The organism is Synechococcus sp. A15-127, assembly GCF_014280215.1.
Lineage (GTDB): Bacteria > Cyanobacteriota > Cyanobacteriia > PCC-6307 > Cyanobiaceae > Parasynechococcus.
Genome location: NZ_CP047948.1, coordinates 2,383,920 through 2,499,262 on the forward strand (window position 1 = coordinate 2,383,920; position 115,343 = coordinate 2,499,262).

At 57.8% G+C, this 115,343-nt stretch carries 106 protein-coding genes, 1 tRNA gene and 1 pseudogene (1 of these 108 only partly in view); 65 read left to right on the top strand and 43 right to left on the bottom strand.

The annotated features are described in order from the left end of the window. The first annotated feature begins 51 nt into the window (after positions 1 to 51). The 3 genes from SynA15127_RS12690 to SynA15127_RS12700 all read left to right on the top strand — a co-directional run bounded on the left by SynA15127_RS12690 (position 52) and on the right by SynA15127_RS12700 (position 1,799). Positions 52 to 579 (top strand): NADPH-dependent FMN reductase, encoded by a 528-nt coding sequence (locus SynA15127_RS12690; protein WP_186484398.1) that lies wholly within the window; start codon positions 52 to 54, stop codon positions 577 to 579. Positions 580 to 618: 39 nt separating this feature from the next. Next, positions 619 to 1,359, top strand: a complete 741-nt coding sequence (locus SynA15127_RS12695) for a pirin-like bicupin family protein (protein WP_186484399.1) — start codon at positions 619 to 621, stop codon at positions 1,357 to 1,359. A 233-nt stretch (positions 1,360 to 1,592) separates the two neighbouring features. Further along, a complete protein-coding gene (locus SynA15127_RS12700; RefSeq protein ID WP_186484400.1) occupies positions 1,593 to 1,799 on the top strand; it encodes a hypothetical protein in 207 nt (68 codons plus the stop codon). Between the two features lie 28 nt (positions 1,800 to 1,827). Here SynA15127_RS12700 and SynA15127_RS12705 read toward each other — a convergent pair whose 3' ends face one another. The 4 genes from SynA15127_RS12705 to SynA15127_RS12720 form a co-directional block, all read right to left on the bottom strand. Next, positions 1,828 to 2,085: a hypothetical protein gene (locus SynA15127_RS12705; RefSeq protein WP_043693568.1), complete on the bottom strand. Its 258-nt coding sequence runs from the start codon at positions 2,083 to 2,085 to the stop codon at positions 1,828 to 1,830. 138 nt (positions 2,086 to 2,223) lie between these two features. Then, complete coding sequence (gcvP, locus tag SynA15127_RS12710) at positions 2,224 to 5,106, bottom strand: aminomethyl-transferring glycine dehydrogenase (RefSeq protein WP_186484401.1); 2,883 nt, start codon at positions 5,104 to 5,106, stop codon at positions 2,224 to 2,226. 56 nt (positions 5,107 to 5,162) lie between these two features. Then, positions 5,163 to 5,552 carry a glycine cleavage system protein GcvH gene (gcvH, locus tag SynA15127_RS12715; RefSeq protein ID WP_186484402.1) on the bottom strand — a complete coding sequence of 130 codons (390 nt, stop codon included), beginning with the start codon at positions 5,550 to 5,552 and terminating at the stop codon, positions 5,163 to 5,165. An 11-nt stretch (positions 5,553 to 5,563) separates the two neighbouring features. Next, on the bottom strand, positions 5,564 to 6,835 hold the full coding sequence (locus tag SynA15127_RS12720) for a methionine gamma-lyase family protein (protein ID WP_186485740.1): 1,272 nt from the start codon (positions 6,833 to 6,835) through the stop codon (positions 5,564 to 5,566). A gap of 249 nt (positions 6,836 to 7,084) precedes the next feature. Between SynA15127_RS12720 and SynA15127_RS12725 the strand changes: the two genes are divergently transcribed. The 8 genes from SynA15127_RS12725 (at position 7,085) to SynA15127_RS12760 (ending at position 14,811) form a co-directional block, all read left to right on the top strand. After that, the gene (locus SynA15127_RS12725; protein WP_370594051.1) at positions 7,085 to 7,942 is read left to right on the top strand and encodes an acyl-CoA desaturase; all 858 of its coding nucleotides are present in this window, start codon (positions 7,085 to 7,087) and stop codon (positions 7,940 to 7,942) included. 67 nt (positions 7,943 to 8,009) lie between these two features. Beyond that, positions 8,010 to 8,468, top strand: coding sequence for a 50S ribosomal protein L9 (gene rplI, locus SynA15127_RS12730; RefSeq protein WP_186485741.1), 459 nt, complete (start codon positions 8,010 to 8,012; stop codon positions 8,466 to 8,468). A 61-nt stretch (positions 8,469 to 8,529) separates the two neighbouring features. Continuing rightward, positions 8,530 to 9,945 (top strand): replicative DNA helicase, encoded by a 1,416-nt coding sequence (gene dnaB / locus SynA15127_RS12735; protein WP_043693578.1) that lies wholly within the window; start codon positions 8,530 to 8,532, stop codon positions 9,943 to 9,945. A gap of 86 nt (positions 9,946 to 10,031) precedes the next feature. Then, positions 10,032 to 11,015: a helix-turn-helix transcriptional regulator gene (locus tag SynA15127_RS12740; RefSeq protein WP_186484404.1), complete on the top strand. Its 984-nt coding sequence runs from the start codon at positions 10,032 to 10,034 to the stop codon at positions 11,013 to 11,015. Between the two features lie 17 nt (positions 11,016 to 11,032). Beyond that, positions 11,033 to 12,964, top strand: a complete 1,932-nt coding sequence (gene mnmG, locus SynA15127_RS12745; protein ID WP_186484405.1) for a tRNA uridine-5-carboxymethylaminomethyl(34) synthesis enzyme MnmG — start codon at positions 11,033 to 11,035, stop codon at positions 12,962 to 12,964. 24 nt (positions 12,965 to 12,988) lie between these two features. After that, a complete protein-coding gene (locus tag SynA15127_RS12750) occupies positions 12,989 to 13,672 on the top strand; it encodes a hypothetical protein (RefSeq protein ID WP_255475508.1) in 684 nt (227 codons plus the stop codon). Positions 13,673 to 13,689: 17 nt separating this feature from the next. Further along, positions 13,690 to 14,268: a chorismate lyase gene (locus tag SynA15127_RS12755; protein ID WP_255475670.1), complete on the top strand. Its 579-nt coding sequence runs from the start codon at positions 13,690 to 13,692 to the stop codon at positions 14,266 to 14,268. Positions 14,269 to 14,358: 90 nt separating this feature from the next. Beyond that, a complete protein-coding gene (locus SynA15127_RS12760; RefSeq protein WP_186484406.1) occupies positions 14,359 to 14,811 on the top strand; it encodes a hypothetical protein in 453 nt (150 codons plus the stop codon). Here SynA15127_RS12760 and SynA15127_RS12765 read toward each other — a convergent pair. The 3 genes from SynA15127_RS12765 to SynA15127_RS12775 form a co-directional block, all read right to left on the bottom strand. Further along, positions 14,781 to 15,302 carry a DUF1269 domain-containing protein gene (locus SynA15127_RS12765; protein ID WP_043693597.1) on the bottom strand — a complete coding sequence of 174 codons (522 nt, stop codon included), beginning with the start codon at positions 15,300 to 15,302 and terminating at the stop codon, positions 14,781 to 14,783. The genes SynA15127_RS12760 and SynA15127_RS12765 overlap by 31 nt on opposite strands. 48 nt (positions 15,303 to 15,350) lie before the next feature. Beyond that, positions 15,351 to 15,770, bottom strand: coding sequence for a hypothetical protein (locus SynA15127_RS12770; RefSeq protein WP_186484407.1), 420 nt, complete (start codon positions 15,768 to 15,770; stop codon positions 15,351 to 15,353). A 106-nt stretch (positions 15,771 to 15,876) separates the two neighbouring features. Beyond that, a complete protein-coding gene (locus tag SynA15127_RS12775) occupies positions 15,877 to 16,422 on the bottom strand; it encodes a SprT family zinc-dependent metalloprotease (RefSeq protein WP_186484408.1) in 546 nt (181 codons plus the stop codon). Positions 16,423 to 16,494: 72 nt separating this feature from the next. On the opposite strand from SynA15127_RS12775, the gene SynA15127_RS12780 reads away from it, so the two are divergent. Genes SynA15127_RS12780 through SynA15127_RS12790 form a run of 3 tightly spaced genes read left to right on the top strand, consistent with a single transcriptional unit; the run spans position 16,495 to position 19,116 of the window. Then, positions 16,495 to 16,914, top strand: coding sequence for a hypothetical protein (locus SynA15127_RS12780; RefSeq protein ID WP_043693608.1), 420 nt, complete (start codon positions 16,495 to 16,497; stop codon positions 16,912 to 16,914). Further along, positions 16,907 to 18,940: an NAD-dependent DNA ligase LigA gene (ligA, locus tag SynA15127_RS12785; protein WP_186484409.1), complete on the top strand. Its 2,034-nt coding sequence runs from the start codon at positions 16,907 to 16,909 to the stop codon at positions 18,938 to 18,940. The genes SynA15127_RS12780 and ligA overlap by 8 nt, the downstream gene beginning before the upstream one ends. Beyond that, positions 18,937 to 19,116 carry a hypothetical protein gene (locus tag SynA15127_RS12790; RefSeq protein WP_186484410.1) on the top strand — a complete coding sequence of 60 codons (180 nt, stop codon included), beginning with the start codon at positions 18,937 to 18,939 and terminating at the stop codon, positions 19,114 to 19,116. The genes ligA and SynA15127_RS12790 overlap by 4 nt, the downstream gene beginning before the upstream one ends. On the opposite strand, the gene SynA15127_RS12795 is transcribed toward SynA15127_RS12790, so the two are convergent. Genes SynA15127_RS12795 through SynA15127_RS12815 form a run of 5 tightly spaced genes read right to left on the bottom strand, consistent with a single transcriptional unit; the run spans position 19,092 to position 25,063 of the window. Then, positions 19,092 to 19,712: a TVP38/TMEM64 family protein gene (locus SynA15127_RS12795; RefSeq protein WP_255475671.1), complete on the bottom strand. Its 621-nt coding sequence runs from the start codon at positions 19,710 to 19,712 to the stop codon at positions 19,092 to 19,094. The genes SynA15127_RS12790 and SynA15127_RS12795 overlap by 25 nt on opposite strands. Before the next feature lie 38 nt (positions 19,713 to 19,750). Next, positions 19,751 to 20,539: an ABC transporter permease gene (locus SynA15127_RS12800; RefSeq protein ID WP_186484412.1), complete on the bottom strand. Its 789-nt coding sequence runs from the start codon at positions 20,537 to 20,539 to the stop codon at positions 19,751 to 19,753. After that, entirely contained in the window at positions 20,539 to 21,336 is a 798-nt protein-coding gene (locus tag SynA15127_RS12805; protein ID WP_186484413.1) for an ABC-2 family transporter protein, read from the bottom strand. Before SynA15127_RS12805 ends, SynA15127_RS12800 begins: the two co-directional genes overlap by 1 nt. Then, positions 21,336 to 22,310 carry an ATP-binding cassette domain-containing protein gene (locus SynA15127_RS12810; protein ID WP_186484414.1) on the bottom strand — a complete coding sequence of 325 codons (975 nt, stop codon included), beginning with the start codon at positions 22,308 to 22,310 and terminating at the stop codon, positions 21,336 to 21,338. Before SynA15127_RS12810 ends, SynA15127_RS12805 begins: the two co-directional genes overlap by 1 nt. An 8-nt stretch (positions 22,311 to 22,318) precedes the next feature. Continuing rightward, the gene (locus SynA15127_RS12815) at positions 22,319 to 25,063 is read right to left on the bottom strand and encodes a valine--tRNA ligase (RefSeq protein WP_186484415.1); all 2,745 of its coding nucleotides are present in this window, start codon (positions 25,061 to 25,063) and stop codon (positions 22,319 to 22,321) included. Positions 25,064 to 25,151: 88 nt separating this feature from the next. Between SynA15127_RS12815 and SynA15127_RS12820 the strand changes: the two genes are divergently transcribed. After that, positions 25,152 to 26,417, top strand: coding sequence for an extracellular solute-binding protein (locus tag SynA15127_RS12820; RefSeq protein WP_186484416.1), 1,266 nt, complete (start codon positions 25,152 to 25,154; stop codon positions 26,415 to 26,417). A gap of 41 nt (positions 26,418 to 26,458) precedes the next feature. Here SynA15127_RS12820 and SynA15127_RS13700 read toward each other — a convergent pair whose 3' ends face one another. Next, positions 26,459 to 27,244: a hypothetical protein gene (locus SynA15127_RS13700; RefSeq protein WP_370594055.1), complete on the bottom strand. Its 786-nt coding sequence runs from the start codon at positions 27,242 to 27,244 to the stop codon at positions 26,459 to 26,461. Here SynA15127_RS13700 and SynA15127_RS13620 point away from each other — a divergent pair. Then, on the top strand, positions 27,152 to 27,739 hold the full coding sequence (locus SynA15127_RS13620; protein ID WP_370594052.1) for a mechanosensitive ion channel family protein: 588 nt from the start codon (positions 27,152 to 27,154) through the stop codon (positions 27,737 to 27,739). The genes SynA15127_RS13700 and SynA15127_RS13620 overlap by 93 nt on opposite strands. A gap of 16 nt (positions 27,740 to 27,755) precedes the next feature. On the opposite strand, the gene SynA15127_RS12830 is transcribed toward SynA15127_RS13620, so the two are convergent. Both SynA15127_RS12830 and SynA15127_RS12835 read right to left on the bottom strand, forming a co-directional pair. Next, positions 27,756 to 28,382, bottom strand: coding sequence for a 2OG-Fe(II) oxygenase (locus SynA15127_RS12830; protein WP_186484418.1), 627 nt, complete (start codon positions 28,380 to 28,382; stop codon positions 27,756 to 27,758). Further along, positions 28,379 to 28,831: a protein phosphatase gene (locus SynA15127_RS12835; RefSeq protein ID WP_186484419.1), complete on the bottom strand. Its 453-nt coding sequence runs from the start codon at positions 28,829 to 28,831 to the stop codon at positions 28,379 to 28,381. Before SynA15127_RS12835 ends, SynA15127_RS12830 begins: the two co-directional genes overlap by 4 nt. Positions 28,832 to 28,885: 54 nt before the next feature. Here SynA15127_RS12835 and SynA15127_RS12840 point away from each other — a divergent pair, with 54 nt between their 5' ends. The 7 genes from SynA15127_RS12840 (at position 28,886) to SynA15127_RS12870 (ending at position 34,041) form a co-directional block, all read left to right on the top strand. Next, entirely contained in the window at positions 28,886 to 29,143 is a 258-nt protein-coding gene (locus SynA15127_RS12840; protein ID WP_186484420.1) for a hypothetical protein, read from the top strand. Between the two features lie 6 nt (positions 29,144 to 29,149). Continuing rightward, positions 29,150 to 30,055 (top strand): oxidoreductase, encoded by a 906-nt coding sequence (locus SynA15127_RS12845; protein ID WP_186484421.1) that lies wholly within the window; start codon positions 29,150 to 29,152, stop codon positions 30,053 to 30,055. Further along, on the top strand, positions 30,045 to 32,039 hold the full coding sequence (locus SynA15127_RS12850; protein ID WP_186484422.1) for a 4Fe-4S binding protein: 1,995 nt from the start codon (positions 30,045 to 30,047) through the stop codon (positions 32,037 to 32,039). Before SynA15127_RS12845 ends, SynA15127_RS12850 begins: the two co-directional genes overlap by 11 nt. 4 nt (positions 32,040 to 32,043) lie before the next feature. Continuing rightward, positions 32,044 to 32,451, top strand: a complete 408-nt coding sequence (locus tag SynA15127_RS12855; RefSeq protein ID WP_186484423.1) for a transcriptional repressor — start codon at positions 32,044 to 32,046, stop codon at positions 32,449 to 32,451. Continuing rightward, positions 32,448 to 33,182 (top strand): MBL fold metallo-hydrolase, encoded by a 735-nt coding sequence (locus tag SynA15127_RS12860; protein ID WP_186484424.1) that lies wholly within the window; start codon positions 32,448 to 32,450, stop codon positions 33,180 to 33,182. The genes SynA15127_RS12855 and SynA15127_RS12860 overlap by 4 nt, the downstream gene beginning before the upstream one ends. A gap of 67 nt (positions 33,183 to 33,249) precedes the next feature. Continuing rightward, positions 33,250 to 33,486 carry a chlorophyll a/b-binding protein gene (locus SynA15127_RS12865; protein ID WP_186484425.1) on the top strand — a complete coding sequence of 79 codons (237 nt, stop codon included), beginning with the start codon at positions 33,250 to 33,252 and terminating at the stop codon, positions 33,484 to 33,486. Between the two features lie 408 nt (positions 33,487 to 33,894). Next, positions 33,895 to 34,041 carry a hypothetical protein gene (locus SynA15127_RS12870; RefSeq protein WP_186484426.1) on the top strand — a complete coding sequence of 49 codons (147 nt, stop codon included), beginning with the start codon at positions 33,895 to 33,897 and terminating at the stop codon, positions 34,039 to 34,041. Positions 34,042 to 34,453: 412 nt separating this feature from the next. Here SynA15127_RS12870 and SynA15127_RS12875 read toward each other — a convergent pair whose 3' ends face one another. Beyond that, on the bottom strand, positions 34,454 to 34,756 hold the full coding sequence (locus SynA15127_RS12875; RefSeq protein ID WP_186484427.1) for a hypothetical protein: 303 nt from the start codon (positions 34,754 to 34,756) through the stop codon (positions 34,454 to 34,456). 525 nt (positions 34,757 to 35,281) lie between these two features. Continuing rightward, a tRNA-Val gene (locus tag SynA15127_RS12880) sits at positions 35,282 to 35,353 on the bottom strand. A 59-nt stretch (positions 35,354 to 35,412) separates the two neighbouring features. Between SynA15127_RS12880 and SynA15127_RS12885 the strand changes: the two genes are divergently transcribed. Both SynA15127_RS12885 and mazG read left to right on the top strand, forming a co-directional pair. After that, positions 35,413 to 35,895 (top strand): metal-binding protein, encoded by a 483-nt coding sequence (locus tag SynA15127_RS12885; RefSeq protein WP_186484428.1) that lies wholly within the window; start codon positions 35,413 to 35,415, stop codon positions 35,893 to 35,895. A 30-nt stretch (positions 35,896 to 35,925) separates the two neighbouring features. Beyond that, complete coding sequence (mazG, locus tag SynA15127_RS12890; RefSeq protein ID WP_186484429.1) at positions 35,926 to 36,738, top strand: nucleoside triphosphate pyrophosphohydrolase; 813 nt, start codon at positions 35,926 to 35,928, stop codon at positions 36,736 to 36,738. Here mazG and SynA15127_RS12895 read toward each other — a convergent pair. Then, positions 36,698 to 37,438, bottom strand: a complete 741-nt coding sequence (locus tag SynA15127_RS12895; RefSeq protein ID WP_186484430.1) for a dienelactone hydrolase family protein — start codon at positions 37,436 to 37,438, stop codon at positions 36,698 to 36,700. The genes mazG and SynA15127_RS12895 overlap by 41 nt on opposite strands. Before the next feature lie 13 nt (positions 37,439 to 37,451). Beyond that, positions 37,452 to 37,886, bottom strand: a complete 435-nt coding sequence (gene arfB / locus SynA15127_RS12900) for an alternative ribosome rescue aminoacyl-tRNA hydrolase ArfB (RefSeq protein ID WP_186484431.1) — start codon at positions 37,884 to 37,886, stop codon at positions 37,452 to 37,454. 65 nt (positions 37,887 to 37,951) lie between these two features. Here arfB and speE point away from each other — a divergent pair, with 65 nt between their 5' ends. Beyond that, positions 37,952 to 38,797: a polyamine aminopropyltransferase gene (gene speE, locus SynA15127_RS12905; protein ID WP_186484432.1), complete on the top strand. Its 846-nt coding sequence runs from the start codon at positions 37,952 to 37,954 to the stop codon at positions 38,795 to 38,797. Next, on the top strand, positions 38,790 to 39,668 hold the full coding sequence (gene speB / locus SynA15127_RS12910; protein ID WP_186484433.1) for an agmatinase: 879 nt from the start codon (positions 38,790 to 38,792) through the stop codon (positions 39,666 to 39,668). Before speE ends, speB begins: the two co-directional genes overlap by 8 nt. Here the strand turns inward: speB and SynA15127_RS12915 are convergent. Both SynA15127_RS12915 and SynA15127_RS12920 read right to left on the bottom strand, forming a co-directional pair. Beyond that, the gene (locus SynA15127_RS12915) at positions 39,662 to 40,060 is read right to left on the bottom strand and encodes a cyclic nucleotide-binding domain-containing protein (RefSeq protein ID WP_043693681.1); all 399 of its coding nucleotides are present in this window, start codon (positions 40,058 to 40,060) and stop codon (positions 39,662 to 39,664) included. The genes speB and SynA15127_RS12915 overlap by 7 nt on opposite strands. A 99-nt stretch (positions 40,061 to 40,159) precedes the next feature. After that, positions 40,160 to 40,375 carry a hypothetical protein gene (locus tag SynA15127_RS12920; RefSeq protein WP_253912865.1) on the bottom strand — a complete coding sequence of 72 codons (216 nt, stop codon included), beginning with the start codon at positions 40,373 to 40,375 and terminating at the stop codon, positions 40,160 to 40,162. 137 nt (positions 40,376 to 40,512) lie between these two features. Here SynA15127_RS12920 and gcvT point away from each other — a divergent pair, with 137 nt between their 5' ends. From gcvT to SynA15127_RS12980, 12 genes and pseudogenes are all read left to right on the top strand, one after another. After that, positions 40,513 to 41,616, top strand: coding sequence for a glycine cleavage system aminomethyltransferase GcvT (gene gcvT, locus SynA15127_RS12925; RefSeq protein ID WP_186484434.1), 1,104 nt, complete (start codon positions 40,513 to 40,515; stop codon positions 41,614 to 41,616). Between the two features lie 49 nt (positions 41,617 to 41,665). Then, positions 41,666 to 43,495: an aspartate--tRNA ligase gene (gene aspS, locus SynA15127_RS12930; RefSeq protein ID WP_186484435.1), complete on the top strand. Its 1,830-nt coding sequence runs from the start codon at positions 41,666 to 41,668 to the stop codon at positions 43,493 to 43,495. A gap of 85 nt (positions 43,496 to 43,580) precedes the next feature. Then, on the top strand, positions 43,581 to 44,714 hold the full coding sequence (locus SynA15127_RS12935) for an RpoD/SigA family RNA polymerase sigma factor (RefSeq protein ID WP_186484436.1): 1,134 nt from the start codon (positions 43,581 to 43,583) through the stop codon (positions 44,712 to 44,714). Continuing rightward, positions 44,711 to 45,155 (top strand): annotated as a pseudogene (locus SynA15127_RS12940) (Dps family protein). The gene SynA15127_RS12935 and the pseudogene SynA15127_RS12940 overlap by 4 nt, the downstream one beginning before the upstream one ends. Positions 45,156 to 45,225: 70 nt before the next feature. After that, complete coding sequence (locus SynA15127_RS12945; protein WP_043693701.1) at positions 45,226 to 46,860, top strand: CTP synthase; 1,635 nt, start codon at positions 45,226 to 45,228, stop codon at positions 46,858 to 46,860. Further along, entirely contained in the window at positions 46,857 to 47,471 is a 615-nt protein-coding gene (locus SynA15127_RS12950; RefSeq protein ID WP_186484437.1) for a 7-carboxy-7-deazaguanine synthase QueE, read from the top strand. The genes SynA15127_RS12945 and SynA15127_RS12950 overlap by 4 nt, the downstream gene beginning before the upstream one ends. 126 nt (positions 47,472 to 47,597) lie before the next feature. Continuing rightward, a complete protein-coding gene (locus tag SynA15127_RS12955) occupies positions 47,598 to 47,801 on the top strand; it encodes a hypothetical protein (protein WP_186484438.1) in 204 nt (67 codons plus the stop codon). 78 nt (positions 47,802 to 47,879) lie between these two features. After that, positions 47,880 to 49,244: a hypothetical protein gene (locus SynA15127_RS12960; RefSeq protein WP_186484439.1), complete on the top strand. Its 1,365-nt coding sequence runs from the start codon at positions 47,880 to 47,882 to the stop codon at positions 49,242 to 49,244. A 218-nt stretch (positions 49,245 to 49,462) separates the two neighbouring features. Continuing rightward, positions 49,463 to 51,469, top strand: coding sequence for a S8 family serine peptidase (locus tag SynA15127_RS12965; protein WP_186484440.1), 2,007 nt, complete (start codon positions 49,463 to 49,465; stop codon positions 51,467 to 51,469). A 48-nt stretch (positions 51,470 to 51,517) separates the two neighbouring features. Then, entirely contained in the window at positions 51,518 to 63,094 is an 11,577-nt protein-coding gene (locus SynA15127_RS12970; protein ID WP_186484441.1) for an Ig-like domain-containing protein, read from the top strand. 398 nt (positions 63,095 to 63,492) lie between these two features. Next, complete coding sequence (locus SynA15127_RS12975) at positions 63,493 to 71,610, top strand: pentapeptide repeat-containing protein (RefSeq protein ID WP_186485766.1); 8,118 nt, start codon at positions 63,493 to 63,495, stop codon at positions 71,608 to 71,610. 21 nt (positions 71,611 to 71,631) lie between these two features. Then, entirely contained in the window at positions 71,632 to 72,879 is a 1,248-nt protein-coding gene (locus SynA15127_RS12980) for a peptidylprolyl isomerase (protein ID WP_222930459.1), read from the top strand. An 8-nt stretch (positions 72,880 to 72,887) separates the two neighbouring features. Here SynA15127_RS12980 and SynA15127_RS12985 read toward each other — a convergent pair whose 3' ends face one another. After that, complete coding sequence (locus tag SynA15127_RS12985; protein WP_186484442.1) at positions 72,888 to 73,712, bottom strand: hypothetical protein; 825 nt, start codon at positions 73,710 to 73,712, stop codon at positions 72,888 to 72,890. 26 nt (positions 73,713 to 73,738) lie between these two features. Next, positions 73,739 to 74,014, bottom strand: a complete 276-nt coding sequence (locus SynA15127_RS12990; protein ID WP_043693720.1) for a DUF6447 family protein — start codon at positions 74,012 to 74,014, stop codon at positions 73,739 to 73,741. Positions 74,015 to 74,213: 199 nt separating this feature from the next. On the opposite strand from SynA15127_RS12990, the gene queC reads away from it, so the two are divergent. The 3 genes from queC to SynA15127_RS13005 are packed head-to-tail and all read left to right on the top strand — an operon-like array spanning position 74,214 to position 76,995. Then, positions 74,214 to 74,894 carry a 7-cyano-7-deazaguanine synthase QueC gene (gene queC / locus SynA15127_RS12995; RefSeq protein ID WP_186484443.1) on the top strand — a complete coding sequence of 227 codons (681 nt, stop codon included), beginning with the start codon at positions 74,214 to 74,216 and terminating at the stop codon, positions 74,892 to 74,894. Next, a complete protein-coding gene (locus SynA15127_RS13000; RefSeq protein WP_186484444.1) occupies positions 74,891 to 76,189 on the top strand; it encodes an anthranilate synthase component I family protein in 1,299 nt (432 codons plus the stop codon). The genes queC and SynA15127_RS13000 overlap by 4 nt, the downstream gene beginning before the upstream one ends. Next, a complete protein-coding gene (locus SynA15127_RS13005; protein WP_186484445.1) occupies positions 76,186 to 76,995 on the top strand; it encodes an aminotransferase class IV in 810 nt (269 codons plus the stop codon). The genes SynA15127_RS13000 and SynA15127_RS13005 overlap by 4 nt, the downstream gene beginning before the upstream one ends. Positions 76,996 to 77,040: 45 nt before the next feature. Here the strand turns inward: SynA15127_RS13005 and yedP are convergent, their stop codons facing one another. Beyond that, positions 77,041 to 77,835 (bottom strand): mannosyl-3-phosphoglycerate phosphatase-related protein YedP, encoded by a 795-nt coding sequence (yedP, locus tag SynA15127_RS13010; protein ID WP_186484446.1) that lies wholly within the window; start codon positions 77,833 to 77,835, stop codon positions 77,041 to 77,043. Beyond that, on the bottom strand, positions 77,832 to 79,559 hold the full coding sequence (locus SynA15127_RS13015; protein WP_186484447.1) for a sugar phosphorylase: 1,728 nt from the start codon (positions 79,557 to 79,559) through the stop codon (positions 77,832 to 77,834). The genes yedP and SynA15127_RS13015 overlap by 4 nt, the downstream gene beginning before the upstream one ends. A 69-nt stretch (positions 79,560 to 79,628) precedes the next feature. Here SynA15127_RS13015 and SynA15127_RS13020 point away from each other — a divergent pair, with 69 nt between their 5' ends. After that, on the top strand, positions 79,629 to 80,906 hold the full coding sequence (locus SynA15127_RS13020) for a glycosyl transferase (RefSeq protein ID WP_186485744.1): 1,278 nt from the start codon (positions 79,629 to 79,631) through the stop codon (positions 80,904 to 80,906). Between the two features lie 62 nt (positions 80,907 to 80,968). Here the strand turns inward: SynA15127_RS13020 and SynA15127_RS13025 are convergent, their stop codons facing one another. Beyond that, positions 80,969 to 81,151 carry a hypothetical protein gene (locus tag SynA15127_RS13025; RefSeq protein ID WP_043693740.1) on the bottom strand — a complete coding sequence of 61 codons (183 nt, stop codon included), beginning with the start codon at positions 81,149 to 81,151 and terminating at the stop codon, positions 80,969 to 80,971. Positions 81,152 to 81,487: 336 nt separating this feature from the next. Between SynA15127_RS13025 and SynA15127_RS13030 the strand changes: the two genes are divergently transcribed. The 5 genes from SynA15127_RS13030 (at position 81,488) to SynA15127_RS13050 (ending at position 85,622) form a co-directional block, all read left to right on the top strand. Continuing rightward, positions 81,488 to 81,730: a DUF1830 domain-containing protein gene (locus SynA15127_RS13030; RefSeq protein ID WP_186485745.1), complete on the top strand. Its 243-nt coding sequence runs from the start codon at positions 81,488 to 81,490 to the stop codon at positions 81,728 to 81,730. Between the two features lie 577 nt (positions 81,731 to 82,307). Continuing rightward, positions 82,308 to 82,736 (top strand): hypothetical protein, encoded by a 429-nt coding sequence (locus SynA15127_RS13035; protein WP_186484448.1) that lies wholly within the window; start codon positions 82,308 to 82,310, stop codon positions 82,734 to 82,736. A gap of 95 nt (positions 82,737 to 82,831) precedes the next feature. Next, on the top strand, positions 82,832 to 83,881 hold the full coding sequence (locus SynA15127_RS13040; RefSeq protein ID WP_186484449.1) for a formamidase: 1,050 nt from the start codon (positions 82,832 to 82,834) through the stop codon (positions 83,879 to 83,881). Positions 83,882 to 84,092: 211 nt separating this feature from the next. Further along, on the top strand, positions 84,093 to 85,298 hold the full coding sequence (fmdA, locus tag SynA15127_RS13045) for a formamidase (protein WP_186485746.1): 1,206 nt from the start codon (positions 84,093 to 84,095) through the stop codon (positions 85,296 to 85,298). Between the two features lie 39 nt (positions 85,299 to 85,337). Then, positions 85,338 to 85,622, top strand: coding sequence for an FmdB family zinc ribbon protein (locus tag SynA15127_RS13050; protein WP_186484450.1), 285 nt, complete (start codon positions 85,338 to 85,340; stop codon positions 85,620 to 85,622). Between the two features lie 68 nt (positions 85,623 to 85,690). Here the strand turns inward: SynA15127_RS13050 and urtE are convergent, their stop codons facing one another. The 8 genes from urtE to ureE all read right to left on the bottom strand — a co-directional run bounded on the left by urtE (position 85,691) and on the right by ureE (position 92,780). Then, positions 85,691 to 86,437, bottom strand: a complete 747-nt coding sequence (urtE, locus tag SynA15127_RS13055) for an urea ABC transporter ATP-binding subunit UrtE (RefSeq protein WP_186484451.1) — start codon at positions 86,435 to 86,437, stop codon at positions 85,691 to 85,693. Positions 86,438 to 86,471: 34 nt separating this feature from the next. Beyond that, positions 86,472 to 87,215, bottom strand: a complete 744-nt coding sequence (gene urtD / locus SynA15127_RS13060) for an urea ABC transporter ATP-binding protein UrtD (RefSeq protein WP_186484452.1) — start codon at positions 87,213 to 87,215, stop codon at positions 86,472 to 86,474. 50 nt (positions 87,216 to 87,265) lie between these two features. Then, positions 87,266 to 88,387, bottom strand: a complete 1,122-nt coding sequence (gene urtC, locus SynA15127_RS13065) for an urea ABC transporter permease subunit UrtC (protein WP_186484453.1) — start codon at positions 88,385 to 88,387, stop codon at positions 87,266 to 87,268. Between the two features lie 20 nt (positions 88,388 to 88,407). Then, complete coding sequence (urtB, locus tag SynA15127_RS13070) at positions 88,408 to 89,565, bottom strand: urea ABC transporter permease subunit UrtB (RefSeq protein ID WP_186484454.1); 1,158 nt, start codon at positions 89,563 to 89,565, stop codon at positions 88,408 to 88,410. 73 nt (positions 89,566 to 89,638) lie between these two features. Then, positions 89,639 to 90,940 carry an urea ABC transporter substrate-binding protein gene (urtA, locus tag SynA15127_RS13075; protein WP_186484455.1) on the bottom strand — a complete coding sequence of 434 codons (1,302 nt, stop codon included), beginning with the start codon at positions 90,938 to 90,940 and terminating at the stop codon, positions 89,639 to 89,641. Positions 90,941 to 91,057: 117 nt separating this feature from the next. Then, positions 91,058 to 91,660, bottom strand: coding sequence for an urease accessory protein UreG (gene ureG / locus SynA15127_RS13080; RefSeq protein WP_186484456.1), 603 nt, complete (start codon positions 91,658 to 91,660; stop codon positions 91,058 to 91,060). Then, positions 91,660 to 92,331, bottom strand: a complete 672-nt coding sequence (locus tag SynA15127_RS13085; protein WP_186484457.1) for an urease accessory protein UreF — start codon at positions 92,329 to 92,331, stop codon at positions 91,660 to 91,662. The genes ureG and SynA15127_RS13085 overlap by 1 nt, the downstream gene beginning before the upstream one ends. Continuing rightward, positions 92,328 to 92,780, bottom strand: coding sequence for an urease accessory protein UreE (gene ureE, locus SynA15127_RS13090; RefSeq protein WP_255475511.1), 453 nt, complete (start codon positions 92,778 to 92,780; stop codon positions 92,328 to 92,330). Before ureE ends, SynA15127_RS13085 begins: the two co-directional genes overlap by 4 nt. 100 nt (positions 92,781 to 92,880) lie before the next feature. Between ureE and SynA15127_RS13095 the strand changes: the two genes are divergently transcribed. From SynA15127_RS13095 to SynA15127_RS13130, 8 genes are all read left to right on the top strand, one after another. After that, complete coding sequence (locus tag SynA15127_RS13095; RefSeq protein ID WP_186484459.1) at positions 92,881 to 93,834, top strand: urease accessory protein UreD; 954 nt, start codon at positions 92,881 to 92,883, stop codon at positions 93,832 to 93,834. An 18-nt stretch (positions 93,835 to 93,852) separates the two neighbouring features. After that, a complete protein-coding gene (locus SynA15127_RS13100) occupies positions 93,853 to 94,155 on the top strand; it encodes an urease subunit gamma (RefSeq protein ID WP_186484460.1) in 303 nt (100 codons plus the stop codon). A 10-nt stretch (positions 94,156 to 94,165) separates the two neighbouring features. Next, entirely contained in the window at positions 94,166 to 94,486 is a 321-nt protein-coding gene (locus tag SynA15127_RS13105; protein ID WP_115094764.1) for an urease subunit beta, read from the top strand. A 3-nt stretch (positions 94,487 to 94,489) separates the two neighbouring features. Continuing rightward, positions 94,490 to 96,199: an urease subunit alpha gene (ureC, locus tag SynA15127_RS13110; RefSeq protein WP_186484461.1), complete on the top strand. Its 1,710-nt coding sequence runs from the start codon at positions 94,490 to 94,492 to the stop codon at positions 96,197 to 96,199. Further along, complete coding sequence (locus SynA15127_RS13115) at positions 96,196 to 96,945, top strand: type 1 glutamine amidotransferase (RefSeq protein WP_186484462.1); 750 nt, start codon at positions 96,196 to 96,198, stop codon at positions 96,943 to 96,945. The genes ureC and SynA15127_RS13115 overlap by 4 nt, the downstream gene beginning before the upstream one ends. A gap of 349 nt (positions 96,946 to 97,294) precedes the next feature. Then, positions 97,295 to 98,767, top strand: coding sequence for a circularly permuted type 2 ATP-grasp protein (locus SynA15127_RS13120; RefSeq protein ID WP_186485747.1), 1,473 nt, complete (start codon positions 97,295 to 97,297; stop codon positions 98,765 to 98,767). Beyond that, positions 98,761 to 99,744, top strand: coding sequence for an alpha-E domain-containing protein (locus tag SynA15127_RS13125; protein ID WP_186484463.1), 984 nt, complete (start codon positions 98,761 to 98,763; stop codon positions 99,742 to 99,744). Before SynA15127_RS13120 ends, SynA15127_RS13125 begins: the two co-directional genes overlap by 7 nt. Further along, complete coding sequence (locus SynA15127_RS13130) at positions 99,729 to 100,628, top strand: transglutaminase family protein (RefSeq protein WP_186484464.1); 900 nt, start codon at positions 99,729 to 99,731, stop codon at positions 100,626 to 100,628. The genes SynA15127_RS13125 and SynA15127_RS13130 overlap by 16 nt, the downstream gene beginning before the upstream one ends. Here the strand turns inward: SynA15127_RS13130 and SynA15127_RS13135 are convergent. From SynA15127_RS13135 to SynA15127_RS13145, 3 genes are all read right to left on the bottom strand, one after another. Further along, positions 100,616 to 101,107 carry a redox protein gene (locus tag SynA15127_RS13135; RefSeq protein WP_186484465.1) on the bottom strand — a complete coding sequence of 164 codons (492 nt, stop codon included), beginning with the start codon at positions 101,105 to 101,107 and terminating at the stop codon, positions 100,616 to 100,618. The two genes, SynA15127_RS13130 and SynA15127_RS13135, sit on opposite strands and share 13 nt — an antisense overlap. An 80-nt stretch (positions 101,108 to 101,187) precedes the next feature. After that, positions 101,188 to 102,231, bottom strand: coding sequence for a GTP 3',8-cyclase MoaA (locus tag SynA15127_RS13140; protein ID WP_186484466.1), 1,044 nt, complete (start codon positions 102,229 to 102,231; stop codon positions 101,188 to 101,190). Next, entirely contained in the window at positions 102,228 to 102,812 is a 585-nt protein-coding gene (locus tag SynA15127_RS13145) for a molybdenum cofactor guanylyltransferase (RefSeq protein WP_255475512.1), read from the bottom strand. The genes SynA15127_RS13140 and SynA15127_RS13145 overlap by 4 nt, the downstream gene beginning before the upstream one ends. Positions 102,813 to 103,083: 271 nt before the next feature. On the opposite strand from SynA15127_RS13145, the gene SynA15127_RS13150 reads away from it, so the two are divergent. Next, positions 103,084 to 104,625: a NarK family nitrate/nitrite MFS transporter gene (locus tag SynA15127_RS13150; RefSeq protein ID WP_186484467.1), complete on the top strand. Its 1,542-nt coding sequence runs from the start codon at positions 103,084 to 103,086 to the stop codon at positions 104,623 to 104,625. Between the two features lie 82 nt (positions 104,626 to 104,707). After that, complete coding sequence (locus tag SynA15127_RS13155; RefSeq protein WP_186484468.1) at positions 104,708 to 106,939, top strand: nitrate reductase; 2,232 nt, start codon at positions 104,708 to 104,710, stop codon at positions 106,937 to 106,939. Here SynA15127_RS13155 and SynA15127_RS13160 read toward each other — a convergent pair. Further along, positions 106,920 to 107,387: a nitrate reductase associated protein gene (locus SynA15127_RS13160; protein WP_186484469.1), complete on the bottom strand. Its 468-nt coding sequence runs from the start codon at positions 107,385 to 107,387 to the stop codon at positions 106,920 to 106,922. The two genes, SynA15127_RS13155 and SynA15127_RS13160, sit on opposite strands and share 20 nt — an antisense overlap. On the opposite strand from SynA15127_RS13160, the gene SynA15127_RS13165 reads away from it, so the two are divergent. Genes SynA15127_RS13165 through glp form a run of 5 tightly spaced genes read left to right on the top strand, consistent with a single transcriptional unit; the run spans position 107,293 to position 110,410 of the window. After that, positions 107,293 to 107,640, top strand: coding sequence for a hypothetical protein (locus SynA15127_RS13165; protein ID WP_186485767.1), 348 nt, complete (start codon positions 107,293 to 107,295; stop codon positions 107,638 to 107,640). The two genes, SynA15127_RS13160 and SynA15127_RS13165, sit on opposite strands and share 95 nt — an antisense overlap. A 25-nt stretch (positions 107,641 to 107,665) precedes the next feature. Next, the gene (locus SynA15127_RS13170; protein WP_186484470.1) at positions 107,666 to 107,965 is read left to right on the top strand and encodes a hypothetical protein; all 300 of its coding nucleotides are present in this window, start codon (positions 107,666 to 107,668) and stop codon (positions 107,963 to 107,965) included. A gap of 39 nt (positions 107,966 to 108,004) precedes the next feature. After that, positions 108,005 to 108,700: a carbonic anhydrase gene (locus tag SynA15127_RS13175; RefSeq protein WP_186484471.1), complete on the top strand. Its 696-nt coding sequence runs from the start codon at positions 108,005 to 108,007 to the stop codon at positions 108,698 to 108,700. Beyond that, positions 108,700 to 109,176, top strand: coding sequence for a cyclic pyranopterin monophosphate synthase MoaC (gene moaC, locus SynA15127_RS13180; protein ID WP_186484472.1), 477 nt, complete (start codon positions 108,700 to 108,702; stop codon positions 109,174 to 109,176). The genes SynA15127_RS13175 and moaC overlap by 1 nt, the downstream gene beginning before the upstream one ends. Beyond that, the gene (gene glp / locus SynA15127_RS13185) at positions 109,160 to 110,410 is read left to right on the top strand and encodes a gephyrin-like molybdotransferase Glp (protein WP_186485749.1); all 1,251 of its coding nucleotides are present in this window, start codon (positions 109,160 to 109,162) and stop codon (positions 110,408 to 110,410) included. The genes moaC and glp overlap by 17 nt, the downstream gene beginning before the upstream one ends. Here the strand turns inward: glp and SynA15127_RS13190 are convergent. Genes SynA15127_RS13190 through SynA15127_RS13200 form a run of 3 tightly spaced genes read right to left on the bottom strand, consistent with a single transcriptional unit; the run spans position 110,383 to position 111,932 of the window. After that, positions 110,383 to 111,189, bottom strand: coding sequence for a hypothetical protein (locus SynA15127_RS13190; protein ID WP_186484473.1), 807 nt, complete (start codon positions 111,187 to 111,189; stop codon positions 110,383 to 110,385). The two genes, glp and SynA15127_RS13190, sit on opposite strands and share 28 nt — an antisense overlap. After that, positions 111,186 to 111,656, bottom strand: coding sequence for a molybdenum cofactor biosynthesis protein MoaE (locus SynA15127_RS13195; RefSeq protein ID WP_186484474.1), 471 nt, complete (start codon positions 111,654 to 111,656; stop codon positions 111,186 to 111,188). The genes SynA15127_RS13190 and SynA15127_RS13195 overlap by 4 nt, the downstream gene beginning before the upstream one ends. A 3-nt stretch (positions 111,657 to 111,659) precedes the next feature. Then, positions 111,660 to 111,932, bottom strand: a complete 273-nt coding sequence (locus tag SynA15127_RS13200) for a MoaD/ThiS family protein (protein ID WP_255475513.1) — start codon at positions 111,930 to 111,932, stop codon at positions 111,660 to 111,662. Positions 111,933 to 111,941: 9 nt separating this feature from the next. Here SynA15127_RS13200 and moaB point away from each other — a divergent pair, with 9 nt between their 5' ends. Next, a complete protein-coding gene (gene moaB / locus SynA15127_RS13205) occupies positions 111,942 to 112,439 on the top strand; it encodes a molybdenum cofactor biosynthesis protein B (protein ID WP_186484476.1) in 498 nt (165 codons plus the stop codon). Positions 112,440 to 112,451: 12 nt separating this feature from the next. Here moaB and cobA read toward each other — a convergent pair whose 3' ends face one another. Continuing rightward, complete coding sequence (cobA, locus tag SynA15127_RS13210) at positions 112,452 to 113,240, bottom strand: uroporphyrinogen-III C-methyltransferase (protein WP_186484477.1); 789 nt, start codon at positions 113,238 to 113,240, stop codon at positions 112,452 to 112,454. Further along, positions 113,237 to 113,884, bottom strand: coding sequence for a DNA mismatch repair protein MutS (locus SynA15127_RS13215; protein ID WP_255475514.1), 648 nt, complete (start codon positions 113,882 to 113,884; stop codon positions 113,237 to 113,239). The genes cobA and SynA15127_RS13215 overlap by 4 nt, the downstream gene beginning before the upstream one ends. Before the next feature lie 510 nt (positions 113,885 to 114,394). Between SynA15127_RS13215 and SynA15127_RS13220 the strand changes: the two genes are divergently transcribed. Then, positions 114,395 to 115,343: the 5' portion of a ferredoxin--nitrite reductase gene (locus SynA15127_RS13220; RefSeq protein ID WP_186484479.1), read on the top strand. It continues 593 nt past the right edge of the window; 949 of the gene's 1,542 nt are visible here — the first part of the coding sequence; it begins with the start codon at positions 114,395 to 114,397; its stop codon lies off the right edge, out of view.

Below are 115,343 nucleotides of genomic sequence, written 5' to 3' on the forward strand. Positions count from 1 at the left end.
TAGTGGCCATCTCCAGCAGGTTCCTAAAACACCTTGGTCAATGCTCTGGGTATGAAAAACACAGCACGCACGGATCTGCTGGTGATCTCCGCCAGCAATGGGGAAAACCTGAAACTGGCTGAGCGATTTGCCCAGCAGGCCCGAGCCCTTGGTCAGACCGCTGAGGTGCTCGACTTAACGGAGATCGATCTGCCGCTGTTCACCCCCCGCTCCCAGGCCCAGGGAATGCCGCGAGCGGTGGAACCGGTTCAGCAGCAGCTGATGACAGCCACACGCTGGGTGATCTGCGCTCCGGAATACAACGGCTCGATCCCACCATCACTCTCCAATGCCATCGCCTGGCTGTCGGTGACCGGGGAGGACTTCCGAGCGCTTTTCAATGGCCGGCCCATCGCCATGGCCACCTTCTCCGGAGGTGGCGGCATGGAACTGCTCCTGTCCTTACGCATCCAGCTCACCCACCTCGGCGCTCAGGTGGTTGGACGTCAACTGCTGAGCAACAACGCCAGACCCGCCAAGGACGACACCATCAACGACCTGCTGCAGCGGCTGCTGCAGATGAGCCCACTGCTGCTCTGAATCAGAACAGCCTTTTGTTGATCCCACCTCGGAACCACCATGCAACCGGTTGAGACCACACAAGCTCCAACCGTCATCTTCCGACCGGCAGCTGAGCGCTTCCACAGCCGATTGGACTGGCTCGACTCCTGGCACAGTTTTTCGTTCGCCGACCATGTCGACCCCGACTGGATGGGTTTCGGCCCCCTCCGGGTGATCAATGACGACACCATCGCGGCAGGCAGAGGCTTCGGCATGCACCCGCATCGGGACATGGAGATCATCACGGTGATGGTGGACGGTGAACTCAGCCACAAGGACTCCATGGGGCATAGCGCCGTGATCCATGCCGGAGAGGTGCAGAGGATGTCGGCCGGCACCGGCATCACCCACAGCGAGATGAACAGCAGCACGGAATCCTGCCGGCTTCTTCAGATCTGGATCGAACCGGAGGAGCGTGGCATTCCCACCGCCTACGAGCAGAAATCCTTCCCGATCGGTGCCCAATGGACACCGCTGATCTCTCCTCAGAGCAACAACGGTGCCATGCGGATTGCCCGAAGCGTGCATCTCTGGCGTGCCAGACCGGCACAGACGAGCCAACTGACGCTCCCCTCGACCGGCGGGCCGCTGCTCTGGCTTCAGGTCATCAGTGGCACGGTGAATCTCAACGGCAGCGACGCTGTTCCGGAGCGTTTGCAGCAAGGCGATGGGCTGGGCTTCCACCGAATGGATGTTGTCATCGATGATCTGAGCGCCGCCGATGCGGAGGCTGACATCCTGCTGTTCGCTCTGCCATGACACACCAGATCTGGATGGCGTTGGCTTGATCACGTTGTATCCAAAATATCTGAAAACTGCCACTTGAATCACATCAATTGCGCCGCAAGGCCTTCGAGTGACAGGTTTTATCCGAGATGCCTGAAGATTCTTCAGACCAGGCACCGTGATCCCAAAAAGATTCCGTTAGTGACGAGCACACCAGATGTTGTGGCCTCAAATGACGGAGACACATACCGATGATCCCCTGAGCGATGGGATTCCTGATGAGCCAACAGGCCGTGGTTCGCTATCGCGGCTTTCTCTTGCTGCCTCAGACCAACCAGAGCTGGCTGGTGAGACCGGAACGCAGTCCAATGCTTCTGCTCCCGTTTCGGACAGCGTCCTGCTCTCTGGCCGATGTGAAAGCACTGCTGGACTGGCGACTGTCAGAACAGACGTCGAAGATTAACGCTGCCTAAACCCTGTTCAGGCAGCGGCTGGCGGTGTTCAGGCAGCGGCTGGCGGTGGCGTTGGATCACCGATGGGCTGCAACGGGATCACCAGAGTGGCCCAGTGATCAGGCCGCTCCGCCCGCACACGGCGAGAGCGACGCACGCCGAAGGGAACCCTCACGACATTCGTTCCTTCGATCGGAAGGGTGTGGCCCCGCTGCAGAGCGGATTCCAGACCCTCGGGCAATGCGGGCAGGACCGGTTCAACTCGGTCCGATGATTGATCGCTTTTGAAGATGGTCTTCCGATCCATGGTGTCCCCCGACAGACGAATCAGTTGTCGAATAGTTTGCAGCTGGTTGATGGTGGTCCTAATCGAACCAAATCAAGTTTTCGGTTTTCAGTGAAAATTTACACGCCTGAGCGAGGCAACACCAGATAATCCGGCGTTTCAGGCTGCAGCGGGTTGCACAGCCAGGTCCTCCACCGACGGGCAGGTGCAGATGAGATTCCGATCACCGAAGGCGTTGTCGATGCGTCCGACCGCAGGCCACAGCTTGTTCATCGGCTGATCAGCCAAAGGGAAAGCGGCGGTGGAGCGGCTGTAGGGACGATCCCAGACATCAGCTGTGACCACGGCCATGGTGTGGGGAGCCCGCTTCAGGGGATTGTTCACCGGATCCATCCGACCGGATTCGATGTCACGCACCTCCTCACGGATCGCGATCAACGCGTCAGCGAAGCGGTCCAGTTCGGCAAGACTCTCGCTCTCGGTGGGTTCCACCATCACGGTGCCCGCCACCGGCCAGCTCACCGTCGGCGCATGAAAGCCGTAGTCCATCAAGCGCTTGGCGATGTCATCGACATCAACACCCGCATCCCGCTTGAGCGGTCGCAGGTCGAGAATGCATTCGTGAGCGACGCAGCCGGTGGTCCCCCGGAACAACACCGGGTAGTGGGGGTCCAGCCGATGAGCGAGATAGTTCGCTGACAGCAGAGCGACCGCACTGGCCTGGCGCAGAGCCTCCGCCCCCATCATGCGCAGGTACATCCAACTGATCGGCAGGATGCTGGCGCTTCCGAGAGGGGCGGCTGACACCGGCCCGATCGCGGTGGGCTGGTCTGACTGGAGAGGGTGACCGGGCAGGAACGGGGCCAGATGCTCCGCAACTCCGATGGGGCCGACACCCGGACCACCACCGCCATGGGGAATGCAGAAGGTCTTGTGCAGATTGAGGTGGCAGACGTCAGCCCCGAAAGCTCCCGGCCGACAGAGACCGACCTGGGCATTGAGATTGGCTCCATCGAGGTAGACCTGCCCGCCGTGGCGATGCACCACCGAACAGATCTGACGGATCCCTGGCTCGAAGACACCGTGCGTGGAGGGGTAGGTCACCATCAGAGCGGCGAGACGGTCGCTGAACTCCTCAGCCCGGGCCGCCAGATCATCCAGATCGACGTTCCCCTCGTCATCGCAGGCCACAGGCACCACCTTCAGGCCCGCCATCACGGCGCTGGCGGGGTTGGTGCCATGGGCACTGGTGGGGATCAGACAGATGTCCCGATGGCTGTCCCCCCGCGAGTGATGCCAGGCCCGGATCACCAGCAAGCCGGCGTACTCCCCCTGCGAGCCGGCGTTGGGCTGAAGGGAGACCGCTGAGAAGCCTGTGAGAGCAGCAAGCCAGCGCTCCAGATCATCCGCCATGTGGCGGTAGCCACGGGCCTGATCCTCAGGGGCGAAGGGATGCAGCGACGCGAAGGCAGGCCAGCTCACCGGCAGCAGCTCGGCGGCGGCATTGAGCTTCATCGTGCAGCTGCCCAACGGGATCATGCCGTGCACGAGGGAAAGATCGCGGCTCACCAGGCGCTGGATGTACCGCAGCAACTCGGTTTCACTGCGATGGCAATGGAACACCGCTTGCGTCAGCCAGGGCTCCTCGCGACCGGGCACGCCGTCGAGGGAACCGGAGACAACTTCAGTGATCGGAGGCGTCTGTCGCTGAGCAGCAGCAGCCAAGAGCAGCACCAGCCGCTTCAGTTCCGACTCGTTGCTGAGTTCATCCAAGGTGATGCCAAAGCCTTCCGCCTGATCAGGCGCAGCCCCCTCAGGCACCACCCGCAGGTTGATCTCCGCCTCGGCTGCGGCCCGGTGCACGGCAGGGGCATCGCTGCAACGGATCACCACGGTGTCGAACCGCTCTCCAGGAGCAACCGGGTAACCCAGTGCCACCAGAGCAGCCTCCAGTCGACGTCGCAGGCGCACGATCCGCTGTGCGATGGCGGTCAATCCGTCCGGCCCATGGTGAACCGCATAGAAGGAGGCCATCACCGCCAGCAGCACCTGCGCCGTGCAGATGTTGCTGGTGGCCTTGTCGCGTCGGATGTGCTGCTCACGGGTCTGAAGAGCCAGGCGCAGAGCGGGCTGGCCTTGGGCATCCCTCGACTGGCCCACCAGTCGGCCGGGAATCTGGCGCTTGTAGGCATCCCTGGTGGCGAAGAAAGCGGCGTGAGGTCCGCCGAAACCCATCGGCACGCCGAAGCGCTGGGCGCTGCCGACGGCAATGTCAGCACCGAAGGAGGCCACCGGCGCGATCAGGGTCTGAGCCAGGGGATCGATGGCCACGGTCACCAGAGCCCCGGCCTCATGAGCCCGCTCGATCAGAGCAGTGGGGTCCCAAACCTGGCCCTCCTTGCCGGGCAGCTGCAGCAGAACGCCGAATACCGTGGCATCGAGCACGAAATCGCCGGGATCCAACCGCTCCAGCTCGATGTTCAAAGGCTCGGCGCGGGTCTGCAGCACGGCCCAGGTCTGTGGCAGGACGGCGGCATCCACCAGGAAGCGACGGGCCTCAGCACGGCGACAGACGGCATAACTCAGTCCCATCGCCTCAGCAGCTGCCGTGGCCTCGTCCAGAAGAGACGCATTGGCGATCGACAGACCGGTCAGCTCGCTGATCAGGGTCTGGAAGTTGAGAAGCGCTTCCAGGCGACCCTGAGCAATCTCAGCCTGATAGGGCGTGTAAGCGGTGTACCAGGCGGGATTTTCAAAGACGTGACGCTGGATCAGTGCCGGCGTTGCTGTGCCGTGGTAACCCAGGCCGATCAGGGAGCGGCGAACCGTGTTGTCGGCAACGATGCGGCGCAGATCTTCAAGGGCCTCCGATTCGCTGCAGCCCTCCGGCATGGCCTCCGAAGGAGGGTGCTCATCGAGGATGTCCGGTGGCACGACATCGGCGATGAAGGCCGCCATGTCGCTGTAGCCGAGGGTCTTCAGCATGGACCGCTGCTCGGCGTTGCCCGGGCCGAGATGCCGCTCGAGGAAGGGGGAGACCAAGGTGAGCGGCAGCGAAAATCCCGCCGATCGTAAAGAAGGGAGACCGGCGGCCGATGTCAGCTGGCGTTCACCTTGGCGCTGTAGGCCGCCGCATCAAGCAGGGACTCCATTTGGGATGCGTTGCCGGGCCGTATCACCAGCAGCCAGCCTTCCCCGTGTGGATCGTTCTGAAGTTCCTCGGGACTCGCGAGCACAGCCTCGTTGCGTTGCACCACCTCGCCGTCGATCGGGGCGTACATGTCCTCCACGGCCTTGACGGATTCCACCGAACCGAAGCTGTCGCCTTTGCTGAGACTGGCGCCGACATCAGGAAGATCAACGAAGACGATGTCCCCCAGCTGATCCACTGCGAAAGCGCTGATGCCGACTCGCACCAGCTCGCCGTCGGCATTCGCGTATTCGTGGCTTTCGGCGAAGCGGAAGGATTCGGGAAACGCAAACGCCATCGTCTGGCGGATCAGCAGCTCGCACCAGTCTGCGGGAGATCGCGCAGCTCCGCAGCATCAAGAGCCGCCAGTGCCTCCTGTAGCGCGAGGCTGAGATGGGCCCGGTGGGTTCCGCCCTGCACGAAGAGATTGAACGGTTCCCGCAACGGAGCATCCGCGGAGAACTCGCTGGTCGAACCATCGATGAAGGTTCCGCCCGCCATCACCAGATCGCTGGCGTAACCAGGCATCGAAGCGGGCACAGGATCCAGGTAGGAACCGACCGGAGACATGCTCTGAAATGCACGGCACACCACCTTGAGTGCCTCCGGTGAACCGAGGCGAACCGCCTGGATCAGATCACTGCGGAACGCTCCCGGCGCAGGCTGAACGGCACACCCGAGCCGTTGAAACACCCCCGCCACCAGATCCGCTCCGATCAGGGCCTCCGCGACCATCTGCGGCGCCAGGAACAATCCCTGAAGCACAAGACGCTGGAGATCAAATCCGGTTCCACCCTCCCGGCCGATTCCCGGAGCCGTGAGACGGCAGCAGGCCTGCTCCACCAGATCAGACCGACCGGCCACGTAGCCCCCGGCCGGAGCGATGGTGCCACCGAGATTCTTGATCAGGGAACCGGCGATCAGATCCGCTCCGACATGCGGTGGTTCCTGTTCTTCCACCAATTCGCCATAGCAGTTGTCAACGAAGCAGATGCAATCGGGCTGAGACGCGTGGATGCGTTCGCAGCAGCGTCCGATCTCCGCAACGGAAATCGACGGGCGCCAGCTGTAGCCGCAGCTGCGCTGAATCAGCACCATCCGGGTCGGGACCTCCAGCGCCTGATCCAGTGCAGCTGTGTTGATCCCACCGTCCTGTGTCAGCTCCAGTTCGTCGTAGCGGACACCGAATTCAGCCAGGGATCCCTGCCCCTGCTCCCGCAGACCGATCACCTCCTCCAGGGTGTCGTAGGGCCGGCCTGTGATCGACAGCAGACGATCCCCGGGGCGAAGCACACCGAACAGTGCCGCAGCGATCGCATGGGTACCGCTGACGAACTGAAGCCGCACGGCCGCAGCCTCAGCGCCGAGCACGCGCGCAAAGACCCGATCCACCACATCGCGTCCCTGGTCCCCGTGTCCATATCCGGTCAGAGAGGCGAAATGCTGCGTGCCGACACGCTCCTCGGCCATCGCGGCCAACACCCGCTGAAGTCGCGATTCAACCGCTGCCGTGCGTAGTGCCGCTGACGATGCTTGCGACAGGGCCACATCCGCGACAAGAGAACGGGCCCGCGCCCGCATCGAGGCTGTCACTTCACCAGTCTTCACCGTGTCACTCCCGGCTCCAGGCCTGCTGCGTGCCTCCATGCTGCGTCTCTCCCGTAGGGGTTTCACCACTGGTTGCAGCGTCAATTCCTTTAGATTTCCGTCAATACAGGCAAAAACCACTCACCGTGTTTGCGCACGAGCGGTTCTGCCAAACCCTGGAGTTTCCTGTTGGTATCCACCCAAACAGCTGACACCCGCGAGCTTCGGCAGCGGGCGGCGGTGATGGCCCCCCGCGGTCCATTGCCGGCGAGGCAGCGACGCATCAAGTGGGGAACCACCAGCTTCATGCTGGTGATGCATGTCCTTGCAACGGTCGCCCTGCTGCCACGGTTCTGGAGCTGGCAGGGCTTTGTGGCCTTTGGGGTTCTGTATTGGATGACCGTGCTGGGGGTCACGCTCGGACTGCATCGCCTAGTCGCCCACCGCAGCCTCGTCGTCCCGGTGTGGGTTGAACGCATGCTGGTGCTCATGGGAACCCTGGCCTGCCAGAGCGGTCCCATCGAATGGGTGGGACTGCATCGCCACCACCACCGTTTCTCCGATCAGGTCTCCGATCATCACGATGCCGGTCGCGGACTCTGGTGGAGCCACAGCGAGTGGATGCTGCACGAGATTCCCGCTCTGAAAGAGCTGGACCGATACGCAGGTGATCTCCAGTGCGATCCCTTCTATCGCTGGTTGGACCGCTGGTTCCTGCTGCTTCAGATTCCTCTCGGACTCAGCCTTTACTGGATCGGCGAAGCGGCTCAGATCCACGGTGGTGGACTTGGACTGGTTCTCTGGGCGATTCCACTGCGCCTCGTGGTGGTGTATCACGTCACCTGGCTGGTGAATTCCGCCACCCATGCCTTCGGGTACAGGAATTTCGACTGTCCGGATCTTTCCAGGAACTGCTGGTGGGTGGCATTGCTCTCGTTCGGCGAGGGCTGGCACAACAACCACCATGCCCATCCCGCCAGCGCCCGGCATGGTCTGCGCTGGTTTGAATTCGACCTCACCTGGCAGCACATCCGGTTGCTGAAACGCTTCGGCCTCGCCAGCCGGGTTCGCACCGCCCGATATGTGGGTAGCGCCTCCTGAATCCAATCCCGATCGGCCACGTCGTAACGTGATCGATCGCACCGAAACCGTCGTCAGTCCCGGTCCCATGCCCAAGCGTGTTCAAGTCGTCCTGAACGAGGACGTCCTCAGTCTCGGAAAGGACGGGGATCTGGTGGAAGTCGCTCCCGGTTACGCACGGAACTTCCTCTTGCCTTTCGGCAAGGCCGTTCCTCTCACTCCCGCGGTGATGAAGCAGGTAGAGCATCGCCGTGCCAAGGAAGCCGAGCGCCAGGCCGCTCTCAAGCAGCAGGCCCTTGACTTCCAAACCGCCTTAAACACCATCGGCCGCTTTACGGTCAAGAAGCAGACCGGTGAAGACAACGTCCTGTTCGGAACCGTGACCAACGGTGACGTGGCCGAAGCCATCGAAGACGCCACCAAGAAGGAGATCGATCGCCGCGACATCGTGGTTCCGGAGATTCATCGCACGGGCAAATACACCGTGACCGTGAAGCTGCACACCGAGGTCACAGCTGAGATCAATCTCGAGGTGGTCAGCTATTGACCCCTGGCCAAACGGCGCAGCCGGGCCAGAGTGTGAGACCTGATTGCGTCGACCGGCCGCCATGGTGAGTGTTCCCCTTGGTGATCAAGGCGAGTCAGCCGAAGGGGGACGCCGCGGTTTCGCCCGTGGGCGTCGGGATCAAGAGCCCAGCTTCGAGGCCCTGCCCGATTCCGTTCCGCCCCAGAACCTCGAGGCGGAGGAAGCGGTTCTGGGAGGCATCCTGCTGGACCCTGACGCCATCGGTCGTGTCGCCGATGTTCTGCAACCGGAGGCGTTCTATTTGAATGCCCACCGCGAAATCTTTCGAACCGCCCTGATGCTGCACGGTCAGGGCAAACCCACAGACCTGACGGCGATGACCGCCTGGCTGGCGGACACCGGTTCCCTGGAGAAGGTGGGTGGCAACGGCCGTCTGATCGAACTGGTGGAGCGGGTGAGCTCCACGGCCTCGATCGAGCAGGTGGCGCGACTGGTGATGGACAAATTTCTCCGCCGTCAGCTGATCCGCTCCGGCAACGAGGTCATCAAGCTGGGCTTCGATCAGAGCCTGCCCATGGATCAGGTGCTGGATCAGGCGGAGCAGACGATCTTTGCCATCAGCCAGGAAAAGCCCTCGAAGGGACTCACTCCCACCGCCGAAATCCTCACCCAGACGTTTGAAGAGATTGAAAGTCGCTCTCTGGGCACCTCGGTAGCCGGGATCCCGGTGAACTTCTACGACCTGGATGCCATGACCCAGGGTCTCCAGAGGAGTGATCTGATCATCGTGGCCGGTCGTCCAGCCATGGGTAAAACCTCGATCGTGCTCAACCTGGCCAAGAACGTGGCCCAGCTGCACGACCTACCGGTCTGCGTGTTCTCTCTGGAGATGAGCAAGGAGCAGCTCACCTACAGGCTGCTGTCGATGGAGGTGGGCATTGAAGCTGGCCGGTTGCGTACAGGCCGGCTGCAGCAGGAGGAATGGCCACTGTTGGGGCAGGGCATCAACAGCCTCGGCCAGCTGCCGATCTACATCGATGACAAACCCAACTCCGGCGTGCTGGAAATGCGTTCCCTCTGCCGGAGGCTGATGGCGGAACAAGGCAAAGAGCTGGGGTTGGTGGTGATCGACTACCTGCAGCTGATGGAAGGCTCCAGCCCAGACAACAGGGTGCAGGAAATCTCACGGATCACCCGCGCCCTGAAAGGTATGGCCCGGGAACTGAACGTGCCGGTGATCGCCCTCTCCCAGCTGAGCCGTGGCGTGGAATCGCGCACCAACAAACGGCCGATGCTGAGCGACCTGCGGGAATCGGGCTCAATCGAACAGGATGCCGATCTGGTGCTGATGATCTACCGCGACGAGTACTACAACCCGGAAACCCCGGATCGAGGCATCACCGAAGTGATCGTGACCAAGCACCGGAACGGACCGGTGGGCACGGTGAAGCTGCTGTTCGAGCCCCAGTTCACCCGCTTCCGCAACCTGGCGGCGTGAGAATCCGGTGACCTTCCGGTTGTTGAGTCCTCCGGAAGGGAAGCCACCAGCTGAGAATTGCGGAGCGTTCTGGTGGGCCCCTAGCGGTGAAGGTTTTGGACGCCCGTTTTCAGAGCTGCGCCGATCTCCAAAGCCTGTCTCAGCCTGTCTCTCCAAACCTGAGCGCACTCCAACTCAGCGAAGGCCCTCTGGAGGGACGTCTGCGGATCATCAGTTGCGGTTTCTTCCGTCTCAACCAGTTGGAGATCAACCAGACGCTGTTCCTCAGCGGCACCCGACGCCCAAGGCCCTGCACGATCGCCATTCCGCTGAGTGACCCACCAGCGACTGATCCCATCCGGGCCCAGGGGGTCTGCATGCCCTGGCCCGGAATGATGGGTTACAACGACCAGCTGCACGATTTCGATCTGCGTTTGCCGGCAGGCACCAGCCTGGCCACGGTGACCATCTCCCGAGATCACCTGCTGGAGCGACACAGCCAGCACGGGGCAGGACAGCTGACCTTGGATCGCTGGAGAGACACCAATCAGCTGGAACTGCATGAACCTCTGCGCTCGGAACTGCGAGCCCGGTTGAGACACCTGATTGAGCAACACGATCAGGCCACCGATCCGAGAGAGGTGGACGAGCTGATCGGATGCCTGCTAGGCGCTTTCGAGGATGTCGAGGTGGATTCCATGACGTTCGGTCAAAGAGAAGCTCGCCATGAAGCGGCCATCGAGCTGCTGCACTGGTTTTCGTGTCATTCCGACCAGAACCTCACCATGGATGAGCTCAGTGCGGTCCTGTATCAGTCGCGCACCTCCCTGTTCAAGGGCTGTCAGGAGCATTTCGGTCAAACCCCCCAGAATCTTCAGCGATCGATCCGCCTCGATCTGGTGCGGCAGCTGCTGCTGGACCCCAACCGCTGTGATGGCATCCACCTGCAAGGAGTTGGAGCGATCGCGGCTCATCTGGGATTCACCAGTCGCAGCCACTTCGCTCGCCGCTACAGAAAGCAGTACGGGGAGCTGCCTCAGGAGACGCTGCAGCGAAGCAAGGCCCCCGGCGGATCAGATCCGCTTCCGTAGCTGCGGATAATGAATCCATGAGCTTCACCACGACCCCGAGCGAAGTCTTCGACGTGATCGTCGTGGGAGGTGGTCACGCCGGCTGCGAGGCCGCGATCACCGCTGCACGGCTGGGACTGAACACGGCCCTGTTCACCCTCAATCTCGACCGAATCGCCTGGCAACCGTGCAACCCCGCCGTGGGCGGACCGGCCAAGAGCCAACTGGTCCACGAAGTCGATGCCCTCGGTGGCGTGATCGGTCGCCTGGCCGATGCCACAGCGATCCAGAAACGCATCCTCAACGCCAGCCGCGGACCCGCCGTATGGGCCCTGCGCGCCCAGACCGACAAACGCCTCTACTCCCGCCAGATGCTGCAGCTGCTGCAGCACACCCCCAACCTGGCCCTGCGCGAAGCGATGGTCACTGGCCTTGAGATGAGTGGCGACAGCGATCAGCAACGCATCACCGGTATCCGCACCTATTTCGGCAGCACCTACAGCGCCACAGCCGTGATCCTCACCGCCGGCACCTTTCTGGGCGGCCGCATCTGGGTGGGGCATCAATCGATGGCAGCAGGCCGCGCCGGCGAGCAGGCCGCCGAAGGCCTCACGGAAGCCCTCCAGCAACTCGGCTTCCACACAGACCGACTCAAGACGGGCACCCCCGCGCGGGTGGACCGGCGCAGCATCGCCCTCGATCAGCTGGAGGAACAGCCCAGCGATGCGGCCGATCGCTTCTTCTCCTTTGATCCGGCAGCCTGGACGAGCGGTGAGCAGATGAGCTGCCACATCACCCGCACCACCGCCGCCACCCATCAACTCATCCGCGAGAACCTCGAGCAGACCGCCATCTACGGGGGTGTGATCGACAGCAAAGGGCCCCGCTACTGCCCTTCGATCGAAGACAAGATCGTTCGTTTCGCCGATAAGGACAGCCACCAGATCTTCCTGGAGCCGGAAGGACGTGACACCCCGGAGATCTACGTGCAGGGCTTCTCCACAGGTCTGCCGGAATCGATCCAACTGCAGCTGCTGCGCACCCTGCCCGGCCTGGAGCAATGCCTGATGCTGCGACCCGCCTATGCGGTGGATTACGACTACCTGCCCGCCACGCAGCTCAAACCCTCCCTGGAAACCAAACGGGTCCAGGGCCTGTTCAGCGCCGGACAGCTCAACGGCACCACCGGCTACGAGGAGGCCGCTGCTCAGGGCCTGGTGGCCGGCATCAATGCCGCTCGGCTCATCGGAGGCCAGGAGCCGGTGCACTTCCCCCGTGAGGGCAGCTACATCGGCACGATGATCGACGACCTGGTGAGCAAGGACCTTCGCGAGCCCTACAGAGTGCTCACCAGCCGCAGCGAATACCGGCTGATCCTGCGAGGCGACAACGCCGACCGTCGCCTCACTCCTCTCGGCCGCGAACTCGGCCTGATCGACGACCGCCGCTGGCGGATCTTCGAAGACAAACTTCAGGCGATGGAGGCCGAGAAGCGTCGGCTGGAAACGATGCGGCTGAAAGCGAGCGATCCCTCAGCAACGGCGGTTGAGCAGCAGACCGGTGCGGCAATCAAGGGCTCGATCACCCTGGCCGACCTGCTGCGCCGACCTGGCATGCACGCCGCCGATCTAGTGCGCCATGGCCTGGCCGATGCAGACCTGCCTCTCCCCGTGCGCGAGGGCGCTGAGATTGACATCAAATACAGCGGATATTTACAGCGGCAACAGCAGCAGATCGATCAGGTCAAACGCCAGAGCCAACGCAAGCTGCCCTCCGATTTGGAGTACGACAGCATCGGCACCCTGTCGCGCGAGGCACGCGAAAAACTCACAGCCATTCAGCCCGCCACCCTGGGGCAGGCCAGCCGCATTCCCGGTGTCAGCCAGGCGGACATCACAGCCCTGCTGATGTGGCTGGAGCTGCGTCAACGGCAGCAGAAGGACCTCGCCGCTGCCGGTCAGGCTCGATAGCGTTGGGACCATCGGCCATCAGCCTTGGCATCACGCCTTCCCACGTCGCGTGCTTACTGGAACCTGCGCGCCGAGCAGGTGATGGACAAGGTGTTCGCCGACCCGGCACTTCGCAGGGATGCAAATCATCTGGTGCCGGTTGATGTTGCTGTACACCAACCACAGCCTCTGCCCCCTGCGGACAACCCGCCACGCGGGGCTGACAGCTGGCAGATTCCACTGCTGACCACCGTCACGGCAGCATCAATTGTCTGCATGGCCTGGCTGACCGGCAACTGGCAGACCACCAGTGCACGCCTCGAGCAGGAACGCCAGCTGCTGCTCATCGAGCGATTGCGTCCGCAACCACCGATCAGCACTGCAGAGCCGAAACCGGAACCTCCAGCCGTGACAACGCCGGCACCCAGGCTCTCGCCAGCACCCACCGTCGCGCTGGAACCGCTGACTCTGCCTCTCCGGACACTCCAACCCCAACCCCCAGTCGGCGCGCCAGTGGTTCAGGACGAGCTGCCTCAGCTCACCGGTGTGGTGCAGGGACCCGGCAACAACAGCTCGGCGATTTTTCTGCTGGGCAGCAACTCCCTCTCCAGCGGGATTGGAACCGCCATCGGGTCGAGCGGCTGGGTGCTGGAGTCCGTCAGCGAAAGCGGGGCCGTGATCAGCCGCGACGGCCATCGCCGCAGCCTGGCGGTAGGAGGGATCCACTGACATCTGCTGGCTCACTTCTGCCCTCTCCGCAGCATCTCTGGCAGGCCCCCACCGCGGCCGTGCTGACCGGGGAGGGCCCGCGTCAGCTGCCAGGACCGTGGCGCTTGATGCTGCTGGGTGACGGCAGCCCGACCCGTCATCTCAGGCTGCTCACCGGTCAGCCTGTCGCCGTTGATCTGATCGGCATGACGCCGGAGCCACTCGATCATCCCGATGCACCCCCCGAAGTGAAAGAGCTGACCCCCCCGCTGCTGCGGCGTCAGGTCTGGCTTCATTGCGACGGTCTCCCTCTGGCCTGGGCAGAGAGCTGGTGGAACCAGACGGAAGCGGATCTGCACCTGCGCGATCGCAACCAGCCCATCTGGCGGAGTCTCACGGAAGGCCGTTCCGAACTGTTCCGAGAAGTGGATGGCCTCGCCCTGGTCAATGCCGACTGGCTTGAGCTGACCTTCGGACTGCGCGGGCCGTTCTGGAGTCGCCACTACCGATTCTTCCGCGGAGGCAAGGCCCTGACTGTGATCCGGGAGGTGTTTAGCCCACAGCTGGAAACCTGGCTGGGCCCAACATTGCGCCAGGAGCTTCAAAGGAATTCATGAACTAATGCCCGAATTTGTTGGGATTTGCTCTTGACAACTTGCCAATACATGTGCTCCGAGGAACATGTGAACACACAGGTTCTCCGTGTCATGGCTGTTACTCCTCTCTGGCTCAGCCTCACCGACCTCGGTCGGATCTACGGCATTTCGGCCATTCACTGCGGGCGCAGCCTGGAACAGCAGGGCTGGCGTGATCGCCGCGGCCGTCCGACCCCTACCGCCCTGGAAGCCGGTGCCGCGATGAATGCCGGTCCTCACGGCCAGGGACGCTCCGTGCTCTGGAACCGAACGGTCTGCGGGACGCATCTGGAAGCCCAGGGCTACGAACCCATGAGCCGCAGTCTGCTTGTGGATCAGTGGACCCGACTGCTGGAAGCTCTTGATCTGGGATCCCCGTCCATCAACGCCACGGCCGATCAGATGGCCGAGGACATGCCCAGGGAGCTGGTCGAGGAAGTCAACGACCAGCTCGCTGCCAGGGGCTGCACCTACCGGGTGTCAGGGCGTGCGCGTCAGGAAAGACGCAGTGCTTCAGCCTGCTGAGCAGCTGCTTTCAGCAGATCACGCAGCTTGTCCTCATCGGTATGACTGAGGTTGGTTTTCACCAGGCGGGCGTTGGGGGCATGGCTGCGCAGGCGCTCGATCACGCGATCAGGCGTGCCGTCCCGCACCAGCAGAGCCAGAGCAGCGCTGCCCTTGGGCAGGGTTTCGGCCAGCTCCCGCAGGAACTGATCATTGATGCCGATGTCGGTGAGTGCTCCTGAGGCAGCTCCAGCACCGGCGCCGACAGCTGCACCCAGCAGCGGGCTGAGGAACAGCAGTCCGACGAGCATGCCCCAGAAGCTGCCACTGACAGCACCGGCAGCCGCCATGTTGATGGCCTGGCGGAGATGGACGTGACCGTCCTCGCCATGCTCCAGCACCACTGCATCTTCAAGGGAGATCAGATGCTCCTGCTGAATGCTGGCCAACTCGAGACGCACCTGCTCAGCTTCCTCGGCTTTCGGAAAGCCAACCACGATCAGGTCACTCATTTGGAAGCAATAACTCTGGTTGAAACGTATCCAGAGGACCCGTTGCTGTCAGTCTCGGCGCCGACTTGAGCGTGGCAGCACGCGACGTGGCGAACGCATCGATTGCCGGACAGGCTGCTCATCGAACTGCCCATCAAGCCCGGCGGTTCTCTGCCAGCGCTGCAAACGGAAACTCTCATCCTCCGGCCAGCTGTCGTCGGCAGCCGGTGGCCGGCGGCGGGACACCGCCTGGAGCGGCCGCTTGCCGCCTCGTCTGGATGCCTCCGGTGACGTCTGTTCCTGCCATGGCTCACGCCAGTCGTCATCGTCGTCCAACAGCCAATCGACCTTCTCGCCGACCCAGCGCCCCATCGAATCCAGATCCAGAGACGTCCGCCGCTGACCGGGACGCCGACCTGACACCCCATCCACCAGCTGGCGACCGGTTTCCAGCCAGGTGTCCAACCGGCGTTCCATGCGTTGCTCCATGCTTCGACGTTACCGACGCCGGCGCCGAAGCCAGCGTTCCCGTCGCAGGCCGATCAACGCGATCGTCATCCCGCCGAGCTGCAGGGTCATCAGAAAGGTCTCCATCTCAGTCGGCGGGCTCGAACCGCAGCAGGCAACTGGCATCCCATCGCCCCCCATGCAACCGATCGCAACAGCGGCGGCAGGCTGCATTGCGCAGTCGCCGCCTGTAGGGAGAGCGCTGCCCACAGATCGGACAGACGGCCCACCAACGCGGTGCACGAGCCGGAACGGGATAGCAATGACGCACCTGCACCTTGAAGCTGTCTTGAGAGGCATTGATGGCCGCCATCCGCTCCCGGAATCGCGGCCCATGGCTTTCACGCACCTTCTGCACCAGATCCACCCAGGCGTGGATCATCTCGTGACAGAGCGTGCTTTCCGTGGCAGCCCGGGGCAGTGGCTCCAGCACCGGTCGGGACAGAACGATTTCACAGCCGCGATCCCCTGCGACGCCTGGGCCGCGCCGGTAGCAGCCAGCCGTGCGGCTCATGCGGCCATCGCTCCAGCGCAGGGCCACCAGAGGGAGATCGGCGCTCCTACTCACCAGGGAACCTTCGAAATGTTCACGGTTGAGCCGGTGAAACAGCGGCAACAACGGCAGCAACGGCAACGGAGAACAGGCTGCGGTTGAGCGTCATCCTGCCTTGGTCAGTCAGACTCGTCGCTGCTTTGAAGGCAGGCGATGGAACTGGGTCTTGTACGCGAGGTGGGGATCAAGGCCCTGCTGGCCGGTGGTGGGGCTCTGCTCCTGTTCTGGACATACACCGCGGTTCGCCTGGTGCTCAGCGCCCGCGGCATCAATCCACTGATCAAGCAATTCTTCACCCAGGTGGCTGCCGGTCGTATCGATGCGGCCTACCTGCTCACCACCAAGGGCTACCGGCAGCATGTGAACCGCCAGCAGTTCATGCGCTTCCTCGCCGGCCTCAAACTCAACCGCTATCGCAATCTCAAGTCCGGGCGGCCCCGGATGCAGGAGAGCGACGTGATCCTCACCGTGAAACTGAAGGCAGACAACGACGACGAGCTGCCTCTTGACTTCACCTTCACCAAGGTGGAGGACAACTGGCGCATCGCGCGCATCAACCGGGTCAATGCCTGAGGGGCAGGCCAGGGCCGCGGAACTGCGGGCTCTGCTCAACCGGGCAGCCCATGCCTACTACGTGCTGGATGCCCCCCTGCTGGAGGACGCGGTCTATGACCGCCTCTACCGGGAACTGGTTGATCTCGAGCAGGCCGACCCACGCCTGGTCAGCGCCGACAGCCCCAGCCAACGCGTCGGCGGTTCTCCGGCGGAGGGATTCGTCAGCGTTGCCCACCGCATCCCTCTGCTCAGCCTCGACAATGCCTTCAATCAGGACGAACTGACCGCCTGGCATGAACGGTTGCTGAAGGTGCTGGATCGTCCAGCTGACACGCAACTGCCACTGGTGGGTGAACTGAAGATCGATGGCAACGCTCTTGCCCTCAGCTACCGCCATGGGGTGCTGGAACGGGCAGCCACCCGAGGAGACGGTGCCAGCGGTGAAGAGATCACCGCCAATGTGCGGACGATCAGTTCGATCCCCTTGCGGCTTCAGATCGAAGACCCGCCCGAATGGGTGGAAGTGCGTGGTGAAGCCTTCATCCCCGACGACACCTTCGCTGCGATCAACACCGAGCGAGAGGAGCGGGGGGAGACCCTGTTCGCCAATCCGCGCAATGCCTGCGCGGGCACCCTGCGGCAACTGGACCCCAAGGTGGTGGCGGCGCGCCGCCTCGATTTCTTCGCTTACACCCTGCATCGGCCACCTGAAGTGGAGGGCACGTCCCAATGGGAAGCGCTGCAGTGGCTGATCGAGGCCGGCTTCCGCGTCAATCCCAACCGCGAGCTGTGCCCGGATCTGGCGGCCATCCGCGGCTTCTGCGATCGCTGGGAACAGCAACGGAACGCATTGCCATACGCCACCGATGGCGTGGTGGTGAAGCTGAATGATCTGCGTCTCCAGGATGAAGCCGGGTTCACTCAGAAGGCGCCCCGCTGGGCCATCGCCTTGAAGTTCCCGGCTGAGGAAGCCCCCAGCCGGCTGCTTCGCGTGGTGGTTCAGGTGGGACGGACCGGAGCCGTCACCCCTGTGGCCGAGTTCGAACCGGTGGCTCTGGCCGGCACCAGCGTCAGCCGGGCGACGCTGCACAATGCCGACCGCATCACAGAACTGGCCCTGCATGAAGGCGACACCGTGGTGGTGCGCAAGGCCGGCGAGATCATCCCGGAGGTGGTGCGGGTTCTGGCGGAGCTGCGGCCTGCTGATGCCAAACCCGTCAGCCTCCCCACAGTCTGTCCGGAATGTGGTTCCACCCTGGTGAGGGAGGAGCAGGAGGCGGCCACCCGCTGCATCAACAGCAGCTGCCCGGCGATCCTGCGCGGGGCCCTGCGCCATTGGGTCAGCAAGGGTGCCCTGGATGTGGATGGTCTTGGGGGCAAGCTGATCGAGCAGCTGGTGGAACGCGGGCTGGTGCGTTCCATCGCCGATCTCTACCGGTTGGATGCCGCCCTGCTGGCAAGTCTGGAGCGGATGGGGGAGAAGTCCGCCGCCAACCTGGTGCGTGCGTTGGAGGCATCCACCGGAAAACCCTGGCCACGACAGCTCTATGGGCTTGGCATCCGCCACATCGGTGAGGTGAATGCCAAAGCCCTGGCCGCCGCCTTCCCAAACGTGGATGAACTGGCGGAAGCAACCCGTCAACAGCCGGACAGCATCGCGGCCCTGCATGGCATCGGACCGGAGATCGGCCGCAGCCTCAGCCAGTGGTTTGCCAACCCGGCCAACCATCAGCTGCTGGAGGAGCTCAAGGGTGTGGGACTGAACCTGAAGGCGGAACCAGACGACCGGTCAAGCTCCGGCTCAGATGCTGATCAAACTCTCGCCGGAAGGATCCTGGTGCTCACGGGAACCCTGCCGACCCTCAGCCGGAGTGATGCCAAAGCCTTGATCGAGGCCGCCGGCGGCAAGGTGACCGGCAGCGTCAGCAAGAAGACCGACTATCTGGTGGCAGGTGAAGAGGCTGGCAGCAAACTCGCCAAAGCCGAAAGCCTTGGCGTGAAGGTGATCGATGAAAATGAGCTGAAAGGTCTGCTGAACGCATGACGAACCAGCCCCTTCACCGCTGGATCAAGACCGACTGCGGCCGAGCCAAGCTGGCTGAGCTGCAGCAGCGCCGCGGCCCGATCTCCCGCACGCGCCTGAGCTGGTTCATCCTGATCGCTGCTCTGCGCGACTGGCCCCTGCCCGACCCGGATCAGAGCGACGACTCCACGTCATGAAGTGCGCGCCGCGCAGTCCTGCTGACAAGCACCACCACCCCAACCGTCGCCAGCACACCGGCCACCCGCAGAGCCCAGGTCAGTGGATCTGCCTCCCCGGCCAGCACCTCCCGGAAGCGAGCCACATCGCCCGCCAGAGCTCCGAGGCCGCAGAACAGCACCGTGCCGGGGATGATGCCGATCAAACCAACGCTGTAGTCCCGGAGTGACACCTCGCTGAGGCCGTAGGCCAGGTTGAGCAGGGAGAACGGAAACGCCGGCGACAGCCGGGTGAGCAGCACCAGTTTCAAGCCCTCCCGACTCACGGCCTGTTCCACCGCCTGCAGCTTCGGCACCTGCTGCAACCGCCTTCTCGCCCACTCCCGCAGCCAGCTGCGACCCAGCAGAAACACAACTTCCGCTCCAAGACAGGCTCCCAGGAACACAAGTCCACTGCCGATCCAGGTGCCGTAGAGCGCCCCCGCCACCATCGATGCCCACACGCCAGGCAGCAGCAGCGTCACCCAGAGCGCATAGAGGGGAATGAAGGCCACCGCCCCCAGCGGTGAGCGCAGAACCTCCAACAGATCAGGGAGCCATTGCTGAAGCGTTGACATCAGACAGACCGTCGCACCCACGGTGCGGAGCATTGCACTCAACTGGACGCCGAGGTGTAAAACCGCAGGGCATACAGCCAGAACGCGCGGGCAGCAGCGAAAAACAGGACAGCCAGCGCAAGACCCGCCAGCAACATCGGAGCGGCGGCTTCACCCAGCAGAACCTGGGCCGGAACCGTGGTGAGAAACGCCACCGGCAACACCAGGGTGAACAGCAGGCGCAGGGCGGGCGGATAGGCAGTGAGTGGGTAACGCCCCGAAGCCAGCAGAGCTCGCAACACCTCGGTGGCATTCCAGGTTTTGACGAACCAGATGCTGGTGGCGGCGATCAGGAACCAGAGCGAATAAAGGATCAAGCCACCGGCCAGCAGCATCACCAGCACGGTGAGCAGTGAGGACAAGGTGAGCACTACGCCGGCCTGATGGCTGCCCCAGGCCAGCAGCACAAGCCCCAGGCCAATTTCCGGCAACCCAGCCGGAGACAGGGTGCGGAGCGACAACCAGAACTGGCTGTCGATTGGCTTGAGCAGCACGAAATCCAGGGTGCCCTCCCGCACATGGGTGACGATCGCCCCAAGATTCGGGCGCAGCCAGGTGGTGGCCATGCCATCGAACACGGTGTAGAGCCCCTGCACCATCAGGGCCTGGGCCCAACTCCAACCCCCCAGGGTCTGATCGGGGCCATAAAAGAGCGAAAGCAGAAACAGGCTGCCGCTGAGGCTCATCGCCACCGCCAGCAGCTCGATCAACACGTTGGCCTGGTATTCCAACTGCACCGCCACGGCGGTGCTCCAGAAGCGACGCAACGTCCGCCAGTACCGCCCCATCAGGCCCCCATGGCGCTGTAACGGCGCACGCCGGCACGCCAGAGCAGCAGCACCAGCGGCAACAGCAGGGCAATCCAGGCCAGTTGCGCCCCGAAGCCCGCCAGCAGGTCCACCGGCTGGCCTGCCAGCACCCGGGCGGGAAAGTCGATCAGATACGGGAAGGGCGTCCACTGGGCCAAGGCCCGCACCGCCGGCGGAAAAGCCGTGAGCGGAGCCAGCAGGCCGGAAAGGAACAGGAAGGGAATGAACTGGAGCCGCTCCAGGGCACTGGCCTTCTCACTCCAGAAGCACAGGGCCGCGATCAAGCTCTGGAACAGGAAAGCAATGGCAAAGGCCATCCAGGTGGCGAGCCAAGCCAGCACAAAGCCCCCCAAAGAAGGCAGCCAGAAGGCCTGGGGCTGCACCGCAAAGAACACGGCTGCGATCAGGGCCGCGAAGGGCAGACGGGTGAGCTGCTCACCGAGGTGGGCCGCCACATAACGCCAGAGCGGATGCAGCGGTTGCAGCAGGTAGGGCGAGAGCCGGCCGAGAAGAGCGTCTTCCTCGAAGGCATAGACCACCCACACCACCGAGAACTGGCGCACCAGAAAAGCGCTGAGGAAATAGCGATCCAGGGCCACACCATCCAGCCCCAAGCCTGAGCGGGCCTCGCTGCCGCTCCAGACGCTGAGCATGATGAACGGCAGCACCCCGGAAAGAGCCCAGAGGGCGATCTCGGCGCGGTACTCGAGCATGTGGGCGTACTGGGACCCCAGCAGCACCCGGATGATCCTGCGGTTCAGCCCGAAGATCCGCATCAGAACCGCCCCTGCCGGAACAACCCACCGATCAGCTCCTCGATCGGCGGATCGGTCACATCCAGATCGCGCACCGGGAAGCGATCCAGCAGCTGCGCCACCACGGCGGTGAGCTGGTCACGGGGCACCAGCAGCCGCACATCACAGCCCTCCAACTGCTCCAGACGCCCCAACCCCGCCAGAGCCTCTGGGGTCGTGGGTGACTCCAGCTCCAGCCGCACCTCCCGCTCCGGCGCCAATTGATCGGCCAGGGCATCAAGGGGACCGTCGTGAAACAACCGCCCCTGGTGGATCAGCAGCACCCTGGGGCACAACGCCGTGATGTCAGCCATGTAGTGGCTTGTGAGCAGCACCGTCGCACCCGTTCGGCGGTTGTAGTCCGCCAGAAACTGCCGCACCCTGGCCTGGGCATTCACATCCAGCCCCAGGGTCGGTTCATCGAGGAACAGCACCTCTGGCTCGTGCAGCAGCGCCGCCAGCAATTCGGCCTTCATCCGCTGGCCCAGGGAAAGCTTGCGCACCGGCCTGGTGAGCTCCTCCCCCAGCTCCAGCAGATCGGCCAGGTCGCTGATCCGCCGCCGGGCCACCCCATCGGGGATGCCATACACCGCCGCATTCACCCGCAGGGAATCCATCGGCGGCAGATCCCAGAGCAGCTGCTGCTTCTGGCCCATCACCAGGGTGATCCGGCGCAGGAACTCCGCCTGACGACGCTGCGGCCGGTACCCCGCCACCTGCACATCACCAGCGCTGGGGTGGATCAACCCGCAGAGCATCTTCAAGGTGGTGGTTTTGCCGGCCCCGTTGGCACCGAGAAAGCCCACCATCTCACCGGGCTCGATCGCGAACGACACGTCCTGCACCGCGGTCACGTCCCGGGTGCGGCGGCGGATGAAATGGCGCAGGGTGCCGGCCAGCCCGGGCTGCTTCTCAGCAACCCGGTAGGTCTTGCTCAAGCGATCAACACGGATCAAAGCGGCACTCAGCTGAGGTCGGCCAGGCGCTTGCGGGCCAGATCCGCCTGAGCCTGCTTCTCATCCAGGTTGGCCTGGCATTCGGCCACCACCTCCGGCGGTGCCTTGTCGGCGAAGTTGGGATTGCCCAGCCGGCCCGCCAGGCCCTTGATCTCCTTCTCCGCCTTGGCGATGTCTTTCTCCAGACGACCCTTGAGCGCATCGAGATCCACCAGGCCTTCGATCGGCAGCAGCACCTGCAGCTCGCCGCTCACCCCCGCCAGGGCCTTGGCCACCGGAGCCGCGTCGGCCTCCGCCGGTGCCATCACCGCGACCGACTCCGCCCGTGTGAGCGCCGTGATGTCAGCCGTGCCCTTGGTCAGCACAGCCGCCAGCTCGCCGCGGCCGGTGACGAAGCGCACCGGCACCGATTGGGAGGGCTTGAGGCCCGCCACCGCCCGCAGGTTGCGCACCACCCGGATGGCAGCGATCAGCTCGGCGAAGGAGGCTTCCAAAGCATCATCCAAAGCGCTCTCCTCCAGTGCCGGCCATGGCTGCAACGCCAGGAAGCTGGTCTCCGGCTCACCGGTGACGCTGTGCCAGAGCTCCTCGGTGAGGTGGGGCATCAGCGGATGCAGCATCAGGTGCATCTGGCTGATCACCTTGGCCAGCACCTGCTTGGCCACCCGCTGATCCGCAACGGCCTCGGCTGAGGGGTTCTCTCCGGGATTGAGCCGGCGCTTGCTCAGCTCCAGATACCAGTCGCAGACGTCGTTCCAAGCGAACTCATAGAGCCCCTTGGCCGCTTCACCCAGGCCGTAATTGCTGTAGCGCTCGGCTGTCTCCCGATTCACCCGGGCCAAACGCGAGAGGATCCAGCGATCCGCCAGCTGCAGCGCAGCGGGGTCGGGATCCCCAAGCTGGGCGGGGGTTTCGCCGCCCAGGTTCATCAGCGCGAACCGAGTGGCGTTCCACAGCTTGTTGGCGAAGTTGCGGGAAGCCTCCACCGTGGCGGAGGTGTCTGTCTTGCGGTCGTAATCGAGGCGGATGTCCTGACCGGCACCAGCCACTTCCCGCACCAGGGCGAAGCGCAGGGCATCGGTGCCGTAACGCTCGATCAGCAGCAGCGGATCGATGCCATTGCCGGCGCTCTTGCTCATCTTGCGGTTCTGCTCGTCCCGCACCAGGCCGTGGATGTAGACGTCCTGGAAGGGCATCTCGCCGGTGAAGACGCCGGCCATCATCGTCATCCGGGCCACCCAGAAAAAGATGATGTCGAAGCCCGTCACCAGGGTGCTGGTGGGATACCAACGCTGCAGATCGGCGCTGCTCGCATCGGGCCAGCCCAAGGTGGAAAAGGGCCAGAGGCCACTGGAGAACCAGGTGTCGAGCACGTCTTCGTCCTGCTCGATCTCCGCCGCCGCGCCGTACTCAGCCTGGGCCTTCTCCAGGGCTTCGGCTTCGTTGCGGGCCACCACGTAGGGCGTGGTGTCGGTGTACTTGCCACCGGTCTCGCTGATCACGAACCAGGCGGGGATGCGATGGCCCCACCAGAGCTGGCGGCTGATGCACCAGTCGCGGATGTCAGTGAGCCAGTCGCGGTAGACCTTCTCCCAGCGCTCCGGGATGAAGCGGGGATCCTTCTTCTCCAGAGCCTCGCGACAGCGGGCCGCCAGGGGCTCGGTTTTGACAAACCACTGCGTGGACAGCAGCGGCTCCACCGGCACCTTGCCGCGGTCGGAATAGGGGACGCTGTGGCGGTAGTCCTCCACCTTCACCAGCAGCCCCAGGTCGTCGAGGCCGGCCACCACCGCCTTGCGGGCCTCGAAGCGATCCAGCCCCTCGAACTGGCCCGCCTCCTTGTTCATCGTGCCGTTCTTGCGCATCACCGTGATCTGGGGCAGACCGTGGCGCTGGCCGATGGCGAAATCGTTGGGGTCGTGGGCCGGCGTCACCTTGACGCAGCCGGTGCCGAAATCCTTCTCCACGTGGTCGTCGGCCACGATTGGAATCTCCCGCCCCACAAACGGCAGCGTGAGGGTCTGACCCACCAGATGGGCATAGCGCTCGTCGGTGGGATTCACCGCCACCGCCGTGTCGCCCAGCATCGTTTCAGGCCGTGTGGTGGCCACTTCCAGATGGCCTTCGCCGCTGCTGAGCGGGTAGCGGAAATGCCAGAGGTGACCGTCCACCTCCTTCATCTCCACTTCCAGATCGCTCACCGCCGACCCCGAGGCGGGGCACCAGTTCACCAGGTATTCACCGCGGTAGATCAGCCCCTGCTCATGCAGGCGCACGAAAGCCTCCTTCACCGCTTCACTCAGGCCCTCATCGAGGGTGAAGCGCTGGCGCTTCCAATCAACGGAATAACCCAAGCGTCGCAGCTGGCCCACGATGCGGCCACCGCTTTCGGCCTTCCACTGCCAGGCCAGCTCCAGAAAAACATCCCGGCCGAGGTCGTGGCGGGTCTTGCCCTCTTCCTTGAGCTGCTTCTCAAGGATCGTCTGAACCGCAATCGAGGCGTGGTCGGTGCCGGGCAGGCAGAGCACGTTCTTTCCGGCCAGGCGCTGGTAGCGCACGATCGTGTCGATCAGGGCCGTGTTGAAGGCATGGCCCATGTGCAGGCTGCCGGTCACGTTCGGCGGTGGGATCACCACCGAGAACGGTTCACCGAGGGCTCTGGGATCGGGATGAAACGCCCCCTGGTCCTCCCAGGCCTGCTGCCAACGAGCTTCCGTACCAACCGGGTCGTAGGTCTTGGCCAGATCAGGCACGGATGCGGAGCAGTGCGTGGCTCATGGTCGCAAAAGGGGGACTCAACCGGGAAATCCACATAAATTTGGGCGGACGATTGGTGGATCCGTGCTCAGACGCAGCCATTGGGCAATGTTGGCCGCCTTTGCAGGCATCGGCCTCAGCATGAACGGATGCGGCACCAGCAACGCCGGCATTCCGGTGGTTCTGAGAGTGGCAAAAACCGTCGGTATTGAAGAAATTGTCAACGCCGAGGACTACGAAGAGCTCCAATCAAAAATTCAAAGCGTGATCCGGGAATTTCGTGATTACGACTCAAGCATCAGAATCAAACTAGCCCTCTACGACAACGAAAATTTCGTCAATCAGATCAGCAACCAAACCTGGGCCGGATTCGGACCAGACATCATCATCACGGACAGCAACACAACTCACGCTCTTCACGAAAAGGGATTAATTGATACCGTTGAACTCACAACTCCACAGCGAGAGGGCACTCCAGATCACCTTTTCCAACTGGTCACCAATCGCCAGGGAAAATTGTTAGGCAGGCCCGTGGCACAGTACATCCAAGTCGCTTGTTACAACAAGGAGAAAATAACAAATCCGCCAAAAACCAAGCAGGAGTTCGGGAACGATATCCATAAAGAAACAACGTTCGGGATGTCACTTAACCTGAAAGACATTTTCTGGACGACTGAATTGTACGGAGCCGAACAGCCCATGGCTTCAGCGATGCGCGGAACAGCACCGGACGCACAGTCGAAGAAGAAGATTACTGATTGGCTTCACTGGCTCGAACACATGAGCTATCAACAGAATGTACGATTTATGAATAGTCAACAATCTCTGCGCTCCTCCTTTCTGGAAGGGAATCTCGACTGGATCACATGCTGGAGCTCAAGCCTTCCAGAACTTCGCAGAAAGCTGAAAGACAAGCTTGGCGTTTCACCTTTGCCAAAAAATATCAACAAGGATAAATTCCAATCCATCACAAAGCTCCAGGTCTGGTCACTGGGCCTCAACTCCAGCAAAGCTCAACGAGAGAAAGCTCTCGGGCTGATGGATTTCATCACAAAGCCCTGGGCCCAGAAAACCTATGTACTGGAAAACCGAAATAGCTTTCCTGTGAATAAGAATGCCGCCAAGATTGTTGCCTCAAAAATCGTGGGAGGAGAACAAGCCTTAGCTCAATTTGAGCTTCGAGGCGGCAGCGATGAACTTCGAAGAAGCTTCACCAACTCGGTGGTTTTCAGAGATCCTGCTCGATACAAGGTGATCACCACAGCACTGCAACGAACGATTTACGACATTAAAACTCCGAAAGAAACAACCGATCTCATCATCGAAACCATGATGGAGGAAAAATCATGATTCAAGGTATTTTGGTTGAAGCCATTGGCTGGCTGGGTTATCTACAACGCGGCGAAGTTATTCTGCAGATCATTATAATGGTCAGCCTTCTGGTTCTGGAAAACCAGATCATCAAACAGCTGCACAGAATTCAGACTATTGGTGTGCGCCGAATCGTCACACCAGGCCTTGCCTTCCTGGGCGGATTCCTCCTGGGAGCTCTGGGGCTGCCCGGACATTTCCTCAGCTTTCTGGGAGGTCTTTGGCTGCTCTGGCGTGCGCTGGTTCCAATCAAAAACCTGGTCAAGGAAAGACATCCACGATGGCCAGTTGACGAGATTGATCAGACGATCCTGAGACCCGTCGTTCTCGTGGTCATCATCCTGACGTTTTTTCAGATGCTGGGCAGCCGAGATGCTTTGGCGATGCTCCCGATCGGAACCGTATTCGGCGTTGTGCTCACCATCGGCAAATTGCTCACAGCCTTGATGTTGGGTTACGCCATTGTCACGTTGTCCAGACAGCCGGCAGGACTGCTCTCCGGTTTCTTCACCCAGTTCTTCGGGCTCAGCAAACAGAGCAGAATCGCCTTGGAAGTCATCCTCCAGTACAGCCTGATCGGGGTGGGAATTGTTGTTGTCGCCAATTATCTCGGCATCAACGGCGCCGCCATGGTGACGATCGCTGGAGGACTGTCTGTCGGCATCGGCTTCGGCTTGAAGGAAATCATCTCCAACTTCATCAGCAGCATCTGGATGTTGTTTGAAGGAACCGTGAGACCTGGTGAAATCCTGATGATCAATGGTGATCCCTGCACCGTTCGAAAGCTGGGGCTGAGAGCCACACAACTCAAACGCGGACGGGATGGCGCAGAGTTGCTGATCCCCAACCAGACGTTCTTCACCCAGGAAGCGGAGTCATTCACAGCACAGGAGACGTCACGTCGCGGTGCCGTGGAGGTTGGAGCTGCCTATCACCATGAACCGGGCCGCGTGATCGAGATTCTTGTCGAACTCGCCAAAGAACATGAAAAGGTTCTGCCGTACCCAGCTCCAGCAGCCTTCACAACCGGTTTTGCAGATTCTTCCATCAATTACAAAGTTCTTTTCTGGGTCAGGAATCCTCTGGAAGCATTTCAGGTTGAAAGCGATCTTCGCCAGGTGATCTGGAGCCGCTTCGAAGAACACGACATCGGAATTCCCTTTCCACAACGGCAGGTTTATCCGATGGAGTGGCCGCCTTCAAAACAGCAAACACTTGAGATCAGACACCAGGCCGACCGGCGCCTGCTTCCCGAGCAGCAGGAAGCAGAGCCACAGATCAACGTTCAGCAAGAAGAATGACGTTGAACAATGAACGTCACTCCGCTGCCAAGCGCGTGAGATAAGCATCCCTTGATCCTGCATTGATCCAACCTGTGGCAATCAGCTTGTTCTGCTGATCGTTAACCCGACCCCTGTGAATGTGAGACGGGCCGGCTGGAAAGATCACGAGCTTGCCCCGCTCCGCCGGTTCGTGATGGTCCTGCCAGTGAAACTCCGTTCCTGCCTCATCAACCGAATTGCAGTAAAGAATCCAGGCCAGCACGCGATGGACCGGCTCAGTGGCCTCCTCGCCGATGGTCCAGTCGCAGTGCCAACGCTTGAACCCTTCTCCGGGTGCGTAGTGCTGAAGATTGAAGATCGGTACAACGAACAACTCCTGATCCGGACAGCACTCGCGGAACAGCGGCCGTTCCTGCAGGTACCGCTCAAGGCCAGCATTCACACCCCGCACGATCAACTGGGACAAGGCGAAGGCTTCTGCATCGCTGCGGTCGATGGCCACCAGGCTGATATCGGTGCTCTGCTTGGCCGGCTCCCCTTCTCCGGCAGGCCCGAAAGCCAGCCCCGGCCTTTGCAGATCCTCCCGACGGCCGAAAAACTCGATCACGGCATCGGCAACGGCCTCGAAACCGCCATTCCGGTAACGGCCGATCAACGTCATGTCGCCAGCTCCAGCCTCGGAATCGCCACCACCGCATCCAGCTGTTGCCAGCGGTTTTGGTCGGCCACCACCAGCTCCTGCAGACCGACCCGCTGAACGGCAGCGGTGGCCCGTTCCAGATCGAGCGACACACCTGGAGCCATCGGCAACACCAGCACGTGCTGCTCCGCAGGATCACCCATCACCTGCAGATCGAGATCATCCAGTTCCCGCTCAAAGAACACACGACGCATCCTTGATATGACAACAGGTCCGAGGGCATCGACGAACTGTTTCATCCCTTCCTCATCTCCACGGGAGCCGCAGTTGAGAGACAGCCAGATCAACAGCTTGACCCAGCTGTCGCGGGTCCAGAGCGGCTGGAAGCTCTGACGGTGCTGACGCACCAGCTCTGTGATCGCGAAATCGAAGAGGGTGGCCTGGAGGCCAGTGACATCAGCGGAATCCATGGGCTTCATCCTCTCCGGCGAAAGGTCAGACTGGAAGGAACGGCTGGACCCCCGATGGCCCTGGACCTGAACGATCCCGAACTTGAGTTCGCCGACCTGGTCTACGCCTATCAGAGCTGGGTGATGGCGGTGATCAACGACGAGAAGCTCGATGGTGAGGAGCAACTCCTCACGGACGACATCGCCGAGGACGCACTCAATTCGATGCGTTTCCTGCCCGGCGAGGTGACCAGCGCCATCGAGACCAGCCTCGCCCGTGTCTACGACGTGGATGCTGACGAACTGGCCGAACTGCTCTTCCCGGAAGAGTGATCTCCCGTGGCATGGACCGCTGACGACATCCCCTCGCAGGAGGGTCGCCTTGCCTTGGTCACTGGTGCGAACAGCGGCCTCGGGTTGGCAACCATCCAGGCACTCGCCGCCCGTCAGGCAACCGTGATTCTGGCCTGCCGCTCAAGCAGGAAAGCCGAAGCAGCACAGCAACAGCTGCAGGATCAGGGTCTCAGCCGACTGGAGCTGCTCGAGCTTGACCTGGCCGACCTGAGCAGCGTGAAACGCGCTGCCGAAAGCGTTCGCGATCGCTACGGCCATCTCGATCTGCTCATCAACAATGCCGGGGTGATGGCGCCCCCTCGCCGCACCACCGTTCAAGGTCATGAACTTCAGTTCGGAGTGAATCACCTGGGGCACCAGGCCCTCACCCAAGCGCTGCTGCCCCTGATGGAGAACCGTCCGGATGCCCGCGTGGTGACCGTCACGTCGGGTGCCCAGTACTTCGGACGGATCCACTGGGACGATCCGAACTGGGAACAGCGCTATGAGCGCTACGGCGCCTATGGCCAGAGCAAGCTGGCCAACGTGATGTTCGCTCTGGAGCTGGACGCCCGTTTACGTCAGCGCAGCAGCACCATCCGCTCCCTGGCTGCCCACCCCGGTTTGGCTCGGACCCAGCTGCAACCCACCGCCATCGCCAGTGGCGGCAACGGAGCCGAAGCCCTGGTCTATCGACTGATGGATCCCCTGTTCCAGAGCGCTGCCATGGGAGCCCTGCCCCAGCTGCATGCCGCCACTGCCCCCTCGGCCCAGGGCGGAGAGCACTACGGACCGAACCGGCTCGGTGGCCTTCGAGGCCACCCCAGCCGCTGTCGCGTCGCCCCGACCGCCAACAATCCAGTGGAACGCGAACGCCTCTGGAACCTGAGCGAACAGCTGATTGGTGCCTGACTCCGGCACGGACTTCCAACGACTCGCTCCTTACGTACTGGGGCGGGCGCGCCGAGGGGTGGTGGGATCCAGTCGCTATGCCCAGCGTCTGCGCACCGCCGTGCTGGAGGCTGCCCGTGACGCTGATCGCCGGCCCGTGCTGATCAGTGGTGAACCTGGTCTCGAGAAGGACAATCTCGCGGCTCTCATCCATTTCGGTTCCGGGGAGCGTCGTCGTCTGCTGCTGCGCCTGGACCCGGCGGATCTGCAGGGAAGTGGTCGCCAGCTTCTCGACCATCTGGGAGAGAACAGCCTGCTGGTGAGTGGCATCGATCGGATAGAACCATCTCTGCAGCAGCGGCTGGTGGCCCTGGCCCGCGGTCAGGAACCGGGATTTCAAGGGCGGGTGATGTTCACCAGTGAGAGCCCCGTCCCATGCCTCGATGCCATCGTGATCTCCATCAGGGTGCCTCCTCTGCGGGTGCGCCGCTCCGACCTGGGGGACTGGCTGCGGTACCAGCTGCGGCTGCAGAGCACGAATCGGGGCTGGAACCGAGCACCGCAGCTGCCGGACTCGATCGTGCGTCGCCTCCAGAACCACGACTTTCCAAACAACATCCGCGAACTGGAACATCTGGTGGATCGAGCCCTGCGCCAGGCCCATCAGGACAGTCAGGTGGGGCAGACCAGCGCCGCAGCACCGCCGACGGTGTTGCCGGAAGCCGTGTTCTGGACGAACCAACGGGAACGGAGGCTTCGTTTTGACCTCTGGCGCTGGAAACCGCAACTGCGCGAATGGATGCGTTCCCCCTCTCTTTGGAACGGTCTGTTGTTCGGCCTGGTGAGCTGGTTGTTCGTGGCGGCCAATCTGGCGCTCTGGCTCGGCCCCCAGAACCGTGCTGAGAATCCGGTTCTGATCCTGTTCTGGGCCTGGTGGTGGCCGCTGATCCTGCTGACCTATCCGCTGGTGGGTCGTCTCTGGTGTGCCATCTGCCCCTTCATGGTCTGGGGTGAGATCGCTCAGCGCCTGACTCCCTGGCGCAAGCGGGTCTGGCCCAATGGCGACAGTGATCGCTGGGCCGCTCCGCTGCTGGCGGCTGGATTCGCCGCAATCCTGGTGTGGGAGGAGGTGTGGAATCTGGAGGACACGGCCTGGCTGAGCAGTTGTCTGCTGCTGCTGATCACCGCCGGTGCCGTGCTGAGTTCCCTGGTGTTTGAAAAGCGCTTCTGGTGCCGGCATCTCTGCCCCGTGGGCGGCATGAACGGCCTGTTCGCCAAACTCTCGATCCTGGAACTGCGGGCTGAAGCGGGCACCTGCGGAGGCAGCTGCAGCAGCTACGCCTGTTTCAAAGGGGGGCCTGCGGACGGCGAAGGGCTGGCCAGCAAGGGCTGTCCTCTGGGCACGCACCCGGCTCACCTCAGTGACAATCGCGACTGCGTGCTGTGTCTGACCTGCGCACAGGCTTGCCCGAACCGTTCCGTCCAGCTGCGGTTGCGACCGCCTGCCGCGGACCTTCAGCCGCGCATGCAGCCCCCTGATGGGGAACGAGGTCTGATCCTCGTGCTGGCCGGCGGCATCTGTCTGCATCACTGGCAGCGACTGCTCGGCTGGCTGCCATTGACTCCTGACTCACTTCAGGAGGGAGCTCTGCTTCCACGGCTGAGCATCGCGGTGCTGGCGCTCGCCCTGCCCGCCATGGCGGGACTCTGGCTCGACCGCCGCTGGCTCTACGCCGGCCTGCCATTGCTCTGGTCGTTGCTGCTGGCGCGCCATCTGCCCCTCGGCATGGGTGAAGGCGGCACGCTGCTGCCTGAAGGCTGGCCCCAATGGCAGGCGGACCCGCATGTGATCGGATTTGCACAGACCCTTGTGGTGGTGATCGGATGGGCCGGAGCAGTGGTGCTGTCGCAGCGGCTGATGCGATCCTTCGACCGAAACTGGCGAATCGGCATGGCTGGGCTTGTCTTGATTAGCGTCGGTGGACGCTGGCTGGTGGCGCATTGATCGGATGACAAACACCCTGCCCGCCCCAAGCACCCGTCAGAGAGCCTTGCTCGCCGCCCTCAGGGACTGCGGTAACGAAATGAGCGGGCAGCAGCTGCACCGCAGCCTGGCTGGTGGCCCCTCAGCCATGGGTCTCGCCACGGTGTACCGCAACCTGAGACAACTGCAGCAGAAGGGGATGGTGCGCTGTCGCCATCTGCCGACCGGCGAGGGGCTGTATGCCCCGGTGGAACAGGACCGGCACCACCTCACCTGCGTGGACTGCGGAGAAACACGACCGCTTGATCACTGCCCGATCCAAGGCCTGAGCGTGCCCCAGGACACTCAGAGAGATTTTGAACTGCTGTTTCACACGCTTGAATTCTTCGGCCTCTGTCAACGCTGCCGGGATCGGCAGCAGCTCACGTCATGACCCTCGCTGCCACCTATCTGGGAGCGAACGGCTGGCTGCTCGAGATCGGCTCGCTGCGGATCCTGGTGGATCCATGGCTGCGGGGCATGCTGAGCTTCCCTCCAGGGCCTTGGTTTCTCCGAGGGGAACTCGGAACAGAACAGCCGATTCCTGGTGACCTCGATCTGCTGCTGCTCACCCAGGGACTTGCTGATCATGCCCACCCAGCAACGCTGCGCCTGCTGCCCAGGGATCTGCCGGTGGTCGGCTCGGTTGCTGCTGCCCGTGTGGTGAAGTCACTCGGCTTCCACGCGGTGACGGAGCTCAAGCCTGGTGAAAGCAGCCAACATCAACAGCTGACCATTCGCGCCACTGCCGGCGCACCTGTCCCGCAGGTGGAGAACGGCTATCTCCTGCACCATCCCGACGGCCAGCTTTATCTGGAGCCACACGGCTTCCTCGATCCCAGTCTTCCGCCGCAACCACTGGATGCCGTGATCACACCGATGGTGGATCTCGGACTGCCGCTGGCAGGGGCCTTCGTCAAAGGCTGCTCCGTCGTGCCAGAGCTGGTGAAACGCTTCCAGCCTCGAACCGTCCTCGCCAGCACATCAGGCGGCGATGTTCGCTTCGAAGGAGCGCTCAGCAGCCTGCTGCAGATGGCCGGGTCGGCTGCAGAGACAGCGACATGCCTGCCTGCCGAGACCCGCTGGCTGAATTCCAGCCCTGGCGAGAGGTATCAGCTTCGCTGAGCGGAGAAACGGGCAGGAGACAAATCGAAACAAACGCGTTACATTTTGTATCAATCGCTTAACGGTCATGCAGTCCAACCAAACCAACGAGACGTGGTTTCAGTCCACTGCTGCCCGCGACATTCATCTTGAGCAGCTCAAGCGTGCTGAGCTCTTCAACGGACGCGCGGCCATGCTCGGAATCGTGATCGGAATCCTCACCGAAGGCCTCACCGGTGCCGGCATCGCTCACCAGATCGGCCTCGGCGCCCTGATTGACGGCTATGCGGCCTGCCGCACCCAGTTCCTTCCCTTCTGCTTCTGATCCTTCTGAGCCTCCAGCGAACAGAGGCAGGTCATCGCTGCAGCGCCTTTTGACAGGCTGCGACAGCGGTGACTCAACTTCAGAGGTTCTGACCCTGTGACCTTGAACAGTCAACGAGCGTTGGGCTTCATCAAGTTCTCATGCAGCACTGAGCTGCTTCTTCTATCCAGAGATCGCGGCCATGAAAGGCTGAATGGAAAGAGAAGCAGTCGACATGCAAATCCCGGAAGGATCTCAGGGCACCAGTTCCATTCCTACATCCGCTTCACCTCAACAGCTGAGATCGCTCCATCGACAACGCCATGCCAGCGAGTTGATCGAGTCGGCCAGACAATCACTGCGTGAAGAGTTAAGCCAAAACGGATCAATAGATTTCAACAAAGCCCAGCGAGTGTGATTCAGAGCTGCATGGTGATTAGCAAAATCCTGGAAAAGCTTGAGGGCATGGCACCCATCGAAAATCGTGAGCATATGATTAAACAGACCTCCATCACCCGCCATCAACTCAAGATTTTAATCAGCAACATGACGCAATACAACATCAGCATTCGCTGAAACCATCATCATCTAACCAGGCAATTCCAAAATACCTCTCAGGCAATGCTCACCCATAGGTGAAAAGAGTTGATCACAGTGAAGTGAACCAGACCGAATGAAAATCCATGATTCGCTCATTGGCCTCCTGTGTCGTTGCTTCCCTTCTGAGCGCAACTCCTGCCGTCGCTCAGAATCACAGTTATTTTTCAACGCCTCATTACGGCGGTGGCTATAACTATCGGCACAGCAGCACCGGGAACTTCGGAACCTTCATGCCATCCGCCGCATCAGGACACGGACATGTTCGAGCCGATCAAGCGTGGAATCAGGCAACTTTTGGCCATGCTTACAGAACAACACGGCCGAGCTTCCGTTACTGAATCCGAGATGATGCCGATCGATCATCGCAAAGATTCCCGCGGCAGAAAAATCAGTACGCCCAGAAACAGAACAGATAGATCAGCAACGAAAGGCCGAAAACAGTCATACCAATCGACGTTTTAATTCGCATCCACTTTTTATCCCACTTGTAGGGAGCCATCACAAGAATTGAAAACAATGTAGACGCGGCATACAAAACAAGCGTGTGCTTTGGCTGCTGCTTGGACGACAGGATGACGATGCCATGCCAAAGAAATATCAGCATCGACGTATAGGAGGAAATCGCGCCGAGGTTGTAGAGCAGTTCCTTCCGTTTTTGCAACTGAATTCCAATGGATTGCGAGATTTTCACGAAGCGCAAGCCAGGCGGGACATTTTCTTATAGCCATCCCGCCGAAACCGAGCAAGCTCGCGGCGAACACAACGGGGAAAGGCAGTGAGTGACAGCCGGTGACTCCTTGGACAAAGTGATCGTGATGCCCGATATAAGCACCGGTTCAGGCAACAACTTTCAGACAATTCTCAGCATCTTTAGCTCACCTGGGGGAGTGAATCGCTAGCGGTTCCTGCAAAAGTGGAATCAAACAACACTCAGCCTCACAATCACGATTCGTCCGATGGCTTCAGTTTCCCAGAACCGTTTCAGCATCCAGTGCTTCAAACGATGGAGATGACGTCAGCCATCACCACCTGAGTATTTGTCGGGAAGCCTGATGCCTCCCCAAGAAAAATGGCAGGCTGAAAGCTATACAAAACCCGAAAGGGAAAGGCAGGGCAGTTTGATTGTGCTGATCGATCTCCCGACACAACTTCTTTCGTTCCACCTGTGGCATGAACACACGGAGATCAACCGGAGTGACGGACCTGAATGGACCAATGGGCGATACTGGGATCGAACCAGTGACAATCTCCTTGTAAGGGAGGTGCTCTACCGCTGAGCTAATCGCCCGATGGAGCGGATTCTGCCTCAACGCGGCACGCTGAACCCAGCATGGCCTGAACACGGCGATGGCCTCAGGCCGGAATCACGATCACGCCACAGCTCTCTGGAGCCTGCCTTGGGGCCTCGTGGTCGCGCTGGTTCTGGGCTGGCAGGCTGGTCTGATCGCCGCAGCCTCCTTTCTGATCGGAGGGCTTTGGCTTTCACCCGACCTGGACACCCGATCACTAGCCCTTCATCGCTGGGGAGCGCTGCAGTGGCTTTGGTGGCCTTACCGAACCCTGTTGCCGCATCGCTCGTTCTGGTCCCACGGTCCCGTGATCGGCACGCTGCTGCGTCTGCTGCTGTTGCTTGGCTGGGCCGGTCTGGTGATGGCGCTGCTGCCCGGACAATCCCTCTCTGAACTGATCCAGGCGCTCGTGCAAGGAGTCCGTCGCCATCCCGCATCAGCTCTGGCGGTGCTGCTGAGCCTTGAGGCGAGCGTCTGGCTGCATCTGCTGCTCGACGGTGACCCCTGGCCATCGGAATGGCGCCGGCAGCGCAGGCGGTGAGAGGGTGGGCGCGCAAGCGAACCCAGCACCATGGCTGCTAGCCGCTCCGAGGCCCTGCAGGAGCTGATCGATGTAGTGGCAAGACTGCGGGATCCCGACAGCGGCTGCCCTTGGGATTTGGCCCAGTCCCATGCATCCCTGGTGCCTTACCTGCTGGAAGAGGCCCATGAGGTGGCGGACGCCATCCGCCACAACGATGACGACCACATCAATGAAGAGCTCGGTGACCTGCTGCTGCAGGTGGTGCTTCACGCCCGCATCGCCAGTGAGGAGAAGCGCTTCAACCTCGACACGGTGGCTCGGGGCATCACCGACAAGCTGATCCGCCGTCATCCGCACGTCTTCGGTGGCGACCTCCGCAGCTGGGAGGAGATCAAGGCGGCTGAACAGGCGGACATCCACGGCTGCTCCAACAGCCCCCTGAGCGATCGTCTCGCCGGGAAAGTGCGCGCACTGCCAGCTCTCGCTGGGAGCATGACCATTTCGAAGCAGGCCGCCAAGGCGGGCTTCGAATGGGACAGCATCGACGGGGTCTGGGAGAAGGTGCACGAGGAGCTCGATGAGCTCAAGGAAGCGGTGGCGAGCGGCGATCGGGGCCATGCCCAGGAGGAACTCGGTGACCTGCTGTTCACCCTGGTGAACGTGGCCCGATGGTGTGGCATCGAACCGGAGGAAGGGCTGGCCGGCACCAACCGGCGCTTCCTGGATCGCTTTTCCCGGGTTGAAGCCGCCCTTGACGGCGATCTTCAGGGCCGCAGCATCCTTGAGCTGGAAACTCTCTGGCAACAGGCCAAGGCCCAGATCAAAGCTGAGCAGTCAGCTCCCGCTGCAGAAACGCCATGACTGTTGCCCAGGCCTGATCCGCCAGTGGCGGATCCCAGCGCCAACCGTCATCCCTCAGAAACGTGTGATTGGCGTCAAACAGCACCGTCTCGTGCCGGAGTTCAACCAGAGCACTGAGGATCTGCTCACGAGCTTCTCCGGGAACGTGAGGATCTTCGGACCCGAACACCGTCAGAAGCGCCCCCTGAATCTCCCCGGCCCGCTGCAGTGAATCGGCGACGCCACGGCCGAGCCCACCGTTCTGAAGGCCTGTCGGATAGATGCAGGCCGTGGCCTTGATCTGCGGGCGTAGAGCCGCCCGGAACGCAAGATGACCACCGATGCAGAAACCGATCGCCCCAAGGCGAGCGGCATCCACGGCCTCATCCAGCTCCAACCATTGCAAAACAGCACGGGCATCGGTGTCGTAAGCGCTGACCTCCGTACGGCGTGCGGCGTCATTGCCACGCAGACGCCCGACCGCATCGGGTTCAATCACGGTGCCCACAGGCTCAACCCGGTGAAAAATCTCCGGTGCAGCCACCACGAAGCCATAGCCCGCCAACCGGTTGGCCAGCCGCAGGATTGGGTCCCCGAGCTGATAGATGTCCGAATAAAAAAGGATGCCGGGCCAGGGTCCGGGCGCAACGGGCCGGGCCACGTGGATCCTCATCAGGCTGTCATCAACGGTCAACCCGATGGTCTGCTGCTCGATCCGCATGGATGGCGGTGGATCACTCCTCAAGTGTTGGCTTGTTTCGGCGTTGCCGCTTGAGATCACCGCGCTTTTTCTTGGCCTCCAGACGCCGCTTCACAGCACCCCGACCTGGACGCGTGGCCTTCCGCGATGGAGGAGGAGGCTTGAGGCCCTCCCGCAGGAGATCCGACAGCCGAGCCATGGCGGCTTGGCGGTTCTGCCACTGGGACCGCTCCTCAGCGGCTACGACTCGCAGACAACCATCGGACAGCCTTGACCCCAGCCTCTCCAGCAGCCGTGCCCGACGGACGGGACCGAGCACCGAGCAGGCCTCCAGATCAAGGAGCAGCTCCACCCTGGAATCCGTGGTGTTCACGCCCTGTCCGCCGGGCCCTGAAGCCCTTGAGAAACGCCATTGCAACTCCCCGGCAGGGATCACCAGGCGCTTGTTGACGACGAGATCCTGCACCATGCATTCACGCTGGCATCTTCCCCCGGCTGCGGAGTTAGCTGGAAACAGTCGGAGGTCGGATCACCATGCCCGTTTGGGTTGATGAGGAACATCGGCAGGTCCGTTACGGACTCGCCGGTGAGGTGCTGGTGGAGAAGACCAGTCCTTTCCAACGGATCACCCTGATCCGCAGTGAGCGCTACGGCAATGCATTGCTGCTGGATGGCTGCTGGATGACGGCCGAGAAGCAGGAACGTCACTATCACGAAGCTCTGGTCCATCCGGCCCTCTGCGGGGCCGAGGCGATCGAGCGCGTGCTGGTGATCGGCGGCGGAGATGGCGGCACCGCCAGGGAGTGTCTGCGCCATCAGGGCGTGCAGCATCTGGACATGGTGGAGATCGACGGCGAAGTTGTGAATCTGTGCCGGACCCATCTGCCATCGCTTGGCGGATCCGCCTGGAGCGACCCCCGCCTGCATCTCACCGTGGGGGATGGCATTGCCTGGGCTGCAGACGCCCCGGACAGCAGTTATGACGTGGTGCTGGTGGATGGATCCGACCCCGCCGGCCCGGCAGAAGGCCTGTTCAACCGGGGCTTCTTCGAGCAGTGCCGGCGCATTCTCAGACCTGGCGGCGTGTTCGGCACCCAGAGTGAATCACCGGAAGCCTTCCGAGAGGTGCATATCGCCATGGTGCAACTGATCCGGGAGGTGTTCGGCCACGCGGATCCGATGTACGGCTGGGTACCGATGTACCCCAGCGGATGGTGGAGCTGGACCTTCGCGGCCAAGGATGGCCCCCGGTATCTGCACAGCGACAGCCAGCGGGCAGCGGTCGTGACCTCCGACTGCGAGATCTGGAGTCCGCGCTGGCAGCAAGGGGCCTTCCAGGCCGTCCCCGCATTCATCGATCGGGAGATCAACCATGGCTGATCCGGACAAGCAGCCCTTGTTCGACAGGAGCGGCACCATTTTCATGGCAGCGAAACGCGATGCCTCCGGCTGCCAGGTTGGGCTCTTCGGGGTGCCCTATGACGGCACCACCTCCTTCCGTCCTGGAACCCGCTTCGGACCAGCAGCCATCCGTGAGGTGAGCCAGGGACTGGAGACCTACTGCCCCCAGCTGGATCGGGACCTGGAGGATCTGAGCTTCGCCGATCTGGGAGCCGTGGAGATCCCCTTCGGAGCCCCCGAACCTGTGCTGGAGCTGGTTCGTCAGGCCACAGCCACGGTTCTGACCCAGGGACTGCGGCCCTTGATGCTCGGCGGAGAACACTCGATCAGCTCCGGCGCTGTGGCCGCCGTGGCGGAACGGCACCCCGATCTGGTGCTGGTGCAGCTCGACGCCCACGCCGACCTGCGCGACAGCTGGCTGGGGACACGCCACAGCCATGCCTGTGCCATGCGTCGCTGTCTGGACGTGCTGCCCAGCGGAAAGCTGTTGCAGCTGGCGATTCGCAGCGGCACCCGAGAAGAGTTCCAGGACCTGAAGGCCAGCGGTCGCCGGATCACGGATGCAGAAGCGTTGCGGCAAGCCCTGACACCACTGCAAGGGAAACCGATCTATCTCACGGTGGATCTGGACTGGTTTGATCCAGCGGTCCTACCCGGCACAGGCACACCGGAACCCGGAGGCTTCCACTGGCGGGACTTCGCCGCAGTGATCGAGATCCTGCAACACCATCAGCTGGTGGCGGCCGACGTGGTGGAACTCGCTCCGCAGCTCGACACCAGTGGGATCAGCGCTGTCTTGGCCGCCAAGGTCACCCGCAGCCTGCTGCTGCTGCTCGGAAACCGTCAATAGAAGTGCCGCGCCTGGCTGCGCTGCTGCCGCAGCCGCTGGTGCTGCTTCAGCAGCAGATCGAGCACGAGGGTGGGATGCCGATGAATCAAGGTCAGAAAACCGGTCCGATTCAATCGGATCAGCGCCAGCGGAGTCAGTGCCCTTGCATCACGACTGTGATATTCGGTGGCCGCAACGAGATCTTCGTAGAAGAACAGTTCACCAGGCCCGTAACGCATGCGATTGCGAGGGCCACTGCTGAGCTCCACGAGACCTCGCTGAACGACGTGGATCGCCTGAACCGGCTCTCCCCTCCGAAACACCAACGCACCGGTCGGAAGGGTGAGGCGGTCCCCCTCAGGGTGCTCCTCCATCAGCTCGAGCGGCGTCGCTTTGGTGCCGGAAGCACTCAAATCCAATCAAATTCAGACGATTATTTTCTGATTATCTCTCCTTGTACGAGGTGAGCAGGATCACACATATGCAAATTGGCTCGGTTTCTTGAGTCGGCCTCAAGCCAAGGCCCGGTCAAGTTCCAGCTGATGGTCCATCTCCTGGACAACGGCAGCGCCGATCCTGGGCAGCTCCGGCGACCGTGGCGTCCAGTGGTGACAGACCACAAGATCAGCCACCTCAGCGTGAACCTCCAGACGGCGCAAGCGGCACCAACCGGCAGCAGCCGCTCCTCCACCGGAGCAGTGCTGACAGGTTCGGCAACAGAGCCGCATGGACACGGGGAGATCCCCTGAATGAAAGCTCAGGGTAAGGACGGTTCAGAAAATGGACGAAGTCAGCACACGAATTTCCGGTTTCACTTCCAACTGCTGAAGCGGTCCATAAGATTGCGCGTCGCCACTGATGGGCCATGGCACTCCTGCATACCCCGCTCCACGACCTCTGCCGCGAGGGCGGTGGCCGCATGGTCCCCTTTGCCGGATGGGAGATGCCGGTGCAGTTCAGCGGATTGATTCAGGAACACAAAGCTGTCCGTGAACGGATGGGGATGTTCGATATCTCCCACATGGGCGTCCTGCGACTGGACGGCCCGAAGCCCAAGGATGCTCTGCAACAGCTCGTCCCAACCGACCTTCACCGCATCGGCCCGGGTGAAGCCTGCTACACGGTGCTGCTCAACGACCGAGGAGGCATCCGCGACGATCTGATCGTTTACGACCGCGGTGCCCTGGATGCTGATCGCGGCTCACTTGTTCTGGTGATCAACGCGGCCTGCGCCGACAACGACACCGCCTGGATCCGTGAACGGATGGAACCGGCTGGACTGACGGTCACCGACAGCAAGGCTGACGGTGTGCTGCTGGCCCTCCAGGGTCCGCAGGCCATCCCCCTGCTGGAACGTCTCAGTGGCAGCGATCTGAGTGGCCTTCCCCGCTTCGGGCACCGAGACCTGACCCTTGAAGGGCTGAGTCAACCGGTGTTCACGGCCCGGACGGGGTACACCGGTGAGGACGGCGCAGAGCTGCTGCTCAGCGCCGCCGACGGGCCGAAGTTCTGGAAACAGCTGCTGGAGGAGGGCGTCACTCCCTGCGGACTGGGAGCACGGGACACCTTGCGCCTCGAAGCGGCCATGCATCTCTACGGGCAGGACATGGACGCTGACACCACCCCCTTCGAAGCAGGGCTGGGATGGCTGGTGCACCTCGAAATGCCAGCGGACTTCGTGGGCCGGCAGGCGCTGGAACGGGCTGCCGAAGTCGGCCCGTCCCGACGACTGGTGGGGCTGAAACTGCAGGGACGCGCCATCGCCCGCCATGACTACCCGGTGCTGCACAACGGCGAACGCATCGGCATCGTCACCAGCGGAACCTGGTCTCCGACGCTTGAGGAGCCCATCGCCCTGGCCTCGGTGCCACCGGCGCTGGCCAAAGTCGGCACCGAACTGACCGTTGAGATCCGCGGCAAGGCCCAACCCGCCACCGTTGTCAAACGGCCCTTCTATCGACGGGCCTGAGGCGGGCCTGAGCTATGGGAAACTCGCCTGTCACCATCTGAGACACCCCATGCGCAGCAACGGTTGCGGCGACCTGCGCGAGCAGAACATCGACGACGCTGTGCAGCTCTGCGGCTGGGTGGACCGGCGTCGAGACCACGGCGGTGTGATCTTCATCGACCTGCGCGACCGCAGCGGCACGGTTCAGATCACGGTGGACCCTGATCTGGGCTCGGAAGCCTTTGCTGTCGCAGAACATCTCCGCAGTGAAACCGTCCTGCAGGTGCATGGCAGGGTGCGAGCCAGGCCGGCGGAATCCCTGAACGACAAGCTGGCCACCGGTGCCGTGGAGGTGCTGGCCAGCGGCATCACCGTGCTGAACAGCGTGAAGGGCAATCTGCCTTTTCCGGTCTCGGTCCACGACGAGGAAAACACCCGCGAGGAGTTGCGGCTGCGCCATCGCTACCTGGATCTGCGCCGCAAGCGCATGAACGACAACCTGCGTCTGCGGGCCCAGACGATTCAGGCAGCCCGCCGCTTTCTTGAGAGCGAGGGCTTCATTGAAGTCGAAACCCCGGTGCTCACACGCTCAACCCCGGAAGGCGCCCGCGATTACGTGCTGCCCAGCCGCGTCTGCGGTGGCGAATGGTTCGCTCTGCCCCAGTCACCCCAGCTGTTCAAGCAGCTGCTGATGGTGGGCGGCATCGAGCGGTACTACCAGGTGGCTCGCTGCTTCCGAGACGAGGATCTGCGCGCCGATCGACAGCCGGAATTCACCCAGCTGGACATCGAGATGAGCTTCATGGACCAGGAGCAGATCCTGGAGCTGAACGAATCCCTGATCTGCTCCATCTGGAAGGGTGTGAAGGGCATCGAACTGCCGAGGCCCTTCCCGCGCATGACCTGGCATGACGCGATGGAGCGGTACGGCACCGATCGGCCGGACACCCGCTATGGCATGGAGCTCACCAACGTGAGCGACATCGTCAAGGACATGGGCTTCAAGGTGTTCAGCGGTGCCGTGAAGTCCGGCGGCGCTGTGAAGTGCATCGCAGTGCCCGGCGGCAACGATGCGGTGAGCAACGTGCGGATCAAGCCCGGCGGCGATGTGTTCAGCGAAGCCCAGAAAGCCGGTGCCGGTGGCTTGGCCTTCATCCGCGTGCGCGAGGACGGTGAGATCGACACCATCGGAGCCATCAAGGACAACCTCTCCGAGGAGCAGAAACATGAGCTTCTGAGTCGCACAGATGCCTCACCCGGCACGCTGCTGCTGTTCGGAGCCGGAGACACCGCCACGGTGAACAAGGCGCTCGACCGCGTGCGCCAATACCTGGCCAAGGAGCTGGGCATGGTCAAGGCCGAGCGCGACAACGACCAATGGAACTTCCTCTGGGTGGTGGACTTCCCGATGTTCGAGTTCAACAGCGACGAAAACCGCTACGAAGCGCTGCACCACCCCTTCTGCGCACCGAACATCCAGGATCTCGGTAGTGATCCGACCCAATGGGCAAGCACTCTGCCCTCAGCCCGTGCCCAGGCCTACGACCTGGTGCTCAATGGTCTGGAACTGGGCGGTGGCTCCCTGCGCATCCACGACTCCGCCTTGCAGCGCCAGGTGCTGCAGACCGTCGGTCTGCCCTTGCAGGCAGCCCAGGAGCAGTTCGGCTTCCTGATGGATGCTCTCGATGTGGGCGCCCCACCTCACGGCGGCCTGGCCTTCGGAATAGACCGCATGGTGATGCTGCTGGCCGGTGAGGAATCGATCCGCGACACCATCGCCTTCCCCAAGACCCAACAGGCCCGTTGCCTGATGACCAGCGCCCCAGGCGGGGTGGCCGACAAGCAGCTGGAGGAGCTGCACGTCGCCAGCACCTGGGTGGATCCCGACACAGAAGCCTGAGCAGATCCCGAAGGGAATCGGCGCTTTTCTCGCACCGGAAGAATCCAGAGTGAACAGTGAAGTCGGATACCTCTGCATTGCGCTGTTGCCCCGCCAACCCCGACGGACAGGGGAAACCCGTGAACGCCGCAGCCGCAGCACGACGGATCTGCTGCGGCTGTACCTGCAGGACATCGGTCGCGTTGATCTGCTGACCAATGAGGAGGAGGTGACCCTGGCACGCCTGGTGCAACAGCGTGAAACGCTGCTGCACCAGCAGAAGGATCTTGCCGAGCACGATCCCGCCATCAGCGAGCTGCATCGCCTGGAGGAACTGCAACGACGCGAAGCGAATCAACACAGCCACTGGCCGACTCGACAGGAGTGGGCCAGGGCCGCCGGCATCAGTCTTCAGGAACTGCAGAACAGGCTCGAAGCCGGCTATTCCGCCTGGGCGCAGCAGGCCTCTCTGGAGCCGAAAACACTCAGGACGGCACTGCGAGAGGGGAGACGGGCCAAAGACCACATGATCCAGGCCAACCTTCGCCTGGTGGTGGCCGTCGCCAAGAAATATCAACAACGGGGCATGGAACTGCTGGATCTGGTGCAGGAAGGCACCCTCGGCCTGGAACGGGCGGTGGAAAAGTTTGATCCCACCCGTGGCTTCCGCTTCAGCACCTATGCCTACTGGTGGATCCGTCAGGGCATCACCCGGGCGATCGCGACCCAGAGCCGCACCATCCGACTGCCGGTGCACGTCACCGAGAAATTGAACCGCATCAAACGGGTGCAGCAGGAAATCGCCAGCAACGAGGGGAGGATTGCCTCAATCTCCGATCTGGCCCGTGAACTTGGCCTCTCGGAAGACACCGTGCGACAGACCCTGGCGCGGGTGCCCAGATCGGTCTCACTCGACACCCGTGTCGGTCGCGATCAGGACACGCAACTGGGGGATCTCATCGAAGACGGCAAGGCCACCCCGGAACAGACCCTCACCCACGATGAACTGCACAACGACCTGGAGCATCTGCTGGATGAACTCACCAGCCGGGAGGCCGCTGTGCTGCGTCGACGCTTCGGACTGGAGGACGACACGCCACAGACCCTGGCCCAGATCGGGGAGCAGCTCAAACTTTCCAGGGAGAGAGTGCGCCAGATTGAAACCCGTGCCCTGCTGAAACTGAGGCAGCCCCAGCGCCGCAGCAAGGTTCGCGATTACATCCAGGGCTTGGATTCCTGATCCTTAATCACATCGTCATCAGCGCCCAGCAACGTCAACAGATTTCCGAAGGTCTGAATCGAGTGCTGGCAGATACCTATGTGCTTTACGGCAAAACGCACGGCTTCCACTGGCATGTCACTGGACCGATGTTCAACACGCTCCATCTGATGTTCATGGAGCAGTACACGGAGCTGTGGACTGCCCTCGACGAGATCGCAGAACGGATTCGGGCCCTCGGAGTACCGGCACCATTCGGCAGCACCCTCAGCGCCTTGGCCTCGCTTGAGGACTCATCCAGCCTCACACCAGGGACGGTCACGAGGCAGTGGCGCGAACGGCACGCAGCGTGTTTTCAGTGGCTGATGAAGCCAACGATCAGCCCAGTGCTGATCTGCTCACGCAGCGCCTGCAGATCCACGAAAAAACCGCCTGGATGTGCGCAGCCTGCTAGAGGACTGAATGGATCGTTGCCTGGGGCTCTGGAGGCCAAAGGCGACGAAAGCTACCTTAAAGAATCGCCAGGCAGGTCATGGCCAAATTCGTCTTCATCACCGGTGGTGTCGTCTCCAGCATCGGCAAGGGGATCGTGGCCGCAAGCCTGGGGCGACTGCTGAAATCCCGCGGGTACAACGTCTCGATCCTGAAGCTGGATCCCTACCTGAATGTGGATCCGGGCACGATGAGCCCGATCCAGCACGGTGAGGTGTTCGTCACCGAAGACGGCGCCGAGACCGATCTGGACCTTGGTCATTACGAACGCTTCACCGACACCGCCATGTCACGCCTCAACAGCGTGACCACGGGATCGATCTACCAGGCGGTGATCAACAAGGAACGCCGAGGCGACTACAACGGCGGGACGGTCCAGGTGATCCCCCACATCACAGGGGAGATCCGCGAGCGCATCCACCGGGTGGCAGCGAACAGCAATGCCGATGTGGTGATCACGGAGATCGGAGGCACGGTGGGCGACATCGAATCACTCCCCTTTCTCGAAGCCATCCGTGAATTCCGGGGGGATGTAGGGCGCCGCGACCTCGCCTACATCCACGTCACACTGCTGCCCTTCATCGGCACCTCCGGAGAGCTGAAGACCAAACCCACGCAGCACTCGGTGAAGGAGCTGCGATCCATCGGCATCCAGCCCGATGTGCTCGTCTGCCGCAGCGACCGCAAGCTCGGGGAGGAGATGAAGCGCAAGATCGGAGGCTTCTGCGGCGTCCCCACACGAGCCGTGATCCCCTCCCTGGATGCCGACAGCATCTATGCCGTTCCTCTCAACCTTGAGGTGGAGGGGCTCTGTCGCGAAGTGCTCGACGTGCTGGATCTCACCGATCACGACAGCGACATGGACGGCTGGGCTCAGCTGGTGCACAAACTCCGCAACCCCGGCCCGGCGGTGAAGGTGGCGCTTGTCGGCAAGTACATCCAGCTGAACGATGCCTATCTCTCAGTTGTGGAGGCCCTGCGGCACGCCTGCCTCACCCAGGACGCCTCCCTGGACCTGCACTGGGTCTGTGCCGAACAGATTGAGAGTGAGGGTGCCGATGCACTGCTGCGCGGCATGGACGCGGTAGTGGTGCCGGGAGGCTTCGGTAATCGAGGGGTCGACGGCAAGATCGCTGCCATCCGCTGGGCCAGGGAACAACGGGTGCCTTTCCTCGGTCTCTGTCTCGGCATGCAGACCGCCGTGATCGAGTGGGCGAGGAACCTGGCTGGCCTCACGGAAGCGACGAGCGCTGAACTGGATGCCGGCACCCCTCACCCGGTGATCCATCTGTTGCCGGAACAGCAGGATGTTGTGGACTTGGGAGGCACCATGCGTCTCGGGGTTTATCCATGCCGCATTGCACCGGAAACCCTGGCGCATCGCCTTTACGACGATGAAGTGGTCTACGAGAGACATCGTCATCGTTATGAGTTCAACAATGCCTACCGCAACCTGTTCCTCGAATCCGGTTACGTGGTGAGCGGCACCTCACCGGACGGTCGCCTGGTGGAACTGATCGAACTGAAAGGGCATCCCTTCTTCACAGCCTGCCAGTACCACCCGGAATTCCTTTCACGCCCTGGTCGGCCCCACCCGCTGTTCCGAGGGCTGATTGAGGCAGCTCAACAACGCCTGCCAGCATCACCAGTGGAGGCACTGAAGACTCAGCGATGAGTCCTCCGGATTCGCTTCCCGTTGTGGAGACCTTCCACTCTCTTCAGGGTGAGGGGCATCACTGCGGACGCAGTGCCTTCTTCATCCGACTGGCTGGATGCAAGGTGGGCTGCACCTGGTGTGACACCAAGCATTCATGGCCTCTGGAGAACCATCCGCGCCGGAACATCGATGCCCTGGCACAGGAAGCCGTCGAAGCCGCACGCAATGGCGCAGCCTTCACCGTGATCACCGGAGGAGAACCCCTTCACCACGACCTGTCACGCCTGACAGACGTTCTCGCGGAACATGGCAACGAAACACACCTGGAAACAAGCGGTGTCGACCGCCTCAGCGGCTCTCCGGACTGGATCACACTCTCCCCCAAACGCCACTGTCCTCCGCGCAGAGAACTGCTTCAGCGTTGCGACGAGCTCAAGGTGATCGTCCATGAACTGGACGATCTCAGCTTCGCCGAGGAGATGGCCTCACAAACCAGTCCTGGAACGGTGCTTCTGCTGCAACCGGGTTGGCAAAGCGAAGACGGTCAACGTCTGTCCATTGAGCATGTCCGGTGCCAGCGTCGCTGGAAGCTCGGACTTCAGACCCATAAATGGCTGGGGCTGCGGTAGCAGGAAAGCGGCTGATCCCCCATTTGGGGAAAAAAAGCATGCTTTTACCCCCCAAATGGGGGTACAAAAAGCCTGCTAATGCCTAGAGGCTGGAGTCACGTTCAGACCCTGAAAGGTCAAACAACCATGACAGCTTCAAACTCTCCGATGAGCCAGGTGCAGGCAAGCCGCCTGGGTCGATCCGCCATCACCTTCTTTGTCCAGCCAGAGTCCAAAGCCTCGATACGTGCAGCGCTCGCCGATGGTGGATATGGAACAAGCTTTCAACAGGGCATCGTCAGCCTGCTGAACGAATTGATGGTGCAACAGAACAGGGAACCGATCACCTGACCCGGAAGACAGGTAAAGTCGAGGCGAGTGTGGCAACAATCAAGATCAACAGCTCTGCGCAAGAAGTACCCAAATCCCATGATTCCATCGATTGCAGAACTGATCAGCCCAGAATTAGCAGGAGCAAGTGCACGTATCTTTGGAGACGATAGTGAAAATGTACGCATTTATATCCATGACGAAAGTGGCGACACCTACATCGGAGGCGGCAGCGTCGGGCCTCAGTGGATTAGCACAATGGCAATCGATGATGAACGATACAGCTGGATTTTGAATGCTTTCCAAAAATTGGATCAACAACTTGATCTGGATTTCGTCGAAAGCAGCACACCCAATGGCAGTCAGATCAATATTTACTTTGATACTGAAATCGAAGTCGGAGGATCAGGAACAACACTTGGCTTGGCCCTCAGCAATGAGGGGCGACGTCGATCCTGGTGGGAAATCGTCATCAATGCTCCTGTGCTTGCCAATGACCAGGATTATCTCGACTTTGCGATCGTTCACGAACTCGGACATGTCATGGGCCTGGAACACCCTTTTGACAGCAGCGATGGGGACGTCGCCGGAGAACGCTTCGGTGATCCGGATGCATCGGAGACGACAATGTCGTACACCAAGCCAGACGAAGGGTGGCCTGACTTTTATTCCGACGCTGACCTCACAGCAATGGCAGCAATCTGGGGACTGGAGGATGACAGGGGAGAGGACTGGCTGATCAAAGACCGAGACGGGAATGCCCTGCTGTTCACGGCAGACGCCGCCAATGAACGTTTGCGAGAGGAACTCAGCGGTGATCTTGTCATTGGACAGGCTCCAGGAAAGCCACCGGAACCCATCCTTGCCCTTGATCAGAATGGAACACAACTCAAGATCAAACAACTGGTCAACGCTGGGAGCTGGCAATATCGCTGGGAAAATGAATCCGACTGGACAACACAAGTCAATCCGACAGACCGTAATGCCAGTGTGCTGGAATTACACAGTGACGGCAGTGACAGCCTGACACTCACCAGTGAGACAGTGCAGGCACTGGAGGTACGACAAGTAGATCGCTGGGAGCGAGCATCAGAAACAGTGATCCGCTATGCCGGCATCAACCAACTGAATGAAACAGCACCTGAATCAGTAACTGATGTGATAAATGAGCCGGATGAAATTACGAATTGGCAATCGGACTTCAATGCCGATGGAGAAACTACAGCAGCCCTGGAAGGTCACATTCTGCTACGCCATCTTCTGGGAACGTTTCCTGGAGAAGCTCTGATTCAGAGCATTCAGGGGGTTGCCTCCGAAAACCATATGCTGGTTGGAAGCGACACCAACGCCGGACAACTCGAGACCTGGTTGGAGCAAGGAAAAGCCGTTGGCGGCTTCGGTGGAAACAACAGCCAACCCCTGAATGCACTGGCTGAAGGATTGGCGTTCATCCAAACCATTTGATTTTCGGTGATCTGGATCACCCCAGGAACAGCATTGAGATGGTAAAGAACAAAAACTGGGTGATTTATTGGCTAATAGCGTTGATCACCCAGGCAGAAAGAAGCCTGCTTTGCATGTTTTCTGAACGATAAATCACAATATCAAACCTTAAATTTGGCTGACAAACAGACGAATCATGGCTAGAATTTGATGAAAGTGTCAATCCTCAGCTGGAAGTCATGTCGAAGACGCAATCGATCGCAGTAACACCAGTTCTTGCAGACGATTCCAAGTCCCTGCTGGTACCTGTGTACTATCGCGTTGCTTCTGACGACGTCAACGATCCTGCAAGCGTCAACCTGGCTGGCGTGGGCGCGGTTGTGACCTTCGACAGTTCGAAGCTGACCTTCGATGGCTATACCGCTGAGCTTGGGACCGATCTCTTCCAGGCACCGACTCTGTTCAGCGAATCTGATCTGCGCGGCTCACTGGAAAGCAGTGGCAGGACTTTTACAGGGCTTGAAGCTGGCGAGATCGACGGAAATACATCAACGAATACAGGTATTGCCTTTAACTACATTGTCGCGAACGAGTTGTTCGACGACGATCCGAACACCACCTGGGGCGGAGAAATTGACTGGCCTGGCGACGAGAAGGCCCTGAGCGAAAGCGGTATCAAACTATTCAACCTTCACTTCACAGCGAAAGATGACTTCGCAGCCGACCAGGGACAAACACCAATTAATGTCTACCTGTCAACAACAGCACCAAACTACAGCGGCTCAGGCAGTAATGGTTTTGCAGTTCTGGATGCAACGGCAGCAGGGCTGAGTAGCGTCTCGATCAGTTCCACAGCGGACTTCGTCGCAGAAGCAGCCGCAGATGAATCAACTACGGTGACTTTCACCGTCTCCAGAAGCGGAGATCTGACAGGTGCAGCAACGGTCAACTGGAGAATCAAAAGTTCCAACGAAGCCGACTTTGTAGAGTCAACAAACACCTCCGATACAAGCACTGATACCAATACGGATACAACCAACAACAGCAGAACCGGAAGCGGCACACTCTCAGGATTCCTAAACGACACGATCAGCACAGACGATCTCAGCAACGGTAGTGATGCCAGTGGAACCGTCAGCTTCAATGCTGGCGACGGAGACTCAAAAACAATAACAATCACCCTCAGTGGTGACTCAAACTATGAACCTGATGAGCAGCTAGTTGTTGAACTGAGCAATCCGACCGGGAATGCAGTTCTGCAATCCGGTCAATTCAGAGCATCGACTGTCATCGTCAACGACGACACACCGGCTGAACGGCTGGTGGTCAACAACCCAGCTTTTGATCTCATCGGTTTAACAGGGCTGCGTAATGACCCTCGTTACACTGCAATCGACGGGAAACGGCCACTGCTGTTTGGCGAAAACATTGAAAACTACAAAAATTTCAGTGTCGCAGTACTTGATTCAGGGGTTGAGGGAACACATGACAAACTGAAAGATAATTTTGCGGGTTATGTCGATTTCATCGGCAGTGCTGGAAACGGCACAACCCGGCAACTGACTCTGCTGGATACAAACAACGATGGCACAGTTACTGACGCTGAAATAGCAGCAGCTACTGATGAATTCATCGACAACGTCGGCCATGGCACCCACGTCGCAGGAACCGTTGGCTCAAGCGATCCAGAAATCGGAGTGGCCACTGGCGTCGATGTACTGGGCCTACGAGTTGGTGACGCTTATGGAATGAATGCAGCTGATATCAATGAAGCCCTGCGCTGGGTTCTGCAACACCGAACCGAGCACAACATCATTGCTGTCAACATGTCTCTGGGTGGAGGGTTCTTCGCCACCCGTCCAGAAGATGATCCGTCTGTCCAACAGGTCAGAGAAATCATCCAAGAGCTCGAAGATCACGGCATCACAGTTGTCTCAGCTGCTGGCAACAGTTATTTCGCCAATCACCTGAACAATGATCTAAGAGAAAACCTGGCTACCCCTGCCATCGCAAGTTCGCTGGCGGTTGGAGCTGTCTGGAAAGACAATTCTCTGACCAATGTTCAGACAGGTGGAGGGGCAATTGACTTTACAACCGGTGCCGACCGGATTACCGCCTTCTCTCAACGACTCAGCACCTACGACGGCATGCTGTTCGCTCCTGGAGCGATGATCCCTTCCACAGTGCCGGGAAATGAAATCGGATCCAAAGCCGGCTCATCCATGGCATCACCCATGGTGGCTTGAGCGGTTGCTCTACTCCAGGATGCAGCACTCACCTTCGGAGGCCGTCTGTTGTCCACACGTGAAGTGGCAGACGTCCTCGATCGCACTGCTGTTCAAGTGTTTGATGGTGACGATGAAAACAACAATGTCACAGCGACACTGAAGAACTACAAGAGGATGAACATCTACTCAGCCGTTCAACAGGTTGAGAGAATGTTTGTGGCTCCCACTGATGGTGGAGATAAAATCACTTACTACTTCACGTTCACCTATAGCAATGGTGATTCGTACAAAGGCTATGGCTATGCAACTGGCGCCGACGCCATCTACGCAGAAGGCCTAACGCCTGATGCCAACAACAGCGTCACCATTACAGATGTTGCCCTGACCGATTCGCAAGGAACCGCTGGAACTGGAACTGGAACCTATGAGATCCACAGCATCGTCAATGGAGCGGAAGGGGAAGTCGGCCGCGTTGAACTAACCGCCTACGACGACGTCGATACAGAGCATGGAAATGCGATTCAGGTGTACGGCTTTGGAACATCTGGACTGGGCTCAGAGAAAGGTGATGCATTTGGTGAAGATGGCAGCGAAGGGACGTTTGACTCTGGATTCACCAACAAAGACGAAGCAGACTTGGTCGAAAATGCCTATTTAGACATCCAGAAATACGGATTTGTCTACCGTTACAGCAGCAAGGCGAATTACACCGTTGACGAAAATGTGACACTTGCCGCCCAACTTAGCGGAAGCGACAACAACTTCACCATTGTTGGAGGAGCCGATCAAGAACGATTCACACTTGAAACGATTCAAATCGGAGATGAATCTTTCGGGGTCTTGAACTTCAAAGAACAACCGAATTTCGAGCAGGCAAACGATAGCGGCGCAGATAACACTTACAAAGTCAACATCCGTTCCAACGAAATCGCCACAATTAATGGCGCCCAAACCGAAATCGGGGTGATTCAGGAAGTCACGATCAATGTCAAAGATATCAACGAAAGCCCGACATTCCTGGATTCCACGATCAATCAAGATACAACTGATAAAGACCTCTATAAGGTTTCAGAAGGCACGACAACAGTCACAACGTTGCTGGCGAGCGATCCAGATGCTGCCGACCAAAATGCTTTGAGCTTCAGAATCGTAAACGACAGTTCAGCAACTGATACAGCAGCAGGTCTGTTCCAAATCGATGAGGCAACAGGAGAACTCAGCCTGATCAATCCACCCGATTACGAAGCACTAAAAGAAAACGGAAATTGGATCTTCGATCTCACCATTGAAGTACAAGATAACGGTGGCCCTGATAACGAGTTGGATGCGAGTGGTCAGCCGATCACTCTGAGCAACAGGCGTCAAATCCAGGTTGAAATTACAGATGTCGATGAGCATGACGTTGCATTCCTGGATCCAGCTGATAACGGCAGCGTTGCCGAAAATTCTCCGGGAGGAACGGAGGTTGGCATCACAGCCAACGCAATCGACAATGATGGCACAAATAACACCATTACCTACTCATTAAGTGATGCCTTGGATGGTGCTCTTTTCACCATCAACCCCATCAGCGGTGTCGTCACTGTCAAAAACGCAGATGGAATCGATTTTGAAACGGCCCAGAGTCACACCATTGAAGTGGTTGCACAGTCATCCGATGGATCGATAGACAAGCGTGAGTTCACAATCGATGTTGAAAATGTGATTGAAGCGTTGCCGTTTTTCAACAGCTCTGCAACGCGAAATCTGAATGAAGGAACCACAACTGTCACTACGTCGGACGACTTTGTCGCCGGTCAGGCCATTACAGATCCCGAATCTCAGGGTCCATACACGTACAGCATCACTGGCGGAGCTGACCAAAACCTGTTCAGCGTTGACGCCGGCAACGGATCCCTCAGCTTCGTCGCAGCACCTGACTTTGAAGGCCCATCCGATGCTGATACAAACAACGTCTATTCCGTGGAACTCACGGCTAGCAATGGAGCGGGAACCTCAACAGCAAAGCAAATCCTCACCATCAGGGTTAGCGATGTCAATGAGTCTGCCGTAAGCGCACCAGTCGATAGCAATGCGACTGATAATGCCCTGAACGAAAATGCACCCTCCGGGACAACGACTGGGATCCAAGCCTCCAGCACCGACGCGGATGGAACCAACAACGGTGTGACCTACAGCATTGTGGATGCACAGGGTGATGCACCGGCTAATACTTTCGGGATCAATCCCAACACAGGTATCATCTCAGTCCAGGTTCCAGATGTTCTGAATTTCGAGGCTAATTCCTCAGTCACGGTGACCGTGCGAGCGACATCTGAAGATGGTTCAACAGCAGATAAGCAATTCAGCATCCCTCTGAATAACATCAACGAGGAATTTGAACTCAGCTCTGCGACAAACTTCTCAATCAACGAAGGGAGCAATCGTACCGTTGGTCAACTCACAGCTGTCGACCATGACGGCACCACGGATTTTAATTACAACCTGGTAGGTGCCAATTCTGGAGATGCCAATTTCTTCAACATCGATGCATCAACAGGTGTACTGAGTTTCAAAATTGATCCTGATTACGAATCACTGGCAAGCCAATCAAGACCACACTTCCAATTCCAAGTCACAGCTTCAGATGTCGTTCCTACGGGAGCCAGCGGTGAACCATTCATCAAAACCATCGATGTTCAGGTAGACATCAATGATGTTGTTGAAAGAACAACAACTCTTCCAGGTTTCCTGAGTGGTGACAGCGCTCAAACTCAGGCCAATTCGATTGATTCTGAACTGTACACAGGCCATGGTTACGCCCAGGTCGTCGATCGTACACCCCTCTACACTCTGAACCAACAAGTGGTTGGGGATCACGGTGTTTATACCATCACTTCAGTACAGACTCTGAAACGTGATGCCGATGAGGTTGAGAAACTCGACAACAATGTCTTTATCGATAAATATTATGACTTCCAAGTGTCTCACGACATCCTGGATGCAAGCGGCAATACCATCACTCCGGCCGGGACCAAGCTGAGTTCCGACGACAGCAATCTTGACGCTGACGCAACAGCAGCATTCGCCATCCACACGCTGGGAAGTGGCAATAACGGTCTTGGTTCAGAGACCGGCGAAGCCTACAACTTCTTCCAGAACAATCCGAACTATGCCTTTTCTCCAGAACTCCAAGCTGATGTTGTAGGAAGCAGCCCAACAGACTACGCCTTTTATACTTTCACCTATTACTACGGCGATGGCACTGGCGACTTTTACACAGGTTATGGATTTACACACGAGGGGTCCTTTGGATTAAGCACCCAAGAGCAGAACAACAACCTATACGGAAACTGGAAAGCAATTCAGAACGGCAGAGCAGATGATGCCGGCACAACTGATGTGGATGAGTCGCGTGAATTGAAATACACAGCCAACAATGAGGGTTACTACATTATCGATAGCGTGTTCGCAAATGCGCCGCTGGATGACTCTGCGCTCGGTCTCGTTGGCATTGACGAATACTTCGACGCAGATTTTCTCAACAGGGAGGCTGGCGATACACAGGCCGGTGTTTACGCGCGAGATGTCATTGGTTACGGCGAAGCAAGTCTAGGAAGTGAAGCAGGACAAATTGTCGATTATGACGATGTCAGCTTTGACGTTTATTTCGGCAACACAGCAACATTGAACTCCACCTTTGATGGTTGGACCGACATGCGCTGGGATTGGTCAACCGATGGTGTTCATTACGATCTCAGTCTGCAAACACAAGAAGCCAATCTCGATTATCGAGGCACTGATCAAGACACCACAACGCATGAAGCGAACGATCTGGGTAGCCTCACCATCGACACCACGGCAGTGACGACAAAGGAACTAACCGGAAGTTCAGCAACACATGTCATCAACACAGATGGTTTCGCTGGAAACTGGATGGGCCGTGATCGTTTAATCACAAGCGAAAACACTCCTAATGCCGAACTGTTTGGCGGATGGATTCCGGAAGACATCGATCTGTTCAAATTCGTGGTGGATAGCTCAGGTGTCAACTTTGCAGCGATCGACAACTCAGGAGAATTGGTTGATGGTGCAGACCCAGTTCAGGCAAAAGGTGCTCGGGTCACCATCGAAACAAGCTTCCTGAAAAATGATGCCGGCGAAGTAGTTAATCCCTCAGTCGATACAATTCTGCGCTTGTTCAATGCTTACGGCGAACAAATCGGCTATGACGACGACTCTGGCACACTACCCTTCCAATCAAAAATCAATGCCAGACTTGCTGATGGTGAGTACTACCTCGGCGTCAGCGGTTACGACAACGACGGCTACAACCCTCTTCGCGAGGAAAACGCCATCGATGCCGATACAGGACGTTACGTACTCAACATCTCCACTGCTCCACTCCGAGAGATTGAAGCGCAAGATCGCAATGGCACCTTAGCGACAGCGCGCTTCGCAGCCGACCCAACCACCGGTGAAGGAGCGCTCGACATCATCAATTCAGCTTCTTTCAAAAACGGCTTCGATGTCCCCGTCTGGATCGGAACAGATCCGATTGACTATTCAGTGACCGGTGATGCTGCTAGCAACTGGTACACCGTCGGCCAGAAAGATGTCGACATGATCACGTTCGAAATTCCCAGCGAAGCTCGTGCAGGTGTCAAGACACCCATCACGATTCTCACCAGCCCGAAAGCAAGTCCGATGGCTTATGTGGAAGCCTATGAGGTGAATGGGGGAACGCTCACAGCAGCGATCAGCAGCCCAGCGAATATGGTCGACACGCTGAAGGCAAACACGCAGCATTACTTGCTGTTTGATTTCAATCGGGAAAATGTAAGCAACTTTGATCTGTCAGACATCGTTCTGTTCGACGGCAGCGCCATCTCAGATGCCATTGGTACATTTGATACCTCATATCTTGCAGCCGTCAATTCCTCCTATCAGGTCACGGCAGATGGAACAGCAGATAACACGACGACCGCAAACATGTTTGCCGTCAAATTCACTCCTGTGCAGGAGATGGCCTTTGATCCAGGTAAAGACAGAAGAGACACGTCCTTCCGAATTCGTGCCGCCGATGGCAACACCGATGTCGGCGTGATTGGAGCCTTCGATATGGATGCCGACATGGACGGTTTCTACGATGCGGAGATTGATACAGTCCTGAGACTATTCAACGCCGATCCAAGCAGTGAAACTTACGGCAACGAGTTGGCTGTTAATGATGATTATGGCCATGATGTTTATTCACGCCTTGATCTGAATCTTGATCCAGGCATTTACGCCGTCGCAGTTTCTGGCTACGGCAACGAGGAATATAAGGCTGTTCCTGCTGACACAACCGGAGCAGACGGTAGCCCTGACGGAACGGTAGACGGCTACGACGCTGCTGCTGCCACGGATCGATTCCGCGGTTCTACAGGCATTACGCAGTTGCACGTGATCGTCAATACCAACGTTCAATCTGACCCGAACGGAACACTCATCAATGCCGATACCATTGAATTAACGCCCGGCAACAGTCTTTCCCTCAACGAATCCTTCGGAACCGATCTCAACCGAGAGGATGGCACAACAAGGAATGTGCTTCTCGTCGACGACGTTGACCTTTACACCCTGAATGCCACTACAGATGGCAGATTACTGATTGATATCGACGCGGTAGCAGATTCCAATGAGAAGACAAAAGCAACCATGCTCCGTTTCTTCAACTCCCGAGGTGAAGAAATTGCCAGCGACACGGCTGGCAGCTATGCCCAGGACATCGCTGGCAACGTAACTGAAAGCACCGAGGCAGATCACAAGGGAAGCCATCTCAACGTAGAAGTGCTGGAAGATCAGACGTATTACATCGGGGTATCCCAGCTTGAAGGTCAACAGGACTATGAACCGACCTCAATCAACGGCCGATCAGTCAACACTGTGAACGAAGGTAGTTATCAGATACACATTGATTATCAACCCAATTTCAGCAGCCTTGAACTGGATGCCGACGGCTACATCGGCGCAACTTCGATCACCGATATTGATCTCAGCAGCAACAACTTCACAGGTGCCGGAACAATCGGGGATGACATCACCACCAACGACCTACTGGTGGGGCCTTCGGATATTGACTATTTCAGGGTCTTCTTCGATCGCAATGGAGAAGGCAATGCAACCAGCACAAACTCACGTATTCTGAGTGTTGAAGCAAAAGGTGTTGAGGCCACCGAGCGACTCGACGTGGCTCTGGATCTCTACACGATGAACGATGCTGGATCTGAATACCTACGTGTCAACGGCAATGATAATCAGGGTGACGTCAGCATCACTGACCCCAACGATGAAAACCGTGATGCCCACTTCAGCGCAAGCATCAACCCCGGCACCGAATATTTCCTTGCCGTACGAGGTTCCGGAAACGAAATCGTCAACCCGGAAAATCTCAGCCACTCGGTTGCTGGCAGCACAGGTGCCTACACCCTCACTGCATCTCTGGCTGCAGCGGTCACTGGCCGAGGCAACAGCACCCTCACAGGCTTTCTGAACAACTCCGTCAGCTACGACGGATCGGACCTCTCAACACTGCAAGGAAGCACATTCGATCTCGATCTGATTGCCGACTCCCTGGAGTCCACTGGCATTACAACAGGTGAGGACAACACAGCAGTGGAACTGGACAGTCCTGTGGTCCCCACCACCGGACTGATCTTTGAGGGAGAGATCGGCGTCGATGGCGGAGAGAACGCCCATCCCTTCGCAGACCTCTATCGCGCTGAACTGGGACTGGATGATGATGCACCTGTTCGCAGTGATTTCGTCGGTGCCGACGACATCGATTTGTTCCGCTTCAGCATCGCTCAGGCAGGGTCCTATGAACTGAGCACCAAGATTCTCGGCGATTCAACCCAACAGGCCGATCCGGACATCCGTCTGTTCAAAGCCGATGGCACCGAGCTCACCTCGTCGGCAAGCCTGGAGCATCCGTCCCAAGGACTCACGGAACAACTGGTGATTCAGCTCGCCGCTGGTGATTACATCGCCATGCTGTCCGGAGAGGGTGCTGCCACAGGTCAGAAACTGAAGATCGACACCAATGCGAGTACAGATGGTTCACAACCAGGGTTCGATGGCTCGCTTACGGAAGCCGAGTACATCGAACTAGGCCGCAACATGGGTGAGTACGAGTTCAAAGTCCGTCAAGCCGTCCTGGAGACAACAGAGGCTGAGCAACGTGGCACCACCGCTGGCTTCAACCTCAACATCCCGGTCAACATCGGCGGTCTGCGAGTCGCTGGCAACAGCAAGTCAGTCTTCCTCGTACGAACCGTCAATGGGGTTGAAACCGAAATTCCTGGTTCTGTCCACAAGGACGCAGTCACCAGCCGTCTGTCCTTCGTCCCCAGTGATCCCGCTGAGATGGCGCAACCGGGTCAATACGACTTCCGCATCCGAAAAGGTCACCTGCAGGGTCTGAATGCCGATGGTTCCCTGGCCATGGATCCCTCCACCGGCAATGCGCTCGTCGGATCTGTCTCTGGAAGCTTGCAGTTGACCACCGACGACACGGTGGAATCCACCACGATCCAGACCGTGACGAATGAAAGCAGGCTGGTCTACCTGCCAAGCTTCACCCGTGCCCCAGGCCAGGAGGTAAATCTTGAAGGTGGAGACGGAATCCCTGTTTACATCACCGACACCACTGATCTGCGCGAGTTAAGCGTCACAATGCACTTCGACCCAGGTTCACTCACTATTGCCAGCAGCAACACGATCACGCTGGCGAGTGACCTCACCGATGCAGGCTGGAGCGTCAGCTCCACGGATCTCGATCAAAGCAATGGTCGCTTGACCGTGACGTTGACCGGATCATCTGAACTAACCGCCATCGAAGATGATCGTGAACTGTTCCGCATCGATGCCAACGTACCGATGAACAGTACATTCCGATCAGAAGAACTGTTCGGAGTTGAGGCATCCGGCCGTAAAGACACAGGAGCGCCCCTGGACATCATGGGGTCGTCTGCACTGATGAAGATCGCCATCATGGGCGACAACGATGGCGACGGAGAAATCAAAGTCGGTGATGCAATCACTGTTCTGAGAAACATCGTCGGCCTCGATGAAGGCTTTACTGGCTATTCCTACACCGATCCCACAATTATCGGCGATACAGACGGCAGCGGCGCGTTGAGTGTTGGCGATGCAATTCAGGGACTTCGAACTATAGTTGGACTAGAGAACTCTGAATCCATGCAAGTGAACGACTACGTGAGCGATAGTATCGCCCAACTGGCAGGAGAAGGTGCAAGCCCCATAGATCCAATCGTACGCATCGGATCAACAACCGTCGCATCTGTTGTAGATGCAGCTGAAGATCTCAGCATTAGCCTTCCCGTTGATATCACTCTACTGGAAGAGGGTGTCACAGCCATCACAGGACTAGATATCAAGGTCAATTACGACCCAACAATTCTCAATTTCGTAGACGATGGTACGTCAACAGAAATTGAACTACTCACAGTCAACGTCCCGAACTTCAATGCTGTAGGCACGCTCTCAGGCGACAACAAGGCAGGTTGGTTGGTTGATCCCGGAACTGCGTTTTCCGGAGATGGCGTTTCCAAGCTGACTACCGGCGCCGCTGCTGCAATCGAGAATGGAACCTCCGGTGTCATAAGCGTTGCCATGGCATCGACAACTGGTATAACTATCGACGATCCAACTGCTATTACTACGGACAATCCGCTAACAATTGGCACATTGCTGATCAAGATTCCCAAGGGGACCGCTGATCAGATCTTCGACTTTGACCTCAAGATCGATGAAGTTACAATCACAGGCCTTGTTGGGGGTAACGCAACTGAACTCACCACCACAGATGTCATCGATGGTGTCGTGACACTGGGTGATGCTGTCGCTCCAGACACAACACCGCCTACCATCACGATCGCATCCGATGACGCATCGCTGACGATTGGTGAGACAGCTGGCATCAGCTTCACACTTTCTGAAGCAGCAACTGACTTCACCGTCGACGACGTTGTAGTGACGGGTGGTGCGCTCAGTGACTTCGCAGGGAGTGGCACGGCTTACACAGCCACGTTCACACCCACTGCCAACAGCACCACAGATGGTGTTGTTTCCGTGGCTGCAGGTGCCTTCAAAGATGCCGCCGACAATGCAAGCACCGGCGATGCATCAGTCTCCATGACTGTTGACACAAGGGATACGACACCCCCAACGGTCGCGATCACAACGAACAGCAGTGAACTGAGTGTTGGCGATACAGCAACCATCACCTTCACCTTGTCTGAAGCCTCGACGGACTTCACTGTTGACGATGTCACCGCGACCGGTGGTTCCATCAGCAACTTCTCTGGAAGCGGCACCAGCTATGCCGCCATGTTCACCCCCACTCCCGAAAGCACCACAACTGGTGTTGTTTCCGTCGCTCCAGGTGCCTTCAAAGATGCAGCCGACAATGCAAGCACCGGCGATGCATCCGTGAGCATGACGGTGAACACTGTCGTTCCTGACACCGCAGCTCCGACAGTTGCGATCACCACCAGCGATGACGCACTGACAACCAATGAAAGGGCAACCATCACCTTCACCCTTTCAGAGGATTCAGCTGACTTCACCGAAGATGATGTCACCGTCAGCGGTGGTTCACTCAGCAGCTTCAGCGGCGAAGGAACCACGTACACCGCAACCTTCACACCAACGGATGACAGCGTTGCCGATGGTGTCGTGAGCATCGACGCGGGCAAATTCACTGATGCGGCTGGGAATGCCAATACTGCTGGATCAGTCACAATGTCGGTGAATACCGACATCACAGCTCCAACGATTGCGATTACCACCAACGTCAACTCTCTCGGCATTGGTGAAACGGCCAACATCAGCTTCACCCTCTCAGAGACCTCAACAAACTTTGCGTTCGAAGATATAACCGTTGCTGGTGGTGCTCTAAGTGAATTTGACGGAAGCGGCAACTCCTACACCGCGACCTTTACTCCAACTGTCAACAGCGATGATGATGGAGTTGTATCTGTTGACGCTGAAAAATTCACCGATGCTGCTGGGAACCCCAACACTGCTCGATCGATAACACTCTCGGTCGACACCACAGACACAACGCCTCCATCAGTTGCTATCACAGCGGACGATCAAGAACTCACCATTGGTGAGACTGCTAATATCACCTTCACATTCTCTGAGCCTATACAGTCAGAATCACCTAAGAATTTCGAACTTGAAGATATTTTGGTAACCGGAGGCTCCATCAGCCAATTATCCGGAGAGAACCTTACTTACACTGCACTATTCACCCCAGAAGCTAACAGCACGACTGCCGGCGTCATCACAGTTCCCGTCGGAAGATACAACGACATCACCGGAAATGTAAACAATACACCGCAAAATATCATCATCAACATCAATACACTTATCCCTCCCACAATAACAATCAACCACGACCTGAATGATGTTAATTTAGATGCAAGTCAGATTGCAATTCAGTTCGTTCAAAGTGTGCCAACCGACTTCAAGCTCGAACACGTCAGCGTTACTGGTGGAGCGCTGACACTGCAAGATGCAACAACAGCAGATCAGCTCATCCGATACGGAACATTCACTCCATCAGTAAACAACGTTTCTGGCGATACAACAATTACAATTCCAGCCAATAGCTTCAAGGACGAGAACAACACATTCAATAATGTTGAAATCTCTAAGGCCATTGAAAATGATATCCCCACTCCGCCAACAACTCCGAGCACGCCCACAGAGACAAGTACAACTCCATCAACACCGAGTGCTTCCAGTCAAACACCGCCTGTCACAACAAGTACTGGTGAACCTGCAATTGGAACTACACCTCAGGGAGCCGCTATCAAGGCACCGACCAGCAATGCTTCCGAAGCAGCTAAAGCAGCAGTCAAAAATATCAAAACCTCCTCGGATATTGCGGTTCAAGCGACAGACAAGGGTGTGGTCGCAACAACAACCGGTGGCTCGAAAGTAACAGTCAAAGCAGAAATAGCAGACAAAGTCGAGATTGCCGAAGACAACACTGGTCGCCTGACATTGAAAGCCACTGAGAAAGTTGAAGATGTTGAAATTGTCGCCAACAAGCCTGACCTCAAGATTGATGGCTCCAAAATCAAAAACTCGACATTTGTTTTCGAGGAGGGCGTTACTGCAAATTTGGTCAGTACATCCAAAGTGCTGAATAACGCGAGCTTCACTATGCAGGAAGGCAAAGACAAGGCAACGTTTGAGAGTGGGACTCTCAAAAATTCGACAGTTGATACCGGTGCCGGTGGAGACGATATTGTGATTGGAGCTGATGCAACTGTCAAAAAGGCAACCTTTGACCTTGGCAGCGGTAAAGACGAAGTGGTTATTGAGGGTAAGGTCAAAAAGGCCGAATTCAATATGGGTGACGACAATCAAAAAGACAAAATACAAATTGACTCACTAGAAAATATCAAGAAAAAACTGACAATTGATAACTTTGGCAAGCGAGACAAGTTGGTTGTTGAAGGTGATAAATATGGCTATAAAGCCCTCCAAGAACTTGACGGCTCATTAGGAAAGATCGAAATCAATTTCCAGGATGAAGAGAATAATTCAAGTTCTGATATTGTCTCTGGCTTCGACTTCCTATAATAACTTTGACATCTAGTGCCACCAATCGGCACTAATGACATCACCCCAAAACCGCCAGTCACCAGCTGGCGGTTTTTTATTGATTTAGTGCTCAAACAAGAAGCGCACAGATAAAATATCAGATATACATTCAAGGGTTATCACGACTCAGAAAACACTGAAAAATAATCGACGCAATATCATCCGCGGTAGACAAGTTGATCACATTCAATAGATAAATTCCTACGGCCAAACCACTTTCTCAATGAATGATTTACTGGACCCTTAAAAAGAAATTAAGATCTCGGGGGGGGGGGGTATCAAGAATCCAATAATGACCATGACTAATGACCAAGCAGACTCGACAAATATGAAAAAAATATCTATCATAAGAGGATGAGCTCCTGCCGAAGCAAAGCATGCTTCGAGTGCAGGAGCTGCTTAATCACCCTTGGTTTCTCATCATGAGCAAGCTCCACGGTCTCGACGCTTACGGATATGTGGTCAACGCTTGGTTGGATGGTGAGCTGGAGACCAGTGGGCTGAGCGAGATACCTGCACTTGGCTGGTTCTGGAGCGACCTGCTGAAGCACAGGATGTGGATGATTGATGAGTTGGAGAATTGGGCAGGAATCATTAACGAACAGGAGGAGCCACCAGAGGGAGGGGACGGACCAGGGAACGAAGATCACGGCTTTGGGCCAGACCATGGAGAGAATGGTAATGGCCCAGGGGATCACTTTGATCCGGATGCTGAGCAAGACAACGGTGAAGAGGACCAACCGCAACCAGTCGGAGACGGAGGGGGTATCGGTCCAGAGAACACTGATGACTCAAACGCAGTAATTACCATTAATGGAAAGGTAATAGAAGCAAATGCAGATCTGAGCTTTGTAGATTTATCTGGTGCTGAGCTAGCAGGTGTAGACCTCTCCAATGCTGATCTGGAAGGTGCTGATCTCTCCAATACTGATCTGTCTGGTGCTGACTTAGCAGGTGTAGACCTCTCAAATGCTGATCTGGAAGGTACGGATCTCTCCAATACTGATCTGTCTAGTGCTGATCTAGCAGGTGTAGACCTCTCGAATGCTGATCTGGAAGGTGCTGATCTCTCCAATGCTGATCTGTTTGGTGCTGATCTGGCGGGTGTAGACCTCTCGAATGCTGATCTGTCTGGTGCTGATCTCTCCAATGCTGATCTGTCTGGTGCTGATCTGGCAGGTGTAGACCTCTCGAATGCTGATCTGTCTGGTGCTGATCTCTCCAATGCTGATCTGTCTGGTGCTGATCTAGAGAGTGCAGATTTAACAGATGCTGATCTTTCCGGAACAATCCTGCCAGACAACAACAATGCCAACAATTTCGACGACATAGCTCTGCAGCCTGAGGACGAAGAAGAAACTATTGCAAACAACCAGGCAAATGATGAAAACAATGAAAACACAGACCCTGAGACACAGACACAAGGCGATCCTGACATAGCAAAAAATTACTCAGCAGCATTCACTTCTATTGCAAACAAATTAAGCGGAACGACTAACTACGACGAGACAAATTTCCGTGAATTTTTCCATGGACGCCCCGGTGAAGCAGCACACAGCGAAGCCAGCAAGGCAATCTTGGCAGAACTGTCGTTCATGGGGGATTTATCCGAACATTTTGATGATCTGGGTAATTTCACAGGAACCGTCAAGTTAGTTGACAACGATGGAACAGTTATTGAAAACAATATACCCAGCTTTACTGATCCATTCGGACTGATGTATCCCGACACAGGGATGATGCCAGGCATGAGAGAAGATTATATTTTCGTCTTTGTCAGTGAAGAGATTCAAGAAGGCTATAGCTTCGAAGTAGATTTCAAGATTGATGGTGAGTTGGACGGTACTGCCGACGTTACTGTCGGACCGCTCATGGCAGAGAGTTACCCCATCTCCGAATTCTGGTCTCTTGATGCGTTCCAACTGGATATCAAAATAGGCGACACTGAATATTCAATCAATGGAATGGAAGAATCAGAAGGATATTTTGACATCACCAACGATCAAATTGTCCTGAAGGGAACTAACCTTGGCCTTAATGATGGGGCCGAACTCGGATTTGCTGAACACGAAGGATTACCCAACAAAATCAAATCATTTGCCACATATAATGTGGCAAATCTCACAGAAACGGGTCGCGAAACAACCTTCAACCTCACCGACAAAAAAGGAAAAGTAGTTGATTTTAATGACGACAAACTTTCCGACAGATTGGGGAGTTTGTCTGAAAATGCATACGGATCAAATGATGGCCTGCGCATGGCTATCAGCAAGATCGAAACACAATTCAGAATTGATTGGGATCTTGCAGGAGACGTCGATTTCATCAGTCTTGACCCTCTGATTACGGACGATTTAATTCTTGAAACGTGGAATCCAGAGGCACTTGAAGATGACGAATTCTCAACTTGGACAAAACTTGAACTGAGCGACGTGCAGGCGGCATTCAGCGAGATTCAAATTGCATTGAAACAAGAAGGTGCCAACCCCTCATTGCAAGCGATGGACTATGCGATCCCAGAGGATTGGGAAATTCGCATGTCATATGACGATCTGATCAACGAATCTATACCTGCAGATGCCTTAGGAAACGATGAACAGCAAAACAAAAGTGAAACCTATCTCTTTTTCGACAAGTCGATTTTTGACGTCATTATTGACAATGACAATCTTGCAAGTGCAACACTTACCATAGGACCATCAGGAAACTCCCAAATTGCCATTGGCAGCATTCATGAATTTGAAAGCCTAGACGGTTTGATTCAAGCGATTACGGATAGTGCAACGTGGGCCAAAGAAACAGATATTACTTGGACCAAATACATCGAAAGCCATTTTATCCCTGGATATGGACATGAGGGTATGGGTGGAGAACAACCACATGACATGGGAGAAGGTAACCCACCAATGAACAGCGAAGAGGGAGAAAGAGGGAATGATGAAGATGACGATCTCAATCAAGACCATCACAATATGGAGAGCATCCAACTTGTGATGCAAGATCAAGAGGGTACAAATAACACAGATAACGCTTTAGGGCCAAATGCCAATGAAACTGACAACACTGGTGGACTTCCGGTCAATGGTGGTGTGCCCGGTGATGGTGGTGTATCAGGTAATGGCCAAGAAGATCAACCTCAGATTGATCGAAATCAGTCAAGCAATGAGCAAGCTAATAATAATGGGCCTACTGCGGAAGCTGACAACTCCGGTGAGATGCATGACGAACCTAACGTCATGACACAAGACGGGGGCGGTGATGGCGAATTCATTGGTGGTGGCGCGGGCACTGAAGTCGTTAACCCAGGTCTGAAACTTGCTGCAGAGACTGACGGAGAAGGGCTAAATGATTTCAGTGTTACGTTGACCCTCCAACATCAAGATGGGGAGCTTGATAGAGTTTACAACTCAATCTGGTTTGGAAAACTAAATGAAGAAGGAACTGCTGTAGCCGCTGATCCCGATGGCTTCAGCCTGATCACTCGCTCCTGGCAGAATTGGGACGAAACTAATGTTGTCGCAATTGATCGCTACGGCGATGGTCTAGGTGTCCTTGCCATTGATGATTCGGTTGACTACCCAGAGTGGTCAGATTACTTCCCGAATATCTTTTTCGAAACACCATGGCATCTTCCCTGGAACCAGCAAAAGCAAGCTGCGAAAACATTGAAGGTCGAGGGAAAAGCATTTGACAGTGGAGATGACCTTTTATTGAATGTCGAGCTTGAAATACCCAAACAACATGAAGGTGGGCATACGCACTCAGAACATCGCCATTACACACTATTAGTTGATATTTATGGAGGCGATTCTGATCAAGAGTCCCCTCTCAGCGATTTTGAAAAAGAAGAATTATTCATGATGTCGGGAGGGGGCTTCCATGATCCATATGGCCCTCAATATGAATCTGAAATCCATATCCCCTTGGCCTTGGATGAAGGAGAAACAGCATTCACACCGGAACTACTTACGGGTCATCTACAACAGAAGCTTGAAAGCTTCTTCGATGATCTTGAACTTTATGAATCATTTGATTTCGCATCAATTGCTAATCCAGGCCATAACTCCATCACTGATGGCCAACAATTCAGGGCTCTGATCGATCTCTACGCTGAGTCCAAAGGTCTTGACGCTGTCGTGACAGAAGTCGAGCCATTTGATGATGGTAGTGAAGTGGCAAATATCGAGAATCAAGACGATCTTGATGAGCACGACGGCGATGCGCAAGATCGTCCAGATGCCGAATTCGATGAGCGCGACGGCGATGCGCAAGATCGTCCAGATGCCGAATTCGATGAGCACGACGGCGATGCGCAAGATCGTCCAGATGCCGAATTTGATGAGCACGACGGCGATGCACAAGATCGTCCAGATGCCGAATTCGATGAGCGCGGCGGCGATCCAAATGAAAAGCGTTACGGCCCCGGTTTAGAAATCACTGTTGGAGACGAAATTTTCACGTGGAATGTCAGTGGCCATGGTGGAGACCCTGAAGCAGGCACAGGCCCTCATGCCACGCGTGCTGGAGAAAACCTGAGCTTCACCGAAGAAGAACTCAACGCCATCAAAGATCTCGACGAGATTGAGCTCTTCGCAGATCAAGTGCTGACATTTGGAGACATCGTTGACGAAAGCGACGAATTCAGGACATTGTCGAGCACAACCATAGATTTCAACATCCCTGAAGGTGGAGAAAAGGCTTCTGTCGATCTGTGGGGGTACGTTGTCTTTGACGAAAGCAATGACACTGCTTTCATGAAAGCGGAGGAAGCTTATAACAGTTCCTTCCACACAGAAACTCACGAGTGGGTCAACAATTTTGGTCTGCGTAAGCCAGGCTTCGAATGGGCTTGGACAGATCCTCTCGGCCCAGAATCAGATTCAAACCGGCGAATCCAGGTGGACTACGCCGGGATGAATGAACTTGCCGACATTGGAGACAATGGATCAACGTACAAACCTGGCGATATCAAATTGAAGATCGATAAAAAACTTGTCCAAAATGATCAATATGAAGTTCGAGTCGACTGGGGACATCAGCTGATTATCACTTTAAAAGAAGAGAGTGGCATCGTGCTGACCCCTGAGAGCAAAGTCTCCTTTGAGTTAACTGATGATGTTTACGACGAGGAAGGTGCTTTAACGAAAGCAGGGCACGGCTTTGTTGATATCAATGGACAAAAGCTGGAAGCCGGCGAAAAGATCAGAGTTGATAACTGGGCTGCCTTCAGCCTGATGGGCTTTGATTTCAGCGAGCAGATCATGCTTAATCCTGAAATGAGTGTGGTGGAAGGCAAAAAGATCACTCTTGAATTCTATGGAGATGCTGATTTCTCCAGCGATGCAGACAAAGCAACCATCCCAGAAAAAGCAGACTTCCAATTCTATTCTTTCGATCCAGCCCGAGGCATTGAAACGAGCCTCACCCTGAGTGAAGAAGACATCACTATCGATGGCAAGAAACTGGTCTTCACCCTAAGTGAATCAGTCCCTTCAGGGACATTTGTGGAAGCAACCTATGATCCGTCTCTCTCAGCCATCAGTGACAGCAACACTGAAGCAGACAACGCCTTCACCAACCTAAACGGAGTTGCTGCTGAATCATTCTACTTCATGCCCTTGAAAAATGAATCTCCTGATGAACAGGGGCCTCACATCATGTATGCCGATGTGGCAGGCAAGATGATGCATCTTCAGCTCGAAGATCCAAGCGGCATCTATATTGGAGACGCTGAACTCAGCAATGAGAATCTACCAAATCCATCTAATTTCTCACTAGAAGCGACCGATAGTGAAAGTAAAACCAGAAAGATTGCAGCCACTAGTGTCATCCTGAACCGATGGGGTGATCTCGAGTTCCAACTCGATAGTGCCGTAACATCTTCTGAAGTCGTCAAATTGACCTACTCAGGCAACTCATTAAAAGACAGTCTGAAAAACAGCAGCAAAATTCGAGATTTCGAAGTCTGGAATAACTCCGTGGATTTCAGCTTTGAAGACGCCAACTCTTGGTTCTTACTGAATGATCTGACCAATGTTGTTTTCAATGAGGGACTTTATGTGCAAGACAACGGAAATGTCTCAAGCTTGAGCAGCAATTTCCAATTCGTTGATGAATACGTCTTCAAGCTAAAAGAGTTTTCAAAGGTCACCATTGATCTCACAGATGTCAACGGTGAAACTCTCGACGACGAAGGCGATGCCAACCTTAACTTTGTCTTGGAAAATGAGAGGACTTTCGATTATGTAGGAGGCTCATTCAATTCCAAGCAAGACGACTGGAAAGATTCTCCAACCAATGATGAGCGGAATGTCAGCTTCCAATTACCGGCAGGTGAATGGAGACTCATTGTCGAGCATGGCGAAACATGGAATGAAATCAGCCAAGACTATCAACTTAAAATCAACACCAGTGCTGCCACATTCGATTCAGAAAAAACCTTTACTGAAGACTCACTCACCCATGATTTCGAAGTCAGCCTGGACAATTACCGAATAGAAAAGATTTTCAATGTTGATGTTGCTGGAAATCTCACCTTCAGCCTTACAGCACCTGAAGATTTCGAGGGTGAAGTGTTCATGGATCTGTTCGACCTCGGGGGCCAATGGTTGAATCAATCATGGTCCAACACATTCAGCTCATACGTTGAAGCAGGTTCCTATAAGCTTGAAATCAATTCCTGGATGCCTCCAACACCGGGTCAAATTGTTCCCACAGTAGACATCAGCGCCAGTCTGGATACATCGGTCAGTCTTGATATTGATACCGATACGGAAGATTCCCCAAGTGGCTCGATCACTGTCGATGGTGTACCCACTGCAGGTGAACTGAATTCACTGGACCCGGAAGACTGGTGGACCATGAAACTGAATGGGGGAAGCATCTACACCCTTCGTGCCACTGATTTCACCGAAGATGTGAATTTATTTGTTCAAAACAAATCCACAAATTATGAAGACTGGAGTGTTAACTGGGGGACGGAGACAATCAAAGAAGACGGCTCATTTGTCTTCAATCCATCAGATGAGACACTTCTTTTTGATCTGTCCACAGACCAATTCCAAGACGGAAAAACTTACCAGTTCATTGTCAATCCTCACTTTTATTCCTTTAATACAACGAGTTATAGCCTGATTGCCAAGAGTCACTCGAGTCTGGAAGAAGCTGAAAAGGAAATCGGAACAGGAATCATTTCGTACGACGATGTTTTTGACAGCTTCTTCGGGGAAGAGAGCGATCTTGAAGACTTTGTCAATATCGATAAAAACGACTTAATGGGTTTGGCCAAACTTTCAGAACCAACGACCGACGAAGTCAACACACTGAAAGCAGAGTTGGAGAAAGAGTTAGGAGCCAAGGGTCAGGAAATTTCTGGAAACCCAATTGCATTTAAGAGCTCTTTAAAATCAAGCGATGGAAGCACTTCCAGTTCAACAATGGCTGTCGTTGTCACCAAAGATGTCCCCGACACGGTATCCACACAGGTTTCATCCGAAAACGTCACCGAGCTAAACGACAACGAGCCTGCAGAACTGACCAGTACCGGTTCCACAGAAGAGTTCGGAGCAAAAGAAATTTCTGAATTAGGGAATGACACCAAGGATGAGGCAGAAGACCTCACTCCAATCAGCCAGCCAGTCAACGTTTCGGCACGATCAAGCAGCAGCACACTCTCCGGTTTCCTGGCTGAAAGCATGCCCGGTAACGCACTACAAGGGGAAAATTTCAATTCCAATCATGCTTCCACCACTCCAGATCTGGGTCTGCAGAGAATCGGAATTCAACTCAGTGATGACATCATTGCCAAACTAAGCGATCCAAATGAAACTCGTGAGCTGATCTGGTATCGCAAACCTAGTAACGGTGATGCTTTCATCTTCAAGTACGACAGCACAACCGGGACGGGAGCACTCCTCGAGGACTCTGATTCCGATGGCAAGAGCGATGTCATGGCTCTGTACGTCAGAGATGGTGGGCGTGGCGATGATGACATGCAAGTGAATGGTGAGATCGTCTCACCAGGTGGCTTGGCATTCGCCAGCTTGACTGCCGCTGCTCCAGACACAACCACCACCACTGTCATCAATGAAGACGGGGAAGCCGTCCAAGTTGAAACGGTGCTCTGGAAATTGGATGTGGACTCCGATGGCATCATCAACGCCCTTGCTGATGGACTTGCCATCACACGTCGTCATCTGGAAGGTGGTCTGGAAACTGATCCAATTCTGAACCAACTAGTGTCGACCAGTGGAGAACGTGCAACGGAATCTTCCGTTCGAAAATATCTTGACCTTGGCATTCAAACACCAGACAAGGTGCTTGACATTGACAACTCTGGTACGTTCGACACGAGTGATCTGGCTCTGATTCTGCGTCAGGCCACTGGCACCTTCCCAAGCACATCTCTCTCAAACGGTTTCAGTAACGACACAGTCACGCACGCCGACATTATCGAAAATCTGAACAGTCTAATCTCAGATCAACAGGTAACATAAAGAGAAGACAGATCAACTGCTTTGGAATATCAGGAATTGCAGGCTATTTTTGATGAGTGGTTGACTCAGAATGATCACTGGAAGCCGATCATCTATCGATCAGCTTCCAGTGAAACTCATTCCATCAACCTCCAGACATTTCAAGGAGGGCATCTAGTTGGACGTTTCCTCCTTAGTGATAATTTAGCCGAACGCATCAATTCCGTTCTTGGCGATCAACTACCGATCGTCCTCACTCAGGACTGGATTGACGTCTCTCTACTTGACGACCAGATATCCGGAGCACCACAGACCGTCGCCAACTTTGAACGCTACGTTGAAGAGGGAAAATATACAGACGTTATTCTTCATCGTCTGATTTCTGGGTTTGTGCTTCAGGGAGGAGGCTTTCAATGGTCTGACAACCAAACAAGTCCATCCACTATTGAAAGCTTTTCGCCAGTACAGAACGAATTCAGCAGCGAGCGAAGCAATACACGAGGCACGATTGCGATGGCCAAAATTGGCAACGATCCCGATAGTGCCACCAACCAGTGGTTTTTCAATCTTGCCGACAACAGCGACAATCTAGACAATCAGAATGGCGGTTTTACTGTCTTTGGAAAGACAAAGACAGAAACAGACTTGCTCTTTGTCGACATATTAGCAAGCTCACCAGTTGCCAATGCAGGTGGCGTATTTAGCAATCTGCCTTATTTATCTCTAACCGAAAATACAATAACACCGCCTGAAACCGTGAGATTCAAATCGATTGAAATTATCGACCAGCGCAAGGAAATCGAGTTTGAACTAAGCATTGACAATGCAGATCAGACCCCCATTAAAGCGACTCTAGAAAACGGCCAAGCTCTGATCTCGTCGGAAAACATAATCGAACAAAGCTCTATGGATTGGCTCACATTACGAGCGACAGAAAAGCTTAGTGGCCAACACCTTGAACAACTGATACCCGTCTTCAACAGTACAAATGACAACCTCACTGGCTACCAACAACTCCTGGATAATGCATTGATCCTAAGCAACCATTTGAACACCAAAGAAGACGAGCAGATCGATTCAATAGGCCTATCAAGTCAAACAGATAGCATTATCGATATTGATCAGAATCAAAATATCGATCTGCAGGACGGCGAACTGATGCTGAGACACGCCTTTGGCACATTCCCAGGCCTGTCCTTACAACAGAATTTAAATGGAATCGCCGAAGATGCAAATCCTTCAGACTTGTTGAATTCCCTGAATCAGCTGACAACTCCTGTGGAAACCTGATTGCACAATCAAGACATAGCATCAGGCAAGACACACCACATTCCCTGCTCTCGCCCCGATTCAGAATCTACAAACTTACCGCGAAAGACAACAGCGGCACCACTGATGTTTGCCTTCACCAATCCTGGCTTCGAACCATAGCGTCTTAAAAAGCGTTGCAATGTTTCAACTGATCGATAGCCAATGGCTTCAGCAGCTTGCTGCGTTGTGAGAGGTGGCAACTTCTCAAGTGAACGCAATTCATCACTGGAAAGAATTCTTGGCTGACTGGAATCCTGTGAATCCTCAACCTCTGGTTTTGCTGCAGCTCCCGCACCAACAGCTGATTCAAGCTGCTCCAGTCGGTCGAGAATTTTCGAAACCAGATCAGGCGATGACGTCGTTGCGGCAGATTCACTTGGATCGATCAGAGCCTTCTCGGCCTCAACAAATTTCTGACGTCTGAAGATCATCAGCATCAATGGGCCGACTGGATAAAATCCAACCAATTCCCAACCATGTTCACCATTGGTGTTCAGAAAGCTCTGAAGCTGGTGTGCTGGATGAGAACTCTGACCTCCTCCCCCACTAGCACCCTGGCGAGATGAAGGTGGATGGGAGTAGAAGCTTGGAAACTCCTGTTCAAGATAGGCCTGAGAAAAAATCGGGTTTGGAGAACCCGATTTCTGCGGTTCAGCTGATGGAGTGGGCTTTGGAGGCTGCTTCACCGATGGAGGCGGAGGCCCTTCGGAAACAGGCCGAGCAGACTTAGCCTGCGAGGACCCGGCTGGAGGAGAGACATTCAAATGAATGACTCTGTATTCCCAGACTGGATGATTGTTGTCAGTTGCCATTCAGTCAGAGCCGCATGCCGATGGGTTCAGCCCTGACCGCCGTCAGAGCTGGATTCCGTATTCTGTAACTTAGCGAATGCTTCAGGATTCTCAACAGCAAGACGAAGCTGAGCGACAAGAGCACGTCGACCCACGTCCATCAAAGCCATCTGGTTGCGGAGACTCTTCATCTCAGCTTCCGACGAACGAAGAGCAGCAACAAGCTGTTTGGCTGGATCCGAAAGAGAAGAGAAATCATATTCTGTATCTCCAAGCTTGATCTTGGCCTGAGACTGCTGAGAGGCCTGCTGTTCTTCAGACATGGTCAGATGAATGCTTCATTTGGACGCTAGCACTGATGTTCAATTCGGACATCAAAGCTCGATTCGCAAAAGCCGTACATTATTTACGCGGCATAAAATTGTTTGGAAGATCGTAATCAGAACCAGAAATCGATGTCAGTCAACCCTCCCTGGAAAAGACCATACAGCTGGATGACAGGCCAGACTTCAGAATGAAAGGATGACGTCCGCAACGGCTATCGCCCTGCTCTCGGGAGGACTGGACTCCGCGACAGCAGCAGCCCTCGCATTAGAGGATGGATTCCGGGTGATCGGATTGTCCTTTGATTACGGCCAACGCCATCGCCGAGAGCTGGAGGCCTCTGCCGCAGTTGCGGATCACCTTGGCCTCGCAGAACACCACCGCATTGCTGTCAACCTTGCCGCCTGGGGGGGGTCAGCTCTGACCGATGCCGCCATCACCATTCCCACCGATGGAGTTCAAGATGGTGTGATCCCGCCGACGTATGTACCGGGACGGAACACGGTGTTCATCGCGATCGGACTCAGCCTCGCTGAGGCCCGAGGCGCCGAACGGCTGGTGTTGGGCGTGAACGCAGTCGACTATTCCGGCTACCCCGACTGCCGCCCCGACTACCTGCATGCCTTTCAGGATCTGGCGGATCTGGCCAGCAAAGCCGGTCGGGAAGGACATGGCACACAGCTGTGGGCACCGTTGGTGCACTGGAGCAAAACCCGAATTGTGGAAGAAGCCCTTCGATTGGATGTGCCGATTCAGGCAACGTGGAGCTGTTACAGCGGAGGCAGCACGCCCTGCGGAGTCTGCGACAGCTGTCGCATCCGTGATGCCGCCCTGCGTGAGGCTGGCCGGGCTGATCTCTGCAGCGCCAACCAACCATGATCACCCCCCAGTGGTTGGAGCTGCCCTGGCGCGAGCCTGTCGCAGTGGCCCGGCAACTGGCAGCAGAGAACGGAGAGAGGGGACTGATCTGGCTCGATGGTGACGGGAGCGAACTGGGGCACAGGGTCACCATCGCCAGCACCCCCCGGGAGATCATCTGCTGCCGGGGATTGCCGGGTGATGCAAACGCCCGGGATCCATTTGCAGCCCTGCATCAGCTCGGCCCAGGTCACTGGACCGGATGGCTCAGTTACGAAGCTGCCGCCTGGTGTGAACCCGGCAACCCCTGGTCGAGCGATGCCATGGCCAGTCTCTGGATCGCCCGGCATGATCCCGTCCTGAATTTTGATCTCCGGCGCAGGGAACTGTGGGTCGTTGGCACCGATCCTCAAACCATGGAAGAGCTTGCGGCAGGGCTTGCCGCCTGCCAGACCTCGGAGTTCGATCGTGGTCCGGCCATCCCTCTTGGTTCGTGGACGCACCACACCGATGCGCGGAGTTTCGCCGATGGCGTTCGGCACATCCGCAGACTGATCGCGGACGGCGACCTTTTCCAGGCCAACCTCACCGCCTGCTGCAGCACCACCTGGCCGGCCGATGGCTCAGCCCTGGAGCTGTTCCAGAGGATTCGGCAACGCTGTCCTGCCCCTTTTGCCGGACTGGTGATCGCCGATAACGGAGAAGCGCTGCTCTCCTCCTCACCGGAACGTTTCCTTCAGGTTGACTCAGCGGGCCGGGTCCAGACACGGCCGATCAAAGGCACGCGACCACGCCACCCAGAACCGGAACAGGACGCCGACCTGGCAGCGGAGCTGGTCTCCAGCGACAAGGACAGAGCTGAGAACGTGATGATCGTCGATCTGCTGCGCAATGATCTCGGCCGGGTCTGCATTCCGGGCTCAATCGAGGTGCCACAACTGGTGGGGCTGGAGAGTTACGCCTCGGTGCACCACCTCACCTCCGTAGTGGAAGGCCAGCTGCGGCAGAACCTGAGCTGGGTGGACCTGCTGCAGGCATGCTGGCCGGGGGGGTCGATCAGCGGTGCCCCGAAACTGCGGGCCTGTCAGCGCCTGCATGAACTGGAACCAACCAGCCGCGGTCCCTATTGCGGGTCACTGATCCGAGTTGATTGGGATGGACGTTTCGACAGCAACATTCTGATCCGATCGCTGATGCGAAACGGCATCACTCTGCGGGCCCACGCCGGTTGCGGCATCGTCGCCGACTCCGACCCCGATGGCGAAGCGGAAGAGCTGATGTGGAAACTGCAACCACTGCTGGAGGCTCTTGCATGACCCGAGCGATCGCCTGGCTGAACGGGCAGTGGGGGGCACCGCATGAGCTGAGCCTGCCCCTCAACGACCGTGGACTGCAACTCGCCGATGGCCTCTTCGAAACTGTGCTTATTGAGAGTGGGGAACCTCGACTGCTGGAGGAACATCTGCAGCGATGGAGCATCAGCGCCAACCTGCTTGGCATGGCACCTCCCCCGGAGCGGAGCCATCTGCAGCCGCTGATCGAGGAAGCGACCCAGCGCTGTGGTCTGCAGAGGGAAAGCGCTGTCCTCCGACTCAACTGGAGCCGTGGCGAATCAGGCCGGCGGGGAATCGATGTACCTCAACCGGCCCGACATCGATTCTGGATGACACTCGAGTCCGGAGCACCGACATTCAACGCTGTGACAGCGATCATCTGTCAACAGGAACGACGCAACGCCGACAGCCTGGTCAGTCGATGCAAAACCTTTGCCTACAGCCAGGCGGTCCTGGCACGTCGGGAAGCCACGTTGCAAGGGTGCGATGACGCCCTGCTTCTGAACACCAGAGGTCAGTTGTGCTGCGGCACAGTGGCCAATCTGATGGTGAGGCGTAACGGTTCCTGGCTGACGCCGCCACTGAGCAGCGGATGCCTGCCGGGGGTGATGCGGGGACGGGCGCTGACTCTGGGATTGGTGAAGGAAGCGGAGCTTGGATCAGACCTGAACCCAGACGACGAGGCCGTTCTGATCAACAGCCTGAGCTGCCGACCGGTGATCGCCTTGAACGGACTGCCGCGAACTCTGGCTGACACAGAACGCTTTTGGCAGAGCCTGCTGAATTAGCACGATATTATTACTAAATCGTGATAATATTGACACGATTTCGTGCTAATTCTCAGGAAGCAGGCGCCTGACCGATTCAGCCCAGCCAGCGCCATGAATATCCCGAGCCAGTTGAAAGCGACCGCTCGCCACGTTCACACTCAACTCCGGATGAGGACCTGCAGGGCCAGGAACAACAACGGCGAGATCAGCCACCTCCAGCAGAGGAAGATCATTGGGCGAATCCCCGAGGGCCAGCACCTTCACCCCGGGTGCACCGACACGTTGCCTGAGAACATTCAACGCCCTGCCTTTGCTGACGTCGGCTCCGAGGAGGTGACACATCCTGTTACCGCGAACAACTGCCAGACCGCGGACTGACGCCAGAGCCTCGAGGCGAGGCTGAATCTGCACGGGCGGGGGAACGAAAGGGACACTCCAACGACGGCGCTGGGCCTGCTGCAATCGCTCGCCGGAGAGTCCAAGCAGGCGGTCTCCCTGATCATCCGTCAGTTCATCGAGAGCTTGCAGCGGTTCACCGAGCTCCTTGGCCAGCTCAGACAACTGAGGCTTCAAAGCTGACCAACCGGGACCAAGAGCCTCCTCCCAGTCCTCACCTGTGTCGGATGAACCGTGGATGGCACCGCCGTTCTCAACGATGTAGGGATCGTTCAGCTGAGCCGCTGCCCGGAACTGACGCACCTCCTCCGCGGTCTTGCTGGTGCAGGGAATCACAGGAATTCCACGCTGCTGGAGCCATCTCAGGGCCGTTTCGGCCGGAGTCCAGTCGTAGGCATGGTCCAGCAGGGTGCCATCCAGATCCGTCACCACCCACCACCGGGAACTGAGGCGTTCTCTCATGACTGAATCAACCAGTGCACGGCATAGGGCTCCAACTGCAGCAGAGTGCTGAGCGCTTCAGTCGAGCCGTTGAGACAATCGACCCAGGGGCCTGTCAAAGGGTCGACGAATCCCCCCAGGGCCAGAGTCAGGCGGGAGGGAGTGAGGTTGTGAATCGCCAGCAGAACCTGACCATGGCGGGAACGGCGCAGAACCACAAGATCGGATCGACCCGTACTGAGCACCTCAAGGGCTGCGTCCGGGTGGAGCGCAGCCTGGGTCTTGCGAACATCCAGAGCCCGAGCAAGCATCGTCGTCACCGCCGTGGCATCACTGTCTGGATCCTGAAGACGACGCTCCAAAGCCTCCGCCTTGAACTGAGGTCGGTTGAGATCCCGACGGTGACCCGTGCGACGGAAGCGTCCGAGATCATTGGGCGCAGCCAGCAGGGCGGGAAGGTAGAAAGCCGGAACTCCCGGCAGGGCAACGATCAGCAGCTGAGTCATGAGAAATCGAGCCCGCTGGTGGTGGGCAGGATCGATTCCCCCATCCGCCATGGCGCTCCACCAACTGATGTTGATTTCATACGGCGCCTCTTCGCCGCTGGTCAGTCGGCGATGGCTGATCAAGCCACCCCTCTGTTCGCAGGCAATCAACAGCTGCAGCAGACGTCTCTCAAGCATCAGCCCCTCGAGGGCCCTCAGCCCAACCCCGTCATGACAGGCCGTGAAATTGAACAGACCCGTTGCTTCCGGAAGCTGAGGCCATCGGCTCAACCATCCATTCAGCAGATCTGCACGACCGCTGATCGCTGCTTCCAGCAACAGGGGTGGAAGGGGAAAGTTGTAGGCCAGATGAGCCTCCCGCCCACTGACCAGGTACGACAGGTTCTCCTGCTCCGGCACATTCGTCTCCGTCACCACCACGCCGTGTGAGCAGGCCGCATCCATGAGATGCCTCATCACCTCGACGATCCGGTGGGCCTGGGGCAGATGGATACAGCCGGTGCCTGGGGTCTTCCAAATGAAACCGACGGCATCGAGTCGCACCCAGCGCACCCCGTGGCGGACCATCCGTGCCAGCAATCGCGTGAACCCGAGCAGAACCTCCGGACTGCGCCAGTCCACATCGACCTGGTCAGGACCGAAGGTGGTCCAGACCTGACGCACTCCCGCGGGACCGCAGAGCTGGGTGAACAAGGAAGAACTGCGGGGCCGGACCACAGCGTCCCAGCAGGTGGAGGGAGAGGCTTCCAGAACACAGGAGCGACCCGGTTCGTCATCGCAGAGAAACTGTTGGACCCAGGGATGGGACGCCGAGATGTGATTCAGCACCAGATCAGCCATCAGGCGTCGCCCCCCGGCAAGCGCGGAGAGATCACCCCAGTCACCATGACGCGACTCAAGTTGGTCATGACTGGCCACTGCGAAACCGCCATCGCTGGTGGACTGCAGGAAAGGCAGCACGTGGATGACAGATGCGAAGGGGTTGAGGTGACGGTTCACCAGAAGCCGCAGGCTCTGAAGGCCAGGCTTCTCCTGCTCTGTCACCGTATCCGCATAGGTGATCAGAACGGCATCAGCCCCTGACCAGCGCTCATCGACGGCAATGCAATCGCCATCGTTTGCACTACCACGCAGAATCTGCAGCAATTGCGACGACAGCACCTCGGGATCAACGGAAGAATCGTCGAGGTAGAGGTCATGGAGCAGTGCCTGCAGCGTTTCGTCGCGCGGGAGCTGCATTCTGTTTCTCCTGAACACCGTTCAGGTATGGGCCAGGACCTCAGCCACCGTTGTCGCATTGAACACCGCATGGATTTTCAGCAAAGCCTGATCACCACGGTTCATGACTACAGCCTTGGCAATCTCGATTCCGTCGCGTTCAACCGAGAGCTGACGCAACGGCCCACAACGCTGCTGATTCCTTGCCTGATGGAGGAATTCAGCCGACCCGCCCTTGGCCTGATCCGCGACACCCTCTCCAACTTGAAAGGTCTGAACCGCCTTGTGATCGCCCTGGCGGCGCCGACGGCGGCGGATGTGGCGCATGCGGAAGCCTTTTTCTCCGGCATGCCCTTCCCGGTTCAGGTGCACTGGACCAATGGACCGGCGGTCAAGCAGCTCCTTGAATCGATGGGTGAGCTGGGACTGGATGTCACCGGACCTCCAGGCAAAGGTTGGGCGGTCTGGCAAGGACTTGGTGTCGCCTGTCAGGACGCTGAGGTGGTGGGTCTGTTCGATGCCGACATCCGCACCTTCGGTTCGGCTTACCCGGAACGCATGTTGCGTCCGCTGCTGGATCGTTCCCATGGAGTGGCTTATGTGAAAGCCTTCTACAGCAGGCTCTCGCTGGAAACGCAGGCGCTGCAGGGACGCGCAACAAGGCTGTTTGTCGGCCCACTGCTCGTGAGCCTGGAGCAGATCTTCGGCCCGCTTCCCTACCTGCGGTATCTGCAGTCCTTTCGTTATCCACTCGCAGGAGAATTTGCCTTCACAACCGATCTGGCCATGAACCTCCGCATCCCATCCGATTGGGGGCTGGAGGTCGGACTTCTGTCGGAGGTCTTTCGCCATGTGGCCCCGACCCGCATCGCTCAGGTGGACCTCGGCCTGTTTGATCACAAACACAAGGAACTGGGCAGCAAACCCAGCGAAGGGCTCCAGCGCATGGCTGGTGAGATCTTCGGCACCGTGCTGCGAGGATTGATGGAACACGAAGGATCCGTGATGACCATGGATCAAATACCAACCCTTGAGGTGCTTTATCGACGGGTCGGCGAAGATCGGGTCCGACAGTTCGGCATCGATTCAGCCATCAACCGTCTGCCGTACGACCGACACGGAGAGGAACTGGCCGTGCATCGTTTTGCTGAACTGCTGAGATGTGGATTGTCAGATCTCATGGCATCACCGATTGCCCACCAACTGCCGAGCTGGTCGCGACTGAAAAGCTGCAACCCATCTCTCCAAGCTGATTTGAGTGATGCCGGGCAAGCTGATCGAACCATGTCTGCGACGTCGACGCGAGCACAGACCCTGAGGCGACCCAATCACAAGCCCAGAACAACACCTACGGAATTGGTGGCGTAAAAAAAGCTACTGATATTAATTCGGAAGGCCTTTGTCCAGGCCTTCCCGTCAACATAGAACTGTCAGATCCCTTGCTGGTGCTGGCGAATCACCCAATTCGTCGCAGCTTTCTGCGAATACCATGCTTGCAACAGTTGCTTGGCAATTGTCTGCAACTGGGCAGGATCAGCTGTTTCATCAATGGCACGGTTGATGCGCTCCATTTCAAAGGATTGACTCATGGAGATGCTGATTGAGTTCTGCATCACAGCCTCTATGACAAGACAGAATCAGTTTCTCGGGGCGCCACAAAAACAAATGTTTCATTTGAGACGAAAAACTGCCACTGTGTGTTTTCTCTGATCTCAAACGAACAAGGCCTTGCTGCCATCCGGCACCACTGATCCCGCAGCACGCAAACAACCCTCAGGAACACAGGTGAAGCAACACCGGGAACGCTAAAAGTTACAGACGCTACAGAAAAATCGACTTTGGTATCAAGCCGTCTAAACCAAATCGGAAACAAGATCCAATCGGTGACCAATCCAACACTTGTTGAGGCGAAAAATCTTCAAGATGCCACTATTGAAGATGGCTCAACAATGGAATGCGTCTATCACAACGACACCGATCAAATGGTGATCGTGAAATGCGTCGGCCAGGATCAGTTCTATCGAGAAAAAGTTGTGTTGCCGACTGAATTGTTCTGGTTCGAAGCACCTGAAAATGCTCGCCTCGAAATCTGGAGGATGTCACTCCAAGGCCAGATGCTTCAGGTCAGAGCTGATGTCAAGGAATATGCAACGCAGGATGAACCAGCCGGAGAGACACTCGGGGCCTGCTGAGGCGCCACCCCCCGGCTTCGACCGAATCGTCAGCGGCCGATCAGATCAACCCCGAGCAACTCAGCAGTCATCCTTGAGCGAAGGAAGCCACCACGCCGCAGTGGCTTCACACGGGCTGATGCTGGTCCTGTTGCAACAGGAGGCTCAGACTGTTGGATCCCGTCCTGCGTCAGACGGAGAAGCTCAGCCGTTTTCTTGGACCGGATGATCTCGCCTCTTGTCGCCTTCCGTCCGGCCGGCCGGTAGAGCAGTTGAGACGTCTGGACTTTCTGACTTTGAGACTGAAGTTTGGACATGGCGTCCTCTCGTTGATGAACAGGCCCCCGTTCCATGACCTGCGAACCACTGCGCCCTGTATCAGGGTGAACGTTTGGTAGCGCTCGATACAGACAGAGTTTGGCAAGAATCCGCCCTCATGTGTCGTTCACGCCGAAACAAACTGGCAACCGGTAAAAAGTCTTCACAGAACGACGGACAAGCAGAGTGGGAGGCGTCACAAGAACGGCAGAGCACTGCCTCGAAGCACGTGAACGATTTTTTTGGACGAGGGGCAATGGCGTGCCTGATCGCGCTCTCCATGACAGCCATGCAGGGATGTGCCAATCAAGCCAAGGAAACGCCAAGTCACGAAGCGGCGCTTGGCGACACACTCGTGGTGGTAGGAGATGCCGAGATTCGCCTGACCCAAACCTTCAAACCAGGCCAACCGAATGGTCTCTTCGATGGAGGCATCAGCGTCACAACCAACGGGAACGTGACGCTACAGGCAGAAGTGAATGCGGTCTGCAGCATGCCTGATCTGCCGAACTGGCCTCAGTACGACAACATTTATGGTCGCCGGTTGTCGGAGGGTGAAACTCCGGGTGTCGAAGGAGGAAAGACAGATTGGCAACTGCTGCTCTACTTCGATGGAGAAACCAAGGAGAAAGGCCGCGAGCCAGCACCTGCATGGGCCCCGCGTCTAGCTCAGAACCTTTGCCGGAAAGGCGACTTCCAAGACAAATGAGCCACTGACGGCATCAACATGGCGCAACAGTTGTGGTTGATACAGCCCCACCCAGCCTCTGAACAGACGATAGGAATGGTTCTCATTCTTACCAAATGGCCAGCACCGGCAGCGTCAGCTCATGGGAAGAATCATTGCTAGTCGCAATGATTCAATACCCCGTGCCTGTCATCAAGGGTCCAGCAGATATCCAGACACAAGTCGATCAGATTTGCAAAGCCGTAGCCTCAACCAAAGCTGGGTATCCGGAAGCAGATCTGATTGTGATGCCTGAGTACTCCACTCAAGGCTTAAACACAGCGATTTGGACCTACGACGAGATGCTACTACGCATCGACTCCCCGGAAATCGATCGCTTCAAGCAGGCATGTAAGGAAAATGATGTTTGGGGTGTTTTCTCCCTGATGGAGCAGAACGACGATCCCAGCCTGCCTCCGTTCAATTCGGCCATCATCATCAACTCAGATGGCGAAATTGCTCTTCATTACAGAAAACTGCAGCCATGGGTGCCGATTGAGCCATGGTCTCCAGGTAACTATGGAATGCCGGTCTGCGACGGGCCCAAGGGGTCCAAGCTTGCAGTCTGCATCTGCCATGACGGCATGTTCCCAGAACTCGCTCGGGAGGCTGCTTACAAAGGCGCCAATGTTTATATCCGCATTTCAGGTTACTCAACCCAAGTCAATGATCAATGGATCTGGACCAACCGGACCAACGCTTGGCAAAATCTGATGTACACCATTTCTGTGAATCTGGCAGGCTATGATGGCGTCTTCTACTACTTTGGCGAAGGAACAGTTTGCAATTATGATGGCAACGTAATCCAGCAGGGTCATAGAAACCCATGGGAAATTGTCACAGCCGAACTCTTCCCTCGGCTTGTTGACAAGGCAAGAGAAAACTGGGCTCTCGAAAATAACATCTTCAACCTTGGATGTCGGGCTTATGTCGGAAAACCAGGAGGAGAGAAAGAGAATTACCTCACCTGGGTCAAGGACCTTGCCAATGGAGAGTACAAACTCCCTTGGGACGAAAAAGTTCGCATCCGCGATGGCTGGAAGTACTACCCCGATGGGGTCAAGTTAGGACCCATGCCACAGAACGGCGTCGCAGAACCGGTCCCCGCAGCTGCAGCCATGAACTGACATAGATTCAGTCGCACCTTTGCTCTTTCTTAAGAGCAAAGGTGCAGTACTGTTAACAAATGATGGAAGTATCATATTTCAAATCCTCAAAAAGTATCACTTAAAACATATTTTTTATTTCAAAACATCGCAATTTTTCTTTGCGTATAAAGGGCCACATTTTGGCCCTTTTCGTTTGCCTTCAATGTGGGATGTCGGCTTTTCATCCGCAATGCCTGAAACCCTTTTCAAAGTTGATCTCACCAAACCAATGGATCAACAAGAAATGCCTGGACATAACCGCTGGCATCCCGATATTCCCGCAGTCGCATCAGTCAACCCAGGCGATATCTTTCGCATTGAGTGCAAAGATTGGACTGATGGTCAGATTAAAGATGATGACAACCCGAAAGATATCGAAGATGTCAACCTTGAAGTTGTTCACGTCTTAAGTGGACCCATCTGGGTGAATGGTGCCCAACCAGGAGACATCCTGGTTGTTGATATCCTCGAGGTCGGAGCACTTCAGGGTGATGAATGGGGCTTCACCGGCATCTTTGCCAAAGAAAATGGTGGAGGATTTTTAACCGATCATTTTCCAAAAGCAGCGAAAGCAATCTGGGACTTGGAAGGGATTTACACCTCCTCTCGTCACATCCCAGGAGTTCGCTTCGCTGGCATCACCCACCCAGGCCTGATTGGTTGTGCTCCATCCATGGAGCTGCTTCAGGAATGGAACCGCAGAGAAACCGAGCTGGTTCAGACCGCTCCAGACCGCAGAACCTATGGGGCTGGACTCTCAGGAACGGAACCTGTTCTGGCAGCTCTGCCTAATCCGAACAGTGCCATTCTCGGGAAGGTTGCCTCTGGGGATTTCGAAAGGATTGCCAACGAAGCAGCTCGCACTGTTCCTCCTCGCGAACATGGAGGAAACTGCGACATCAAAAACCTGACGAAAGGGACACGCATCTATTTTCCTGTCTACGTGGAGGGTGCAAAGCTCTCCATGGGTGACATTCACTTTTCTCAAGGAGATGGTGAAATATCATTCTGTGGCGCCATCGAGATGTCTGGATATCTGGATCTTCATGTTGAGCTGATCAAAGGCGGAATGGCTAAATATGGGATGGTCAATCCTATGTTTAAGACAAGCCCTGTTGAACCTCATTACTCTGATTATCTAGTTTTCGAAGGGATTTCAGTGGATGAATTCGAAGGCAAGCAATACTATATGGATGTACATATCGCTTATCGCAGAGCCTGCCTCAACGCAATTGAATACCTGAAAAAGTTTGGCTACACAGGTGAACAGGCTTACCTTTTGCTGAGCTGCGCACCAGTCGAGGGACGAATCAGTGGAATCGTCGATATTCCAAACGCATGCTGCACTCTCGCCATACCAACGTCGATTTTCGACAAGGACATTCTTCCATGTTAAACACTATCTACTTATTCATTATTCACTAATACCAGCAACATGCCTGTCTACGAATATTCCTGCAAATCAGGTGAATGTGACACCTATGAGGTATGGCGATCTATTGATCAACGTGCCATACAAACAGAATGTCCTACCTGTGGCAGTGAAGGGAAGAGGGTTTTCAACCCACCCATGACATTATCCTCTTCAATTCGATTGAAAGTAGAAGCAAAGGAACCAAAACTTATCAGTAAGAAAAACTCAATCCACGCACCTGAGGCCACCAAAACTCGACTACGCACAAACGATTCACGTCCTTGGATGTTGAATCGAGGTTGCTGAAAAGAATCAGCCAACAAAAAAAGGGGGGATGTGATCATAATGATCACATCCCCCCTTTTTTGCACTCATTAAACTGTCAGGAATTCTCCAATTACTTGATCAGACAATTGAGACGTCGGGCCACTCGAAACAATACCACCGCGTTGCATTGCATAATAAAAACTAGACTGCTTAACAAAATGAAGATGCTGCTCAACAAGAAGAACACTGATGCCTGTTTCATCAATGATGCGCCTGACAGCACGTTCGATATCAAGAATAATCGAAGGCTGAATCCCTTCAGTCGGCTCGTCTAACAAAAGAAGTTTTGGCTTACCAAGCAGTGCACGTGCAATGGCAAGTTGTTGCTGCTGACCTCCACTGAGATCACCGCCACGACGATTCAAAAACTGCTCCAAGATAGGAAACAAATCAAAAACAATCGGGTCAATATGCCGATTTCGACCCATCCCACCTGGTAGTGATTCCATCCCAATCAAAAGATTCTCGCGAACCGTGATTCGAGGAATGATATCTCGACCTTGAGAAACATAACCAATTCCTCCTCTGGCACGTTTATAAGGAGGTTGATTTGTCAACATTTTTCCATCATATTCAATCGAACCAGATCGTTGCTCGAGAAGACCAATGATCGTCTTCAGAAAGGTTGTCTTCCCCACTCCATTACGACCGATCAAACAAATCATTTCCCCCTCAGGGATATGCAGGTCAACATTTCTAAGAATGTGACTCTCACCGTAATACACATTCAAGCCGCTAGCTCGAAGAATAGTTTTTGTGGAGCTGGGATGAGCTGTGGTTGTAGTTTGTACCATGGTTCTTCAGAGATTGACAAATTAAATAATGACGTTATTCGGATTGACCGAGATAAACCTCAATCACTTTTGGATCAGACTTGACGTCGTCGAGTGAACCTTCCGTCAACAACTGCCCTTGATGCAACACAGTGACTGGTGCGGCAAGATCACGAATAAACTCCATATCATGCTCAATTACCACCACGGTATGTTCACCTGCAAGGGATTTAATCAGTTCAGCTGTTTTGTTCGTCTCTTCATCGGTCAAACCTGCAACTGGCTCATCCAGAAGAATGATATCTGGAGATTGAGCAACAAGCATTGAGATCGCAAGCCATTGCTTTTGACCATGAGACAAGGAACCGGCCAAAACCTTGGCATAAGGAGCAAGGCCCACATAATCCATCAAGCGATAGACCTCATCTTTAGCCGTATTATTCAGCTTTTCAAACATCAGGCTGAATGGCATCTTGCTCGGTGAAGCAGCCAACTCAAGATTTCTGGAGACCGAAAGATTTTCAAACACGCGAGGTGTCTGAAACTTTCGACCAACACCTAATCTTGAAATCTTCTGTTCCGACAAACCAATAATGCTGGAGCCTCGCAGGGAGACTGAGCCTTTGGTTGGCTTAACCTTTCCAGTGATGACATCTAGAAAAGTTGTTTTACCAGCGCCATTGGGACCAATGATTGACCGTAGTTCACCATGCTCCAGAGAGATGGAGAGATCAGTCAATGCGAAGAAACCATCAAAATCAACGCTGACATCATTCAATTCAAGAATTGGTGTTGACATAGCTTAAACAGTGTTGGTTGACATGAAAGCAAAGGTTGAACAAGGAAAGACTATTGAGATTGAGTCGTATAACCCTCATCCATTTCCAGCTTTGGATACGTTGAAGACTTCTTTGCAATTCCAAAGGCTGCCATCATCGATGCAAATCCGCCATTCTTAAACCATCCATAAATGCCATCAGGCATTAACACAACCACAAAGATGAACAAACCACCCTGCACAAACAACCAGGCTTCAGGCAGCGCTTCACTGACCAGACTGCGCAGATAATTCACTAAAACAGCACCGATAATCGGTCCGATCAATGTTCCACGACCACCAACAGCAACCCAAATCACCATTTCAATGGACATTGAAATGGCCATAAATTGAGGTGAAACGATACCTGACTGAACTGTATAGAGTGCCCCAGAGATACCAGCCAAGGCGCCAGCAACAAGAAAGACAATGACTTTGAATGGAACTGGATTAAACCCACTGAAACGCAACCGCGCCTCATCGTCTCTGATACCGATCAAAGCATCACCGAAACGTCCACTGGTCAGAAACTTACAAAGAAGATAGGCAAACGGCAGAATTATGAGAGTGATTCGATAAAACATGAGTTGAGCATCGTCTGAGCCCACAATCATTCCGAATATCTCAGTGGTGCTGGTTTTAAGACCATTTGTTCCATTGACCAGCTTCTGCTGACCATTGAAAAAATGGTAAAAAACCATCAAGGATGCTTGGGTGATAATGGAGAAATAAACACCCTTGATTCGGTTTCTAAAAATCAGATATCCAACAAGACCTGCAACCAGAGCAGGAATCAACCAAATAGCGATCAGTGTCCAAGGGAACGACCAGAATGGTTGCCAGAAAAATGGAAGGTTATCAACACCGTAATTCTCGAAGAACTTAGGCAGACCATTGGCTCCCGTGGTGAAATCATTGTTGGTCACCAAGAGAAGATGCATAGCTATGGCATAACCACCCAGGGCAAAAAAGATACCTTGACCCAGGCTGAGAAGTCCGGTATATCCCCAGATAAGATCAATGCCTAAAGCAACGATAGCTAGAGAAAAATACCTGCCAAAAAGATTGAGGCGGAACTGTGAAAGAATCGTCGGTAGAACAAAGAATGCGAAAGCTAGAAGAAGCCAGGGAAGCAGCTTTTTGAAAATTTTCATGGAAAATGAAAATGAAAAGATCAGGATTCGACAGATCGGCCCTTCTGAGGGAACATCCCAGTTGGCTTAAATTGAAGGAACGAAATGATAAAGATAAAGATCAACACATAGGACATGCTCGTTGTTGCGAAGAACTCAATGACTGCAGCAGGAGCAGCTGGTATATCTGGGAAAGCAATCAGAATGGCGCCAGATCCAATGATGGATTGAATGATTCCAAGCATCATCGAAGCAATCACAGTGCCGACAAGATTTCCCACCCCTCCCAGAACAATGACCATGAAGCAGGAAACGATATAGGCAGCACCGAGATTGGGACCCACGGAGCCAAGCAAGGTAATCGCACTCCCAGCCACACCAGCCAGGCCAGACCCAATGCCAAAGGTGATGCTATCGACGCTGTCAGTGGGAATACCGAGGCAATTGCTCATCTGACGATTTTGAGTCACCGCACGGATGCGTAATCCCCAGACACTCTTTGTAAGAAACCATGCCACAAAGCCAAGCAGAAGAGCAGAGAGGATAATGATGAAGATTCGAATACCCGGCAACTCAATCCCCGCAATCGAACCCCAGCTTCCTTGCAACCATTTCGGGGCCGTCACATCAATATTTCGAGGCCCAAACCAAGCTTTAGAAAGTGGCTTAGAAGCTGACATCGCAGTGATTGAAACGAAACCAATCACTGATGCCACAACCCAGACGAGTCCTGAAAGATAGGGATAGAACGAAGCGCTCTTGAGTTTTGTAGGTGAGAAGCGTTTAAAGCAATAACCAAGGATGATGGCAACTAATATCCCTACAACCATACTTGTTGAAACACTACGGATGAATTGAATCAGAACGAGGCTGACACCCCACGTAGCGAGCAATGTTTCAAGAGGTCGCCCATATAGCTGTCGTATTAATGTTCTTTCCAAAAGAACTCCAACGAGGCCAGTGATGATGAAGGCAAAAAAGAGCGCAAAAAGATAATAAAATTGAAAAATGCCTTCGCCGAGTGGCTTGAACATATTTTGTGTGACAAAAGTCACATACGCTCCAACCATCATCAACTCGCCATGAGCGAGATTAATCACTCCCATCAAACCAAAAACGATGGCCAAGCCCGTCGCTGCGAGAAGCAGAACTGACCCGATGCTGAGCCCATCAAGGAGCTGTGAAAAAATTAATTCCATCAGTACATGGGGTAAAAAAAAGGGGCCACAAATTTATTGTGGCCCACTATTCAAACGAGTTCAGACGTAACGATCACATCTTGAACTTTCCGGCGTCAGGACGATCAAGCGTCCAGTCGCACTTGTAGCCTTTAGTCTCAGGAACGTACTGGTTCCAGGTGATGGGAGGAACGGGGGTCTTGCTATCCCAGAGAATCTCGAACTGGCCGCTCTCCTTGGCTTCACCAATCCGCACAGTCTGCGAGATGTGGTGGTTGGGATACATCTCAATCGGACCCTGAGGAGCATCAAGCTTGATGCCGATCAGTGCGTTCCGCACTGCATCTAGATCCTCATACGTGCCAGCCTTCTCAACAGCAGCCTTCCAGAGGTAGACCATGTTGTAAGCCGACTCCATCGGATCGTTCGTCACACGCTCATCACCGTATTCGGCAAGGAATGCTGCGTTGAAGGTGTCGGAAGCTGGGGTCCCGAGGGACATGAAGTAGTTCCAGGCTGCATAGGTGCCGCCCACATACTCAGGTCCGATCTGACGGATCTCCTCCTCAGCGATGGAGAAGGACATGATCGGGTACTTGTCAGGAGTGATTCCTGCTGCCTTGAACTGCTTGAACAGGGCAACGTTGGAATCGCCATTCAGAGTGTTGATGATGATTCCACCATCAGGGAACTCTTTCTTGATCTTGGCGATGATGGGCGCCACCTCAGTGTTGCCGAGAGGGATGTAGTCCTCACCGACCGTCTCACCACCCAGGCTCTTGACCTGCTCTTTGATGATGGTGTTAGCAGTTCTGGGATAAACGTAGTCAGAACCAACCAGGTAGACCTTCTTGCCATACTTGTCGGCGAACTGCTCAAACAGCCAGTCAACTGCAGGCTCAGCTTGCTGGTTGGGAACAGCGCCGGTGTAGAAGATGTTCTTGGAGCACTCCTGGCCTTCGTACTGAATCGGGTAGAAGAGGAAATGGTCCTTGGCTTCATAAACCGGAAGCATTGCTTTCCGGCTAGCCGATGTCCAGCCGCCGAACACAACGGCAACCTTGTCGGCGTCGATCAGCTTCTGAGACTTCTCTGCGAAGGTGGGCCAATCCGAGGCACCATCTTCAGAGGTGTAAGTGATCTTGTAGCTCTTGCCGTCGACCTTGACACCGCCGGCTTCATTGATTTCCTTGATCGCCATCTCCTCGACTTCTTTCAGAGTCGTTTCGGAGATCGCCATCGTTCCGCTCAGGGAATGAAGGATGCCGACCTTGATTTCACCATCAAAGTCGCCACTAGCGGAATCATCGCTGCCACCGCCACAGGCGGTCATCGTGACTCCCACTGTCGTGGCCGCGAATGCAGCAAGCAGACGCTTCGTAAACGTTGAATTCATAAAGAAAGACACACGGTGGATGAGACCGCCATGAGGGCGACCATGGGACCGTATGAACCGACTTCGACCCGCTTTGTATCGACAACAACATTTTGGGAATTGCCGCGATTCGTTGACTTAATTCGGTAGCTGTTGCAACACAAACGCCTCCACGCTCTCGAGGCCTTCTCCAGTTTGAAGGTTTGTGAAACACCAGGGGCGATCACCACGCATCCGCTTGGTGTCATGCTCCATGACCAAGAGATCTGCACCCACCATTGATGCCAGATCGATTTTGTTGATCACCAAGAGGTCCGAACGGGTGATACCAGGTCCTCCTTTCCGTGGAATTTTGTCTCCAGCAGCCACATCGATGACATAGATGCAGAGATCGACCAGTTCCGGACTGAAACTGGCGGCGAGGTTGTCACCACCGCTTTCCACCAGTACAAGATCAAGACCTGGAAACTGAGCCTCAAGCTCCGCCACTGCAGCCCGGTTGATCGAGCAGTCCTCTCGGATCGCCGTATGCGGGCAACCGCCGGTCTCAACGCCTCGGATCCGTTCAGGCTCCAGAGCACCAACCCGCGTCAGGAACTGGGCATCCTCCTGGGTGTAGATGTCGTTGGTGACGACAGCGAGCTGAAGCTGATCACGCAGGCGGCGGCACAACGCTTCCACCAGCGCTGTCTTTCCTGAGCCAACCGGACCGGCGACTCCTAAACGCAGCTTGCTGCTCATCAGCTTCGAAACAGGCGTGAATAGAGCTCAGCATGGGCGAGCTGCGCCTGCCCGACACCGACACCGCCACTCCACAACGTCTGAGGATCATGATCAAGCAGCTGCTCAGCCTGATCGGCGATCAAGGGAAGCGCTCTTTGCTGCAGCACCTGGGCCCGGGACGGACCCAACGGCAACAGCCTGACCGCTGCACTGAGCTGATTGGCTACCCAGCTGTAGAGGTAACCCTGCACCATTTCTCTATCTGACAGCTTCAAAGCCCTCGCGGCCCAGGCCCATGACGCCGGCCAGGCCAGAGATAAAGGAGCCGGCAGGGAATGGCCCATCTCTGCCAACAACAGAAGCAAGGACTGACCCATCTGACGATGCTGCGCGCGCAGCTCAGCGGCATCACGCGTCGCCAGGAGCCAGCCGTCCAGATTCAACAGTCGCTGGCGCGCCGCAGCATCCCCACGCAGAACCCAGGCCGAGCAGTCATCGGCGAGAGTCACCAGCGACGCTGCCTCCAGCCGCAGGGAGCCCCTGGTCAGCTCTGCCTCCAGCCAGCCCTCGAGAGCCCTTTCGTCCGCCAGCATGCCGGCCTGAATCTGCACTTCCAGGCCCTCGGAATAACTGAATCCTCCGACCGGTAAAGCCGGACTCACCAGCTGAAGCAGGGCAAGCGATGTCATCCGTGCTGATGCACTCCATAAGCACCCGCCTCCGGCGCGAACGACCGGACGCACCGACTCAGCTTGAGACCTCGGCTCTCCAGCAGATCGGCGAGGACGGCATCATCCAGCAAGAACAGCTCCTGCTGATAAAGCTCGAGGGCAACATGGCGATTGCCCAGGTGATAAGCGGCCTGCATCAACTCCAGTGGAGTCGCGGCCTGCACCCGGAGCAACGCCTCGGGTGCCGCTGTCACCTCCACCCGCGTGATTCCATCAGCATCACAGAGTTGATCTCCTGGCTGGAGCGATTGGTCCCGCGGCAACTGCAGCAGCACCTCCCGGCCGCAGACCGTGCGGCGACGACCTCGCAGCACCGTTCTTTCATCAGCCGTCAGAGGTAATCGCAGATCTGGCTTCAAGGAATTGGGAGCGAGGCGCTGCTCCAGCACAAGCACCGATTCCGTCACCCATCCCATCCCGATTGATTGGGAGCCTGCCCAGCAGCAGCGGATGGCTTGGTATGGATTGCTACAGAGAAGTCGAGAGCAGCCATGGAGCGTGGCAACCATGCAACGACTCGAGCCCTGGCACGGCCACTGCAGGCTGCAGTTCACAACCAATGACGGCGGCAGAACCCGTCACCAGGGTGGCTGCCGTGCTCCGTTCAAACTTCTGCGGGCGGAGGCGGGGGACGACGGCCGCTGCGAACTACCCCTTCTTCACACCGCCGGTGGCCTGGTGGGCGGCGATCAGCTCAGCATCGACTTGAACCTGAAAGCTGAAAGCCGCAGCCTGATCACCAGCGTGGCTGCTCAGAAGGTCTATGGCTCTGTCGGCCGCAGCCGCCTGAATCCCGATGGAGCCTGGTCCAGGCAGGACGTGACCTGCACCCTGGATGACAATAGCGATCTGGAATGGCTGCCTCAGGAAATGGTGCTGTATGCCGATGCACTGTTTCAGCAAACGTTGAGGGTATGCCTGCCGGAGAACGCCTCATTTCTCAGTGCGGAGATCGTGCGGCTGGGGCGGACCGCCGCGGAGGAACGGCTGAATCAGGGATGCTGGCGCTCATGCCTTGAGATTCAGCGCCATGGAGCCGATTCACCGCGATGGGAGCTGGTGGATCGGCTGGAGCTCAGTGGATCGAGCCTGACGGACTGCCACGGACTGGCCGGTGCACCGGTGTTCGGGTCCCTGGTGTGGGCGGCACCCAAGCCTCTCAGTCCCGAAGCGATCTCCATGCTGCTGAAGGATGCGCGGGACGACCGGCATGGCCTGATCGGCACGATGCGCTGCAGCACGCTGGATCAAGGGCTTGTTGCCCGCTACATCGGTCCTTCGAGCCGGGATGCCCGCTTCTGGTTCAGCCGCATCTGGGCTCGGACACGGACATTGCGGGGTCTCGCCCTTCCCCGCATCCCGCGGGTCTGGCCTTTACAAGAACAGCCCTTGCAGGAACAGCCGTTGCAGAGCTTGATGTTCAAGGAGAACACTGCTGAGGCCATTGCGGAGACACACTGACCATGACCGAGTCTTCCCATGCATCTCAGTCCTCAGGAAAAGGACAAGCTCCTGATCGTGACCGCGGCCCTGCTGGCTGAGCGACGGCTCAACCGCGGCCTCAAGCTCAATCACCCTGAGGCGACGGCCTGGCTGAGCTTTCTGGTTCTGGAAGGCGCCCGTGACGGCAAAAGCGTTGCGGAACTGATGCAGGAGGGCACCACCTGGTTGAGCCGTGATCAGGTGATGGAAGGTGTCGCGGAGCTGGTGCATGAAGTGCAGATCGAGGCGGTCTTCCCCGATGGCACGAAGCTCGTCACCCTGCACGACCCCATTCGCTGAGGCAGAACCCATGGCACCTCTCATTCCCGGCGAACTGCTTCCCGAACCGGGTGAACTCGAGCTGAATGCGGGACGACCCGTCACCACGGTGAGCGTCTCCAACAGTGGCGATCGACCGGTGCAAGTGGGCTCCCACTTCCACTTCGCTGAAGCCAACGCCGCCCTGCAGTTCGACCGGGCCGCAGCCCGCGGTCATCGTCTCGACATCCCCGCCGGCACCGCCATCCGCTTTGAACCTGGCGACAGTCGCGACGTGAACCTCATTCCCTTTGCCGGTGCCCGACGCGTCATCGGCTTCAACGGCCAGATCAACGGATCCCTCGACGCCTGACCCATGCCCTACCGCATCTCCCGCCAGGCCTACGCCGAGACCTACGGACCCACCACTGGCGACCGGGTTCGCCTTGCGGACACCGAGCTGATCCTCGAAGTCGAGAAGGACTACACCGTCTATGGCGATGAGGTGAAATTCGGAGGCGGCAAAGTCATCCGCGACGGCATGGGCCAGTCCCAGATCTCACGGGCAGGTGGCGCCGTGGACACAGTGATCACCAACGCCCTGATCCTCGACTGGTGGGGCATCGTCAAGGCTGACGTAGGCCTGAAGGACGGCCGGATCGTGGGCATCGGCAAAGCCGGCAACCCCGACACTCAGGAAGGGGTGACGATCATCGTTGGACCGGGCACCGAAGCGATCGCCGGCGAGGGCCACATCCTCACCGCCGGTGGCATCGACACCCACATCCACTTCATCTGCCCGCAGCAGATCGAAACCGCCCTGGCCAGTGGTGTGACGACCCTGATGGGTGGCGGAACCGGACCTGCCACCGGCACCAACGCCACCACCTGCACCCCCGGCGCCTTCCACATCGCCAGCATGCTGCAGGCCGCTGAAGGACTGCCGGTGAATCTGGGCTTCTTCGGCAAAGGCAACGCCAGCACACCTGAGGCCCTGGAAGAGCAGGTGCTGGCAGGGGCCTGCGGGCTCAAGCTGCATGAGGACTGGGGCACGACACCGGCGGCGATCGATGCCTGTCTGTCGGTCGCGGACCGGATGGATGTGCAGGTCTGCATCCACACCGACACCCTCAACGAAGCGGGCTTCGTGGAAGACACGATCGCCGCGATCAAGGGTCGCACCATCCACACGTTCCATACAGAAGGTGCCGGCGGTGGTCATGCCCCCGACATCATCAAGATCTGCGGTGAAGCGAACGTGCTGCCCAGCAGCACCAACCCCACCCGGCCCTACACCCGCAACACGCTCGAGGAGCACCTCGACATGCTGATGGTGTGTCACCACCTGGATCCAAAGATCCCTGAGGACGTGGCCTTTGCCGAATCACGCATCCGCCGCGAAACGATTGCCGCCGAAGACATCCTTCACGACCTGGGTGCCTTCTCGATCATTGCCAGCGATTCCCAGGCCATGGGCCGCGTTGGCGAAGTGATCACCCGAACGTTCCAGACGGCCCACAAGATGAAGGTGCAGCGGGGAGCGCTTCCGGAAGATTCCGATCGCAACGACAACCACCGGCTCAAGCGCTACATCGCCAAAGTGACCATCAATCCGGCCCTGGCCCACGGCATCAGCAGCGAGGTTGGATCCGTCGAGACCGGCAAACTCGCCGATCTGGTGCTCTGGAAGCCTGGTTTCTTCGGCATCCGTCCTGAACTGGTGCTCAAGGGAGGTTCCATCGTGTGGGCCCAGATGGGTGATGCCAACGCCTCGATCCCAACCCCGGGCCCTGTGCATGGCAGGCCGATGTTCGGAGCCTTCGGCAAGGCACTGGTCCACAACTGCCTCACCTTCGTCAGCCAGGCAGCGATGGATGCCGACATTCAGAGCCAACTCGGGCTGGAACGCACCTGCCTGGCCGTCCGAGACACCCGCAGCGTTGGCAAAAGCGCTCTGAAGCTCAATTCCAGCCTGCCCAATGTGAGCGTGGACCCGCAGACCTATGAAGTGTTCGCCGACGGCGAACTGCTCACCTGCGAACCCGCGGAGGTGCTTCCCCTCGCGCAGCGCTATCTGCTGCTTTGAGCACCACCCTGCTGGTGGTGCAGCATGTCGACCACGAAGGTCCCGACCTGATTGCCGATCTGGCCCGGGAACGGCAAATGCAGATTGACGTCCGGCGGCCATCTCTGGGAGATCCCTTCCCTGATCCGGATGGGTGCCGCAACACCATCGCCTTGGTGCTGGGAGGCCCCATGAGCGTGAACGACCGCCTGCAGCCAGGCATGGACTGGCTGCAACGGGAACTGGACTGGCTGACGTCCTGGCATCAGCAGCAGAAACCGGTCCTGGGGATCTGCCTGGGCGCACAACTCCTGACGATGGCGGCCGGGGGAAGCGTTGAACAGCTGCTGGTGGGCCACCCGGCGCACCCCTTGAAGGAGGTTGGCTTCGGTGCCATCCACTGGGTTGTTGACCCAAGCGAGGAGCCGCTGCTGCAGGGGCTTCATCCCAGCGAGACCGTGCTGCATTGGCATGGCGATCGCATCCGCCTGCCCTCCGAAGCAACACTGCTGGGTTCATCACTGCACTGCAAGGAGCAGGTGTTCCGGGTCAAACGCCATGCCATCGGCTTGCAATGCCATCTGGAAGTCTCCGGTTCCAGCCTGGAGAACTGGATCAGAGCTGATCGCAGCTATGTGGTGAACGCCATGGGAGCGGATGGGCCAGAACAACTTCAGAACGACTGGAAACGCCAAAGTGCGGCTCTGAGGCGCAGTGGCCGAATGCTCTTTTCCAATGCTCTGACTCAACTCCTGGCTGAGCTTTGAGATCAGAAGTTGATGCCTGGATCAATGATGTGTTGGAGGCTGCTGGTGTGAGAAGACAGCCTCCGAGGAAGAAAGGCCAGTTTCATCCCTCTGGACTTCTTAGTTGAGCAGAAGATTAAAAACAGTTTAAGGGGATACAGATTTCTTTTTTCTCCTGGTGGATTCAAGTTGTCTGGAACTCCACGGGAGATCAGCCGAAGACCGCATTCAGAGGGGGGCTTCACGTCACCAGAGATACGCAAATCACATGCTGATCCCGCTTTTGGAACTCAAGTCGAGCAATGTGTAGCAACGGCAACCCATGCGCCCCCTGTCGAGTTTTTGGATGCATGCATCCATTGTTCTGGCGATGTTCACCCAGTACCGACCGACCGACGGGTACGACGAATATTTCTGCCGTGAACAATCCGCACCCCGGGAAGATCTCGAACCGCTGCTGTCGTCCCTCGGTGCCATGGGACTGGCGGAACTGAACCGCAGCCATGCATCCGCCAGCAACCTGCTGCGCCGTCTTGGAGCCACATTTCGCCTGAATGGCTCAGGGCTTCAGGGCGGTGAGCGGATCCTTCCCTTCGACCCTCTGCCACGGCTGATCCACCGCCAGGACTGGTCTGTACTGGAACGAGGGTTGTTTCAACGCCTGGAAGCCATCGATCAGTTTCTTGAGGATGTCTATGGCCCGCAGATGATCCTCCGGGACGGTGTCATTCCCCGTGAAGATGTGGAAAGTTCCCAGGGGTGGCGCCCGCAGATGCAGGGCATCACCACTCCCCTCAACCGCTGGTGCCACATCTCCGGGCTGGATCTGATCCGGGATGGAGAGGGAACTTGGCGTGTTCTGGAGGACAACTTGCGATGCCCCTCGGGAGTGGCCTACTTCCTGGAGAACCGGCGCGTGATGAAGCGGTTGTTCCCGAGCCTGTTCGAAGGGCGCATCGTGCAACCGATCGACGATTACCCATCGCATCTGCTGCGCACGTTGCAGGATCTGGCTCCGTGGAGCGATGCACCGAGGGTTGTTCTGCTCACCCCTGGAGTGTTCAACAGTGCGTACTTCGAGCACAGCTACCTGGCCCAGCAGATGGGGATCACCCTGGTGGAGGGCCGGGATCTGATCTGTGAGGACGGTCGGGTCTGGATGCGCAGCACAGCTGGACGGGAGCCTGTCGATGTCATCTACCGCCGCATCGACGATGACTTTCTCGATCCCACGGTCTTCCGTCGTGATTCGATGCTCGGCGTGCCGGGACTGATCGATGTGATGCGATCCGGTCAGGTTGCGATCGCCAATGCCCCCGGCACCGGAGTCGCCGATGACAAGCTCATCTACGCCTACGTGCCGTCCATGATCCGTTACTACCTCAATGAGGAGCCGATCATTGACAACGTTCCCACCTATCTGTGCTCGAGGGACGACGATCTGCGTTACGTGCTCGAACATCTGAACGAACTGGTGGTGAAGTCCGTCGCCGAGGCTGGTGGCTACGGAATGCTGATCGGCCCTCACGCCACGGCTGGGGAGATCGATGGCTTCGCCGCGAAGATCAGGGCTCACCCTCGCAATTTCATCGCCCAGCCCACCCTTCAGCTGTCCACGGTCCCGTCCCTCAGCGAAGGAGAGCTGTACCCCTGCCATGTGGATCTGCGTCCGTACGTGCTGCGCGGCAAGGCCAACTGGGTCAGTCCTGGAGGACTGACCCGCGTGGCGCTGAAGCGGGGATCCCTGGTGGTGAATTCGTCCCAGGGTGGAGGCTGCAAGGACACCTGGGTGGTGAGTGAGAACCCTGTATCTGCTCAGAGACAGGAGGCATTGCCGTGCTGAGCCGAGTGGCTGATTCGCTGTACTGGATCAACCGGTACATCGAACGCGCCGAGAACATCTCACGGTTCCTCGAAGTGAGTGAAGCCATGGCACTGGACTGTCCACCCGGCAGCGCGGAACCCTGGCTGCCCCTTGTCGATGCCATTGGTGATCGGGACAGCTTCGAGCAGATGTATTCCCAGGGATCTCCGAAAGAGGTCGTGAGCTTTCTGCTTCTGGATCGCGACAACCCGAACAGCATCGTCAGTTGCATCGCCAATGCCCGTGAAAACGCACGGCAGATCAGGGATGTGATCACCACCGAAATGTGGGAGCAGCTGAACGATCTCTACTGGAACGTGCAGGAAGGCGAAGCGCTCTGGCAAGAACCGGATCAGGAGCAGCTGCGCAGCATCCGGAGAGGTTGTCAGCTCTTCTACGGCATCACCGACGTCACCCTCAACCGGGATCAGACATGGCTGTTCAGCCGACTGGGCCGGCTGATCGAACGGGCGGACAAAACCTCACGCATCCTCGACGTGAAATATTTCCTGCTGCTGCCAGCGCCCACGGAAGTGGGGGGGGTGCTGGATGAACTGCAATGGATCTCTCTGCTGCGCACAGCTGGCGCCTATCAGATGTATCGCCAGAGCGTGCAACAGGCCATCACACCGTCATCGGTGGCTCGGTTTCTGTTGTTGGATCCCATCTTTCCCCGTTCCGTGCGTTTCTGCCTTCAGGCGATCAATGAAACCCTGTCGCAGATTCAACGGGCCCCCCAGGCAGGGCCTCCGGATGACCTCGAATGTCTGCGGGGTCAGGTGCTCGCCAAATGGAGTTACATCCGCATTGATGTCCTGATCGAGCGCGGACTGCATGAAGCCATCGATCAATTGCAAACCGACCTGAACCAGCTGCATGCCTTGATTCACAACCGATATTTCATCACCGGCGACCTCGCCTCCACCCCCTCTGACCCCTCATGCGCGCTCAGCTGACCCATAGCCTCACCTACCGCTACGAGGCCCCGGTTCAGCTCGGCGAACACAGGCTCTGCCTGCGTCCTCGCGCCCAGGGCCATCAACATCTGATCGAGCACAGCCTTCAGATCACGCCTGAACCGAGCCACAGCCATGACCTCCTCGCTGCCAGCGGGGATGCCATCCAACGCGTCCGCTTCTTCGGACCCACCGACGCCTTGCGAATTCAGGCCAGCAGTCTGGTGGTGACACACCCGGCAGCACCGCTGCTGGACTGCTTCAACGGTCTTGAACCGCCCCTCCCTTACCCCCGGCGACAACTGAACCAGGATCTGCTCGGAGCACTCGAAGGCTGGCTACCCAATGGCCAGCACGATCCTTCCGCTGTGGAGCTGGCACAGGATGCGCTGATGGGCAGCAATCAACAGGTGCTGCCGTTCCTCCACCAATTGATGGAGATGATTCAGGATCGGGTGAAGTACACCCAGCGCCACGCGGGTCCGGCCTGGCCAGCAGGCCGGACCCTGCGCGAACGGATCGGATCCTGCCGGGATCTGGCGATGCTGATGACGGAGTGCTGCCGCAGTGTTGGACTGCCGGCTCGCTTTGCGAGTGGTTATCACCTCGCCGACCCGGCACCGCAGAGTTACGACCTGCATGCCTGGACCGAGGTCTATCTGCCGGGGGCCGGCTGGCGTGGTTTCGATCCCAGTGCGGGCGGCGAAATCACCGAGCGCTACATCGTTCTGGCCAGTTCCTCGAAACCCGATCTCACCGCAGCCGTCTGTGGAACCTTCAGTGGCCCACCAGGAACGGTCAGCGAACTGAGCTGGTTGATCGAAGCGATGGTGGAATCAGAATCCGGCCAGGACCACGAACCCAGCCTGATTCAGGCAGCCTGAAGCGCCGGTTCCACTCCATGAAGGCATGGTTTCGGCGCTGTGATGGTCGTGGCATCCATCAAGGCCGGAATGCGAGCACTGTTGTAAACGCGGAATTCATTCACGAGGGAGACTCCCTGCTCGCGCACGGCCTGGTTCAGGACGACCGAACCATCGGGATCTGACACCGAACGATGGAAGGTGCCCGGAGGAATGCGCAGGATGTCGCCGCCACTCTCCAATCTCACGATGTGGAACGGCTTCTCCCAGGCCAGATTCACGAGATAGAACGTGCGACCGCCACTGGCGGCAAGCAGATTGTCCTCCTGGTGAGGATGAAGATAGAACTGCCAGGCGCCACTGGCCGGATCGTTGGGTGGGCTGGTCGCCGGCCCGGTGTGAATCACCAGGTCACGGGCATTCGATGTTTCCACGGTGATATCGAAGAACCGAACCGATGGTGTGTCGCGGAAGCGTTCGTAGGCCAGCAGTTCAAACATCAAACCGGGTCGATGAAAACCCGAACACTGCACGTGTTGTACCGGGAGAAGCCTTGGGAAACGGTCGCGACAGCAACGGTTCACCCACCCAGATAGGCCATTTCCGCATGATGGTTTGAATCAGCGTTGCCATGACGCTCCTCGCTGTAGCGATCGCTTCGCCGATGCCAGAGAGCGGCCATGGTCCGCTCGAGGTCTGACTCCACGTCCAATACCGGGGTCAGATCCGTGCCCTCCGCTGCGAACAGACAGGTGAAGGCACGGCCATCCGCCGTGATGCGCAAACGGTTGCAATCAGAACAGAACGGCTCACTGATGGAGGCGATCACACCGAGGAAGCCTGCACCGTCGGAGTAACGCCAGCTCCGCGCCGTACCGCTCACAGGGCGACCGAGCGGCTGGAGGGGCCACCGCGCATCGATGCGCTTCACCATTTCAGCGGCCGGGAGAACCTGCTGCGGACCCCAGCCGTTGCGATTGCCGACATCCATGAATTCGATCAGACGCAGCTCAAGCCCCCAGCGCCGCGCCAGATCCGCTAAGGGAATCAACTGATCGTCATTCACAGTCCGCTGAATCACAGCATTGAGCTTCAGGCGACCGGCAGCAGGATCAAAACCGGCTGACGTGGCAGCCTGCAGGCCGGCAAACACCTGCTGCAGGAGGCGTTCACCGGCAGGAACACCGCCACGGAGGCCGGCCATGCGCGCCGCCACCTCTGGATCGACAGCATCGAGACTGATGGTGATCCGATCCAGACCGGACGCACGAAGTGCCGTCGCCCGTTCGGACGTCAGCAGCACGCCGTTGCTGGTGAGAGCGACCTCGCGCAACCCGTTGAGAGGATCACCGAGCGTCTCCCGTCCGTTGTGGATCTGCTGAAGCAGAGGGAGCAAGCGGTCACTCAGCAGGGGTTCACCCCCGGTGAGCCGCAGGGTGTGCACGCCGAGACGACAGGCAACCCGAATCAGACGCAACTGCTGCTCCAGACTCAGCAGCCCTGGAGGATCCTCCGCATCGGGGCAGCAGTACGGGCAGCACAGATTGCAGCGGGCTGTTAACGACAACCGCAACACACCCAGCGTCCGAGAACGCTGATCGGCAACCGATGGCTCACTAGTCATGGGGTCAACGCTGCCAGATCCTCGGGTCGGTTCGCATTGAGCAGCACATCGCGCGGCAATCGCACCGTCTGCAGCGGCAGCCGGTCCAACCAGTCCAGCCAGCGCCAATGGCCGGCGGTGAGTTGCTCGATGAGGGCAGTTTGAAACGGTGCCCCCGATGGGATCACCGCCAGAAGTGGCTGCAGACGCTCACCGTCATGCGCAACGGCGATCCGATCCGGCCTGCATTGCCAGGCCATGATCAATTGCCTGAAGGTGTCCGTTCTGAGTCGCGGCATATCCACGGGAAGAACCAGCACCGCCTGGCCCGGTGTCGACGGCAACACCCTGGCCAGGGCATTCAGCGGCCCGCTCCAGGGCGGCGGTTCCAGCAGAACACGCACATCGGAACGATGCGCCAGTTGATCGGCATGGGTCTGATGACGACTGACGACCTGGACCGGGAGTTCAAGAGGCAGCAACTGATCCACAATCGCCGTCAGCCAGACACCACCATCGGGATGAGGCAACAACGCCTTGTCGCATCCCATGCGTCGGCTGTCGCCACCACTGAGCAGACACACCTGCGGAAGTGGATTCACGCCAGCGAATGAAGTTATGGAAGATCTAGGACACCGTGGTCTTGCAGTAGTGCTTGCTACCAGATCGATCCACAGAAAATATCCTGATCAAAATCATCAGTCGATTCAATGTGCGGCAGAGCACAGAAACCAGCCAGTTGGTAACCGATTAAACCAACAGATTCATCGCACATTGGTTGAATGCGCCACTTAACGGATATTTTTTGACCGTTTCGCCACCCACGGGCACCCTTTCGTTTTGAAGCCCGCGGTTTAAAAATTTCTCCTCTCAATGCTTGGCGACCTTTGGTCGTTCCAGGGCAGGTATCGCACCCTCCACCTCACCTGGATCGCCTTCTTCCTGACCTTCGTGGTCTGGTTCAACCTGGCCCCTCTGGCCACCACCGTAAAAGCGGATCTCGGATTGACCGTTGGTCAGATCCGCACCGTGGCCATCTGCAACGTGGCCCTCACCATTCCGGCTCGCGTGCTGATCGGCATGCTGCTGGACAAATTCGGTCCTCGGATCACCTACTCCAGCATCCTGGTTTTTTCGGTGATCCCCTGCTTGCTGTTTGCGTCCGCCCAGGACTTCAACCAGCTGGTGGTTGCTCGCCTGCTGCTCTCCATTGTTGGCGCCGGCTTCGTGATCGGCATCCGCATGGTGGCCGAATGGTTCCCGCCCAAGGAAATCGGCCTGGCTGAGGGCATCTATGGCGGCTGGGGCAACTTCGGCTCCGCCTTCTCAGCCCTCACCATGGTCGCCCTCGCCGGCTTCCTCTCCTTCTCCGGCGGCTTTGAACTGCCCACCGGTGCTGTTCTCAACTGGCGCGGTGCGATCGCGCTCACCGGCATCATCTCGGCGCTGTACGGCGTCTTCTACTTCTTCAACGTCACCGACACCCCCCCGGGCAGGACGTACCAGCGTCCAGAACGGACCGCTGGTCTGGAAGTGACCTCGATGCGCGATTTCTGGGGCCTGCTGGGCATGAATGTGCCCTTCGCCGCCATCCTTTGCGTGCTCTGCTGGCGCCTGCAGAAGGTGGGCTTCCTCACGCCGGCCACCTATCCCCTGGCCCTGGGTGCCGTGGCCTTCTGGTTCGCGTTCCAGACATGGGGCATCATCCGCACCAACCGCGAGCTGATCCTCGGCACCAAGGTCTACCCCAAGGAAGACCGCTATGAATTCCGCCAGGTGGCGATTCTCGAGCTCACCTACATCGTGAACTTCGGGTCCGAACTGGCCGTGGTGTCGATGCTGCCCACCTTCTTCGAAACCACCTTCGATCTGCCGAAGGCCACCGCTGGAATCCTGGCCTCCTGCTTCGCCTTTGTGAACCTGGTGGCCCGCCCCGCCGGTGGTCTGATCTCCGACAGCGTCGGCAGCCGCAAGAACACCATGGGCTTCCTCACCGCCGGCCTGGGCATCGGCTATCTGGTGATGAGCATGATCAAGCCGGGCACCTTCTCCGGTTCCACAGGCATCTTTGTGGCCGTGGTGATCACCATGCTCGCCTCCTTCTTCGTGCAGTCCGGTGAAGGCGCCACCTTCGCGCTGGTGCCCTTGGTCAAGCGCCGCGTCACCGGTCAGGTGGCTGGTCTGGTGGGCGCCTACGGCAACGTCGGCGCTGTGACCTACCTCACCATTTTCAGCCTGCTGCCGATGTGGATGGGCGGTGGCGGCGAACCCACCCCCGAGGTGATCGCGGCTTCCAACAGCGCCTTCTTCCAGATCCTGGGCGTGGCTGGACTGATCGTGGCCTTCTTCTGCTTCTTCTTCCTCAAGGAGCCCAAGGGTTCCTTCGCGGAACTCCACGAAGGCGAAGTGGCCTGAGCCACCTCCGTAGGCAGCGATTGATCACTGCCCATCAGCCCGGGGCTTCGGCCCCGGGTTTCGTTCTTGATCCCTTGTCCAGATGAGCGACGGTCCCCCCAGCGTCCGTAGTCAGTGCCCGTACTGCGGTGTGGGCTGTGGCCTCGAACTCCTTCCACCGGCTGTGAAAGGCCAGGCGGTGAAGCGGGACGCCGAAGGCAACCCGATGTGGACCGCCCGTGGCGACCGGCAACATCCCTCCAGCCTGGGACAGGTCTGCATCAAGGGGGCAACGGTCGGAGAGACCCTGGCCAGAGGTCGGCTGCGTCAGCCCCTGTTCCGCAGCAGCCTCGAGGACGACTTCGCCCCGATCAGCTGGGACGATGCTCTCGGTCGGATCACCGATCAGATCCGCAGCAGCGTGTCCAGGCGCGGCAACGCCGATGCCATCGCCATGTATGGCTCAGGGCAGTTCCACACCGAGGACTACTACCTCGCCCAGAAGCTGTTGAAGGGCGCGCTGGGCACCAACAATTTCGACGCGAACTCAAGGCTCTGCATGAGTTCGGCTGTGGCCGGCTACACGCGCAGCCTGGGATCGGACGGCCCTCCGTGCTGCTACGAGGATCTGGATCACTGCAGCGTGGCCTTCCTGATCGGCACCAACACGGCCGCATGCCACCCGGTGCTGTTCCAGCGACTGCTGAAACGCAAAAAACGCAATCCCGGCAGCTTGAAAATCGTGGTGGTGGACCCACGCCGCACCGACACCGCCAAAGCCGCCGACATTCACCTGCCGATCGCACCGGGCAGCGACCTGGCGCTGCTGCACGGGATCGCCCACCTCGTGCTGCGCGAGAACGGACAGGACGCCACGTTCATCGACGACCACACCGAAAACTACGACGCCTTTTTCGACGTGGCTGCCCGCTGGACTCCGAGGCGGGTGGCCCGCTTCTGCAACATTCCAGAGAAACGTCTGCGGGAGGTGGCCGCTCTGTTTCACCGTCGCGAAACGGTGCTCAGCCTCTGGTCGATGGGGGTGAACCAGCGGCGGGAAGGCACCGCAGTGGTGGGCGGCCTGATCAACCTGCACCTGCTCACCGGTCAGATCGGCAAGCCTGGAGCTGGTCCGTTCTCTCTCACAGGCCAGCCGAATGCCATGGGTGGTCGCGAAGCCGGCGGACTGTCTCACCTGCTGCCCGGATATCGACTGGTGACCAACACTGACCACCGCGCCGACGTGGAGAAGGCCTGGAACCTGCCGGCTGGCCGTATTTCCGCCAAACCAGGGCTGGCAGCCTGGCAGCAGGTGGAGGCGATGGAACGGGGCGAACTGGATCTCTGGTGGGTCGCCGCCACAAATCCACTGGTGAGCATGCCGGACCTGGACCGTGTGAAGGCCGCCATGGGGAACTGCCCCCTGGTGGTGGTGAGTGAGGCCTATGCCGATTCAGAGACCTCCCATTACGCCCACCTGCTGCTGCCCGCTGCCCAGTGGAGCGAAAAGGCCGGTGCCATGACCAATTCCGAACGGCGGGTGACCTACTGCCCGGCCTTCCGACGACCCTTCGGTGAGAGCCGTCCGGACTGGGACGTGTTTGCCGAGGTGGGTCGCCGGCTGGGCTACGCCGAGCAGTTCGGCTTCGAATCAGCGGCTGAGGTCTATGCGGAATTCACAACGCTCACCGCAGGCCGACTCTGTGATGTGAGTGGCCTCAGCCATGCCCTGCTCAACAATGAGGGACCTCAGCAGTGGCCCTTTCCCAGAGGCTGCAGGCCTGGCACTGAAGCGAAACGGCTGTACTGCGACCAGCATTTCGCCACCCCCAGCGGACGCGCTCACTTCTGCACCGAACAACCGCTCGGTCTGGCGGAACCGCCCTGCGACACCTACCCGCTGGTGCTCACAGTGGGGCGCTATCTGGGGCAGTGGCACACGATGACCCGCACCGGCAAGGTGGAACGACTGCAGTCCATGCACCCGGAGCCGCTGCTGGAGATCCATCCGGGGGACGCGCAGGAGCTCAAGTTGCGTCACGGGGAGCTTGGTGCGATCAGCTCACGCCGCGGCCATCTCACCGCGACGGTTCACGTGACTGATCGCATCCGACGCGGCACCGTTTTCCTGCCGATGCACTGGGGCTTCACCCAGGAGAAGGCCTGTGAAGCCAACACCCTGATGCACGACCAGGCCTGTCCTGTCTCGAAGCAGCCGGAATTGAAAGCCTGCGCGGTGATCGTTGCCCCGGCCGTCTCCGTGGTGAAACCGATGGAGCAGGAGAAAGGACGGCTGGACGGGTTGCGCCGTCTGCTCACCCCAGCACTTCGCTGAGAGCAGCCTCGAGATTGTGGTGGTCATGCCCGGGCCGCACCAGCTTGCACAGGGCAAAGCGGTCCAGCTCACTGATCGCTGCCCACTGCTTTGGCGTCAGATCCACCCCCCTTGCCTCAGCGGCGCTGTGAATCTCATCCGGCAGCGCGGTTCCCTGCTGCCAGGGCTCATCGACAGCCGGCGGAAGATCTCTGACGATGCCATCGGCCATCTCCCGCGAAATGGTTCGCAGGTGCTGGCGCATCTGATCGAGAGCATCGGCGGCGTCTGACCAATCCACAAGGGCCTGGCGCTGAGGCTGCGAAAGGGCAAGCCAATGGCTGAGCTTCAGCTTCACACCGACCAGATCCAGCTTGCGGCGCACGCAGAGAGGGATGCAGCGCCAAGTGCCGATGAAGTCCTGTTCGAAAGCAAAACAATGGCTGGCGGAAATGCTGCTGCGGGCCATCAATCAAGCGCTGAACGGTGTCAATGATGACAACGAAGATGCAGGCGATCAGAGATGTTCAGGTTGTAACAACATTGCATCTGTGCGTTTCGCCATCTCCCTTGGAATGCTGCTCGGCATGTCACACGGTTGGGTGACCGCCGAAAGCAGAGCGCGCCATGAATCAGCCAGCTTTGAAATTGTAAGAACCGTTAAATCAGCTACCGAATTCTCTCCATTCAGTAGCGGAGAACACCAATTGTTTCCATACTGAAACTCACATCCGTGAGGTTTCAGCCTTGACCAACAGTTTCGTCTCCACAGGCCGCAGCCCGATCACGGTGGCCGCCGGTTTCCTCGGAGCCTTCATCGTCGGTTCCCTGGCCGTTCAACTGGTCCGCAGCCAAACCAGCCTCATCCAGGGTGGTGCAGCAGTTGTTGAGCCTGTGATCGCCAGCCCCGCCACCCTCTGGGCCCCCCTCGGTGAGCGGGATGCCGTGGCAGGCAGCGTGGCAGCGATCCCGGAAGCACCGACGGTCACCATCGAACCGGTGGTCGGCTCCGAAGCCACTCTCTGGTCCACTCTCGGCGAACGCTGATTGACACCCCCGGCATGCCGGCCTGCATAGGGTGCCGGCATGCCGATGCAACGCCGAGAGCTGCTGAATGCCTGTGGAGGCCTCAGTGTCGCTGTGCTTGCAGGTGTGCAGGTGGCAGAAGCAGCTGAATCGAGGTTCTGTTCACCGGAGGATCCACTCCAGGCGCTGATGGAGGGCAACCGGCGCTTCAGCAGGGCCTGGCAGGACGCCGCGACCAACACCTCGACAGACCTCAGCGTTCAGCTCCACGGCAACCGCTGCTTCAATCCGCCTGGTGATCTGATCGATGGTCAACAGCCTTGGGCAACGCTGTTGACCTGCGCCGATTCGAGGGTCTCCCCCAGCTGGATCTTCGACACCACACCCGGGGAACTGTTCGTGATCCGCAATGCAGGCAACACCGCCTTCACCGAAGCGATCGCCTCGGTTGAATACAGCGTCAGTGTCCTCAACACCCCCCTTGTGATGGTGATGGGCCACAGCGGCTGCGGTGCGGTGACCTCTGCCATGGGCGGTGATGATCTGTCGCCATCACTGGAACGACTGCTGAACCCGATCCGGGAGCAGATTTCGGACAGCACGACCCTCGATGAGGCGATCAGACGCAATGCGAGGGGAACCGCGGCAAACCTTCTGAAACAGAGTGATCTGCTGAGTCAGGCGGAAGCTGACGGCCGCATGAGACTGGTGGTCAGTTGTTTCGACCTCACCAGCGGTGCGGTGATCCTGATCTGATGGCCGACGATCTCAGCCACCTCAACGAACAGGGCGAGGTGCACATGGTGGAGGTTGGCGACCGGGCCGCCACCCGCCGCGAAGCGCATGCCTGCGGTGCGATCCGGATGATGGCCTCCACACTGGAGATGGTCCGCCGCGGCGAGACCCCCAAGGGAGATCTGCTCGCCGTGGCCAGGGTGGCTGCCATTCAGGCCGCGAAACGCACCTGGGAACTCATCCCTCTGTGCCATCCCCTGCCCCTGAGCGGCATGGAGGTGACCATCGAAGCCGACGAAGCGCTGCCTGGGCTGACCCTCAGCTGCCGTTGCCGCACGATCGGTCAGACCGGCGTCGAGATGGAAGCGATGACCGCCGTCTCCGTGGGTCTGCTGACGTTGTACGACATGCTCAAGTCCGTGGATCCAGGCATGACGATCGAAGCCGTCCGGTTGCAGCACAAGGATGGGGGGCGCAACGGTGCCTGGAGCCGCTGAGCCGTACGGCCGCGAAGGTCTGGGTCTCGCTGAGGCCCGTCAACGCGTGCTGGATGCGATCCAACCGCTCAACCGCAGCGAATCGCTGAAGCTGGCCGAGGCTCGCGGTCGCATCAGCGCTGAGACACTGCTCGCTCGGGAGTCGGTACCGGGCTTTCGAGCCTCGATCATGGACGGCTACGCCCTGGGGCAATCCAGCCAGCCCCAACCCGGAGAACGCTGGATCTTGAAGGGTCGCTCCGCCGCTGGCCAACCGTTCGACGGCAGCCTCGAAACCGGGGAGGCGATCCGGATTCTCACCGGCGCTCCGTTGCCCGATGGCGCCGACTGGGTCCTGCCACAGGAACTGGTCACCGTCTGCGGATCCGGCATCGTCCTGAACCAGGACGCCTCGGACAGGCCCTGGATCCGTGGTGTCGACGAAGAATGCGCTCAAGGGGACGTCCTGCTGACCCCAGGGCAGCGCCTGGGACCCGCGGATCTGGGACGCCTCGCAGGCTGCGGAGTCGCTGAGCTGAAGGTGTGGCAGCAGCCACGGATCGGCCTGCTAATCAGTGGAGATGAGCTGGTGTCACCTGGACGTGTCCGACCGAACGGCGCCATCTGGGAAAGCAACGGCACGCTGCTGGAGACGATGCTTCAGTCGCTCGGCCAGACCGTTCACCACCGCCGCGTGGTGCCGGATCAACCCGATGCCCTGCGACAGGCCCTCGGCGATCTTGCGATCACCTGCGATGCCGTCGTCAGCACGGGAGGTGTCTCTGCCGGCGACAGCGATTGGATCCGCCAACTTGCCGCCGAACTCGGCGAAGTGCACTTCTGGAAACTGTTCCTGCGGCCAGGTCGCCCCTTCGCCTTCGGCTGCCTGGGAGACGGCGTTCCCTTCTTCGGACTGCCCGGAAACCCTGTGGCAGCAGCGATCACCAGTCTGCAACTGCTGTGGCCAGCGCTCCAGAAACTGGAGGGACAAAGCGAACCGGAACTGTTTCCTCGTCTGCAGGTTGAACTGGCCGATCCGCTGGCACGTCGACCGGGCCGACCTGAGCTGGCAAGAGCCCGACTCGAGACCCAAGACGATGGAACCCTTCTGGCAAGGGTGAATGGGTCACAGGCGTCCTCCCGCATCGGATCACTCCAACAGGCGGATCTGCTGCTGGAGATTCCTGCTGATGCAGATCACCTGGAATCCGGCACACGCCTCTGGGCTCAGCTGCTGCGACCCAGGCTGTTCTGAAAACGACGTCGTTCCCAGGTGATCAGCCGACCATCGGCATCCACCTCAATGCTGATCTGCTGGAACAACTCAGCACTGAGCAGGCCTCCGATCTCGAGCTGGAAAGCCCCTCCCGGAAGCTCCTCCGGGACGGAGAAAACCAGACCATCCGGCATGACGGCGGAGCAGGAGGAGCGCAGCAGTTGCTCTGGTGCAAACGTCGTTGAGCCGAGCAAACGCACACGACCGCCGGTCCCCTGCTGAGGCCTGAGTTGTTCCGCAGTCCCCCGCCAACCCCTCAGCGGTTCCAGCAGCGCCTCCGCCGAATCAGGAACAGGTCGAACCTGTTCGATCTCCATGGACTGGCGGCACCGGAAAGCAACCGCACCAACCATGTGCAGACACCAATGGCTATCCGTCCACTCCCAAAGCAGCACAAGCATCGAGCGGGAACGGCCGCTGAACAGATTGATCTCGTGACCAAAGCGAGGCCGCTGCTGATCCAGCGACAGGCTGGATTGCCCACCGGCCCCCTGAAACTGCCAGCACCCCCCGCCGGCGTTGTACGACGCCCGGCTGATGGCATAACTGGCGTGGCCACCCTTGGCGAACATCAAACCTGACCCGTCCCATCGTCCGTTGTCGTCGTCTGGGAATGAGATGCGGTAACGCGTTGGGTCGATCACACGATTCGGCGAGGCGAGATCCAAGCGTCCCGCTGCATCGCGACCAAACCAGGCGCCCGGTCCCTGCCAATCGCCCGCGAAATTGAGCCGGTTCAGCGTCCATTGATCAGTCATGGCTCTGGCGACAGTCCCCTGGCTCTGGGATCTGAAGCCCAGAGCGATGTGTTGCTGTTCAGCCAGACCCCCTGATCACCGCACCATTCCCGCTTCCAGAACGGAGCCCGGTGCTTGAGCTCCTCCAACAGATCCGCAGCGCAGCGCTGAGCTGGACCGCGATGATCCGCCTCCACCGCGACCAACACGATCGGCTCACCCGGCGACAAGCGGCCTACCCGATGCAGCACCAACACCCGGTCTGCTGCGTGGGTTTGCCGTAACCGCTCCGCGATCGCCTCAAGTAACCGCTCACACAGGCCGGGGTAGTGCTCAAGTTCGAGAGCCTGCAGAACGCGACCATCCATGGCCATCGCCCGGACCCGACCGATGAACACCGCACTGGCCGCAGCATGCCCACCCCAGACGGACAGCTCCTGCCAGGGATCGAAGGCGGCCATACGGATCTCAACCTGAACGGTGGCCATGGTTCACCCCCCCGTGAACGGGGGCAGAAAGGCCAGTTCATCCCCGGCTTTGAGCCGCTGATCGGCATCCACCAGCTGCTGGTTCACGGCAATGCTGATCCCCAGAAGCGGACCCAGGTGCAGACCCTCCCAAACCTGCCGCGCTGTCGGCGACTCCGACGGCAACGGCAGCGTCCGCTCCTCCCAACCGGCCCGTTCCCGCAGTGAGGCGAACAGCAACACCCGCAGCACCCTGGCCTTCTCATCTGATGCGGTTCTAGCGTCCGGGTTCTGCACCGCTGTGCCTTGGGCCTTTCCATCGCCCTGCTCACCATCTCCGACACGCGTTCTCTCGCCGATGACGCCAGCGGTGATCACCTGCAGAACAGCCTGGAAGCCGCCGGCCATCGGCTGAAGGAGCGAGCTCTCTGCCCCGATGACCGCTATCGGATCCGGGCGGAACTGAGCCGCTGGATCGCCGATGCCGATGTCGACGTGGTGATCAGCAGCGGCGGTACCGGGCTGACCGGCCGAGATGGCACACCGGAGGCCGTCGCCCCCCTGCTGGACAAAACAATCGACGGCTTTGGCGAACTGTTCCGGGTGCTGTCCTTCCAGAGCATCGGCACCAGCACATTGCAAAGCCGATGTCTGGCCGGCGTCGCCAACGGCACGTTCGTCTTCGTGCTTCCGGGATCTCTGGATGCGGTCACAACAGCCTGGGACCGCTTGATCCGCGCTCAGCTGGATCCGGAAACCCGCCCCTGCAACCTGGCTCAACTGCGAACCCGTCTGCGGGAATGAAGGCCCAGCACCTCAGAACGGAATCGGCATGGTGACCGCTGCAGGCACTGGCATGCAGGCCTCCACCCGGTGGTCAATCATCTCGCCGATCACAACGATCGACGGGGATTTGAACTGCTGGGAGCGGGTCTCGGCTGCGACCTGCGCCAGAGGTGCCCTCAGACACCGCTGGCCGGAGACAGTTCCCTGCTGGATCACAGCCACCGGAGTCTCCCCCGACAGACCACCGAGCATCAGCTCCTCAGCGATGCGCGGCAGGTTGTGAAGACCCATGTAAATGACCAATCCATCACTGGCTGTTGCCAGTGCACGCCAGTTCACCGACGGACGACGCTTATCGATCTCCTCATGGCCGGTGACAAAGGTGACGGAGGAACCTGCCCGACGATGGGTCACGGGAATTCCGGCATAGGCCGGTGCAGCGATGCCGGCCGTGACCCCTGGAACCACCTGCACAGGAATGCCGCGGTCGGCGAGGTATGCGGCCTCTTCCCCACCCCGACCGAACAGAAAGGGGTCGCCTCCCTTGAGCCGGACCACAACAGCGTGCCTCTGGGCCATTTCCAGCAGCACGGCGTTGGTGCTGGGCTGCGGAACCGAATGGTGGCCACGCCGTTTACCGACGAAACGGCGCTCGCAGCCCACCGGCACGAGATCAAGCACTTCCTCCGGCACCAGCGAGTCATAGACCAGCGCATCACAACGGCTCAGAAGACGCTGAGCCTTGACGGTGAGAAGCTCCGGATCACCGGGGCCAGCTCCGACCAGATAAACGGTTCCAGGATGTTCAGCGGTCGTCACGGCAGAGCAGCTAACAGTTCGATCAGGGCCTGACGAGTCAGGGAATGCTCGAGAAGGGGGGGTAGCCCACCAGCCTCGCGCAGGGCTTCCGTCATCCGATTCGGAGCCAGTGTCAGAGGCAGAGGCTGAGCCTCGGGATCGGTCTTTCGATGATCCTCCAGGCGGTCAAACGGCAGCAACGGCAACCCGAGCCGCTCCGACAACCCGGCCAGGAAACGATCGGCAACTCCGGAACGCAAAGGGTGGTGAACAAGAACAGGCCGCTTGGAGTCAAGTCCAGCCAGCGCAGCCGCGACTGCATCCCACCAGTGGTGCCAGGCACCGAGAAACGGAAGCATGGTGACCTCCTTCCCTTCAGCCCTCAGGCGCTGACGGATGGCAGGAGCATCGATGCGGGCATGGGCACCGGGCCAGAGCAGAAGAGGAATCAGCCAGGTGCTCGCAGTCGGACAGGGTTCAGGAGCTTCAGCCGTCAGCACTTCCAACTGAACGGGAGAGGATCGTCGCTGCTGAAGTTCAGCGACCAGCGTGGTCAGGCAGACAGGCACTTCACCGCCGCTGCGGCCGTGCACCACCAGGCGCAGCGCGCGGGAGGAACGGGCCGAAGACTTGTTCCGTAGCAACGGCCACGGATTGATGGCCATGCCGACTGATGTCATCAGGGTGTTCTGAACTCTGCCGGGTCCATGGCGCCTCGACGCAACGTCAATCGTGCTGCATTGGAGAGCCGTTCCTACCGGGAACCGCTGGAACGGGGTGACTCCAGGTACAGCCCCAGGAACCGAGACGCGTTCAGACGCAGCGAACTTGACAGGGATTTCGCCGCGATGAAGCGTGTCTGGCAAATGCTCCGAGCTGGCGCTGTGCGGATGGTTGGCGAAATCGGACGCCAATACTGACTCACAGGAAGAAAGCCTTTTACGGCTCGACGGGAGTCACAGGATGTAGCGAAGACAACAAATCCAACAAGCAACACAGTTTCGACACTCTCCGCAGAAATTGTTCGATTCGATACGGACCGAGCCTGGATTACAGGCGTTAATTACAAAGTCCGGGCACTCCCTTCTTTCTGAAGTGCTTCAGGTCTTCGGGCCATTTCAGCTGATCAGCGCCTTCTATCTGAGCGATCAGTCCGCCCTATCCTTATAAAGCTCATGACCATCAGCTCTCCTTCCAGGCCGTATCTGGATGGCAAGAAGCTCAACAAGATCGAGCAGAACAAGGCTGCCAAAGACGGCTTGCTTGTCGGCAGCGAAATTGAAAAATTTGCTGAGCTCGGTTGGGAGCAGATTGATGAAACAGATCTGCAATTACGCCTGAAGTGGTTCGGCATGTTCTGGCGTCCGAAGACACCGGGCAAATTCATGTTGCGCCTGCGGGTTCCGAATGGAGTTTTATCGGCGCATCAACTGCGAATCGTCGCCTCCATCGTTGAACGGTACGGAGAGCAGGGCAGTTGCGACATCACCACCCGACAGAACCTCCAGCTTCGAGGTGTGCTGCTGGGGGACCTTCCTGAAATTCTGAAACGACTCAAGGAAGCGGGCCTGAGCACCATTCAATCCGGCTTCGACAATCCCAGAAACGTCACCGGAAACCCCATCGCCGGCATCGACCCCAACGAAATTATCGATACCAGGCCATACACGTCGGAGTTGCAGGATTTTCTCACCAACAACTGCGAGGGAAACCCCGAATTCTCCAACCTTCCGCGCAAGTGGAATACAGCTGTTGCCGGTGCCAAGGATAATTTTCTCCTTCACAACGACATTATTTTTCACCCTGTGGAAAAGGATGGCGTCATGGGATTCGGAGTCTGGATCGGCGGAGTGCTGTCCTCTCAGATGAATGCCTATGCCATTCCACTGAATGCCTGGGTGAAGCCGGATCAGATCTGCGCCATGACGGATGCCGTGATCAAAATCTGGCGGGACAACGGTGAACGCGACAAACGTCCAAAGGGACGCTTCCGTCTCTATCTGGATCAGGTCGGTCTGGAAGCGTTCCGCCTCATGGTCGAGGAACGCTTCGGAAGCCTCACGCCCGACCCTGGCTCCATTTTCGACACCACACCACGGTCCCATTACGGCATCCATCCTCAGA

Bases quoted from the DNA above. Each gene is read 5' to 3' on its own strand.
- moaC (WP_186484472.1), top strand. From the start codon at position 108,700: ATGGCCGACGATCTCAGCCACCTCAACGAACAGGGCGAGGTGCACATG.
- SynA15127_RS13005 (WP_186484445.1), top strand. From the start codon at position 76,186: ATGACCCGAGCGATCGCCTGGCTGAACGGGCAGTGGGGGGCACCGCAT.
- SynA15127_RS12985 (WP_186484442.1), bottom strand. From the start codon at position 73,712: ATGGCAACTGACAACAATCATCCAGTCTGGGAATACAGAGTCATTCAT.
- speB (WP_186484433.1), top strand. From the start codon at position 38,790: ATGGCTGATCCGGACAAGCAGCCCTTGTTCGACAGGAGCGGCACCATT.
- SynA15127_RS12790 (WP_186484410.1), top strand. From the start codon at position 18,937: ATGACGAACCAGCCCCTTCACCGCTGGATCAAGACCGACTGCGGCCGA.
- SynA15127_RS12690 (WP_186484398.1), top strand. From the start codon at position 52: ATGAAAAACACAGCACGCACGGATCTGCTGGTGATCTCCGCCAGCAAT.
- yedP (WP_186484446.1), bottom strand. From the start codon at position 77,835: ATGAGAGAACGCCTCAGTTCCCGGTGGTGGGTGGTGACGGATCTGGAT.
- SynA15127_RS13015 (WP_186484447.1), bottom strand. From the start codon at position 79,559: ATGCAGCTCCCGCGCGACGAAACGCTGCAGGCACTGCTCCATGACCTC.
- SynA15127_RS13120 (WP_186485747.1), top strand. From the start codon at position 97,295: ATGTTCACCCAGTACCGACCGACCGACGGGTACGACGAATATTTCTGC.
- queC (WP_186484443.1), top strand. From the start codon at position 74,214: ATGACGTCCGCAACGGCTATCGCCCTGCTCTCGGGAGGACTGGACTCC.
- SynA15127_RS12765 (WP_043693597.1), bottom strand. From the start codon at position 15,302: ATGAGTGACCTGATCGTGGTTGGCTTTCCGAAAGCCGAGGAAGCTGAG.
- urtA (WP_186484455.1), bottom strand. From the start codon at position 90,940: ATGAATTCAACGTTTACGAAGCGTCTGCTTGCTGCATTCGCGGCCACG.
- SynA15127_RS13620 (WP_370594052.1), top strand. From the start codon at position 27,152: ATGTTGTTTGAAGGAACCGTGAGACCTGGTGAAATCCTGATGATCAAT.
- SynA15127_RS12780 (WP_043693608.1), top strand. From the start codon at position 16,495: ATGGAACTGGGTCTTGTACGCGAGGTGGGGATCAAGGCCCTGCTGGCC.
- mnmG (WP_186484405.1), top strand. From the start codon at position 11,033: ATGAGCTTCACCACGACCCCGAGCGAAGTCTTCGACGTGATCGTCGTG.
- SynA15127_RS13175 (WP_186484471.1), top strand. From the start codon at position 108,005: ATGCCGATGCAACGCCGAGAGCTGCTGAATGCCTGTGGAGGCCTCAGT.
- SynA15127_RS12805 (WP_186484413.1), bottom strand. From the start codon at position 21,336: ATGCGGATCTTCGGGCTGAACCGCAGGATCATCCGGGTGCTGCTGGGG.
- SynA15127_RS12720 (WP_186485740.1), bottom strand. From the start codon at position 6,835: ATGCGGGCGCGGGCCCGTTCTCTTGTCGCGGATGTGGCCCTGTCGCAA.
- SynA15127_RS12830 (WP_186484418.1), bottom strand. From the start codon at position 28,382: ATGACGTTGATCGGCCGTTACCGGAATGGCGGTTTCGAGGCCGTTGCC.
- SynA15127_RS13105 (WP_115094764.1), top strand. From the start codon at position 94,166: ATGGCACCTCTCATTCCCGGCGAACTGCTTCCCGAACCGGGTGAACTC.
- ureC (WP_186484461.1), top strand. From the start codon at position 94,490: ATGCCCTACCGCATCTCCCGCCAGGCCTACGCCGAGACCTACGGACCC.
- SynA15127_RS13135 (WP_186484465.1), bottom strand. From the start codon at position 101,107: ATGTTTGAACTGCTGGCCTACGAACGCTTCCGCGACACACCATCGGTT.
- SynA15127_RS12800 (WP_186484412.1), bottom strand. From the start codon at position 20,539: ATGGGGCGGTACTGGCGGACGTTGCGTCGCTTCTGGAGCACCGCCGTG.
- aspS (WP_186484435.1), top strand. From the start codon at position 41,666: ATGCGCAGCAACGGTTGCGGCGACCTGCGCGAGCAGAACATCGACGAC.
- SynA15127_RS12840 (WP_186484420.1), top strand. From the start codon at position 28,886: ATGGCCCTGGACCTGAACGATCCCGAACTTGAGTTCGCCGACCTGGTC.
- fmdA (WP_186485746.1), top strand. From the start codon at position 84,093: ATGCCTGAAACCCTTTTCAAAGTTGATCTCACCAAACCAATGGATCAA.
- SynA15127_RS12865 (WP_186484425.1), top strand. From the start codon at position 33,250: ATGCAGTCCAACCAAACCAACGAGACGTGGTTTCAGTCCACTGCTGCC.
- SynA15127_RS13035 (WP_186484448.1), top strand. From the start codon at position 82,308: ATGACAGCCATGCAGGGATGTGCCAATCAAGCCAAGGAAACGCCAAGT.
- SynA15127_RS12920 (WP_253912865.1), bottom strand. From the start codon at position 40,375: ATGCGGCTCTGTTGCCGAACCTGTCAGCACTGCTCCGGTGGAGGAGCG.
- gcvT (WP_186484434.1), top strand. From the start codon at position 40,513: ATGGCACTCCTGCATACCCCGCTCCACGACCTCTGCCGCGAGGGCGGT.
- urtD (WP_186484452.1), bottom strand. From the start codon at position 87,215: ATGTCAACACCAATTCTTGAATTGAATGATGTCAGCGTTGATTTTGAT.
- SynA15127_RS12955 (WP_186484438.1), top strand. From the start codon at position 47,598: ATGACAGCTTCAAACTCTCCGATGAGCCAGGTGCAGGCAAGCCGCCTG.
- urtE (WP_186484451.1), bottom strand. From the start codon at position 86,437: ATGGTACAAACTACAACCACAGCTCATCCCAGCTCCACAAAAACTATT.
- SynA15127_RS13195 (WP_186484474.1), bottom strand. From the start codon at position 111,656: ATGGCCACCGTTCAGGTTGAGATCCGTATGGCCGCCTTCGATCCCTGG.
- SynA15127_RS13190 (WP_186484473.1), bottom strand. From the start codon at position 111,189: ATGACTGATCAATGGACGCTGAACCGGCTCAATTTCGCGGGCGATTGG.
- SynA15127_RS12860 (WP_186484424.1), top strand. From the start codon at position 32,448: ATGACCCTCGCTGCCACCTATCTGGGAGCGAACGGCTGGCTGCTCGAG.
- SynA15127_RS12870 (WP_186484426.1), top strand. From the start codon at position 33,895: ATGGTGATTAGCAAAATCCTGGAAAAGCTTGAGGGCATGGCACCCATC.
- SynA15127_RS13100 (WP_186484460.1), top strand. From the start codon at position 93,853: ATGCATCTCAGTCCTCAGGAAAAGGACAAGCTCCTGATCGTGACCGCG.
- SynA15127_RS12945 (WP_043693701.1), top strand. From the start codon at position 45,226: ATGGCCAAATTCGTCTTCATCACCGGTGGTGTCGTCTCCAGCATCGGC.
- SynA15127_RS12795 (WP_255475671.1), bottom strand. From the start codon at position 19,712: ATGTCAACGCTTCAGCAATGGCTCCCTGATCTGTTGGAGGTTCTGCGC.
- SynA15127_RS12885 (WP_186484428.1), top strand. From the start codon at position 35,413: ATGGCCTCAGGCCGGAATCACGATCACGCCACAGCTCTCTGGAGCCTG.
- SynA15127_RS13150 (WP_186484467.1), top strand. From the start codon at position 103,084: ATGCTTGGCGACCTTTGGTCGTTCCAGGGCAGGTATCGCACCCTCCAC.
- SynA15127_RS13140 (WP_186484466.1), bottom strand. From the start codon at position 102,231: ATGACTAGTGAGCCATCGGTTGCCGATCAGCGTTCTCGGACGCTGGGT.
- arfB (WP_186484431.1), bottom strand. From the start codon at position 37,886: ATGGTGCAGGATCTCGTCGTCAACAAGCGCCTGGTGATCCCTGCCGGG.
- SynA15127_RS12855 (WP_186484423.1), top strand. From the start codon at position 32,044: ATGACAAACACCCTGCCCGCCCCAAGCACCCGTCAGAGAGCCTTGCTC.
- SynA15127_RS12835 (WP_186484419.1), bottom strand. From the start codon at position 28,831: ATGGATTCCGCTGATGTCACTGGCCTCCAGGCCACCCTCTTCGATTTC.
- rplI (WP_186485741.1), top strand. From the start codon at position 8,010: ATGCCCAAGCGTGTTCAAGTCGTCCTGAACGAGGACGTCCTCAGTCTC.
- SynA15127_RS13000 (WP_186484444.1), top strand. From the start codon at position 74,891: ATGATCACCCCCCAGTGGTTGGAGCTGCCCTGGCGCGAGCCTGTCGCA.
- SynA15127_RS12965 (WP_186484440.1), top strand. From the start codon at position 49,463: ATGTCGAAGACGCAATCGATCGCAGTAACACCAGTTCTTGCAGACGAT.
- dnaB (WP_043693578.1), top strand. From the start codon at position 8,530: ATGGTGAGTGTTCCCCTTGGTGATCAAGGCGAGTCAGCCGAAGGGGGA.
- SynA15127_RS13095 (WP_186484459.1), top strand. From the start codon at position 92,881: ATGCAACGACTCGAGCCCTGGCACGGCCACTGCAGGCTGCAGTTCACA.
- SynA15127_RS13040 (WP_186484449.1), top strand. From the start codon at position 82,832: ATGGCCAGCACCGGCAGCGTCAGCTCATGGGAAGAATCATTGCTAGTC.
- SynA15127_RS12695 (WP_186484399.1), top strand. From the start codon at position 619: ATGCAACCGGTTGAGACCACACAAGCTCCAACCGTCATCTTCCGACCG.
- speE (WP_186484432.1), top strand. From the start codon at position 37,952: ATGCCCGTTTGGGTTGATGAGGAACATCGGCAGGTCCGTTACGGACTC.
- mazG (WP_186484429.1), top strand. From the start codon at position 35,926: ATGGCTGCTAGCCGCTCCGAGGCCCTGCAGGAGCTGATCGATGTAGTG.
- SynA15127_RS12760 (WP_186484406.1), top strand. From the start codon at position 14,359: ATGGCTGTTACTCCTCTCTGGCTCAGCCTCACCGACCTCGGTCGGATC.
- SynA15127_RS13130 (WP_186484464.1), top strand. From the start codon at position 99,729: ATGCGCGCTCAGCTGACCCATAGCCTCACCTACCGCTACGAGGCCCCG.
- SynA15127_RS13020 (WP_186485744.1), top strand. From the start codon at position 79,629: ATGGATTTTCAGCAAAGCCTGATCACCACGGTTCATGACTACAGCCTT.
- SynA15127_RS13025 (WP_043693740.1), bottom strand. From the start codon at position 81,151: ATGCAGAACTCAATCAGCATCTCCATGAGTCAATCCTTTGAAATGGAG.
- SynA15127_RS13160 (WP_186484469.1), bottom strand. From the start codon at position 107,387: ATGGCCCGCAGCAGCATTTCCGCCAGCCATTGTTTTGCTTTCGAACAG.
- SynA15127_RS13030 (WP_186485745.1), top strand. From the start codon at position 81,488: ATGGAATGCGTCTATCACAACGACACCGATCAAATGGTGATCGTGAAA.
- SynA15127_RS13085 (WP_186484457.1), bottom strand. From the start codon at position 92,331: ATGACATCGCTTGCCCTGCTTCAGCTGGTGAGTCCGGCTTTACCGGTC.
- SynA15127_RS13215 (WP_255475514.1), bottom strand. From the start codon at position 113,884: ATGGCCATCAATCCGTGGCCGTTGCTACGGAACAAGTCTTCGGCCCGT.
- SynA15127_RS12990 (WP_043693720.1), bottom strand. From the start codon at position 74,014: ATGTCTGAAGAACAGCAGGCCTCTCAGCAGTCTCAGGCCAAGATCAAG.
- gcvH (WP_186484402.1), bottom strand. From the start codon at position 5,552: ATGGCGTTTGCGTTTCCCGAATCCTTCCGCTTCGCCGAAAGCCACGAA.
- SynA15127_RS12895 (WP_186484430.1), bottom strand. From the start codon at position 37,438: ATGCGGATCGAGCAGCAGACCATCGGGTTGACCGTTGATGACAGCCTG.
- SynA15127_RS12725 (WP_370594051.1), top strand. From the start codon at position 7,085: ATGGCCCCCCGCGGTCCATTGCCGGCGAGGCAGCGACGCATCAAGTGG.
- ligA (WP_186484409.1), top strand. From the start codon at position 16,907: ATGCCTGAGGGGCAGGCCAGGGCCGCGGAACTGCGGGCTCTGCTCAAC.
- SynA15127_RS12700 (WP_186484400.1), top strand. From the start codon at position 1,593: ATGGGATTCCTGATGAGCCAACAGGCCGTGGTTCGCTATCGCGGCTTT.
- SynA15127_RS12950 (WP_186484437.1), top strand. From the start codon at position 46,857: ATGAGTCCTCCGGATTCGCTTCCCGTTGTGGAGACCTTCCACTCTCTT.
- ureG (WP_186484456.1), bottom strand. From the start codon at position 91,660: ATGAGCAGCAAGCTGCGTTTAGGAGTCGCCGGTCCGGTTGGCTCAGGA.
- SynA15127_RS13050 (WP_186484450.1), top strand. From the start codon at position 85,338: ATGCCTGTCTACGAATATTCCTGCAAATCAGGTGAATGTGACACCTAT.
- SynA15127_RS12975 (WP_186485766.1), top strand. From the start codon at position 63,493: ATGCTTCGAGTGCAGGAGCTGCTTAATCACCCTTGGTTTCTCATCATG.
- SynA15127_RS13155 (WP_186484468.1), top strand. From the start codon at position 104,708: ATGAGCGACGGTCCCCCCAGCGTCCGTAGTCAGTGCCCGTACTGCGGT.
- SynA15127_RS12960 (WP_186484439.1), top strand. From the start codon at position 47,880: ATGATTCCATCGATTGCAGAACTGATCAGCCCAGAATTAGCAGGAGCA.
- SynA15127_RS12770 (WP_186484407.1), bottom strand. From the start codon at position 15,770: ATGGAGCAACGCATGGAACGCCGGTTGGACACCTGGCTGGAAACCGGT.
- SynA15127_RS12705 (WP_043693568.1), bottom strand. From the start codon at position 2,085: ATGGATCGGAAGACCATCTTCAAAAGCGATCAATCATCGGACCGAGTT.
- urtC (WP_186484453.1), bottom strand. From the start codon at position 88,387: ATGAAAATTTTCAAAAAGCTGCTTCCCTGGCTTCTTCTAGCTTTCGCA.
- urtB (WP_186484454.1), bottom strand. From the start codon at position 89,565: ATGGAATTAATTTTTTCACAGCTCCTTGATGGGCTCAGCATCGGGTCA.